Origin of the sequence: Jejubacter calystegiae, assembly GCF_005671395.1 — a bacterium.
GTDB lineage: Bacteria > Pseudomonadota > Gammaproteobacteria > Enterobacterales > Enterobacteriaceae > Jejubacter > Jejubacter calystegiae.
The window spans coordinates 1368414-1483756 of sequence record NZ_CP040428.1; the positions used below are offsets into that span (position 1 = coordinate 1368414).

Genomic DNA, 115343 nt, shown 5'->3' on the forward strand with positions numbered 1-115343 from the left:
ATATCTGAATGGCCACTCCGATGTCGTGGCGGGAGCGGTCATCGCCCGGGAGCCGGAAACGGTCACCGAGCTGGCCTGGTGGGCGAATAATATTGGCGTTACCGGTAGCGCCTTCGACAGTTACCTGTTGCTGCGCGGTCTGCGGACGCTGGCGCCGCGTATGGAAGCCGCGCAACGCAATGCGCTGGCGATAGTTGAGTATCTGAAGACCCAGCCGCTGGTGAAAAAGCTGTATCATCCCTCGCTGCCGGAAAACCAGGGCTATGAGATTGCTGTCCGACAGCAGAAAGGGCCGGGCGCCATGCTCAGTTTTGAACTGGCTGGAGATGAAGCACAATTACGGCGCTTCCTGAGCGGCCTGTCGCTGTTTACGCTGGCGGAGTCGCTGGGCGGGGTGGAAAGCCTGATCTCTCACGCTGCCACTATGACCCATGCGGGCATGGCGCCGGAAGCACGCACTGCCGCCGGTATTTCGGATACGCTGCTGCGTATCTCAACGGGCATTGAAGATAGTGAAGATTTAATCGCCGATCTGGAAAATGGCTTCCGGATCGCCGCCGAGGGGTAACCATGAGTGTTTCAGTACCGGTAGGGACGGCAGAACGTCAATTGCATAAATTTGGCGGCAGTAGCCTGGCTGATTCGAAGTGTTATTTGCGCGTCGCCGGGATCATAACCGACTACTCCCGGCCCGGAGATATGATGGTGGTTTCCGCTGCGGGCAGTACCACCAACCAGTTGATAAATTGGCTAAAATTGAGCCAGAGCGATCGTCTTGCCGCGCATCAGGTACAGCAGTCGCTGCGCCGTTATCAGAGTGAATTAATCAGCGATCTGCTGCCGCCGGAACAGGCTGACGGCCTGACGGCCGAATTTATCCAGGATCTGGAACGGTTGGCGGCGCTACTGGACGATAAAGTCACCGACGCGGTCTATGCCGAAGTGGTGGGGCACGGGGAGATTTGGTCGGCACGACTGATGGCCGCGCTACTTAACCTTCAGGATATCGATGCGGTAGTGCTGGATGCCCGGGAATTTTTGCGCGCCGAGCGTGCCGCACAGCCTCAGGTCGACGAGGCGCTCTCTTATCCGCAGTTGCAGACGTTGCTGGCCCGGTACCCAGGTAAGCGCCTGGTGGTCACTGGCTTTATCTCGCGCAATGGCGCGGGGGAAACGGTGCTGTTGGGACGCAACGGCTCCGACTATTCCGCCACCCAGATCGGGGCGCTGGCCGGTGTTTCCCGGGTCACCATCTGGAGCGATGTGGCCGGGGTGTACAGCGCGGACCCTCGTAAGGTGAAGGATGCCTGTCTGCTGCCGCTGCTGCGGCTGGATGAAGCCAGCGAGCTGGCCCGTCTGGCGGCGCCGGTACTGCACGCTCGTACCCTTCAGCCAGTCTCCGCCAGCGATATCGATCTGCAATTACGCTGTAGCTACAACCCGGAGCAGGGCTCCACCCGCATTGAGCGGGTGCTGGCTTCCGGCACTGGCGCGCGTATTGTGACCAGCCATGATGACGTCTGCCTGATTGAATTGCGCATAGCGCCACAGCAGGATTTCCGTCAGGCCCGGCTTGATATCGATCAGTTACTTAAGCGCGCCCAGTTACGGCCGCTGGCGATGGGTATTCATCCCGATCGCAATCTGATTCAGCTCTGTTACACCCAGGAAGTGGTGAGCAGTGCGCTTGATCTGTTGGAAGAAGCGGGGCTGCCGGGCGAGTTGCGCCTGCGCGAGGGACTGGCGCTGGTGGCGATGGTGGGAGCTGGCGTGTGTCGTAACCCGCTGCACAGCCACCGTTTTTGGCAGCAGTTAAAAGATCAGCCGGTAGAGTTTATCTGGCAGTCTGAAGAGGGTATCAGCCTGGTGGCGGTGCTGCGGGTGGGGCCGACGGAAAGTTTGATCCAGGGCCTGCACCAGACGCTGTTCCGGGCTGAGAAACGCATCGGTTTGATTCTGTTCGGCAAAGGCAATATCGGTTCACGCTGGCTGGAGCTGTTCGCCCGCGAAAAGGAGACGCTTTCTGCCCGCACCGGGTTTGAGTTTGTGCTGGCAGGGGTAGTGGACAGTCGTCGCAGCCTGCTGAGTTACGATGGTCTGGATGCCAGCCGGGCGCTGGCCTTCTTTAATGATGAAGCGCAGGAGCAGGATGAAGAGTCGCTGTTCCTGTGGATGCGTTCTCATCCGTGGGACGATCTTGTAGTGCTGGATGTGACCGCCAGTGAGGGCCTGGCCGCGCAGTATCTGGATTTTGCCAGCTACGGTTTCCACGTTATTAGCGCAAACAAGGTGGCAGGCGCTTCCTGCAGCAACAGCTATCGCCAGGTGCGTGACGCCTTTGCTAAAACCGGTCGTCACTGGCTCTATAACGCCACGGTTGGTGCCGGGCTGCCGGTGAATCACACGGTGCGCGATCTGCGTGAGAGCGGCGACAGCATCCTCTCTATTAGCGGGATTTTCTCTGGTACGCTTTCCTGGCTGTTCCTGCAGTTTGACGGCTCGGTACCCTTTACCGATCTGGTGGACCAGGCCTGGCAGCAGGGGCTGACCGAGCCAGATCCGCGGGTTGACCTGTCGGGTAAGGACGTAATGCGCAAACTGGTGATACTGGCCCGCGAAGCCGGTTACGACATTGAACCCGATCAGGTGCGCGTGGAGTCGCTGGTGCCGGAAGGCTGTGAGTCGGGTTCGGTAGATCACTTCTTTGAAAACGGCGATGAGCTGAATGCCCAGATGGTGCAGCGACTGGAGGCGGCCCGTGAGATGGGGCTGGTGCTGCGCTATGTGGCACGTTTTGACGCCAACGGTAAGGCCAGGGTTGGGGTGGAAGCGGTGCGCCCGGAACATCCGCTGGCTGCGCTACTGCCCTGCGACAACGTCTTTGCTATTGAAAGCCGCTGGTATCGCGATAACCCGTTGGTGATTCGCGGCCCCGGCGCCGGACGCGACGTTACCGCAGGGGCGATTCAGTCCGATATCAACCGTCTGGCGCAGCTGCTGTAACGCATTCAGGACTGCCCTCAGTTACGGGCTAAGAGTTGAATCACGATAAGTCTGCACGTACATAATTTCCCTTATTTTTCAGGAATGAATAAAGGGACTGTATAAGTCCCTTTATAGTTATATGTTGTCCCATTTAGCCCAGAATGAATTGGCTTTCGTGAACCTGATCGAGTGTCAGGCCAACCAGCATGGCGGAGCTGTCGCCGCAGGTAAATAACAGACCATCTTCGCTTTCAGAAAGATAGTCAAGGTAGTTACCGTTAACCATCGTATGGCTGTTGCCCATAATCACCAGCTTATCATCGCTGCCAAAATCGTAAATGGTGTTATGACCGAATTTATCGCTGGCAAAAAGGATGATATCGCTGCCGCTATCCAGATAAAGGGTATCGTTGGCTGTGCCGCTGGCGAAAACGTCGTCGCCGGCTGAGCCGTGCATAATGGTATCCTGTCCATAGCTGAGTAACCAACTGGTATCATTGTTACCAAAACCACCACTTTCCGGGGCAAAAATCTCGCTGGCTTTGAACAGATCGCCATGAACCGCATTGGCGTAGCTAAAGGCGATATCGCCATCTGCCATCAGGCCATTATCGGTGATGGTATAAATATTTTGTTGATCGTTAATTGTCTCAACGCCCTGTAGCAGAGAGAGCGTTCCGTCACTGCTTTTAACAAATATCAAACCGTTAATTGCTTTTGCAACAGAAAATTCAGACAGAGCCTCGTTGATTTCGTAACAATCGTTACCTTCGCCACCAGAAATAATATTAAAGCCACCGCCATCACGCAGCGTATCATCACCGTCCGTACCGGTCAGATAGCAGATACCTTCGTCGCCAATGAGCAAATTGTCACCTTCAGTGCCGATATTGCTGGTCGGTGCTTGAGTTGACAGAGCGGCGTTCTTTTCACTGGTTTCCTGATAAATAGACATATAGCTGTTTCCTTCTTAGGTAATTAAATCAAAAATAAATATTTTGTTGATAAATAAACGACCTATAGCAAAGTACTGTTTCCTGCAATCAGTCACGCTTTTGATTTAACGGCTGGATTGTCGTTTAGCGAATTCCGTTTTCTATTACGCCAGTACAAACTGGTTTTCATGCACCTGATCGAGTGACAGGCCGACCAGTGAAATGCTGCTTTCGCCACAGCTGAACATCAGACCGTCAGAATCTTCAGACAGGTAATCGAGCCAGTTGCTGTTGGCGGTAGTTTCTTTGTTAGCCAGGATAACGATTTGATCGTCGCTGCCGAAACCGTAGATAGCGTTGTGACCAAAATTGTCGGAGGCGAAAAGGAAGGTATCGCTGCCGCCGTTGGCATACATCTGGTCGTTGCCGATGCCGCAGATAAAGACGTCATCTGTGGTGGAGCCGTGCATGATGGTGTCGCCGTTATAGCTGAACAGCCAGCTGGTGGTGTTAGTGTAGAAGCCGCCATCCTGCGGTGCGAAGATTTCGCTGGCCTGGCCGGTCATGCTGCCATGCACCGCATTGGCATAGCCGAGCGCCACGTTGCCATCGACTTCCAGACCGCGGCAGGTAATTTCATAGGTAATGGTCCTGGTCTGGAACCATTCCCAGTAGGTTTCCCTGATAGCTTCCACATCCTGTAACAGGGTAATACCACCGTCGGCACCTTTAATGAAGGTCATCCCGGTAACGCTCTGTGCTACAGAGGTTTTGCTTATTTCACTCTGTAAGTCGAACAGATCATAACCATCACCGCCGAAAATAATGTTCGAACTCCCTGCATCGCGGAAAGTGTCGTCACCAGTAAAGCCTTCCAGGTAATCAATACCTGCTCCGCCGCTAATCAGATCGGCTTTTTCGCTACCCAGAATAAAGGTTGGACCATGATGCGGATCGGCAAAGCGGTTAAGGTCTTCAACCCAGGTTTTTTCCCTCATTTCATCTGACATGCGGGAAACAATAACGGTTGAATCTCTGTCGGTAAAATTATAGGTCTGTGAACTAAGAACGGTTTTCAGTCCTTCGACATAGTCTGCTGCATTATGTCCGGCCCAGGTTCCCCACATCATGCCGGCAATGGAAAAAATGGTAAAATCACTGGCGGCATAAAAATCATTAAACATTACCAGATTGTTTACGCAGGTTTCCTGGGGGGTATCGTGCGCCAGTAGAGAATCAGGGAAGGTGATGTGGGTGCCATCCAATACGCGGTATACCGGGTCATTTTCACAACCAATGTTTAACACCTTGTCATCAAAAGTATTTTGTACTGGTGAAGAGATGGCGATATAGTCGGCGTTTTCATAAAAACTGTTCCAGGCACCGTTAGCTGAAGCCATTGCGGTACTGTTAACCGCCATACCGCCCAGACTCATACCGCTGAACAGCACATCTTCACCGCCAAGGCCGTTTTTAATGGCATAATTGGCAAGTGTGGAAAGTAATTCACCGAAGGCGTTCTCAACATAGGTATTGGCGAAACCATCAATGGTGGTAAGTAGATCGTGTATTGTATCCATTTGCGTATTTTCTGAGTTTGTCGGTGAGTCGATAACATCACCGGTCCCCCAATAGCAAACGCCAAGAGATATTAGGTTGCCTGCATCATCATATTTGCCAAATATATTTACCTGAGCAGACCAGTAAAAATCTTGTTCTCCGGAAAAAATATCATACCGGTCGCAGGAACCGCTATATCCAATGTCTTCAGCGCTCAGTATTTTCCATCCAGCGTCACTTGCCATTTTTTCAAATGAAGTTTCCAGAGTGAAGCCGGAAAGTTCGGTACTGTAGGCATTAATGATCAGCGCATCATTAATCACTGTTTTGTCTTGTTTCTCTTTATAATCAAAAATACTCATTGTTTTTCTCTGTAAATTTAAACCTGCTTGTCCCTAATGACAGTTTTTTACTAACGGTGTTTGTTTTGCCAAATAGAACCAGTAAAAATGATGCGTTAGTAATAAGTAGGTTCTCTAAAAATATTAAATAGGTTATGTTGGTTAATCTCCGTTAAGTTACGCCAGTACAAACTGGTTTTCATGCACCTGATCGAGTGACAGGCCGACCAGCGAAACGCTGCTTTCGCCGCAACTGAACATCAGACCGTCAGAATCTTCAGACAGGTAATCGAGCCAGCTGCTGTTGGCGGTAGTTTCTTTGTTAGCCAGGATAACGATTTGATCGTCGCTGCCGAAACCGTAGATAGCGTTGTGACCAAAATTGTCGGAGGCGAAAAGGAAGGTATCGCTGCCGCCGTTGGCATACATCTGGTCGTTGCCGATGCCGCAGATAAAGACGTCATCTGTGGTGGAGCCGTGCATGATGGTGTCGCCGTTATAGCTGAACAGCCAGCTGGTGGTGTTAGTGTAGAAGCCGCCATCCTGCGGTGCGAAGATTTCGCTGGCCTGGCCGGTCATGCTGCCATGCACCGCATTGGCATAGCCGAGCGCCACGTTGTCATCGACTTCCAGACCGCGGCAGGTAATTTCATAGGTAATGGTCCTGGTCTGGAACCATTCCCAGTAGGTTTCCCTGATAGCTTCCACATCCTGTAACAGGGTAATACCACCGTCGGCACCTTTAATGAAGGTCATCCCGGTAACGCTCTGTGCTACAGAGGTTTTGCTTATTTCACTCTGTAAGTCGAACAGATCATAACCATCACCGCCGAAAATAATGTTCGAACTCCCCGCATCGCGGAAAGTGTCGTCACCAGTAAAGCCTTCCAGGTAATCAATACCTGCTCCGCCGCTAATCAGATCGGCTTTTTCGCTACCCAGAATAAAGGTTGGACCGGTATGTGAGCGTGCGTCGTGATTAATATCTTCTACCCAGGTGGTGGTACGTAATTCATCGGAAAGCTGAGCGGTGATAATGGTCGAGTCCAGATCCATATAATTGTAGCTGGCTGAATTCATGATCGTATTTACGGCATTTATATACCAGTTCATATCGTGGCCGTATTGCCAGTCAGTGACATTCAGCAGGGAGAAAATATGCCCCTGGGTGTAATAGTCATTGAATGCAATCAGGTTATTACTGCACCCTGGTAGGGATTTATCATGCGCCAGGGCGGAATCCCATGTGATATCATCACCTTCCAGCACCCGGAAGACCGGATCGTTTTCCAGCCCTATGTTAAGCACTTTGTCGTCCAGCTGATTCTGCGTCGGTGACGCACTACCAATATATGCAGAGGATTCATAGAAGCCCCCCCATGCCCCCTGGCTGGAGGCCGCAGCCATACTGTTAACGCCCATTCCACCCATGCTATGGCCTGTTATTAATACATCGCGGCCGGTAAGACCATTTTCCGTGGCAAATTCAGCCACATGCGTTAGCAGGTTATTGAAGGCGGTCAAAATATAACCATTGGACAGGCCACTTTCGCCCAGTCCTATGGCAATATCAACTGCGCCATCCACAAGCAAATGTAGCCAGCCTAATGGATCGTCTGCCGCAGCGCCGGTTCCCCAAAAGTTAATACCGAGTCCGACAAGCTTTCCGTTATCATCATATTTGCCGAGTATATTTACCTGTGACGTTAGCAGTGCCAGTACCTCACCATAAAACTCATCATGCGATCCGCTCAGGCCGGAATAACCGATATCTTCTCCAGAAAGGATTTTCCAGGTGAAATTTTCCTGATTTGCGTTAATGTCGATATCACTACCGGTAAAGAGATTGGTTGTGCTTTGCAGAATGCTGATATAGTCATTAGCCAGAGTGCGTTGTTCAAAATCTCGATACTCAAAAAAACTCATAATCACATCACCTTGAGAATACGTTAAAAATAAAATTTAATATTGGGTTGGTCCAGGATGTATTTTTTTAAAATCCTCCTTGTATACTATTTAAATAATTAATCACTTCCATGGTGAAAATAGATTGGAAATGGTTATTAATTTTTCAGGAGTAAGATTTCCTGAGTGGTAATGCAACATTAACCATGAGTGAATATAACGATATTTCTCTTGTGCCATATCAAGTTGTGCCTGATAGAACTGCCTTTGTGCATTAATTAAATCAGCATTAGTACGCTGTCCGGCGTGTATGCCTTTTTGGGTTGCGTCTATTTGTTGACGAGCGGAGTTGACGGCCTGTTGATAGGCAGAAAGGCGTCGTTCAGCGCTACTATGCTGTTGGAAAAACTTATGCAGATTATTCATGGTTTCTCGGGTAGACTTCTCCAGATCGTATTTACTTTTGTTGTAGTTGTATTTTGTCTGGCGTAGTGCTGCGCTATTATAACCGCCAGCATAAAGGGAATAATTAACCTGAACACCAACCGAGCTGGTTTCATAGCGTTGATTAATGGTGGTATCACTGGCTGATTTATTGATTCCATGTGAGGCATAGACCTGAATACGTGGAAGAAAACTGGCGCGCTGTTGCTCCTGTTGGTGATAATTTACCTTCAGTTGATAACGAGCGGCTGCCAGATCTGCGTTCTGGCTGAGTGCGATTTTTTTCCATTCGCTAAAGCGAGCGGGGTTCAGTCTGAGTGGTTTCAGATGCTTTTCCATTAACCTGTTAAGCGGGGGCATTGAGACTTCAGGCTGGCCAGTCAGCTGCGATATTTCACGTCGGGCAGCGAGCAACTCCTCATCAGCAGCGATTTTCTCCGCTTCGGCAAGGGAAAGGTGGGATTCGGTTTCCACCACCTCTGTAATGGTGCCTTCTCCGGCCCGCAGCATCTTCTGGTTTTGCGTCAGTAATTGTTGATAACTGGCGTATTGCTCAGTTGTCAGTCTGACTTTATCCTGCGCAGCCAGGACATCCAGGTACCGGTTGACGACTCGCGTTGCCAGCTCCATAGCGCGGGAACGCCATACTTCTTCAGACATCAGACTTTGCGCTTTTCCGGATTGATAACGCGACCATGCTTCATAATCGAAAAGCGGTTGTGTCAGCGTCATACTTCCATTCTGAGAGCTGTATTGCGCATGAGTGGTGACATCGTGCGTTTTGTTGCTGTAAATACTCTGGCGCTGTTGGGTTTTTGCTCTCTGCCAGTTTTTCATGCCGTTCTGCCATGACAATGAGACAGAAGGCAGTAGTGCGGCTCGTCCCATATGGCGGTACTCCTCTCCCGCCATTCTTTCTTCACTGGCAGCAAGAAATTCGGGATCGTTTTTCTGGGCCAGCGTATAAATCTCAAGAAGGCCTAATGCGTAGGATGATGGAGATAGCAGGCCGCACAACAGCGTGGCGATAATTATTCCTTGCATTTTACTCCTCCGTTAGCGCGGTTTTTGCCCGATCGAGTACGGGTTTGAACAGATAATTCAACAGTGAACGCGACCCAGTTTTAATTAATACACCTGCTGACATGCCCGGTCGGATATCCTCATTTTTCAGCAGCTCCATGCCTTCATCGCTGACTGTGATCTGAACCTGGTAATATGGCTCCCCGTTATTTTTATTGATTAGTCGATCTGGTGACACCAGGCTGACATGTCCGGGAATTACCGGTGTTTTATTCTGATTCAGGGCGGTAAACATCATATTTACCTCAAGACCAGGGTAAACTTTATCTATAAGATCGGAGTTTACCTGCGCATCAACAACCAGAGGCAAATCGTCAGGTACGATTTCCATCAGAGTTTCTCCCGACGATAAGACGCTGTCTGGTGTCATTACCTTCAGTGCCATTATCGTTCCCGATATTGGAGCCACGATCTGTGTGTGTTCTAATTCGTAGTGTGTGATTTGAATATTTTTTTGCTGTTCATTACTTTCCGCTGTTGATTTTTCAAGTAAAGTGTTAACGTCCCGATAATATTCTCCCTGAGACCGTTCGATATTTTGTTTTATCCCTTTTTGTTTTTCTTTGTTGCTGGCAATTTGTCCTGTCAGCTCTTCAATTTGACTTTGCGTTTCGTGCTGCTGTCGTTGCAGTTCGCGATAACGGTTGAGTGGAAAAATTCCCTGCTCTGCCAGCGATTTTGTATCGTGTAGCTGTTGGATCAGGTTATTGTTCATCCTTTTCTTTAGATTCAGCGCCCGGCTGAGACTTTGCGTCTGAAGTTCCAGGCTGGTAAGTGAATGTTGGTTACTGTTCAGTTCACCGAGCATGGCCTGACGACGGGCGTGAAAAAGTTGGTTCTGTAACGCGATGGCGGCTTCACCCTGGGGGCGCCACCTGTCTTCCAGTAATGTATCGGGATAAACGGGTGTTGCCAGATTATCCCGTTCCGCCTGTAATCTTGCCGTCGCAGCCAGGGCTGCAAGATACTTGTCCCGGGCTTGCTCGTATCGCGCTTGTGAGGGAGTACGACTTAATTCAATCAGCGTCACTCCCGCCTGGATGCGATCGCCTTCCTTTATCCGAATTGATTCAACAATGCCATTACTGGGAGCCTGAACGGCTTTACGGTTGCCGGCAACGATAACGGTACCAGATGCTGTAACACCTTTATCGAGCGGTGCGAAAGCGGCCCAGGAAAAAAATCCCATAATGCCGATGATAATAACGGCAATCCCCATGAGTTGGTAAAAACGCTCGTTGTTACCCCCGGCATTCGATGTTTCTTCTGGGGCAATAAAAGGAGTTTTCTTCTGTTCCATCAGTAAACAGGTCCTGATAAAATTATAGGTTTGGTTTAATGAATCTGGATATAGCGTTATGCTGTTGCTTGTTGCTTTATTGCTGAAACCGGTTTAATCATTTTGGTTAATATCGAACGGGTTTCTCCAAACTCACCGATCCTGCCTTCCTGCATGACCAGAACTTTATGGGTGAGTGAAAGCAACTGTTTGCGATGCGTTATTAAAATGACAGTCGTTTTTATTTTTTGTAGCGCCGTTAGCGCCTGGGCTAATGCGATGATACCGGCGTCGTCCAGGCTGGCATCAGGTTCATCCAGTACCACTAGCTTGGGCGAATCGTACAGAGCACGAGCCAGAGCGATGCGTTGTTTCTGACCTCCGGATAATCTAACGCCACCATGCTCTGCCAGGGTGTCATAGCCTCCCGGCAGACGCAGGATCATCTCGTGTACACCTGCCAGTTTGGCTGCTTCAATGACCTTGTTGGCATCTATTGTGTTAAAGCGGGCAATATTTTCTGCGATGCTGCCGGGGAATATTTCAACCTCCTGCGACAGATAACCGATAGACGGACCGAGTTGGGTACGATCCCATTGTCGTATATCGGCGCCGTCAATACGTACAGTGCCGCTGGTCGCGGGTTGCAGGCCCAGAATCAGTTGTGCCAACGTGCTTTTTCCTGATGCACTGGCGCCGATGATGCCCAGTACCTCGCCGGCATTGAGACTGAAAGTAATCTGGTTGAGAATCATTTTATCGCTGTCCTGGGCTGATGCCAGAGCCACGTTTTTAAGATCCAGTCTGCCCTGTGGTGTGGGTAACGCCATTTTAGCCGATGCGGTGGGATGTGACGCTAATAGGTTATCCAGCCTGATTAGTGCGCTGCGCGTATTACCCCACTGTTTCCAGGCGATAATTAGCTGTTCAATAGGAGCAAGGGCGCGACCAAGCAGGATAGAGCCAGCGATCATCATTCCCGGCGTCAGTTGCCCGTTAATTGTCAGCCAACCACCAAGGCCGAGAATGAGCGACTGTAAGGACATACGGGTAAAGCGCGTGATGGAAGTCAGGCGAGTGTTATATTCACTGGCCTGTTGCTGTAGTTGGATGAATTTTTCATGTATTGCCCACCAGCGTCGTTGAAAATTAGGCAGCAAACCCATCGCTTCAATGGTTGAAGCGTGGCGTAGCGTTATGCCAGCCATATTTGTCGACTGGTGTGACAGTTTTCCAGCCTCCGACAGTGGTTGTTGTATGAGTTTATGGTTGATAAGTGCCAGAGTCATTAGTAATGCAGAGCCTGCCAGCGCAAATAACCCCAATAGTGGATTAAAAAGAAAGATAACCAGGATAAAAACCGGAAACCAGGGGGCATCAATAAAGGCAAAAATTGCGTTACCTGTGAAAAACTGACGTACCGTTGTGACATCATTTAAACAGGCGGCTGTATCCTGGTTTTTCCGGTGTAAGTTAGCAATGAAGGCAGCCTGATAAACGGAGCGGCTCAATTTATCGTCAACCTGTTTACTGATCCAGATGGTGATCATGCTACGGCAGTATTCCAGTAACGCTATCATTCCCAATGCGCCTACTACCATGATACTCAGCATGATAAGAGTGATCTCATTACGAGAGGGGAGCACGCGATCGTAAACCTGTAGCATATAAATAGAAGGAAAGAGAATCAGTAGATTGATAAGAGATGAAAATAAAGCAATGTACCACAGGGAACGTTTGTGATTCCTGAAGGAATGAATAATGAATTTCATCGCTGAGTATTTGGGCATATTGCATATTCCATCGCACAAAAATAATTTGTTTGCTAACTTTAAACTGTACTCTGTAATCGTAAGAGCTACATATTCGCTCAGGGATTTTGGCGACAACGCCTTACAACCAGATTGCAGTTTTCGTAGCTCCTTTCAAAACAACAGATTATGACCTTTTTTACTACGAGCGAGCCTTTACGTGACTGTCGTATGCTGTAGCTGGCAGATGCAGCGGTAATTAATCGAAGCTATTTATCAAATATTGCGTTCCAGAACCTGTGATTCATTCTTCAATAATTTAATAATTATATATTCATAAGTGTGGCTAATGTTCTTTGGTAACAAATATACAATACATGCTCATATTAGATAAGGAAATTAGGAACTCGTAAGAAGCCTCCTAAAAAATAAATAAGGCGCGGGGATAGAAGTGTAGCGAATCGGGAGAGCCTGAATTCAAAATTCATTAAGATCACGATGATGTTTTATGCCTCAATATTGTCATCATTAAAGATGATGTAATGGGGCAGGTGGTAATTCCAGGATACTTGTAAAGGATATTCTCAGAATTGTAAATTTTTATCCTTCTTCAGCGGCAGTGTACTTTTCTCTATGAGAGAAATTCACTGCCATGTGTAGGTTTTTCAGTTGACAAAACTGGACGCCGAACGTACCTTTGTAGAAGTATAGACGTCTAAACGTTTAGGTGTTCGTTCCTGGCGTTTTTGGGAATTCAACTCAAGTCATCAATAAAGGTAAACGGATATGAGCTTCTTTCACGCCCATCAGCGGGAAGCCCTGAATCAGAGCCTGGCGGAGCTCCACGGGGAGATTAATGTTTCTTTTGAGTTTTTCCCGCCGCGTACCAGTGAAATGGAGCAGACCCTGTGGAACTCCATCGATCGTCTGAGCAGCCTGAAGCCTAAATTTGTCTCCGTCACCTATGGGGCCAACTCCGGCGAGCGCGATCGTACACACAGTATTATCAAGGGCATTAAAGATCGCACTGGCCTTGAAGCGGCACCACACCTGACCTGCATTGATGCCTGTCGCGACGAATTGCGCACCATTGCCCGGGATTACTGGGAAAACGGTATCCGTCATATTGTGGCACTGCGTGGCGACCTGCCGGAAGGCAACGGCCGGCCGGAGATGTATGCCGCCGATCTGGTGGCGCTGCTGAAAGAGGTGGCGGACTTTGATATTTCGGTGGCGGCCTATCCGGAAGTGCATCCGGAAGCGAAGAGCGCCCAGGCCGATCTGATCAACCTGAAGCGCAAAATCGACGCTGGTGCTAACCGCGCGATTACCCAGTTCTTTTTTGACGTTGAAAGCTACCTGCGTTTTCGTGACCGCTGTGTCGCGACGGGCATCGATGTGGAGATTGTGCCGGGGATTCTGCCGGTCAGTAACTACAAGCAGCTGCAGAAATTTGCTACTCTGACCAACGTACGGGTGCCGAAGTGGATGGACAGTATGTTCGACGGTCTGGATAACGATCCGGAAACCCGCAAACTGGTGGGGGCCAATATCGCGATGGATATGGTGAAGATCCTGAGCCGCGAAGGCGTGAAAGATTTTCACTTCTATACCCTGAATCGTGCCGAGATGAGTTACGCCATTTGTCACACCCTGGGCGTTCGCCCGGCGGCTGCCTGATAATTTATTCTGCATCGTTAATTATTCGCCCCTGCCGTGCCGTTGGCGGGGGTATTGTTTTTAAATGGCTGTAGCCGTCGCTATTCTACTAATGGCATAAATTCACCTCATTCCTTTGTAATGCTCTGTTTTATATGATAAAAATTCTTTACATTATTCATTATTATCTTAATGTTTATATTTTTATATGAATTTTTTATGTCTCAATAAAAATTTTTTAAATCCATTGATTAAATTTATTTAAGATTTATCTTATGTTGGTATTGCGTGAGGAAACTGCTAACTATAAGCGGGAAAAAAACATAATCTGAGGTCATCATGGCAATTGATATTTATCTGAAAGTGGATGGTGCAACAGGGGAATCTAAAGACTCAAACCATAAAAACTGGATTGATGTTCTGTCATTTCACTGGGGAGCGACACAACCGGGTAATATGGCCGTCGGCGGCGGCGGCGGTACCGGCAAAGTGAATTATAAAGACCTGCAGATTCAGGCACTGATCGATAAGGCTACGCCTGCTATTCTGAAGTATTGCTCCAGCGGAAAACATATCACTAAAGTCGAGCTTTCCATCTGTAAAGCAGGCGGCAGTCAGATCGAATACTCCCGAATCGTGCTGGAAGATGTGTTGGTGACTCAGACGGAATTTACCGGTGTGGGCAATACCGACACGATCGCCGTTAACTATGCTTTCCAGGCTTCAAAAGTGAATCTGAGCTATTGGGAGCAGAGCGACAGCGGTACGCGTGGTGCTGAAAGCAAAGCTGGTTGGGATATTAAGCAAAATAAAGAAGTTTAACTCTGAGGTGGAGGTTGCAATATGGACGATCCAACTCTGGCAATTGATAACCTTTTCCGCAGCACGGGAGATTTTAGCGAACAGCAGCTCAGAGTCATTCTGGCGTTTATGAATGAGATGGATGCAGAGGCATTACAGCATTTTCAGGATGATCCGGAAGAAGATGTGATGCGAACGCTGGCGCGAATGCAGCAGAATTCACAGGGCGGTGATGAAGAGAATATTCCCCTAATTAACTTTGGTGATGCCACCGAAAGCGCGGGCGGTATTTTAAGGAGCCGTACCAATCTGTTTCAGGGATACCGAACGTCACTCGGGCGTTTTGGTGGAGACATCTACCGGGAAGCCACGACCAACAAATTCGAGTATGCCGTTAAAATTCTGGGGACTATTAGTGCGCTTGCCGGGCTTGGTGGAGTGACTTCCGCCGTGGCTGCTGCGCAGGGAGCAACGTCGCTGATGACGAATACGGCGGTCAGGTACGCTTTGGGGGGAATATCGGGCGTTTCTTTCGTTAGCGCAGGGGTTGCCAGTCTGCGTAATTATCTTGGCTCCCAGCAAAAGGTCAGTAATAAACAGTTGCTGGACGTAATGAAAAGAATGGCAAAAGCCCGGAGTCAGCTGAATAAGTTTTTCGCTGAAGTGCGCATTAAATTGATTAAAGAGACGGAGGATGGGAAAAGCGCTACGGCGGTAGATCGATACTGGACAGCGCGTTTCCCCGAAGCCGAGCGTAACAGACATCCCGTTGAGCGGGTTGAGACATTATTGTTCACGACGCTCATGCAGTCTGGCGTTATTCATGCCCGAATTCTTCTGGCGGATAACAATAATTATGTTGCGTTGGGAAGAGGGAGAGATTCCAGCCTTTCCAGGGAAGAGATGAAACTGGTTGCCGAGGTGGCACAGGTATTATGAGGCAGCGCTTCAGGTAACAAACGAGGAGGCATGCGCCTCCTCTCAGGTTGATGACAAAGAGGGAAAAAACGTGGTTTTTCCCTCTTTGTGTTTGTGACGTCAATTATTGTGCCGCCGTTTTTCCGTACGGCAGCTTATCGTAGTCATGCAGCCCGCCTTTCTGGTAGGGGTTGCCTATCCAGCGGGTGGTGGGAACAAATTGTGGACTGACCAGGGAACGGCTCGGGTCGTAACCCTCGTAGCTCAGACCGGCCAGATCGGACCAGGTATGGATTAGCTCGGAACTGCTGTACTTGCGATTGACGTCTCCGCTCAGATCCCGGGGATGCGCGGCCAGCCATTTTTCAGAACGCCAAAGAATAAAGGGCACGTTATACATGTGGCGGGTCGGCTGCGATTCGTTACGCCCCTGAATATTATGCGGCGGCGTATCGTAAACCTCTTCGCCGTGATCGGAGAAGTAAAGCAGGAAACCGTTAGGATCCGTCGCTTTATAGTCGTTGATCAGGCTGGCCAGCACATGGTCATTATAGAGGTTGGCATTGTCGTAATCGTTATAAGACTCCAGACGGTCGGAAGAGAGTCCCGGCGGTACGTTTTGGGTATCGCCGTCGAATTTGCCCCAGTTGTCAGGATAGCGGTACTTATACTTGATATGAGTACCCAGCAGGTGCACTACAATAAACTTCTTCGGCGCGGGGTCGGCCAGTACCTGCTTAAACGGCGCCAGTACGTTGGTGTCGTATTCGCGGGCGCTCTGGGTTCGCTGCTGGTTCATGTAGAACTGCTTATCCGTCTGGCGCGAGAAGACCGTGAGCATGGTGTTGCGCTCGGTCATGGTCTGCTGGTTGGTGATCCAGAACGTCTTATAACCCGCCTGCTTCATCATGTTCATCAGCGAAGGCTGGGTCAGATAAAGGTCCGGGTTCTGCTCGTTGGCGAAGGTTAGCGCCTGTTGCAGGATCTCAATGGTGTAAGGACGAGAAGTCACCACGTCGTTAAAAACGGTCAGGTTCGGATCGCTGGCATGCAGGGCATCCAGCTCTGGCGTGGTTTTACGCGCGTAACCGTACAGACTCATGCGATCGCGCTGGGTGGATTCGCCAATCACCAGAACCAGGGTGCGCGGTTGATCGCCGGAGCTGTCCTTCATATTTTTCAGCGGCGGCAGGGCGTGGTTTTTTGAGAGAAGCTTTTCCAGATTGCCCAGCTGATCGCGATACTCCGTATAGCTAATCAGTAGCTGCCAGGGGGCCGCAGGCTCCATACGCGAAGAGAGCCGGTTAAATGCCGATTCCGCATTTTTCCCTTTAAAGACCATATCGCTGACCAATGGATGGAGAATTAATCCGTAGAAAATGGCCAGGGCAACGCCATAACGCCAGGGGGTGGGGATCCATACCGGGCGCAGGCGGGTCCATAAAAAAAGAGCCACGGCGGTGTAAATTAATACGACAGCTAATAATTTCAGACTAAAATACTGACTGAAAAATTCACTGGCTTCATTAGCATTGGATTCAAACATCACAAATAAAACACTTTGCGAGAATTCCTGGCCATATATGACGTAATAAGCCAGAGCGCACACCGATGCAAGCCAGAGAACAAGGCCAATAATACCGGCAACAAGCCGTGTTTTACCCGGAAACAGAAATACCGGAACCAGCCATAACGAGCTGTAGAGCAGTGAGTCGCGCAGCCCGTTAGTGCCGCTATAGCCGGAATATAAAATAACAATCTGTAATACACTGGAGAAAAACCAGAAAAAGACCAGAACCCACAGCAGTGCTCGCCAGCTAAAAGAGCCGGTAGCGGGTTTATGCGAGGAAATCATATATTTTGTCCGTCAAAAAAACAAAAATGCAGGTGTACGCTATCGGTTTAACCTTAATCTAACCTTAATTAGTCGGGTGGCGGATCGCCTGGCGGTAATTTCCGAATTTTCACTTTCAGATAACCCCTGAACAACATATTCGGTAGCTGGTCCAGAATGAAGGTATCACCACAAGCGAAGAGGGAGGGTCCGTGGAGCTAAAAAGAGGCGTTATTGTGCCAGAGATAGCCCGTGAGGCCGGGCGGCTTGTGCAACTTCTGGCTGAAGGGGCGAGCGCGGGTTGGCTGTTCGGATCGGCGGTGAATGGCGGCTTAAGGCCGGATAGCGATGTGGATGTGCTGGTGGTGGTTGATGAGCCCCTTAGCGAAGAGTCGCGGCGGGCCATTGTTGCCAGACTACTGACTCTGTCAGGCGAGCCGGGCAATGACCAGGGGCTGCGCGCCCTGGAACTGACGATAGTACAGCGCGCTAACCTGATACCCTGGCGTTATCCGCCCGTGAGCGAACTGGTTTACGGCGAGTGGCTGAGGCAGGATTTTTTGCGGGGCACAATCGCCGGGCCAGCGGCCGATCCTGACCTGGCGATTGTGCTGCATCAGATCAGGCAGTGTAGCCTGACGCTGTGGGGCGATAATGCCGATTGGGTAATTCCCCCCGTTCCTCTGAGCGATATACGGCGCGCGATTGGCGATGCGCTTCCCACATTACTGGCGGGTGTCGAAGGCGACGAGCGTAACGTACTGCTTACCCTGGCGCGGATGTGGCTGACGCTGGATACCGGGGAGATTGCGCCTAAGGATGTTGCTGCCGCCTGGGCGGTACAGCGGTTGACGCCGGAGCAGGGGGATTTATTGGCACTGGCCCGCCTTGGTTATCTTGGCGAGGTACAGGACAACTGGTGGAACAAGAAATTGCAGGTAGCGACGCTGGTACGTCTGCTGAGCGATAAAGTCGTGGCCTGCCTGACATAAAAAATCGCCCCGCATATAGCGGGGCGATTATTATCAACAGGGGCGTTTAGCCGGTGTTACGCATCCCGGCGGCGATACCGGCGATGGTGACCATCAGCGCCAGTTCGACGCGCGGATCCGGCTCTTTATCCTGGGTTTCCGCTTCGCGGGAACGGTGCAGAAGTTCGGCCTGCAGTACGTTCAGCGGATCGGTGTAGATATTACGCAGCGCGATGGATTCGGCAATCCACGGCTGATCCGCCATCAGATGAGAATCGTTGGCGATAGCCAGCACCAGTTCAATATCCGCCGCCAGTTGCTTACGCAATTCCTTACCCAGCGGCCACAGTGACGAATCCACCAGACGCTGGTCGTAATATTCCGCCAGCCACAGGTCTGCTTTGGAGAACACCATCTCCAGCATACCCAGACGGGTGGAGAAGAACGGCCAGTTGCGGCACATCACTTCCAGTTCGCTCTGCTTACCGTCATCCACCACTTTTTGCAGCGCGGCACCGGCGCCAAGCCAGGCCGGCAGCATCAGGCGGTTCTGGGTCCAGGCGAAAATCCATGGAATAGCGCGTAGCGACTCCACACCGCCGGTGGGGCGACGTTTGGCCGGACGCGAGCCCAGCGGCAGTTTGCCCAGTTCTACTTCCGGGGTGGCGGAGCGGAAATAGGGCACGAAGTCCTGATTTTCACGCACATAGCCGCGGTACATATTGCACGAAAGTACCGACAGCTCATCCATGATATGACGCCAGGCCTGTTTCGGCTCCGGCGGCGGCAGCAGGTTAGCTTCCAGAATCGCCCCGGTATAGAGCGACAGGCTGCTGATGGTGATTTCCGGCAGACCATATTTAAAGCGGATCATTTCGCCCTGTTCGGTCACGCGCAGGCCGCCCTTCAGGCTGCCCGGAGGCTGGGAAAGCAACGCTGCGTGCGCAGGGGCGCCGCCGCGACCGATGGAGCCACCGCGACCGTGGAACAGCGTCAGCTCAATGCCCGCTTTTTCACAGGTTTTGATTAACGCATCCTGCGCCTGGTACTGAGCCCAGGAGGCGGCCATTACCCCGGCATCCTTCGCCGAGTCGGAATAGCCGATCATCACCATCTGCTTGCCCTGAATAAAGCCGCGATACCAGTCGATATTCAGTAACTGAGTCATCACGTCGTTGGCGTTATTCAGATCTTCCAGGGTTTCGAACAGCGGTGCCACCGGTAGCGCAAAGCCAATACCCGCTTCTTTTAGCAGCAGATGGACCGCCAGTACGTCGGACGGCGTTTTGGCCATGGAGATCACGTAAGCGGCGATCGATCCCTGGGGCGCTTCGGCGATCACTTTGCAGGTATCCAGCACTTCACGGGTTTCCGGGCTCGGATCCCACTGGTGCGGCAGCAGCGGACGCTTGGAATTCAGTTCGCGGACCAGGAAGGCCTGTTTGTCGGCTTCTGACCAGCTTTCGTAATCGCCGATGCCCAGATAGCGGGTCATTTCGCCCAGCGCTTCGGTATGACGGGTGCTCTCCTGGCGAATATCGATGCGAACCAGCGGCACGCCGAACGTTTTTACGCGACGCAGGGTATCGAGCAGATCGCCGTTAGCGATAATGCCCATGCCGCAGGCGACCAGCGACTGGTAGCAGGCGTAGAGCGGTTCCCATAACTCGGCGTTATGGGTCAGCAGCCCTTCAGGCTTCGGCAGTTTTTGCCCTTTCAGGCGCGCTTCCAGCCAGGCCTGGGTCGCCATCAGGCGCGAGCGCAGCCCCTTCATGATAAAGCGATACGGCTCCTGTTCGCCTTCAGCGCCGGCAAGGGCGCGCAGCTCATCGGTGCATTCCACCATCGAAAGCTCGGAGACCAGCACCTGGATATCTTTAAGGAACAGGTCGGTGGCCTTCCAGCGGCTCAGTAACAGGACGTGGCGGGTGATATCTGCGGTGACGTTCGGGTTGCCGTCGCGATCGCCGCCCATCCAGGAGGTGAAGCGAACTGGCACACAGTCGACCGGAAGCTGGTAGTCGAAGTGGGTTTCCAGCTGTTCGTTCAGCTCGCGCAGGTAGTTTGGCACCCCTTCCCACAGGCTGTTTTCCACCACCGCGAAGCCCCATTTGGCTTCATCCACCGGGGTGGGACGATGTTTGCGGATCTCATCGGTATGCCAGGACTGGGCAATCAACTGGCGGAGACGGCGCATAATCTGGTTGCGCTCGTAGTCGGCCAGATCTTTATGATCGAGCTGCTTGAGGCAGTTGTTAACCTCAACCATTTTGTGAATCAGGGTACGGCGTGTGATTTCGGTGGGGTGGGCGGTCAGTACCAGCTCCAGGGAAAGGCTTTCAATGGCGCGCTTGATACCGGCGTCGCTCAGCTCGGGCTGGGATTTCAGCTTACGCAGGGTACGGGCCAGTATTTCCGGGTTACTGGCATCCTCACCTCTGGCGGAGATGCTGTGGAACTGTTCCGCGGTGTTGGCCAGATTCAGGAACTGACTGAATGCGCGGGCAACGGGGAGTAACTCATCGTTAGAGAGATTCTGCAACGTGCTGAGCAACTCCTGGCGGTCGGCTTCATTGCCTGCCCGGGATGACTTCGATAATTTGCGGATGGTTTCCACCCGTTCAAGGATGTTCTCTCCCAATGCATCCTTGATAGTATCCCCAAGCAGTTTGCCGAGCATACTGACATTGCTTCGCAAAGCAGAATATTGTTCGTTCATATGATCCCAGACACCCATCTTGATTTTTTAGTCAATTTTCGCCCTTTCGGGCTCAACACCGTCTTTTATAAAGCCACGTAAGATCCCGTTCGTCAAATGTAGCGAAATCGGTTCAGCCAACGTGATATCGGGAAAAATTCGCACGACTTAACTCACCGGATGCGACATAAGTTTCGCTTATAAAGCCGCCACCTCTCTTCGTCGATAATTTCATCGGTGAGAGGGGCGGCGCGCGCACGTAATGGCGTTGCTCAGAGCTGGCAGAAGTGCTGGACTACCTGAGTGATGAGTTCGCGGGTAGGCTTAATAAAACGCGTTTCCAGATACTCGTCCGGCTGGTGGGCCTGATTGATGGAGCCGGGACCGAGTACCAGCGTCGGGCACAGTTCCTGGATGAAAGGAGCTTCGGTGCAGTAGTTCACCACATCCGCTCGGGTACCGAGCAGCTTTTCCACCACTGTTACCAGTCGGTGGTCTGGTGGACATTCGTAACCCGGAATCGGTGGATGCAGTTCAGAAATCGTCAGTCGCCCCGGCCAGCGTTCGCTTACGGGCGCCAGCGCGTCATTCAGCAGGCCGTTGAGATCGCCCAGCGTCATGCCGGGCAGAGGGCGGATATCCATATGCATCTCGCAGCAGGCGCAGATGCGGTTGGAGGCATCGCCGCCGTGAATGTGACCCAGGTTCAGAGTGGGGTAAGGGATGGTGAAGGCATCATGGTGGTAGCGCTCTTTCAGCTCGTCACGCAGCGTCAGAATATGACCAATGGCTTCATGCATCAGCTCAATAGCATTCACACCGCGCGCCGGATCGCTGGAATGACCGGACTGGCCCAGAATACGTATCGCATCGGACATATGGCCCTTATGGGCGCGTACCGGTTGCAGGGAGGTCGGCTCGCCGATAATGGCACAGTCGGGGCGCAGGGTGCTGCTTTGGGAAAAATAGCGCGCCCCCGCCATGGAAGTCTCTTCATCGGCGGTAGCCAGAATATAAAGCGGTTTTTTAAGCGTTTTCACATCCATGTCACGTAGCGCATCGACGATAAAGGCAAAGAAGCCTTTCATATCGGCGGTACCCAGCCCGTAGAGCTTGTTGTCATGCTCCGTCAGCGTGAAGGGATCCCGGGTCCAGCGCCCGTCGTCGAAAGGCACCGTATCGGTATGTCCGGCCAGCATCAGACCGCCTTCCCCCTGTCCGGCTGTTGCTAACAAGTTGAATTTATTGCGCGTTTCAGGAACGGGTTGGATTTCTACCTGGAAACCGATCGTTTCCAGCCAGCCTGCCAGCAAATTGATTAAAGCCTCATTACTTTGGTCCAGCGCCGCTTCGGTTGCACTGATGGAGGGGGTAGCGATCAGCTCACGATAAATCTCAATAAAGGGCGGTAATTTCGTCTTCACGGTTGACAGCCTCAGGTCTCAAGAGTATAGATAATCATGCAGTAATAATGAATAAAAATCCATTATTGCATGTGTGAATGAACCTTGCCGTACTGTGGTGGTTCCTGCACTCGCCTCGCGGGCATTCCGGATGACCGGTGTCCTGGGATTAAATGACGTGATAAGAAGGTTTTAGCCCCGATGTTGAATACGCTGATTGTCGGAGCCAGTGGGTATACCGGCGCAGAGCTTGCGGCCTACATCCATCGCCATCCACACATGACCATAACCGCTTTGACGGTTTCGGCGCAAAGTGCGGATGCCGGAAAGTTGATTTCCGATCTGCACCCACAGCTGAAGGGGCGGGTCGATCTCCCGTTACAGCCGATGGATGGCATCAGCGCATTCGCCAAAGGCGTGGATGTGGTGTTTCTGGCGACTGCCCATGAGGTGAGTCATGACCTGGCGCCTCAGTTTCTGGACGCGGGTTGCGTGGTGTTCGACCTTTCCGGCGCCTGGCGGGTTAACGATCCTGACTTTTATCAACAGTATTACGGTTTTACTCATCAGTACCCGGCTTTGCTGGAACAGGCGGTTTACGGTCTGGCTGAGTGGCAGGGCGACAAACTGAAAGAGGCGAAACTGGTGGCGGTGCCGGGTTGTTACCCTACGGCGGCCCAGTTGTCTCTGAAACCGCTGATCGACGGCGGGCTGCTGGATCTTAACCAGTGGCCGGTGATCAACGCGACCAGCGGCGTGAGCGGCGCCGGGCGTAAGGCGGGTCTCGCTAACAGTTTCTGCGAAGTGAGTCTGCAACCCTATGGCGTCTTTACCCATCGCCATCGTCCGGAAATTGCCACCCATCTGGGGACCGAGGTGATCTTTACCCCGCACTTGGGCAATTTCCCGCGTGGCATTCTGGAAACCATTACCTGTCGTCTGCGCTCTGGCGTGAGTCAGACCCAGGTGGCTGAATGTTATGCGCAGGCGTATGGCGATAAACCGCTGGTGCGGCTCTATGAAAATGGTGTACCGGCGTTGAAAAACGTGGTTGGCCTGCCGTTCTGCGATATTGGCTTTGCCGTTCAGGGGGATCATCTGATTGTGGTGGCCGCCGAAGATAACCTGCTGAAGGGGGCGGCGGCGCAGGCCGTACAGTGCGCCAATATCCGTTTTGGCTTTAATGAAACCGAATCCCTTATTTAACCGACTGTCAGGGGCGATGATGAATCCGTTAATTATTAAGTTAGGCGGCGTATTACTGGATAGCGAAGAGGCGATGGCGCGCCTGTTTAGCGCCCTTGCGGAGTATCGTCAGGCGAGTCACCGCCCGATTGCCATTGTGCACGGTGGCGGCTGCCTGGTGGATGAGCTGATGAAGCAGCTCTCCCTGCCGGTGGTGAAGAAAAATGGTTTGCGGGTCACCCCTGCCGATCAAATTGGCATTATTACCGGCGCCCTGGCGGGAACCGCAAATAAGACGCTGCTGGCCTGGGCGAAGCGCAGCCAGATAGACGCGGTTGGCCTGTGTCTGGGAGACGGTGACAGCGTGAAAGTGACCCAGCTTGATGAAGAACTGGGGCATGTTGGTAAGGCACAGCCCGGCTCTGCCAGACTGATTTCCGGCCTGTTCGACGCCGGGTTCCTGCCGGTGGTGAGCTCCATCGGCGTGACTGAAGACGGACAGTTAATGAATGTGAATGCCGATCAGGCCGCCACAGCGCTGGCGGCTACCCTGGGAGCGGACCTGGTTCTGCTGTCGGACGTGAGCGGCATTCTGGACGGCAAAGGGCAGCGCATTAATGAAATGACCGCCGCCCGCGCCGATGAGCTGATCGCGCAGGGCATTATTACCGACGGCATGGTGGTGAAGGTCAATGCCGCGCTGGACGCGGCCCGTACCCTGCGTCGCCCGGTGGATATCGCCTCATGGCGCCATGCGGAACAGCTTCCCTCTTTATTTAGCGGCGTGGCCATTGGCACCCGGATCATTGCGTAAGTTACAGCGTTCTTGAAGGAAAAAAACAATGCAAAATCACGGCATCAAAAAAGTGGTTCTCGCCTACTCCGGCGGACTGGATACCTCAGCGATTATTCCCTGGCTGAAAGAAACCTATGAAGGGTGCGAAGTGGTCGCCTGCGTGGTGGATATCGGCCAGGATCGTGACGATCTGCAGGGCGTAGAGCAGAAAGCGCTGCGTTCAGGCGCCATTGAGTGTCATGTGGTGGATCTGCGTGAAGAGTTCATCCGTGATTATGTCTATCCGGTGCTGCAGACTGGCGCGCTGTATGAAGAGACCTATTTACTGGGGACTTCCATGGCGCGTCCGCTGATTGCGAAAGCGCTGGTCGATGTGGCGAAAAAAGTGGGCGCGGATGCGCTGTGCCATGGTGCTACCGGTAAAGGTAACGATCAGGTGCGTTTTGAGTCCGCCTGGGCGGCTCTGGCGCCGGAACTGAAAGTTATCGCCCCGTGGCGTGAGTGGAACCTGCGTTCCCGTGAAGCGCTGCTGGCTTACCTGAAAGAGCGTGATATTCCAACCACAGCCACGCTTGAGAAAATCTACAGCCGTGATGAGAACGCCTGGCACATCTCCACCGAAGGTGGCGTGCTGGAAAGCCCGTGGAACGCGCCGAATAAAGACTGTTGGGTCTGGACGGTGGATCCGCTGGAAGCCCCGGATAAACCGGAGCTGGTGACCATCAGCGTGGAAAAAGGCAAAGTTGTTGCCGTTAATGGTGAAGCGCTGAGCCCCTTCCAGTGCCTTGAGAAACTGAATGCCCTGGGTGCGAAACACGGCGTGGGCCGGGTAGACATCGTGGAAAACCGTCTGGTGGGTATCAAGTCCCGCGGCTGCTATGAAACTCCCGGGGGCACCATCATGATGGCGGCGCTGCGTGGCGTTGAGCAATTGGTTCTGGATCGCGACAGCTACAAGTGGCGTCAGCAGGTAGGTCTGGAAATGTCCTACGTGGTGTATGACGGACGCTGGTTCGCACCGCTGCGTCAGTCCCTGCAGGCCGCTGCGGAATCTCTGGCGGAAGAGGTGAACGGCGAAGTGGTACTGCAGCTTTACAAAGGTCAGGTGACTGCGCTGCAGAAACGTTCGCCGAACAGCCTGTACAGCGAAGAGTTCGCCACCTTTGGCGAAGACGAAGTCTACGACCACAGCCACGCTGGCGGCTTTATCCGCTTGTTCTCGCTCTCTTCAAGGATCCGTGCGCTGAACGAAAAGAAACAGCAGGGCTGATAACCCTGAGGCACCGGGCGGATTTTTCCCCGGTGCCTGTATAACAACGACTGATGGCAACAGACAGATAAGATACGGAGTATAACTATGGCACTTTGGGGCGGGCGTTTTTCTCAGGCGGCGGACCAGCGGTTCAAACAGTTTAATGATTCTCTGCGCTTCGATTACCGTCTGGCAGAGCAGGACATTGTCGGCTCCGTCGCCTGGTCCAAAGCGCTGGTGACGGTGGGGGTTCTGACCGGGGAAGAGCAACAACAGCTCGAAGCGGCGCTGAATACCCTGCTCAAAGAGGTTCAGGCCGACCCGCAGCAGATTCTGACCAGCGATGCCGAAGATATTCATAGCTGGGTGGAAGGGAAACTGATCGACAAAGTCGGGCAGTTGGGTAAAAAGCTGCACACCGGGCGTAGCCGTAATGATCAGGTCGCCACCGATCTGAAACTGTGGTGCAAGGCTCAGGTAGCGGCACTGCTGGAAGCGAATCGTGAATTCCAGAAGGCGCTGGTCGCCACTGCCCGGGACAATCAGGATGCGGTGATGCCGGGTTATACCCACCTGCAGCGCGCCCAACCGGTGACTTTCGCTCACTGGTGCCTGGCCTATGTTGAGATGCTGGCCCGTGATGAAAGCCGACTGGAAGATGCCCTGAAGCGGCTGGATGTCAGCCCGCTGGGCAGCGGGGCGCTGGCGGGCACCGCCTATGAGATCGATCGTGAACAACTGGCGGGCTGGCTGGGTTTTGCCTCTGCCACCCGTAACAGTCTGGACAGCGTATCCGATCGCGATCATGTGCTGGAACTGCTCTCTGCGGCGGCTATCGGCATGGTGCATCTGTCGCGCTATGCCGAAGACCTGATCTTCTTTAACTCCGGCGAAGCGGGCTTTATCGAACTTTCCGATCGTGTGACTTCGGGCTCTTCGCTGATGCCGCAGAAGAAGAACCCTGATGCACTGGAACTGCTGCGCGGTAAGTGCGGCCGGGTTCAGGGAGCCCTGACCGGCATGATGATGACCCTGAAAGGGCTACCGCTGGCCTACAACAAAGATATGCAGGAAGACAAAGAAGGGTTGTTCGACGCGCTCGATACCTGGCTGGATAGCCTGCATATGGCGACGCTGGTGCTGGACGGCATTCAGGTGAAGCGCCCACGCTGCCAGGAGGCCGCCCAGCAGGGGTATGCCAATGCCACCGAGCTGGCGGACTATCTGGTCGCTAAAGGCGTTCCGTTCCGTGAAGCGCACCATATCGTGGGTGAAGCGGTGGTCGAAGCTATCCGTCAAAGCAAGTCTCTGGAAGATCTGGCCCTGGCTGACCTTCAGAAATTCAGCGCCACGATTGATGAGGATGTTTATGAGATTCTGAGTCTGCAATCCTGCCTGGATAAGCGTGCCGCGAAAGGGGGGGTATCGCCCCAGCAGGTCGCTCTGGCGCTGGAAGCTGCGGACAAGCGCCTTGGTTAGTCACCTCTGATGCCATCACAGACCCGGCTATCGCGTCGGGTTTTTTATGCAAAAAAAAGCGGACGTGGCGTCCGCTAAAAAACTTCAAAGTTCACGTTGGCTGTGATGCCTGGATTCAGGGGGGATAAGCCCTGAAGACCAGGCGCTGTCATCAGACAGGTCAGAGAGGGTTCTCTACAGAGGGAAATTCCGGAAGTGCGGAAAGTCTCCCTTTGTTGGATATGATTATTCACCAGAATACTTGATAGGGGTAATCGTTGGTTGCTATGCTATCTATCGCCATGGACTATCATGGTGGCGGAGGATGAATAATGAATATTCGTGATCTTGAATACCTGGTGGCGTTGGCTGAGCATCGCCATTTTCGTCGTGCGGCAGATTCCTGCCACGTTAGCCAACCGACCCTCAGCGGGCAGATTCGCAAGCTGGAGGATGAACTGGGCGTTATGCTGCTGGAACGAACCAGCCGTAAGGTGCTCTTCACTCAGGCCGGCCTGCTGCTGGTGGATCAGGCGCGTACGGTGCTGCGTGAAGTTAAGGTGCTGCGCGAAATGGCGAGCCAGCAGGGCGAGACCATGTCCGGCCCGCTGCATATCGGGCTGATCCCCACGGTCGGGCCTTACCTGTTGCCGCATATTGTGCCGCAGTTGCATCAGGAATTTCCTAAGCTGGAGATGTACCTGCACGAAGCTCAGACCCATCAGTTGCTGGCCCAGCTCGACAGCGGTAAGCTCGACTGTGCGATTCTGGCGCTGGTAAAAGAGAGTGAGTCCTTTATTGAGGTGCCGCTGTTCGATGAGCCGATGCTGCTGGCGGTGTACGAGGATCACCCGTGGGTGGGACGCGATCGGGTGCCGATGTCCGACCTGTCCGGCGAGAAACTGCTAATGCTGGAAGACGGCCACTGCCTGCGCGATCAGGCCATGGGTTTTTGCTTTGAAGCGGGCGCCGATGAAGACACTCATTTTCGTGCTACCAGCCTGGAGACGCTGCGCAATATGGTGGCTGCGGGGAGCGGTATTACGCTGTTGCCGGCGCTGGCAGTGCCTCAGGAGCGTAAGCGTGATGGTGTGGTTTATCTGCCGTGCTACAAACCTGAGCCCAAACGCACTATAGGTCTGGTGTATCGTCCGGGCTCACCGCTGCGCAGCCGCTATGAGCAACTGGCTGAGGCCATCCGTACTCAGATGGATGGCCACTTCGACAACGCCTTAAAAAAGGCGGTTTAAGCCGTTCAGCGCCGCTACCCGATAGGCTTCCGCCATGGTCGGGTAGTTGAAGGTGGTGTTAACGAAGTACTCGATGTTGTTACCGCCACCTTTCTGCTCCATGATCGCCTGGCCGATGTGGATAATCTCGGCTGCCCGCTCGCCAAAGCAGTGGATGCCCAGGATCTCTTTGGTTTCACGATGGAACAGGATCTTGAGTGTGCCCACGTTCATACCGACGATCTGCGCCCGCGCCAGGTGTTTAAACTGGGCGCGACCCACCTCGTATGGCACTTTCATTGCCGTAAGCTGCTGTTCGGTTTTGCCGACGGAGCTGATTTCCGGAATGGTGTAGATTCCGGTCGGGATATCATCCACCAGATGGGCAGCCGCTTCACCCTTTGCCATCGCCTGAGCAGCGATACGTCCCTGATCGTAGGCGGCGGAAGCCAGGCTTGGGTAGCCGATCACGTCGCCCACGGCCCAGATGTGCGGCAGCGCTGTCTGATACATACTGTTGACCTTCAGCTGGCCACGGCTGTCCGCCTTCAGCCCAATCGTATCCAGATCCAGGCTGTCCGTATTACCGGTACGGCCGTTGGCATACAGCAGGCAGTCGGCCTTCACTTTCTTACCAGATTTCAGATGGACGATGACCCCATCCTCAACTCCTTCGATCTGCTCATACTCTTCGTGGTGGCGAATGACCACGCCGCTGTTCCAGAAGTGGTATGAGAGCGAATCGGACATCTCCTGATCCAGGAAGGCCAGTAGGCGATCGCGGGTGTTGATAAGGTCAACTTTGACGCTCATTCCCCGGAAGATAGACGCATATTCACAGCCAATAACCCCGGCGCCGTAGATAATAACGTGGCGCGGTTCATGATGCAGGCTGAGAATGGAGTCGCTGTCGTAAATACGCGGGTGGTTAAAATCGACGTCCGTCGGACGGTAGGGGCGTGAACCGCAGGCGATAACAAATTTCTCGGCGGTAATGGTTTCCACGCTGCCGTCCGGGCACTCCAGCGCAATGGTGTGCTCATCGGTAAAGCGGGCATTGCCCTGCAGGATCTCGCAGTGGTTACGCTCGTAAAAGCCCTGACGCAGGTTGGTCTGCTGACTGATAACGCTTTCGGTGTGGCGAAGAATGTCGGCAAAAGAGGAACGGAGGAGTCGGGTGTGGTCGCTGTAAAGAGGGTTCTGGTTAAATTCGATAATCCGGCTAACGGCCTGACGCAGTGCTTTAGAGGGGATGGTGCCCCAGTGGGTACAGCCGCCGCCGACGTTATGATAGCGCTCTATGACGGCGACTCGGGCTCCCTGTTTCACCAGCCCCATCGCGGCGCCTTCGCCGCCCGGGCCGGAACCTATTACTATTGCGTCATAATCCCAGGAATGTGGCATGGTAAGATTCACCTGTTCTTATACATAAAATCAACAGAATGGTAACATCAACGGGTAAATGCCCCAATTCTAATTGTGCGTTTTCCTGTCTTACCTGATGTTGCTCGCGTAAACAATCATTCACAATCCTTTATAGACCGGGTAGTTTTAAACTCTGATATAGTGCCCGTAATAAGTTGGAAGGATTCAGGCATCGTGATGGGTGTAAGAGCGCAACAGAAAGAGAGAACCCGGCGTTCATTGATTGAGGCCGCGTTCAGCCAGTTAAGTGCCGAGCGGAGTTTTGCCAGCCTCAGTCTGCGTGAGGTTGCCCGTGAGGCCGGAATCGCGCCTACCTCTTTTTACCGGCATTTTCGTGACGTGGATGAACTGGGGCTAACCATGGTGGACGAAAGCGGTCTGATGCTGCGTCAACTGATGCGCCAGGCGCGCCAGCGTATCGCCAAAGGGGGGAGCGTTATCCGGACGTCGGTTGCCACCTTTATGGAATTTATTGGTAATAATCCCAATGCCTTTCGGCTGCTGCTACGTGAACGTTCCGGCACCTCGGCGGCATTTCGTGCCGCCGTCGCCCGTGAAATTCAGCATTTTATTGCAGAACTGGCCGACTATCTGGAGCTGGAGAATCGTATGCCGCGCAGCTTCACGGAAGCCCAGGCGGAAGCGATGGTCACTATTGTCTTTAACGCTGGTGCGGAGGCACTGGACGTCGACGCAGAGCAGCGCCTTCAGCTCGAAGAGCGACTGGTGCTGCAACTGCGTATGATCTCAAAAGGAGCTTATTACTGGTATCGCCGTGAGCAAGAAAAAACGGTGATTGCTGCACAACATGCTTTACAAGTGAAGGAAGAGTGATGAAAGAGTCGATTCAGGAAAAAGGCACGCTGCTGCTGGCGCTGGTGGCCGGGCTGTCGATTAACGGCACCTGCTCCGCCCTGTTCAGCTCCGTGGTGCCCTTTTCAATTTTCCCTATCCTGACGCTGGGGCTGACGGTTTACTGCCTGCATCAGCGCTACCAGAATCGTACTATGCCAGTGGGGTTGCCCGGCATTGCCGCCGCCTGTTTTGTGCTGGGGGTGTTGATATACAGTTCGGTAGTGCGTGCGGAATATCCCGATTTGGGCTCCAACTTCCTACCTTCAGTACTGTCGGTGATCCTGCTGTTCTGGATTGGCTATAAGCTTCGTCTGCGCCAGCAATTGCATTAAGTCATGCGCCTGGCGTAAATAAAAAAGCCGCATTATGCGGCTTTTTTATTAGCGACGGGTCAGCAGCACGCCGCACTCCATATGGTGGGTATAAGGGAACTGATCGAACAGGGCCAGCCGTTCAACCTGATGCGTCTGCGACAGCGTTTCCAGATTTTTGCACAGGGTTTCCGGATTACATGAGATATAGAGAATGCGTGGATAGCCCTGCACCATTTTCTCCGTTTCCGGATCCAGACCACTGCGTGGTGGATCGACAAAAATCGTCTCGCACTGGTAACTCTGTAAATCGATGCCTTTCAGACGATTAAAGGCGCGGACGCCGGTCATCGCCTGGGTGAATTCTTCTGCAGACATACGGATAATCTGCACGTTATCGATATGGTTGGCGGCGATATTGTACTGTGCCGCGGCAACCGACGGCTTGGCTATTTCGGTGGCCAGCACACGGCGGAAATTACGAGCCAGCGCCAGGGAAAAGTTACCGTTACCGCAGTATAGCTCCAGCAGATCGCCACGTGACCCTTCGGTGACCTCCAGCGCCCACTCCAGCATCTGAATATTCATCGCCGCGTTCGGCTGAGTAAAGCTGTTTTCCACCTGGCGGGAGATCATCTCCCGGCCACCTACCGGCATCCGCTCATCGACATAATCCTGGTCCAGAGCGATCTTGGTTTTGGTGGCCCGACCGATCAGATGCAGGTTAAAGCCGCGGGCGCGCAGCGCGTCGCGCAGGGCGATGGCCTGCTGCTTCCACTCATCATCCAGCGGGCGGTGATAGAGCAGGGAAACCACCGCCTGATTGCTCAGGGTGGTCAGATAATCCACCTGGAACAGCTTTCTGCGCAGGACCGGATTGTCACGCACGCCGTTCAGGATTTCCGGCATCAACTGGTTGATCAGATCGCTGGCGGCCGGGAAGCTATCAACCCGGATCCGCTGGCGGGTCTGCCTTTCGAAGATGATGTGGTAGAGATCGTCTCCGTCATGCCAGATGCGGAACTCCGCACGCATACGGTAGTGGCTAAGGGGCGAACGGAACACCTCCGGCACCAGTGTACAAAATGGGGCCATCATACTTTGCAGACGTACCACCTTTTCGGCCAGCTGCACGTCGTACTGATCGGTAGGGAGATGTTCGGGCGTCATGGTTCGCTCCAGTTGGGTCAAAATCACGCGGGGGATTGTAGGGGATAGCCACATGATGTCCAGCGTTGTTATGGAAGTCTGGACATCTATATGTCACGACGGTAGCATGCGCAGGCCGGCCTCTCCCGAGTTAAAAGGGAATCCAGTGTGAATCTGGAGCTGACGCGCAGCGGTATAGAATGGCGGGATGAACGCATCAAGCAAACACTGCTTTCACTGAAAGTGGGAAGTCCTCATCCAGATACGCCACCAAGCCCGAAGACCTGCCGGTAACACGTCGCCTCCGGCGCTATCATCGCGTTCTATCGATGGCGCCTGCGGCATCCTGATTTGGACCTGGATGCTTAATTTACAATGATGATAAGAAAAATATCGCTGTTAACGGTGTTACCCGTCACGGCTTTTTCCGTCTGCGCGCAGGGTAATACCGACGATACACTGGTGGTTAGCGCCAGTCGTTTCCCTCAACCTGTTTCTTCAGTGCTGGCCCCTACCTCGGTGGTCACCCGGGAAGATATCAACAGATGGCAGGCGACAAGCGTTGCCGACATTCTGTCGCGTCTTCCCGGCGTGGATATCGCGCAAAACGGCGGCCTGGGGCAGATCAATTCGCTATTTATTCGCGGCACGGAAAGCCGTCATGTTCTTCTGTTGATTGATGGTATTCGCATGAACGGCGCTGGGATCAGCGGGAGTTCCGATCTCAGCCAGATCCCGCTATCGCTGATTCAGCGTATTGAATATATCCGCGGGCCGCGCTCTGCGGTTTATGGTTCCGACGCCATTGGCGGTGTGGTGAATATCATCACTGGTCGGGATAAACCGGGAACCACCCTGAGCGCGGGGATGGGGTCCCACGGCTATCAGAACTACGACGCCTCTACTCAGCAGCAGTTTGGAGCGACCAGGGTGACGTTTGCGGGTAACTACACCTATACCAAAGGGTTTGATGTCGTAGCTAACCTTCCAGACAACTATGGCGATCCCCGACAACCCGACCACGACGGTTTTATGAGTAAGTCGCTGTATGGCGCCGTCGACCACCAGTTTAACGATCGGGTCTCCGGTTTTGTGCGTGGCTATGGCTATGACAACCGTACCGACTACGACGGCATGCTGGCTTATGACGACAATTATAATGTGGCCGGGCTGCCGGATACCCGTCAGCTCTACAGTCAGGGATGGGATGCCGGGTTGCGCTTTCGTGAAGGCGATTATGCGTCGCAGTTAGTGGCAGGTTACAGCCGCAGTAAGGACTATAACTACGATCCGCATAAAGGACGTTACGACGCCAGCGCGACGCTCGATGATACAAAACAGTACAACCTGCAATGGGGCAATACGCTGCAGGTCGGGCAGGGGACGGTTAGTGCCGGAGTGGACTGGCAGAAGCAGACCACTGAGCCGGGTACGGCATATCTCAGCCAGGGCCATGAAATGCGCAATACCGGCGTCTACGCGACGGCTCAGCAGCTTATTGGACCGGTGACGCTGGAAGGCGCTATTCGCGGTGACGATCACTCTGAGTTTGGCTGGCATACTACCTGGCAAACCAGCGCAGCCTGGGAGTTTATCGATGGATATCGATTGATTGGATCTTATGGAACCGCTTTTAAGGCGCCTAACCTGGGCCAGCTTTATAGCGACTTTTATGGCAATACCCGGTTGAATCCTGAAGAGAGCAAGCAGTGGGAAGCTGGCATTGAAGGGTTGACCGGGCCGGTAAGCTGGCGCGTTTCCGGGTATCGTAACGACATCGACAATCTGATCGATTCAGACCCGGTGACGTACCGTTACTACAACATTGGTAAGGCGAGGATCAAAGGGGTGGAAGCTACGGCCTCTTTCGATACCGGTCCGGTGAGTCACCAGATTGCTTACGACTACGTTGATCCGCGCAATGCCCGGACGGATGAAGTGTTGTTACGACGTGCAAAGCAGCAGGTGAAATACGAGCTTAGCGGCCAGGTTGAAACGCTGGGCTGGTCAGTGACCTATCGTTATCTGGGCGAGCGCTATGACCGGAACTATAATGCTACCGGCAATCAGCTGGTAAAAATGGGCGGTGTCAGTCTGTGGGATGTCGCACTGTCGTATCCGCTCACCTCTCAGTTAACCGTTCGTGGTAGAATAGCCAACCTGTTCGATAAAGATTACGAGACAGTATATGGTTACCACACTGCAGGACGAGAATACACCTTGTCTGGCAGCTACTCCTTCTGACATCAGGCCCACCGTACTGGTGTTCGATTCCGGTGTCGGTGGGCTTTCTGTTTACGATGAGCTCCGCAAACTTCTGCCTGACCTTCACTATATCTATGCTTTCGATAACGTCGCTTTTCCTTATGGAGAGAAAGAAGAGGCGTTTATCGTGCAGCGAGTGGTTGAGATTGTGACCGCCGTGCAGGCCCGTTACCCGTTATCGATGGCGGTTATTGCCTGTAACACCGCGAGCACGGTTTCCCTACCTGCGCTACGTGAGAAATTCCAGTTTCCTGTTGTTGGTGTTGTTCCCGCCATTAAGCCAGCGGCACGGCTGACCGCGAATGGGATTGTTGGTCTGCTGGCAACCAGGGCGACGGTACGTCGTCCTTATACCCTGGAGCTTATTTCGCGCTTTGCTAATGAGTGTCGTATCGAAATGATCGGATCCGCGGAGCTGGTCGAGTTGGCGGAAGCCAAATTGCATGGCGATGCGATTCCGCTGGAGGCACTGCGCAAAATTTTGCGCCCCTGGCTGCGTATGCCGGAACCGCCGGATACCGTTGTTCTGGGCTGTACTCACTTTCCGCTGTTGAAAGATGAACTGATGCAGATTCTGCCGTCCGGTACCCGGCTGGTGGATTCCGGGGCTGCGATTGCCAGGCGTACGGCGTGGTTACTTGAGCATGAATCTCCTCAGGTGGGCTCAGCCGGACAGAATAAAGCATTTTGTATGGCGCTGACGCCGGAAGCATTACGACTTACGCCGGTTTTACAACGTTATGGCTTTAACTCACTGGAAAAACTGACGATTTAAACGGCATTTGTGCAAAAAAGAGACGGTTAGGAATTTTTTTTAGGAATGGGTCTTGCCAGCACGAATTCAGGCCCTATAATGCGCCACCACTGACACGGAACAACGCCTTACGGCACACCGGGTCAGCGGGACGAAAGCGAAAATAAACGCTTGACTCTCAAGCGGGAAAGCGTAATATACGCAGCCCGCGCCGCTGACAAAACAGCGCGCACTGCTCTTTAACAATTTATCAGACAATCTGTGTGGGCACTCGAAAGCACTGATATCCTGAACGTCGAAAGACGCTAAATGAATATCAAGTCTCAAGAGTGAACACGTAATTCATTACGAAGTTTAATTCTTTGAGCATCAAACTTTAATTGAAGAGTTTGATCATGGCTCAGATTGAACGCTGGCGGCAGGCCTAACACATGCAAGTCGGGCGGTAACAGGGAGAAGCTTGCTTCTCTGCTGACGAGCGGCGGACGGGTGAGTAATGTCTGGGGATCTGCCTGATGGAGGGGGATAACCACTGGAAACGGTGGCTAATACCGCATAATCTCGAAAGAGCAAAGTGGGGGACCTTCGGGCCTCACGCCATCAGATGAACCCAGATGGGATTAGCTAGCAGGTAGGGTAATGGCCTACCTGGGCGACGATCCCTAGCTGGTCTGAGAGGATGACCAGCCACACTGGAACTGAGACACGGTCCAGACTCCTACGGGAGGCAGCAGTGGGGAATATTGCACAATGGGCGCAAGCCTGATGCAGCCATGCCGCGTGTATGAAGAAGGCCTTCGGGTTGTAAAGTACTTTCAGTCAGGAGGAAGGGTGTGAGCTTAATACGCTCATGCATTGACGTTACTGACAGAAGAAGCACCGGCTAACTCCGTGCCAGCAGCCGCGGTAATACGGAGGGTGCAAGCGTTAATCGGAATTACTGGGCGTAAAGCGCACGCAGGCGGTTGGTTAAGTCAGATGTGAAATCCCCGGGCTCAACCCGGGAACTGCATTTGAAACTGGCCAGCTGGAGTCTCGTAGAGGGAGGTAGAATTCCAGGTGTAGCGGTGAAATGCGTAGAGATCTGGAGGAATACCGGTGGCGAAGGCGGCCTCCTGGACGAAGACTGACGCTCAGGTGCGAAAGCGTGGGGAGCAAACAGGATTAGATACCCTGGTAGTCCACGCCGTAAACGATGTCGACTTGGAGGCTGTGAGCTTGACTCGTGGCTTCCGGAGCTAACGCGTTAAGTCGACCGCCTGGGGAGTACGGCCGCAAGGTTAAAACTCAAATGAATTGACGGGGGCCCGCACAAGCGGTGGAGCATGTGGTTTAATTCGATGCAACGCGAAGAACCTTACCTGGTCTTGACATCCACGGAAGGTCTCAGAGATGAGACTGTGCCTTCGGGAGCCGTGAGACAGGTGCTGCATGGCTGTCGTCAGCTCGTGTTGTGAAATGTTGGGTTAAGTCCCGCAACGAGCGCAACCCTTATCCTTTGTTGCCAGCGATTCGGTCGGGAACTCAAAGGAGACTGCCGGTGATAAACCGGAGGAAGGTGGGGATGACGTCAAGTCATCATGGCCCTTACGACCAGGGCTACACACGTGCTACAATGGCGCATACAAAGAGAAGCGACCTCGCGAGAGCAAGCGGACCTCATAAAGTGCGTCGTAGTCCGGATTGGAGTCTGCAACTCGACTCCATGAAGTCGGAATCGCTAGTAATCGTGAATCAGAATGTCACGGTGAATACGTTCCCGGGCCTTGTACACACCGCCCGTCACACCATGGGAGTGGGTTGCAAAAGAAGTAGGTAGCTTAACCTTCGGGAGGGCGCTTACCACTTTGTGATTCATGACTGGGGTGAAGTCGTAACAAGGTAACCGTAGGGGAACCTGCGGTTGGATCACCTCCTTACCTTTGGATACAGGTTTCGCAGTGTCCACACAGATTGTCTGATGAAAGTAAAGAAGCAAGACGGCTACGAAGTCGTGACACTTTTCGTGTCCCCTTCGTCTAGCGGTTAGGACTCCGCCCTTTCACGGCGGCAACAGGGGTTCGAATCCCCTAGGGGACGCCACTTGCTCGGTGACAGGTGAAAGATGTTACCCCCGATATCTCAAAACTGGCTCAGTGAGTCACGTTTGAGATATTTGCTCTTTAACAATCCGGAACAAGCTGAAAATTGATAATCCATAAACGGGACAACCGTTTAATGGGTCTCTCAAGCTTACAACACGAAGACATCTTCGGGTTGTGAGGTTAAGCGAATAAGCGTACACGGTGGATGCCCTGGCAGTCAGAGGCGATGAAGGACGTGCTAATCTGCGAAAAGCGTCGGTAAGCTGATATGAGGCGTTATAACCGACGATGTCCGAATGGGGAAACCCAGTGTGATTCGTCACACTATCATTAACTGAATCCATAGGTTAATGAGGCGAACCGGGAGAACTGAAACATCTAAGTACCCCGAGGAAAAGAAATCAACCGAGATTCCCTGAGTAGCGGCGAGCGAACGGGGAAGAGCCCAGAGTCTGAATCAGCGTGTGTATTAGTGGAACGGTCTGGAAAGTCCGGCGATACAGGGTGACAGCCCCGTACACGAAAATGCACATGCTGTGAGCTCGATGAGTAGGGCGGGACACGTGTTATCCTGTCTGAATATGGGGGGACCATCCTCCAAGGCTAAATACTCCTGACTGACCGATAGTGAACCAGTACCGTGAGGGAAAGGCGAAAAGAACCCCGGCGAGGGGAGTGAAACAGAACCTGAAACCGTGTACGTACAAGCAGTGGGAGCACTCTTTATGGGTGTGACTGCGTACCTTTTGTATAATGGGTCAGCGACTTATATTCTGTAGCAAGGTTAACCGAATAGGGGAGCCGAAGGGAAACCGAGTCTTAACCGGGCGTTAAGTTGCAGGGTATAGACCCGAAACCCGGTGATCTAGCCATGGGCAGGTTGAAGGTTGGGTAACACTAACTGGAGGACCGAACCGACTAATGTTGAAAAATTAGCGGATGACCTGTGGCTGGGGGTGAAAGGCCAATCAAACCGGGAGATAGCTGGTTCTCCCCGAAAGCTATTTAGGTAGCGCCTCGTGAATTCATCTCCGGGGGTAGAGCACTGTTTCGGCTAGGGGGCCATCCCGGCTTACCAACCCGATGCAAACTACGAATACCGGAGAATGTTATCACGGGAGACACACGGCGGGTGCTAACGTCCGTCGTGAAGAGGGAAACAACCCAGACCGCCAGCTAAGGTCCCAAAGTCATGGTTAAGTGGGAAACGATGTGGGAAGGCCCAGACAGCCAGGATGTTGGCTTAGAAGCAGCCATCATTTAAAGAAAGCGTAATAGCTCACTGGTCGAGTCGGCCTGCGCGGAAGATGTAACGGGGCTAAACCATGCACCGAAGCTGCGGCAGCGACACTCATGTGTTGTTGGGTAGGGGAGCGTTCTGTAAGCCGTTGAAGGTGTACTGTGAGGTATGCTGGAGGTATCAGAAGTGCGAATGCTGACATGAGTAACGATAAAGCGGGTGAAAAGCCCGCTCGCCGGAAGACCAAGGGTTCCTGTCCAACGTTAATCGGGGCAGGGTGAGTCGACCCCTAAGGCGAGGCCGAAAGGCGTAGTCGATGGGAAACGGGTTAATATTCCCGTACTCGGTGTTACTGCGATGGGGGAACGGAGAAGGCTATGTCATCCGGGCGACGGTCGTCCCGGTTTAAGCGTGTAGGCTGACTTTCCAGGCAAATCCGGAAAGTTAAGGCTGAGGCGTGATGACGAGGCACTACGGTGCTGAAGTGACAAATGCCCTGCTTCCAGGAAAAGCCTCTAAGCTTCAGGTAACAACGAATCGTACCCGAAACCGACACAGGTGGTCAGGTAGAGAATACCAAGGCGCTTGAGAGAACCCGGGTGAAGGAACTAGGCAAAATGGTGCCGTAACTTCGGGAGAAGGCACGCTGACATGTAGGTGAAGCCCCTGCGGGTGGAGCTGAAGTCAGTCGAAGATACCAGCTGGCTGCAACTGTTTATTAAAAACACAGCACTCTGCAAACACGAAAGTGGACGTATAGGGTGTGACGCCTGCCCGGTGCCGGAAGGTTAATTGATGGGGTTATGGGTAACCAGAAGCTCCTGATCGAAGCCCCGGTAAACGGCGGCCGTAACTATAACGGTCCTAAGGTAGCGAAATTCCTTGTCGGGTAAGTTCCGACCTGCACGAATGGCGTAATGATGGCCAGGCTGTCTCCACCCGGGACTCAGTGAAATTGAACTCGCTGTGAAGATGCAGTGTACCCGCGGCAAGACGGAAAGACCCCGTGAACCTTTACTATAGCTTGACACTGAACATTGAGCCTTGATGTGTAGGATAGGTGGGAGGCTTTGAAGCGTGGACGCAAGTACACGTGGAGCCAACCTTGAAATACCACCCTTTAATGTTTGATGTTCTAACCTGGCGCCCTAATCGGGCGTGGGGACAGTGTCTGGTGGGTAGTTTGACTGGGGCGGTCTCCTCCCAAAGAGTAACGGAGGAGCACGAAGGTTGGCTAATCCTGGTCGGACATCAGGAGGTTAGTGCAATGGCATAAGCCAGCTTGACTGCGAGCGTGACGGCGCGAGCAGGTGCGAAAGCAGGTCATAGTGATCCGGTGGTTCTGAATGGAAGGGCCATCGCTCAACGGATAAAAGGTACTCCGGGGATAACAGGCTGATACCGCCCAAGAGTTCATATCGACGGCGGTGTTTGGCACCTCGATGTCGGCTCATCACATCCTGGGGCTGAAGTAGGTCCCAAGGGTATGGCTGTTCGCCATTTAAAGTGGTACGCGAGCTGGGTTTAGAACGTCGTGAGACAGTTCGGTCCCTATCTGCCGTGGGCGCTGGAAGACTGAGGGGGGCTGCTCCTAGTACGAGAGGACCGGAGTGGACGCACCACTGGTGTTCGGGTTGTGATGCCAATTGCATTGCCCGGTAGCTAAGTGCGGAAAAGATAAGTGCTGAAAGCATCTAAGCACGAAACTTGCCCCGAGATGAGTCTTCCCTGAGACTTTGAGTCTCCTGAAGGGACGTTGAAGACGACGACGTTGATAGGCCGGGTGTGTAAGCGCAGCGATGCGTTGAGCTAACCGGTACTAATGACCCGAGAGGCTTAACCTTACAACGCCAAAGATGTTTTGGTATGATGTTGAGAGACAGAATCAAATCAGCTTGTGACGGATAAACGCTTATGGCCGTGTGTGGCGGTAAGCGGAACAGAATTTGCCTGGCGGCGAGAGCGCGGTGGTCCCACCTGACCCCATGCCGAACTCAGAAGTGAAACGCCGTAGCGCCGATGGTAGTGTGGGGTCTCCCCATGCGAGAGTAGGGAACTGCCAGGCATCAAATTAAGAAGTACCGGGTGATATCCGGTGGCAGTATGGCCCGCCCCATGCGGGACCAGGGAACTGCCAGGCATCAAATTAGAAAGTACCGGGGTAATGCCCGGTGGCAGTAGAAAGTAGAAAAATTCGGTGGAGCGGTAGTTCAGTTGGTTAGAATACCTGCCTGTCACGCAGGGGGTCGCGGGTTCGAGTCCCGTCCGTTCCGCCACCCTATTTAGGGGCGTAGTTCAATTGGTAGAGCACCGGTCTCCAAAACCGGGTGTTGGGGGTTCGAGTCCCTCCGCCCCTGCCAGAATAATAATCCTTAGCTAACGCTAAGGATTTTTTTTTTGCTTTTTTCCTTCCGCCAGAAAGCGATCCTCAGATCGCTCTATTCATCATCCTGATTATAAGATTACTGGGGTCTTCAGGATTTCTCTAAGCTGATTTAGCTTGTCACAGTTTTGCAGCCAGATAGCGTACAGAGGACGGGTTACTTCAACGCTGTCGCTGACCAGATTTAACCCTTCCCGCTGTGTTGCCCAGGAGACAGGTAGCCAGGCGCAACCATTCAGTTCTGGTAGCATACGTGTCACGATCTCAGCCGAACTGGTGGTTAACAGCGGAATATCATCGCTGATTAACAGCCCCGCTTCGTGCTGCTGAAAATCCGGCCCCCACTCCAGACGCAGATAGGTTAATGCCGATTTGGGGCGTGACGGCGCTGTGCAGAAGAGGGACAGATTAAACTGCCCGACAACCTGGCTGCTCATCTCATCCATTTTGGGTGATTCGGTAGTGAGCAGGAGATCCAACTGGCGTTCGTGTAGCTGCTTCACCAGAGACTGACGCTGAGCGATACGCGCTTCGAACTGCATACCGGGCTGCTCTTTGTAGAGCCGTGGTAGCCACGGTGACAGTACGCACTCCCAGAGTGAAGCGCTGGCGCCTATGGTGAATTCATTGTGCCGTGAGGTGTTTGAAACTTCCTTTTTGGCCGCCATCCAGGTATTCATCAAATTTTCCGCATAAGGGAGCAGGCGTTCGCCAGCAGCCGTAAGGCGGATATTATTGCGATGTCGGGTAAACAGGTTGACACCCAGCTGGTTTTCAAGCTGTCGGATACGAAAACTGACTGCGGATTGAGTCAGATACAACGCTTCGGCAGCTCGCCCAAAGTGGCGAGTTCTGCTCACTTCCAGGAAGGTTTTCAGTAATTCCGTATCCACGCCTTTCCCCCAAAAATCTTTTGTCGTTATGATTTAAATGTTTTGTTTTACACTCTGTCAAGCGTAACTAATACTCCGCGCCATAACTAGCTCGTCCAGGATAATCAGGAGCGTGCAGAATGGCGGAAAGCTTTTCGACGACTAATCGATTTTTCGACAACAAATTTTACCCGCGCGGGTTTTCCCGTCATGGTGACTTCACCATTAAAGAGGCCCAGTTGCTGGAGCGCCTGGGGTTCGCTTTCAATGAGTTGAACCTTGGTAAGCGTGAGCCTGCAACAGAAGCTGAAAAGCAGTTTGTGGAGGTTTGCCGCGGTCAGCGTGAACCGGCGACGGAAGAAGAGCGCGTATGGACTAAGTACATGGGGCGTATCAATCGTCCACGACGTTTCCATACCCTCTCTGGCGGAAAGCCGCAAATGGAAGGCGCTGACGATTACAGCGACTCCGATGATTAATAAATGATAAGGGCCTGTCGGCCCTTTTTTACGCCACCATTTTGCGTAGATGAATAAGTAAGCGATCGATAGCCCGATAACTCAACGCTTCCTGCAGGTGCTGGCGTTGGATTTGTGGCTGATGTTCCAAATCGGCAATCGTTCTGGCAACCCTGAGCAGACGCTGCCACGCCCGAACAGACAGTTCCAGGCGGGTGAGTGCCTCTTCCAGCCATTGGGCATCTTCTGGCAACAGCGAGCAAAAGCGACGTATCGCCTGATTATTCAGATGCGCGTTTAATTGTTTTTGACGTGCGTTCTGGTGCCTGTAAGCCTCTGTGATGCGTTCACGTACGCAAGCGCTGGTCTCCCCTTGATAATGTTGGCCTGACAGAGTGCCAGGCGGCAGAAGCGGAATTTCCAGTGACATATCGAAACGATCCAGGAAGGGGCCGGAGAGCCGGTTAATATAGCGTAACGTTTGCTGCAATCCTCCGTGGCTTTGATTTCCCTGCCAGTCACCCGAAGGGCTGGGGTTCATTGCGGCGATCAGCTGAAAGCGGGCCGGATAGCGAACTTTCGCTCGGGTGCGTGAGATGATGATCTCGCCAGACTCTATAGGTTCGCGTAAAGCTTCCAGTACCCTTCGACTAAATTCCGGCAGTTCGTCAAGAAACAGAATGCCGTTATGCGCCAGGGAGATCTCTCCGGGGCCGGGCATGGAGCCTCCGCCAACCAGCGCCGTCATCGATGCGCTGTGATGTGGGGCGCGAAAGGGACGCTGTCTCCATTGTTGATGAAGGCTATGAGGGCTAACCAGACTCAGTATTGCCGCACTTTCCAGGGCCTCAGTATTACTCAGCGGTGGTAACAGTCCCGGTAACCGGCTTGCCAGCATTGTTTTTCCGGTGCCTGGAGGGCCGAGTAATAGCAGATTATGTCCCCCGGCAGCTGCGATTTCCAGGGCACGCTTACCTTGACTCTGACCAATAATATCGCACAGATCCCGGTGTTCATTGATATGGGGGAGATGAGGGGCCCTGGGCTCTGGCAGTATTGTTTTACCTTCCAGAAAGGCGCAGACATCGGCCAACTGATGGGCGATAAAACAGCCCGGCTTCCCAATCAAACCCACCTCGTCTTCATTCTCTGCCGCGACGATCACCTGTCGGCCGGCGCGCAATCCCTCCATTGCGCCAGATATCGCGCCGGGAACGCCCCTCAGCGCGCCGGTAAGCGCCAGTTCGCCCAGAAACTCGTAGCGTTCAGGATGGCGGATACAAAGTTGCTCCGAGGCCGCCAGGAGCGCCAGAGCAATGGGAAGATCGAACCGCCCCCCTTCCTTAGGCAGGTCTGCCGGAGCCAGATTCAGGGTGATCTTACGGGCTGGAAATTGATATCCGCTATTAATAATGGCGCTGCGTACCCGATCCCGGGCCTCTTTTACGGTAGTTTCGGGTAAGCCAACCATGGTGAGCCCCGGCAGTCCCTGGCTGATATGTGCTTCGACGGTCACCTGGGGAGCAGTAATGCCCAGTGCGGCGCGTGTATGAATAATAGACAGTGTCATAAAGCCTCCCGGAATACGCCATCATGGACGATCTATGCCCGGAGGCCAGTTCGTTCTTTCCGGGTTGCGTAGTTTATTCCCGCATATCTTTACCTGTTCCGGTGTTTTCATGATTAATGTGTGCCAGATCGCGTCGTTATGGCTCCATGTCTGCTGGCGAATCATACCCGCAATGAATGAACTTTTTTCGCATCTGGCTTATTATTTGAAATATAACATTTTTTTAATAAATACTTCGTCTGCTTATGAAATGATTCATAAAAAAATCTTGTCACTTGTGTGATCTCTGTGGTAACTCTTTAGACATTACTTCGAACGAGTTTAGTGAACGAATATCTAATGAAAGCCCTTCTACTAGTGGTCAGCCTGGTCGTGATTAGCGTGGTGGTGATTATTATTCCACCGTGCGGGGCTGCACTTGGGAGAAGAAAGGCTTAAAAATCAAGCCTGAATCGAAGAGAACCCCCGCACCGAAAGGTCCGGGGGTTTTTTGTTGGTTGTAGCAATGTTTGGTGAGGAACAGAGAATGAGCAACAGTATAAAATCCTGTTTCTTCCGTAACGAGACGGGGATTTAACTATGAATGGTGCGCAGTGGGTAGTACATGCTTTGCGAACGCAGGGTGTTAACACAGTTTTCGGTTATCCTGGCGGGGCAATTATGCCGGTCTATGACGCGCTCTATGACGGCGGAGTGGAACACCTACTGTGCAGACATGAGCAGGGTGCGGCAATGGCGGCTATCGGCTATGCCCGAGCCACCGGTCATACCGGAGTCTGCATCGCGACTTCCGGCCCGGGCGCCACGAACCTGCTGACCGGCCTGGCGGATGCCTTGCTGGACTCCATTCCCGTTGTTGCTATTACCGGTCAGGTGGCTTCCCCGTTGATTGGCACCGATGCGTTTCAGGAGGTGGATGTATTGGGCCTGTCTCTGGCCTGTACCAAACACAGCTTCCTGGTACAGTCGCTTGATGAATTGCCCCGCGTTATCGCCCAGGCCTTTGAAGTCGCACAATCAGGACGTCCGGGGCCGGTTCTGGTCGATATTCCGAAAGATATTCAGGTAGCGGAAGGCGAGCCTGCGCCGCTGTTGAGCACCGTTCAGGACAGCGTATCGTTGCCGCAGGCCGAGCTGGCTCAGGCGTGGGAGATGCTGGCGGCGGCTGAGCGTCCGGTACTGTATGTTGGCGGCGGCGTCGGGATGGCCGGCGCCGTTCCGGCGCTGCGGGACTTCATGGCCGCTACCGGTATCCCCGCCACCTGTACTCTGAAAGGGCTGGGGGCGGTGGATGCTGAACATCCGGGATACCTCGGTATGCTGGGAATGCACGGAACTAAGGCGGCTAACCTGGCCGTACAGCAGAGCGACCTGTTGATTGCCGTCGGTGCCCGCTTTGACGATCGGGTTACCGGTAAGCTCAACACCTTTGCGCCGGATGCACGGGTTATTCATATGGATATCGACCCTGCAGAGATGAGCAAGCTGCGCCAGGCCCACGTAGAGCTGTGCGGCGATCTGAATCGCTTGCTGCCCGCACTGAGGCAGCCGCTGTCCATCTCTCCCTGGCAGCAGAATATTGCACAGCTGCGTGCCGAGCATGCCTGGCGCTACGATCATCCCGGCGAGGCCATCTACGCCCCTCTGTTGTTGAAGCAGCTCTCCGAGCGTAAGTCACCGCAGGCCGTGGTTACGACGGATGTGGGCCAGCATCAGATGTGGGCTGCGCAGCATATGACCTATACCAGGCCAGAAAACTTCATCACCTCCAGTGGTCTTGGCACTATGGGTTTTGGCCTGCCAGCGGCGGTAGGCGCACAGGTAGCGCGCCCGGAAGATACCGTTATTTGCATCAGCGGCGACGGTTCTTTCATGATGAATGTCCAGGAACTGGGAACGGTAAAACGCAAACAGCTGCCGTTAAAAATCCTGCTACTGGATAACCAGCGGTTGGGCATGGTTCGCCAGTGGCAGCAGCTCTTTTTCTCTGAACGCTATAGTGAAACCGACCTTTCCGATAACCCCGATTTTCTGACGCTGGCCAGCGCCTTTGGTATTCCGGGCCAGCGTATTACCCGCAAAGACCAGGTGGAAGCGGCGCTGGACGCCATGCTGAATAGCGACGGTCCTTATCTGCTTCACGTCTCGATTGATGAGCTTGAGAACGTCTGGCCGTTGGTGCCTCCCGGCGCCAGTAACTCACAAATGCTGGAGAAAGTATCATGATGCAACATCAACTTGCCGTGCAGGCCCGTTTTCGTCCAGAGACCCTGGAGCGCGTATTGCGCGTGATACGCCACCGCGGCTTTCATATCTGTGCCATGAATATGGCGCCCGGGCTGAATACGGAAAACATTAATATCGAATTGACCGTTGCCAGCCCACGACCGGTCGAATTACTGTTTAGTCAGTTAAGCAAACTGGTGGATGTCGACCGGGTCGAGATCCAGCAACCCACATCGCAACAAATACGCGCCTGAGCAGCGCCAAAGGAAGAAAAATGACAACGAAGAAAGCTGATTACATCTGGTTCAATGGTGAGATGACCCCATGGGGCGAGGCGAAAGTCCACGTCATGTCCCACGCGTTGCACTACGGAACCTCGGTATTTGAAGGTATCCGCTGCTACGAATCTCACAAAGGGCCGGTGGTGTTCCGTCATCGTGAACATATGCAGCGTCTGCGTGATTCAGCCAAAATCTATCGTTTCCCGGTTTCTCAGAGCGTCGATGAGTTGATGGAAGCCTGCCGTGAAGTGATTCGTAAAAATAATCTGACCAGCGCCTATATCCGTCCGCTGGTGTTTGTGGGCGATGTGGGTATGGGGGTTAATCCGCCGGATGGCTACAACACCGACGTGATTATCGCGGCCTTCCCGTGGGGCGCTTATCTGGGCGCCGAAGCGCTGGAGCAGGGTATTGATGCCATGGTTTCTTCCTGGAACCGTGCCGCGCCGAATACCATTCCGACCGCCGCCAAAGCCGGCGGTAACTACCTTTCTTCCCTGCTGGTCGGCAGCGAAGCGCGCCGCCACGGTTATCAGGAAGGCATCGCGCTGGACGTCAACGGCTATATCTCTGAAGGGGCCGGTGAGAACCTGTTTGAAGTGAAAGATGGCATTCTCTTTACCCCGCCGTTCACCTCTTCCGCTCTGCCGGGTATCACTCGCGACGCTATTATCAAGCTGGCGCAGGATTTGGGAATCGAAATTCGCGAGCAGGTGCTGTCCCGTGAATCCCTCTATCTGGCTGATGAAGTCTTTATGTCCGGTACCGCAGCGGAGATTACGCCGGTACGTAGCGTGGATGGCATTCAGGTCGGCGCTGGCCGCTGTGGCCCGGTGACCAAGCGCATCCAGCAGGCCTTCTTCGGTCTGTTCACCGGTGAAACCGAAGACAAATGGGGCTGGCTGGATCAGGTTAACCCCGCTAAGTAATTAAAATGATTCTGTCCGGGCGGCAAAGCATCGCCCGGACATGCAGACAGACTGGGAGTGAATAACGCATGCCAAAGTATCGTTCCGCCACCACAACACACGGCCGCAATATGGCGGGAGCCCGCGCGCTGTGGCGCGCGACCGGGATGACCGACAATGACTTCGGAAAGCCCATCATTGCGGTGGTCAACTCTTTCACCCAATTTGTTCCGGGGCATGTGCATCTGCGCGATCTGGGGAAACTGGTTGCCGAGCAGATCGAAGCCTCAGGCGGGGTGGCAAAAGAGTTTAATACGATAGCCGTAGATGATGGCATTGCCATGGGGCACGGGGGCATGCTTTATTCTCTGCCGTCGCGTGAGCTTATCGCCGACTCTGTTGAATATATGGTGAATGCCCACTGTGCAGATGCCATGGTATGTATCTCCAACTGCGATAAAATCACGCCAGGGATGTTAATGGCCTCGCTGCGCCTTAACATTCCGGTGATTTTCGTCTCTGGCGGCCCGATGGAAGCCGGGAAAACCAAACTCTCCGATCAGATCATCAAGCTCGATCTGGTGGACGCCATGATCCAGGGGGCGGATCCGAAGGTATCCGACGAGCAGAGCAATGAGGTGGAACGTTCTGCCTGTCCGACCTGCGGATCCTGTTCCGGGATGTTTACCGCCAACTCCATGAACTGCCTGACCGAAGCGCTGGGGCTTTCGCAGCCGGGTAACGGCTCGCTGCTGGCGACCCATGCCGATCGTAAGCAGTTATTCCTGAACGCCGGTAAACGGATCGTTGAGCTGACCAAACGCTACTATGAGCAGGATGATGCCAGCGCGTTGCCGCGTAACATTGCCAGCAAGGCCGCGTTTGAAAATGCCATGACGCTGGATATCGCGATGGGTGGCTCCACCAATACCGTTCTGCATCTGCTGGCCGCCGCTCAGGAGGCCGAGATCGACTTCACCATGAGTGATATCGATAAGCTGTCTCGTAAGGTCCCGCAGCTGTGTAAGGTGGCACCGAGTACCCCGAAATACCATATGGAAGACGTGCACCGTGCGGGTGGCGTTATCGGTATTCTGGGGGAGCTGGATCGCGCCGGGCTGCTGAATCGCGAGGTGAAAAACGTGCTGGGTCTCTCCCTGCCGCAGACGCTTGAGCAGTATGATGTGATGCTGACCAAAGACGATGCGGTGAAGAGCATGTTCCGCGCAGGCCCGGCGGGGATTCGTACCACCCAGGCCTTCTCGCAGAACTGTCGCTGGGAAACGCTTGATGACGATCGTGCCGAAGGCTGCATCCGTTCGCTGAAGCACGCTTACAGTCAGGACGGTGGGCTGGCGGTGCTGTACGGCAACTTCGCGGAAAATGGCTGTATCGTAAAAACCGCAGGCGTGGATGAAGGCAGCCTGAAATTTACCGGCCCGGCTAAGGTTTACGAAAGTCAGGATGATGCGGTGGAAGCTATTCTTGGCGGCAAAGTTGTGGCGGGCGATGTGGTCGTTATCCGCTATGAAGGGCCGAAAGGCGGCCCGGGCATGCAGGAAATGCTCTATCCGACCAGCTTCCTGAAGTCGATGGGACTGGGTAAGGCCTGTGCCCTGATCACCGATGGTCGTTTCTCTGGCGGTACCTCCGGACTCTCCATCGGCCACGTTTCTCCGGAAGCGGCGAACGGTGGCAGCATCGGCCTTATCGAGGATGGCGACATGATTGCCATTGACATCCCTAACCGTGGTATTCAACTGGAAGTCAGCGATCAGGAGCTGGCCGCGCGTCGTGAAGCTCAGGAAGCCAGGGGCGATCAGGCCTGGACGCCGCGGAATCGCGAACGTCAGGTCTCCTTTGCGCTGCGTGCCTATGCCAGCCTGGCGACCAGTGCCGATAAAGGCGCCGTGCGCGACAAAAGCAAGCTGGGAGGTTAACCATCATGGCTGAGTCCCAACCTCTGGGTGAGGCCCCGTGCGGGGCCGAATATCTGCGGGCGGTGTTACGCTCGCCGGTTTACGAGGTCGCACAGGTCACGCCGCTCCAGAAAATGGAGAAGCTCTCATCAAGGCTGGATAACGTGGTGCTGGTGAAGCGAGAAGATCGCCAGCCGGTGCACAGCTTTAAGCTGCGCGGCGCCTACGCCATGATCGCCGGACTTTCTGAAGAGCAAAAAGCGCGTGGCGTTATCACGGCATCGGCGGGGAACCACGCCCAGGGCGTTGCGCTCTCTTCCAGTCGCCAGGGCATCGATGCGCTGATCGTGATGCCGGTGACGACGGCCGATATCAAAGTGGATGCGGTGCGCGGTTTCGGTGGCGAAGTGCTGCTCTATGGCAATAACTTCGACGAAGCGAAAGCGAAGGCGATCGAGCTTTCTGAGCAGCAGGGCTTTACCTGGGTACCGCCGTTTGATCACCCGGCTGTGGTGGCGGGTCAGGGCACTCTGGCGCTGGAGCTGTTACAGCAGGACGCGCATCTTGACCGGGTATTCGTTCCGGTCGGTGGTGGTGGTCTGGCGGCTGGAGTGGCGGTGCTTATCAAGCAACTGATGCCGCAGATCAAAGTGATTGCGGTGGAAGCGGAGGATTCCGCCTGCCTGAAAGCGGCGCTGGAGGCCGGAGAGCCGGTAGACCTGCCGCGAGTCGGGCTGTTTGCCGAAGGGGTTGCCGTTAAACGCATTGGCGATGAAACCTTCCGACTGTGCCGCGAATATCTCGACGATATCATCACGGTAGACAGCGATGCCATCTGCGCCGCCATGAAAGATCTGTTCGAAGATGTGCGTGCAGTCGCTGAGCCTTCCGGCGCGCTGGCGCTGGCGGGTATGAAGAAATATGTGCAACAGCATGGCATTCGCGGCGAGCGCCTGGCGCATGTGCTTTCGGGCGCCAACGTTAACTTCCATGGCCTGCGCTATGTCTCTGAGCGCTGCGAACTGGGCGAGCAGCGTGAAGCTCTGCTGGCGGTCACCATTCCGGAAGAGAAGGGGAGCTTCCTGAAGTTCTGCCAACTGCTGGGAGGACGCGCGGTTACCGAGTTCAACTATCGCTTTGCCGATGATAAATCCGCCTGCATCTTTGTGGGGGTGCGGCTAAGTCGCGGGCAGGAGGAGCGCCAGGAGATTCTCGATCTGCTGGGGCAGGGCGGTTACAGCGTGGTGGATCTCTCTGACGATGAGATGGCGAAGCTGCATGTGCGCTACATGGTGGGGGGCCGCCCCTCCCGGGCACTGCAGGAGCGGCTCTACAGCTTTGAATTCCCGGAATCGCCAGGGGCGCTGCTGCGCTTCCTGCAAACCCTGGGGACTCACTGGAACATCTCGCTGTTCCACTATCGCAGCCATGGCACAGACTATGGGCGGGTGCTGGCGGCTTTTGAGCTGGGCAGCCACGAGCCAGATTTCGAAACCCGCCTGAAGGAGCTGGGCTACGAGTGCCATGAAGAGACGCAAAACCCGGCGTTTCGCTTTTTCCTGGCCTGATTAACGTACGGCAGGCTCTTTACGCTGCTGAACAATCTTCCAGAAAGCACCAATAAGCGGCTCATGCAGCCGCTTTTTTTGGGCGCAGACGCCCAGTTCAAACGGCGTCTTCTCATCGCTGCGTTCCAGCACCGTCACCCTGTTCCGTACTGGTTCCGGGCTGTTTTCCAGTACTACTTCCGGTATTAACGCCACGCCACAGCCCAGCGCTACCATAGAAACCATCGCCTCATGACCGGCAACCGTGGCGTAGATAAAGGGGTTGCTCAGCTTATGGCGACGAAACCACAGTTCGATGCGTCGCCGTACCGGGCCCTGGTCCGGCAGGATAAAAGGCACCTGGGACCAGTCCGGTTGCGATTCACTGACCTGGCTGCGTACCGGGCAGGCCAGCGCCGGGCCAATCAGCACCACCGGCAGATTCTCCAGCATGGCGAAGTCGATAGCGGCGGGCAGGGTTTCAGGTTTACCGGCAATCGCAATATCCGCTTCACCCGACAGTGCCTTCTCCACGGCGTCTGCGGCGTCACCGGTAGTCAGCTTGATTTCGACTGATGGATGCTCGGCGCGGAAGCGGTCGAGAATGGGTGGCAGATGGCTGTAGGCGGCGGTCACTGAACAAAAAAGATGCAATTCGCCGGACAGCGACGGTCCTTGTTGGGACAGGGTGTGGCGCAGTTGTTGATACTGCAACAGGGTTTGCTGGGCAAACTGGCGCAGCGATTCACCCGCTTCGGTGAGTGTCACCGTACGGTTATCGCGGATGAACAACGGCTGCCCCAGCTCATCTTCCAGCCGCTGGATCTGACGTGACAGCGTGGAGGGGCTAACGTGCATGGCTCGCGCGCTACGCCCGAAATGACGGCTTTCGGCCAGATGAAGAAAGGTTTTCAGGTCACGGAAGTCCACGGGGTTTCCCCTCCATTTCTGTGTTGCGTTATATGCAATATGACGTTGTTAATATATCAATTTGCGCAACGAATTTCCTGTCATATAGTGAGCCCATACCCCGCAGGAAAATGCGGCACGATATTCTTATGAAAAACGAACACACCACGACATCGACGGAGTTGTACAATGGCTAACTATTTCAATACGTTAAATCTGCGCCAGCAGCTGGCGCAACTGGGTAAATGTCGCTTTATGGCGCGTGATGAGTTCGCCGATGAGGCGAGCTACCTGAAAGGGAAAAAAGTGGTCATCGTCGGTTGTGGTGCTCAGGGCCTGAATCAGGGGCTGAACATGCGTGATTCCGGGCTGGATGTTTCCTATGCCTTGCGCGCTGAAGCCATCGCAGAAAAACGCGCCTCCTGGCGTAAAGCCACCGAAAACGGCTTTAAAGTGGGCACCTATGAAGAGCTGATCCCGCAGGCCGATCTGGTTATCAACCTGACGCCGGACAAACAGCACTCCGCCGTGGTGCAGGCCGTGCAGCCGATGATGAAAGACGGTGCCGCGCTGGGCTATTCCCACGGTTTTAACATCGTCGAGGTGGGTGAGCAGATTCGTAAAGATGTGACCGTCGTGATGGTGGCGCCTAAGTGCCCGGGCACCGAAGTGCGTGAAGAGTACAAGCGCGGCTTCGGCGTGCCGACCCTGATTGCGGTACACCCGGAAAACGATCCTAAAGGCGAAGGTATGGCTATCGCCAAGGCCTGGGCTGCGGCGACCGGCGGTCATCGCGCCGGGGTGCTGGAATCTTCCTTCGTTGCCGAAGTGAAATCTGACCTGATGGGTGAGCAGACCATCCTGTGCGGCATGCTGCAGGCGGGTTCTCTGCTGTGCTACGACCGTCTGGTGAAAGAGGGGGCGGATCCGGCATACGCTGGCAAGCTGATTCAGTTCGGTTGGGAAACTGTGACCGAAGCCCTGAAGCAGGGCGGTATCACGCTGATGATGGACCGCCTGTCCAACCCAGCGAAACTGCGCGCTTTCGCACTCTCTGAGCAGTTGAAAACGATTATGGCGCCGCTGTTCCAGAAGCACATGGATGACATCATCTCTGGCGAATTCTCTTCGGGCATGATGGCCGACTGGGCCAACGATGATAAGAAACTGCTGACCTGGCGTGAAGAAACCGGCGCGACCGCGTTCGAAAACGCGCCGCAGTATGATGGCAAGATCGAAGAGCAGGCATACTTCGATGAAGGCGTACTGATGATCGCTATGGTGAAGGCGGGCGTTGAGCTGGCATTCGAAACCATGGTGGATTCAGGCATCATTGCCGAGTCGGCTTACTACGAGTCGCTGCATGAGCTGCCGCTGATCGCCAACACCATCGCCCGTAAGCGTCTGTATGAGATGAACGTGGTGATTTCCGATACCGCTGAATACGGTAACTACCTGTTCGCCAACGCCGCGGTACCGCTGCTGCAGGAATTTATGACTCGTCTGCAGCCGGGTGATCTGGGTAAAGCGGCGCAGGCCGGTGCGGTGGATAACGCTCAGCTGCGTGATGTGAATGAAGCTGTGCGTGGCCATGCAATCGAGCAGGTCGGCCGTAAGCTGCGTGGCTATATGACCGATATGAAGCGTATTGCGGTAGCGGGTTAAAAGAATCCTCACCCCGGCTCTCACTGGAGGGGGCGTGAGAACACCCTCACCCCGGCCCTCTCCCATAGGGAGAGGGAGCAAACACTCATCAACGTCCCTCCAGGGGCGTTGATGCTTTTACCTCCGGTACAGCACCTTAATAATGTGCCAGCCGAATTTCGTTTTTACCGGTCCGTAAGGCTTAAGCAGCGGAGCGCTGCTGAGCACCGCTTTATCGAAGGAGGCGACCATCGCACCCTGGTGGAATTCCCCGAGATCGCCGCCGTTGCGTCCGGAAGGGCAGCTGGAATAGCGTTTAGCTAGGTGATCGAAGCTTTTCCCTTTCTCCAACTGTTCCATAATTTCCTGGGCTTTGGCTTCGGTTTTCACCAGAATATGTAGAGCCGCCGCGGTTCTGGCCATTATTTCTCTCCGTCAGATAATCACTTAGCTATAACTCTACCATCCGCTATCAATCACGGGCAGGCTTTCTGCTACAATCCTCACCCCGTTTATCTATTGAGCAGGTTGTTATGCGTCTGAATCCCGCCCAACAAGAAGCCGTCGAGTTTGTTACCGGTCCTTGCCTGGTTCTGGCGGGAGCCGGATCCGGTAAGACGCGCGTGATTACCAATAAAATCGCCCACCTGATCCACGGTTGTGGCTATCAGGCGCGCCATATTGCGGCGGTGACCTTTACCAATAAAGCCGCGCGCGAGATGAAAGAGCGTGTGGCCCAGACCCTGGGACGCAAAGAGGCTCGGGGGCTGATGATCTCCACCTTCCATACCCTCGGGCTGGAGATTATTAAGCGCGAGTATGCGGCGCTGGGGATGAAGTCCAACTTTTCGCTGTTTGACGATACCGATCAGATGGCGCTGCTGAAAGAGCTGACGGATGAGTGGCTGGAGCAGGATAAAGATCTGCTCTCACAGCTGATCTCGACCATCTCCAACTGGAAAAACGATCTGCTGATGCCAGCCCAGGCCGCCGCTCAGGCGCGTAGCGAACGCGACAAACTGTTCGCGCACTGTTACGGGCTTTATGATGCGCATCTCAAGGCCTGCAACGTACTGGACTTTGACGATCTGATCCTGCTACCCACGCTGCTGCTGCGCTGTAATGAAGAGGTGCGCGAACGCTGGCAGAATCGCATCCGTTATCTGCTGGTGGATGAGTACCAGGATACCAATACCAGCCAGTATGAGCTGGTTAAGCTGCTGGCAGGAACCCGGGCGCGCTTTACCGTAGTGGGGGATGATGACCAGTCTATCTATTCCTGGCGTGGTGCCCGGCCGCAGAACCTGGTGCTGTTGAATAAAGACTTCCCTGCGCTGCGGGTGATCAAGCTGGAGCAGAACTATCGCTCCTCTGGTCGCATTCTGAAAGCGGCCAATATTCTGATTGCCAATAACCCGCACGTGTTTGAAAAGCGGTTGTTTTCCGAACTGGGCTATGGCGTGGAGCTGAAGGTCGTTACTGCCAGCCACGAAGAACACGAAGCTGAACGGGTTGCCGGTGAGCTGATTGCCCACCACTTTATTAATAAGACCCAGTATAAGGATTACGCCATCCTTTACCGCGGCAATCACCAGTCCCGGGTGTTCGAAAAGCTGCTGATGCAGAACCGCATTCCCTACCGTATTTCCGGCGGCACTTCTTTCTTTTCGCGTCCGGAAATTAAGGATCTGCTGGCCTACCTGCGGGTACTGACGAACCCCGATGATGACAGCGCCTTTCTGCGCATCGTCAACACCCCGCGCCGCGAGATTGGACCGGCAACCCTGCAGAAGCTGGGGGAGTGGGCGAATCAGCGTAATAAAAGCATGTTTAACGCCAGCTTTGATTTAGGGCTGAGCCAGACTTTGACCGGTCGTGGCCTGGAGGCGCTACAGCGCTTCACCCACTGGCTGGGTGAAGTGGCGGGGCTTGCGGAACGCGAACCGGTGGCCGCAGTTCGCGATCTCATTCACGGTATTGATTATGAATCCTGGCTCTACGAGACCTCTCCCAGCCCGAAGGCCGCTGAAATGCGGATGAAAAACGTCAACCAGCTGTTCAGCTGGATGACTGAGATGCTGGAAGGGAGCGATCTGGAAGAGCCGATGACCCTGACTCAGGTCGTCACTCGCTTTACGTTGCGCGAGATGATGGAGCGTGGCGAAAACGATGAAGAGCTGGACCAGGTGCAGTTGATGACCCTGCATGCTTCAAAAGGGCTGGAGTTCCCCTATGTCTACCTGGTCGGTATGGAAGAAGGGCTGTTGCCGCACCAGAGCAGTATCGATGAAGATAATATCGATGAAGAGCGGCGGCTGGCCTACGTGGGCATCACCCGGGCTCAAAAAGAGCTGACCTTTACGCTCTGTAAAGAGCGGCGTCAGTATGGCGAACTGATACGGCCTGAGCCCAGCCGTTTTTTGCTGGAACTGCCTCAGGACGATCTTGTCTGGGAAACGGAACGTAAGCCGGTCAGCGCTCAGGAGCGGATGCAGAAGGGGCAGGCTAATGTCGCAAATCTGAAAGAGATGCTGGCGAAAGCGCGCGGCGGTTAACAGACCGCGCGTTCTCCTTTAGCTGTGATGAATCTCCAGCGGCCAGTGGACATAGCTCTGCCACAGTATTTCCTGTTGTAGCATCTCGGCGCCCAGAGGGTGCCGGGTCAGCCAGCTGGCGGGTAACGTTAGCGCTAATGTCTCTTCCTTCGCCGCCAGAGTTAGCTCGGGAACGCAATCGTCCCGGCGCCGACTGGCGAAGATGATCGCCAGCCGCAGCAGACGGCACAGGCGTTCCGCCAGGCGCGGCGGCACGGCGTTCTGCTGATGCAGGGAAGAGAGATCCACCGGGTTGGTCTGGTTGAGCAGCAGGGTGGCCAGTAGCTTCTTCTGGGCGGGCGTAAAGCCGGGCAGATCGAGATTATGCACCAGATACGCCGCGTGTTTTGGCGCCTGCTTAAAATCGATGCTTAGCCCGATCTCATGCAGTTGGCAGGCGCTACTTAACAACTCCAGGCTGAGCGGATCCAGCTGCCAGTCATCGGCAATCTGCCGCGACAGGCAGGTCGCCAGCCGCTGCACCCGGGTGGCCTGGTCGGCATCCACCATAAAGCGGCGCTGGAGAGTATGCAGCGTACGGTCACGGATATCCTGGTCCACCGGCAGATGAAGCATACCGTAGACCAGCCCTTCGCGCAGCGCGCCGCCAGCCAGGGTCATACAGTCGATCTTCATGGCGTCGAAGATAGCGATCAATATGGCAAGCCCGCTGGGGAATACCAGCGCTCGCTCCAGGGTCAGCCCTTCAATCTCCAGCTCTTCAAGACGCCCGCACTGAATGGCGCGTTGCTTTAACTGCTGCAGTTTGGTCAGGGTGATGCGTTCATCCATTCCCTGCGCCATCATGATTTCCTGTAGCGCCTGAACCGTGCCGGAAGCGCCAACGCAGGCGTGCCAGCCGTGTCGTTTTAACTCATCCACGACCGGCAGCAGAACTTTCCGGGCGGCACGCTCGGCGGCCGCGAAGTTCTCGGTGGTCAGGCTGCGATCGCTGAAATAGCGCTCGAGCCAGGTGACGCAGCCCATGGGCAGACTGAACAGCGATGTACTGTGAGCGCCGCTGCCGGTAACCAGCTCGGTGCTGGCGCCGCCGATATCCACCACCAGTCGACGATCGTCACCGCCGGTGGTATGAGCCACGCCCTGATAGATCAGGCGCGCCTCTTCTTCGCCGCTAATGACCTGTACCGGACAGCCCAGAATCTCCTGCGCTCGCTGAATAAATTCGCTGGCGTTCGTCGCCAGGCGCAGCGTGGCGGTCGCCACCACCCGGATCTGAGCGTGGGGAATATCCTGCAGCCGTTCGGCAAACAGTTGCAGACACTGCCAGCCGCGCGCCATAGCCTCTGCAGAGAGGCTGTTGTCGCTGTTCAGCCCGGCAGCCAGCCGGACCTTACGTTTAATGCGGGTTAGCGTCTGGATGCTACCCGCTACCTCCCTGACCACCAGCATATGAAAGCTGTTGGAGCCGAGGTCGATAGCCGCATAGAGCGTGGAGGTATTTTGCATAGTGAATTAGCTACGGCGGCGGTTACGCGGAGCGTTACGACGCGGACCGTTGCCGGAACGGTTACGCACCAGCTTTTTCGGCGGCGGCAGCTCGCTAAGCAAGGCATCCGGGTTGTACTTGCTGACCGGAATGGCATGGCCGATATAGGTTTCGATGGCTGGCAGGTTGAGGGCATACTCCTCACAGGCCAGGCTAATCGAATGGCCGCTGGCGCCCGCGCGTCCGGTGCGACCGATACGGTGAACGTAATCTTCACAGTCGTCCGGCAGATCGTAGTTAAAGACATGGGTGACGGCAGGAATATGCAGGCCGCGGGCCGCAACGTCGGTCGCGACCAGAATATCCAGATCGCCGCGGGTGAATTCATCCAGAATACGCAGGCGCTTTTTCTGCGGGACGTCGCCGGTCAGCAGACCAACGCGATGACCGTCTGCAGCCAGATGGCCCCAGATCTGCTCGCAGCGATGCTTGGTGTTGGCGAAGATAATGGCGCGGTCCGGCCACTCTTCTTCGATCAGCGTCTGCAGCAGGCGCATTTTCTCTTCATTGGAAGGATAGAACAGCTCTTCCTTAATACGGTGGCCGGTTTTCTGCTCGGGTTCCACTTCAATATATTCGGCGTTGTTCATCTGTTCGAACGCCAGTTCGCGTACGCGGTAGGAAAGCGTGGCGGAGTAGAGCATGTTCAGGCGTTCGGTTGCCTGCGGCATACGGCGGAACAACCAGCGAATATCTTTAATAAAGCCAAGATCGTACATGCGATCGGCTTCGTCCAGAACCACCACCTGGATTGCGCCCAGGTTTACATGATTCTGCTTGGTGTAATCGATAAGACGACCGGTGGTGCCGATCAGGATATCAACGCCTTTTTCCAGCACTTTTAGCTGCTTATCGTAGCCGTCTCCACCGTAGGCCAGGCCCAGCTTCAGACCAGTCGCTTCCGCCAGCGGTTCTGCGTCGGAGTGAATTTGTACCGCCAGCTCGCGGGTGGGCGCCATAATCAGCGCACGCGGTTGATTGACCTGACGGCCTTCCGGCGCGGGGTGTGAGAGTAAATAATGAAACGTTGACGTCAGAAACGCCATCGTTTTCCCGGTACCGGTTTGCGCCTGCCCTGCCACATCGCGTCCCGCAAGGGTCAGCGGAAGCGACAGCGCCTGGATAGGAGTACAGTTGTAAAACCCTTTTGATTCAAGGGCTTCAACCACCTTAGGGTGCAGGGCGAAGTCGGAAAACTTCTGTTCAGTTAAATGTGTTTTGCTCATAGTGTGGTAGAATATCAGCTTACTATTGCTTTACGAAAGCGTATCCGGTGAAATAAAGTCAACCAAAAATGTTGGTTGGGCTGTGCCTCACCATTCTCTTCCGGCGTCGCTGGCAGGTAATGATGAGACACAGCCTAAATTTAGACCAACAAACCAGGCATAATCCTGTGGAGTTAAGTATGAGCGATAAAATTATTCACCTGACTGACGACAGTTTCGACACGGACGTACTTAAGGCAGAAGGGCTGGTGCTGGTTGATTTCTGGGCAGAGTGGTGCGGTCCGTGCAAAATGATCGCCCCCATTCTGGACGAAATCGCCGGAGAGTACGAAGGCAAACTGCAAGTCACTAAGCTGAATATCGATGAGAACCCGGCAACCGCGCCTAAGTACGGTATCCGTGGTATCCCCACACTGCTGCTGTTTAAAGACGGCAACGTGGCGGCCACTAAAGTGGGCGCGCTGTCCAAAGGGCAGCTGAAAGAGTTCCTGGACGCTAATCTGGCGTAACAGAACCCGGCAGATCGTCCGGCGTCCGAAAGTTATTCGGATAGCTGGACGGCCTGCATCAGTCGTGCTAAGTTAACCAGACTGCATTTTGAACTTACCCTGAGTTTTAAATCTTGTAATACCCGAGACTCTTCGCTAGCTGTTGGTGTTGTACCGCAGGCGAGGGATCATGGAGTCGATTTCGGGCCCGTTACCCAATCCGTCTTGTCGTTTCAGTTCTGTGCGTTTCTGTTACCAGACCGCGATCGGACATGGGGTGAAAGGCCATTAACAGGCATGGACTTCCTGCCATACCATTCACACTTTATGTTCGAGATATACCCCGAGTTTAAGAACCCACCATTATGAATCTTACCGAATTAAAAAATACGCCGGTTTCTGAGCTGATTACTCTCGGCGAAAGCATGGGACTGGAAAACCTGGCCCGCATGCGCAAGCAGGACATCATCTTTGCTATCCTCAAACAGCACGCGAAGAGCGGCGAGGATATCTTCGGCGATGGGGTGCTGGAGATCTTGCAGGATGGATTTGGTTTCCTCCGCTCCGCAGACAGCTCCTACCTCGCCGGCCCCGATGATATCTACGTTTCCCCCAGCCAAATTCGCCGCTTTAATCTTCGCACTGGTGATACCATCGCCGGGAAAATCCGTCCCCCGAAAGAGGGTGAGCGTTATTTCGCGCTGCTGAAGGTAAATGAGGTTAACTTCGATAAGCCGGAAAACGCCCGTAGCAAAATTCTGTTTGAAAACCTGACGCCGCTGCACGCTAATTCGCGCCTGCGTATGGAGCGCGGCAACGGTTCTACCGAAGATCTGACCGCTCGCGTACTGGATCTGGCATCGCCAATCGGTCGCGGCCAGCGTGGCCTGATTGTCGCACCGCCGAAAGCCGGTAAAACCATGCTGCTGCAGAATATTGCGCAGAGCATCGCTTATAACCATCCTGACTGTGTTCTGATGGTGCTGCTGATCGATGAACGTCCGGAAGAAGTGACGGAGATGCAGCGTCTGGTAAAAGGCGAAGTCATTGCTTCGACCTTTGACGAGCCGGCTTCCCGTCACGTGCAGGTTGCCGAGATGGTCATTGAAAAAGCCAAGCGCCTGGTCGAGCACAAGAAAGATGTCATTATTCTGCTCGACTCCATTACCCGTCTGGCGCGTGCTTATAACACCGTGGTTCCGGCGTCCGGCAAGGTGCTGACCGGTGGTGTGGATGCCAATGCCCTGCACCGTCCTAAGCGCTTCTTCGGTGCTGCGCGTAATGTGGAAGAGGGCGGTAGCCTGACCATTATCGCGACGGCGCTGATCGATACCGGATCGAAGATGGATGAAGTGATCTACGAAGAGTTCAAAGGCACCGGTAATATGGAGCTGCACCTCTCCCGTAAGATTGCAGAGAAACGCGTCTTCCCGGCCATCGATTACAACCGTTCCGGTACCCGTAAAGAAGAGCTGCTCACCACTCAGGAAGAGCTACAGAAGATGTGGATTCTGCGTAAGATTATTCACCCGATGGGCGAAATCGATGCGATGGAATTCCTGATCAACAAGCTCGCGATGACCAAAACCAACGATGATTTCTTCGACATGATGAAGCGTTCATAGTTGCGGAAAACTCGGGGAACGCCACGTTTTGACGTGGCGTTTTTCTTTTCTGCTTTATAGGATTACGCTCTGGCTGTTATATTTGCAGGCTTCATGGACGATACCTTTGGCAGGGTAGAAGGTCATAGGCCTCGTTGAAAATAAAACGCCGTCTGTTCAGCCGTATCCGAGACTCCTCTTCATGGGGAAGCCTTCGATGGGTATACTGGCGCTGAACGTACATTTTGCAGAGAGCGCTCATTGTGAATTTAGTCTCCGCTGGTGCTGAATTGTTCAGTATTTTTCTGTTCACCACCATCTTTCTTTTTTTCGCCCGTAAAGTGGCTAAAAAAATTGGCCTGGTCGATAAGCCTAACTTCCGAAAACGCCACCAGGGGTTGATACCGCTGGTGGGGGGAATATCGGTTTATGTGGGGGTCTGCTTTACATTCTGGCTGGCGGATTACTACATTCCTCATGCCGCCCTTTATCTGGGCTGTGCCGGCGTTCTGGTGCTGGTGGGAGCTCTGGATGACCGATTTGATATCAGTGTAAAAATCCGGGCCACAATCCAGGCGCTGATCGGCATTATTATGATGGTGGTCGGCAAGCTTTATCTGAGTAGCCTGGGATATATTTTCGGCTCATGGGAACTGGTATTAGGGCCTTTTGGATATTTTCTTACCCTGTTTGCCGTCTGGGCCGCCATTAACGCCTTCAATATGGTGGATGGTATCGATGGGCTGTTAGGCGGCTTGTCCTGCGTCTCTTTCGCTGCCATGGGCATCATCCTGTGGTTCGACGGTCAGATTAGTCTTGCGATGTGGTGTTTCGCCATGATTGCAGCGATTGTGCCTTATATCCTGTTAAACTTAGGTATTCTGGGACGTCGCTATAAAGTCTTTATGGGCGATGCCGGTAGCACCCTCATTGGTTTTACCGTTATCTGGATTCTGCTGGAGACCACCCAGGGGAAAACCCATCCTATCAGCCCGGTTACCGCTTTGTGGATTATCGCCATCCCACTCATGGATATGGTGGCCATCATGTACCGCCGCCTGCGCAAGGGGATGAGCCCCTTCTCGGCAGATCGCCAGCATATCCATCATCTCATCATGCGTGCGGGTTTCACTTCACGACAGGCCTTCGTGCTGATAACGCTTGCCGCAGCGCTGTTGGCAGCCATCGGTGTGGTCGGGGAGTATCTACACTTTGTTCCTGAATGGGTAATGCTGGCACTGTTCTTGCTTGCATTTATGCTCTACGGCTACTGCATTAAACGCGCCTGGAAAGTGGCCCGCTTTATCAAGCGCACCAAGCGCCGCATCCGCCGTAATAATGATAAGAGTCCTGGCCTGAGCAAATAAGCAGGGGAAGTGATGAGACAACATATGTCCGGAGATCCGGTAACCGATAACGAGCTGGACGTTCGTGGCCTGTTTTGTACGCTGTGGCGGGGAAAATTCTGGATTGTTTGCGGCACTTTACTGTTCGCCCTGGCTGCTCTGGTGTACACCTTTTTTGCGCGCCAGGAGTGGAGTTCTACCGCAATAACCGATCGCCCTACCGTCAATATGCTGGGCGGCTACTATTCGCAGCAGCAGTTCCTGAGCAATCTCGACGCCCGCGCGGGTTCGACGCCGGTTGATCAGCCTTCGGCAATGGATGAAGCCTACAAAGAGTTCACCATGCAACTGGCCTCCTGGGATACCCGTCGTGAGTTCTGGCAGCAGACCGATTACTACCGGCAGCGCCAGTCGGGGAACAGTAAGGCGGATGCCGCCCTGCTCAATGAAATGATTGGCAATATTCAGTTCACTGCCGGAGACGTTACCCGCAATTTAAACGACAGCGTTAAGCTGATTGCCGAAACCGCGGCGGATGCCAATAATCTGCTGCGTCAGTATGTCGCCTTTGCCAGCCAGCGGGCTGCTAAGCATCTGAATGATGAGCTGAAAGGCGCCTGGGATGCGCGCATTGTACAGATTCAGGCGCAGGTTAAACGTCAGGAAGCTGTCGCGCAGTCTATCTACGATCGTCGGGTTCACAGCCTGGAGCAGGCGCTGAAAGTCGCAGAGCAGCACAATATCAGCCGCAGCGAAGCGGATGTGCCTGCTAACGAACTGCCTGAGTCCGAACTTTTTATCCTGGGACGCCCGATGCTGCAGGCCCGTCTGGAAAATCTGCAGGCGACAGGGCCTACTTATGAGGTTGATTACGATAGAGACAGGGCGATGCTGACCACGCTTAAAGCGGGCCCCGAGCTGGAACCGCGTTTCCAGACCTATCGCTATCTGCGCACGCCGGAAGAGCCCGTACGTCGCGACAGCCCGCGTCGCACCTTCCTGCTGGTGATGTGGGGTATTGTCGGCGCCCTGGCGGGAGCCGGTGTTACATTAGCCCGCCGTCCACGCGTCTGATGAGCCAGAATATGATGAAGGGATCCTGACGATCTCTTCATCTGTAATTAACCCAGAGAGAGCACTATCGTGAAAGTCTTGACCGTTTTCGGCACGCGTCCTGAGGCCATTAAAATGGCGCCGCTGGTCCACGCCCTGGCAGAGGATCCTTTCTTCGATGCTCGGGTCTGCGTTACCGCGCAGCACCGTGAAATGCTGGATCAGGTACTCACGCTTTTTTCCATTCAACCCGACTTTGACCTTAATATTATGAAGCCGGGGCAGGGGCTGACGGAGATCACCTGCCGTATCCTGGAAGGGCTGAAACCCGTTCTGGAGGATTTTAGTCCGGATGTAGTGCTGGTTCATGGCGACACCACGACAACAGTGGCCGCCAGTCTGGCGGCCTTTTATCAGCAGATTCCCGTTGGGCACGTCGAGGCGGGACTACGTACCGGCGATCTCTATTCGCCCTGGCCGGAAGAGGCCAACCGCACGTTGACCGGACATCTGGCGATGTACCATTTTGCGCCTACCGAGCCCTCGCGCCAGAACCTGCTGCGCGAAAATATTGCCGATAATCGGATCTTCGTCACCGGCAATACGGTGGTTGATGCGCTGCTGTCGGTACGCGATCGAGTGCTGAACGACGAAGCGCAGCACAGAGCGCTGAGTAGCGCTTATCCCTTCCTGGAGCCGCAGCGCAAAATGATTCTGGTTACCGGCCACCGCCGCGAAAGCTTTGGCAGCGGTTTTGAGCAGATCTGCCACGCTTTGGCTCAGGTGGCGGCGGATAATCCGGATGTGCAAATTGTCTATCCGGTACATCTGAACCCTAACGTTAGCGAGCCGGTTAATCGCATTCTGGGGCATGTCGGGAATATTCATCTGATTGCCCCTCAGGACTATCTGCCGTTTGTCTGGCTGATGCAGCATGCGTATCTGATTCTGACGGACTCCGGCGGTATTCAGGAAGAGGCCCCGTCGCTGGGTAAACCGGTGCTGGTCATGCGTGAAACCACCGAACGACCAGAGGCAGTAAGCGCTGGCACTGTACGGCTGGTTGGCACCCATACCCGCACTATTGTGGATGAGGTTAATCAACTGCTGAAAGACGAAGAGGCTTATCTGACGATGAGTCGGGCGCATAACCCCTATGGTGATGGCGAGGCCTGCCAGCGTATTATCAGCGCGTTGAAAACCAGTCAGGTGAAATAATGAGTTTTGAAATTATCTCAGTGATTGGACTGGGATATATCGGGCTGCCCACAGCGGCAGCTTTTGCATCACGTCGTCAGCGCGTGATCGGCGTGGATATCAATACCCGGGCGGTGGAAACCATTAACCGTGGCGAGATCCACATTGTCGAACCAGAGCTGGGACGAGTGGTGAAAACCGCCGTAGAGAAGGGCTATCTGAGTGCCCGTAACACACCAGTCGAGGCCGATGCTTTTCTGATCGCGGTACCGACGCCGTTTATGGAGGGCCATAAGCCAGACATGGCATATGTCCGCTCGGCGGTGGAATCCATCGCGCCGGTACTGAAGAAGGGATCGCTGGTGATTCTGGAGTCCACCTCGCCGGTGGGCACCACGGAAACTATGGCGGAATGGCTGGCGGCACTGCGCCAGGATCTTACCTTCCCCCAGCAGGTGGGAGAGGCGGCGGATGTTAATATCGCCTACTGTCCGGAGCGGGTATTGCCTGGCCGGATTATGGAAGAGCTGATTAGCAACGACCGGGTAATTGGCGGTATGACGCCAGCCTGTTCGGCACGCGCCAGCGAACTCTATCGCATCTTTCTGGAAGGGGAGTGCGTGGTAACGAATGCCCGTACGGCGGAGATGTGCAAACTGACCGAGAACAGCTTTCGGGATGTGAATATCGCCTTCGCGAACGAGCTTTCGCTGATTTGCGCAGACCAGGGTATTGATGTCTGGGAACTTATCCGGCTGGCTAACCGCCATCCGCGGGTCAATATTTTGCAGCCCGGGCCGGGCGTTGGCGGGCACTGCATCGCGGTCGATCCCTGGTTTATCGTGGCCCAGAACCCGCAACAGGCGCGGCTGATTCGTACCGCCCGTGATGTCAACGACAGCAAACCCGAATGGGTGATTGGCCAGGTGAAGGCGGCCGTGGCGGACTGTCTGAATGCGAGCGGGCACTGTGCCGATGATGTCACCATCGCCTGCTTTGGGCTGGCGTTTAAGCCGGATATCGATGATCTGCGTGAAAGCCCGGCCATGGATATTGTCAGGAAGCTGGCCGGGTGGCACCGTGGCGACATGCTGGTAGTGGAACCTAATATCCATGAACTGCCGGAAAGCCTGGCGCGCTGTCAACTGACCCACCTTGATGAAGCACTCGCCCGTGCCGATGTGCTGGTTATGCTGGTGGATCACCAGTCGTTTAAGGCGCTGGATGCCGGACAGATCCACCAGCAGTGGGTGGTGGATACTAAAGGGGTCTGGCGGTGAGTCAGGGGCCGGCTTCGCTTCACGGCCGCGTTGAACGACTGTCGTGGGAGAGCGATTTTTTCGGTCTGTCCAGTGCGATTGTCCGCTTTTCCGATGGCGATCCCCGGCTGGACGTGGCGGAATTGCAGCGTTTTGAGCGCGTGCAGGCCAAAGTGCCTGCCGAACGCTGCGAATGGCTGGATGCCCTGCAACAGTTGGGGTTTCGGCTGGTGGAAGGGGAAATTGACCTGAGCCTGGCGCTTGTGGGTTGTTCTGCGAGTGCCGATCTCTGCGTGGCGGACGATGCCGATATTCCGATGCTTCGCGATATGGCCAGTCAGTGCTTTTCCCATAGCCGTTTTCGTACTCCCTGGTATGGACAGGCGGACAGCGGCCGCCTGTATGCGCAGTGGGTGGAAAACGCGGTAAAGGGCACCTTCGACCATCAGTGTCTGGTGGTACGCGAAGGAGAGCGGCTTCATGGTTTTGTGACGCTGCGTCAGCTTAATGACGAGGAAGCGCGCATGGGGTTACTGGCGGGGCCCGGATGCGGGGCGCAACTGATGCAGGGAGCGCAGGCGTGGTGTGTGGCGCGCGGTATTAGCCGGTTGCGAATAGCAACCCAAATGGCGAACCGGGCGGCGCTGCGTCGTTATATCAAGAGCGGGGCCACGATAGAGAGCACCGCTTACTGGTTATACAGGTGAGAAAATGATTCCGTTTAACGCACCTCCGGTCGTGGGGACAGAGGTCGACTATATCCAGTCGGCGATGGGCAGCGGTAAGCTGTGCGGCGACGGCGGCTTTACCCGCCGCTGCCAGCAGTGGATGGAGCAGCGCTTCGGCAGCGCTAAGGTATTACTGACCCCGTCCTGCACTGCCTCGCTGGAGATGGCAGCGCTGTTACTCGATATTCAGCCCGGCGATGAAGTGATTATGCCGAGCTACACCTTTGTTTCCACCGCTAATGCCTTTGTACTGCGCGGCGCGCGCATCGTCTTTGTGGATATCCGCCCGGATACCATGAATATCGATGAAACCAAAATTGAAGCGGCGATCACCGAACGAACCCGGGTCATCGTGCCGGTTCACTATGCCGGCGTGGCCTGTGAAATGGACACCATTATGCGTATCGCCCGCGAGCATAAGCTGTGGGTGGTAGAAGATGCCGCTCAGGGCGTCATGGCCAGCTATAAAGGCCGGGCACTGGGAACCATCGGCCATATCGGCTGTTACAGCTTTCATGAAACCAAGAATTACACCGCAGGCGGCGAGGGTGGAGCGACGCTCGTCAACGACCCGGCGCTGGTAGAACGCGCGGAGATCGTTCGTGAAAAGGGCACTAACCGCAGCCAGTTCTTCCGTGGCCAGGTGGATAAATATACCTGGCGCGATATCGGCTCCAGTTACCTGATGGCGGATCTTCAGGCTGCCTATCTGTGGGGGCAGCTTGAAGCGGCGGAGAGCATCAATCAGCAGCGCCTGGCGCTGTGGCAGAACTACTATGACGCATTGCTACCGCTGGCAGATAAAGGCCGCATTGAGCTGCTGACCCTGCCTGCTGACTGCATGCATAACGCCCATATGTTTTACATAAAGCTGCGCGATGCCGACGATCGCAGTCGGTTAATTAGCTGGCTGAAAGAGGCGGAAATCCTGGCAGTATTCCACTATATCCCGCTACACAGCAGCCCGGCGGGCGAAGCGTTCGGAAGATTTCACGGCGAAGACCGTTATACCACCTCCCAGAGTGAGCGCCTGCTGCGCCTGCCGCTCTTCTATAATCTGAGCGCGACCAATCAGCGTACGGTGATCAATTCGCTGCAGAGCTACTTCGCCTGATGTCGCTGGCACGGGCTTCGGTGTGGACCGCGGCGTCCACGCTGGTCAAGATCGGCGCGGGTTTGCTGGTGGTGAAACTGCTGGCGGTAGCCTACGGCCCCGGCGGTGTCGGGATGGCGGGGAATTTCCGCCAGTTGGTCACGGTGCTGGGCGTACTGGCCGGTGCCGGTATTTTTAACGGCGTCACTAAGTATGTCGCCCAGTATCTGGATGATTCACAGCGTCTTCGGCTGGTGGTGGGGACCTCCTCGGCGATGGTGCTGGGCTTTTCAACTCTGCTGGCGCTGATATTTGTGCTGGCGTCTGGCCCCATCAGTCAGGGGTTGTTCGGCCAGCGGGACTATCAGGGGCTGGTACGACTGGTGGCGCTGGTTCAGTTAGGAATCGCCTGGGCAAACCTGTCGCTGGCGATTATCAAGGGGTTTCGTGATGCAGCCGGTAATGCGCTGGCGTTGATTCTGGGAAGCCTGATCGGGGTTCTGGCGTGGCTGGCAAGCTGGCGTCTGGGGGGATATCCCGGTGCGCTGCTGGGTCTGGCGCTGGTGCCTGCGTTGGTGGTGATTCCCGGCGCGATTATCCTGCATCGCCGCCGCCATCTGCCGCTGAGCTATCTGAAACCCTGCTGGGACAGAGAAACGGCGGCTAACCTCAGCAAGTTCACCTTTATGGCGCTGATGACCTCGGTAACCATGCCGGTGGCTTATGTGATGATGCGTAACCTGCTGGCGGTACGCTATGGCTGGGATACGGTCGGGATATGGCAGGGGGTGAGTAGCATCTCCGACGCCTGGCTGCAGTTTATTACCGCCTCGTTTAGCGTTTACCTGCTGCCGACGCTCTCAAGGCTGACGGCGAAGGCGGATATCAGCCGCGAAATTGGTCGGGCATTGCGTTTTGTCCTGCCCGCGGTGGCTCTGGTGGGATTCGGGGTCTGGGTTCTGCGCGATTTCGCCATCTGGCTGCTCTTTTCGGCAAAGTTTACCGCTATGCGTGACCTGTTCGCCTGGCAACTGGTGGGGGACGTACTGAAGGTCGGCGCTTATGTCTTTGGCTATCTGATTATTGCGAAGGCCTCGCTGCGGCTCTACATCCTGGCGGAAATCAGCCAGTTCGCGCTGTTGACCGGTTTCTCCCGCTGGCTGATACCGGAGCATGGCGCATTGGGCGCCGCTCAGGCCTATATGGCGACCTATATTGTCTGGTTCTCCCTGTGCTGTCTGGGATTTCTTTGGTGGCGTAACCGCGTATGACGACACTGATTCACGTGCTGGGATCGAACATCCCGCACCACAACCATACCGTACTCAGTTTCTTTCAACAGACGCAGGCGGCGTCGGAGCAGGGGCGGCGCTTTATGGTAGTTTCCGACGATGCCGGGCTGATGGCAGCGTATCCGTCGCTTGCGATTGAGGTATTCCCCACGAAAAAGGCGCTGGCCCAGGCGGTAACTGCCCGTGCACGGCGCGATCGCCGCCAGCGCTTTCTGTTCCATGGCCAGTTTAATCAGTCGCTGTGGCTGGCACTGCTGTGGGGCGGCATTAAACCGGCGCAGTTTAACTGGCATATCTGGGGCGCCGATCTTTATGAAGTTTCCGCCAGTCTGAAGTTCCGGCTGTTCTACCGCCTGCGGCGTCTGGCACAGCGCCGGGTTGGGCGGGTATTCGCTACCCGCGGCGATCTTAACTATTTTCACCAGCGCTATCCGCAGGTGGCGGGTGAACTGCTCTATTTTCCCACCCGGATGGACCCGTCCCTCAACAATCTGGATAATGAGAAGAATCAGCGGGATTTTGTGCAGATCCTGGTGGGAAATTCCGGCGATCGCAGCAATCAACACGTTGAGGCGTTGCGTGAGATCCATCAACGCTTCGGCGATCGGGCCCGTGTGGTGGTGCCTATGGGCTACCCCGAGGGCAATCAGGCGTATATCGATGAGGTACAGCGAGCGGGAAGTCAGCTGTTCAGTCCCGACCGCCTGGAGATATTGCGCGATCGGCTGGCATTCGACGCCTATCTGACGCTGCTTCGAAAGTGTGATCTGGGTTATTTCATCTTTGAGCGCCAGCAGGGGATAGGCACACTCTGTCTGCTTATTCAGGCGGGGATCCCCTGCGTTCTGAGCCGGAAGAATCCCTTCTGGCAGGATATGGTGGAGCAGCAGATTCCGGTTCTGTTTACCGGTGATACGCTTAATGAGTCGGTGGTGCGCGAGGCGCAGCGCCAGTTGAAAAGTGTGGATAAGAACGGCATCACTTTTTTTAGCCCCAACTACCTTGATGGTTGGATGCGGGCGTTGCGAGTGGCATCAGGAGAAGAGAAGGCATGAGTTTGCTGCAGTCTGGCGGTCTGATGATTATCTGGCTTGCCTCCGTGCTGTTTATTGGTACCGTGACCTGGCGCGAGTTTCGCCGGGTGCGTTTTAATTTTAATGTTTTCTTTTCACTGCTGTTCCTGTTGACGTTCTATTTCGGCTTCCCGTTAACGATGACGCTGGTGTTCCGCTTTAACGTGGAGGTGCTTCCTGCCCAGGCGCTTCAGCAGGCTCTGCTGACCGCTGGGTGTTTCTATGCCGTCTATTACACCGCCTATAAAACCCGGCTGCGATCGGCTGTCGCGGAGCGCAACCGGCCGGAACGGCTCAATATCAATCGGGTCGAAGCGCAGCTCACCTTCCTGCTGCTGTTGACGGTGGCGCTGGCCAGCGTCGTGCTCTTTTTTATGCTCAACGGTTTTCTGCTGTTCCGACTGCACTCCTACAGCGAGATTTTCTCAAGCCAGGTGGCGGGCGTGGCGCTTAAACGCTTCTTCTACTTCTTTATTCCGGCCATGCTGGTGCTCTATTTTTTGCGTCAGAGTAAAAGCGCCTGGCTGGGGTTTCTGGTGTGTACCGTGGCGTTTGGTCTGCTGACCTACGCGCTGGTGGGCGGCACGCGTGCCAATATTATTATCGCTTTCGCCATCTTCCTGTTTATTGGCATTCTGCGCGGCTGGATCTCGCTGTGGATGCTGGCATGCGCTGGCGTGCTGGGCATAGTCGGGATGTTCTGGCTGGCGCTAAAGCGCTATGGTCTGGACGTGAGCGGCGACGAAGCGTTTTATACCTTCCTGTATCTGACGCGCGATACCTTCTCGCCCTGGGAGAACCTGGCGCTGCTGATCCAGAACTACGATAAGATCGATTTCCAGGGGCTGGCGCCCATCGTGCGCGACTTTTATGTCTTTATTCCTTCCTGGCTGTGGCCGGGGCGTCCTGCTGCCGTGCTGAACAGCGCCAACTACTTTACCTGGGAAGTGCTGAACAACCACTCGGGGCTGGCGATTTCTCCCACGCTTATCGGTTCGCTGCTGGTAATGGGCGGTTACTGGCTTATCGTACCGGGTGCCGTGGTGGTGGGGCTGATTATCAAATGGTTCGACTGGCTCTATGAGCTGGGGAACCGGACGGATAATCGCTATAAGGCGGCGATACTGCACAGCTTTTGCTTCGGCGCCATCTTTAATATGATCGTGCTGGCGCGTGAGGGGCTGGATGCCTTTGTTTCGCGGGTGGTCTTTTTTATGTTGGTCTTTGGATTATGCCTGTGGCTTGCCCGGCTGTTATTCAAAGCCTTCGAGCGAGTTGGGCTGGTCCGTGAGCGCACGGCGGCATCCCGGAACGCGCTTTATACACAAACGGATAAGTAACGCAAGATGAGTGAACGGACACAGGCGCCGGTTTATACCATACGCGGCATGAGGCTGCTGGGCTGGCGTAATATGGCACATGCACTGGATTATCTGCATACCGATACCGGGCTACGGCAGGGAACCCTGGTGGCGATTAACGCCGAGAAAATCCTGACAGCAGAACGCGATCCGCTGGTGCATGAGTTAATTAACGAGGCGGAGTTTAAGTACGCCGACGGCATCAGCGTGGTGCGCTCCATCCGCAAGAAATATCCCAATGCTGAGGTAAACCGGGTAGCCGGAGCCGATCTCTGGGAAGCATTGATGGCCCAGGCCGGTAGAGAAGGCACCCCGGTGTTTCTGATTGGCGGGCAGCCCCAGGTGCTGGCGCAAACCTGTGAACAGCTACGCAGCCGCTGGGGCGTGAATATTGTGGGTAGTCAGGACGGTTATTTTAAGTCCGAGTCGCGCCAGGCGCTGTTTGAACGGGTGCGGGACAGCGGTGCCCAGTTGGTTACCGTCGCCATGGGATCGCCGCGTCAGGAGATTGTGATGCGCGAGTGTCGCCAGGTGTATCCTCAGGCGCTCTATATGGGGGTAGGGGGAACCTATGATGTCTTTACCGGCCATGTAAAACGTGCCCCAAAAGGCTGGCAGAACCTGGGGCTGGAGTGGCTGTACCGGCTGGTCAGTCAGCCTTCCCGCATTAAGCGTCAGCTGCGTCTGTTGCGTTATCTTGCCTGGCATTACAGCGGCCGCCTTTGATTCTTATTCCAGCAGAGCCGGCATTCGCAGGCGGTTGCCGCTTCCCTTCCCGGCAATATCCGGTTTGCTATTTGGCAAAAAACAGGAAATCATGACGCCCGCCCGTCGGCCGCTACCTTGCGTGGTGACGGGAAAAGCGCACTCATCATAATAATAACCGGTGTGATACCGGGCTGATTGCAAACACCATTCGAGGGAACTATGGCTGAAAAGAAACCCGAGCTCCAGCGCGGCCTGGAAGCTCGACATATTGAATTGATCGCCCTTGGGGGCACCATTGGCGTAGGCCTGTTTATGGGGTCCGCAAGCACCCTTAAGTGGGCGGGTCCTTCCGTTTTGCTGGCCTATATTCTCGCCGGGATTTTTGTTTTCTTCATTATGCGCTCGATGGGCGAAATGCTGTTTCTGGAGCCGGTGACCGGCTCTTTCGCCGTCTATGCGCATCGCTATATGAATCCTTTCTTTGGCTATCTGACGGCGTGGTCCTACTGGTTTATGTGGATGGCGGTGGGGATTTCCGAAATCACCGCCATCGGCGTTTATGTTCAGTACTGGTTCCCTGAATTGCCCCAGTGGTTACCGGCATTGCTGGCCGTAGGACTGGTGGCGCTGGCCAATCTGGCGGCGGTACGGTTGTACGGGGAAATCGAGTTCTGGTTTGCCATGATTAAAGTGACCACCATTATTGTGATGATCGTGGTAGGGCTGGGCGTTATCTTCTTTGGTTTCGGCAATGGCGGTCATGCCACCGGTTTTGGCAATCTGACGGAGCACGGCGGTTTCTTTGCCGGCGGCTGGAAAGGTTTTCTGACCGCGCTCTGTATCGTGGTGGCCTCCTATCAGGGGGTGGAGCTGATCGGTATTACTGCCGGTGAAGCGAAGAACCCTCAGGTAACGCTGCGCAGCGCGGTAGGGAAGGTGCTGTGGCGTATTCTGATCTTCTATGTGGGCGCTATCTTTGTGGTGATCACCATCTTCCCGTGGAATGAGCTGGGTGATAGCGGCAGCCCCTTTGTGTTGACCTTTGCGAAAATCGGTATCACGGCGGCAGCCGGGATTATCAACTTTGTGGTACTGACAGCGGCGCTGTCGGGTTGTAACAGCGGAATGTATAGCTGCGGCCGGATGCTGTTTGCCCTGGCGAAGAATCGTCAGCTACCGTCCGGTATGGCGAAGGTGTCGAAGAATGGCGTGCCGGTTATGGGGGTGGCCGTCTCAATTGTAATTCTGCTGGTAGGATCGGGTCTGAACTACGTTATTCCTAATCCGCAGCGGGTATTCGTGTATGTCTATAGCGCCAGCGTCTTGCCGGGAATGGTACCCTGGTTTGTGATTCTGATAAGCCAGCTGCGGTTTCGCCGGGTACACCGTGAAGCGATGGCCAGCCATCCGTTCCGCTCGCTTTTTTTCCCGTGGTCGAACTGGTTAACCATGGCGTTTCTACTGTGTGTGCTGGTGGGGATGGGAATCAACGAAGATACCCGTATGTCGCTGATTGTCGGGGGACTGTTTCTGGCGGGGGTGACCCTGGCGTACCGGGTTTTTGGGCTTGGTCGCCATGTTGAATCGGTGAAACGGAACAGTTAATCAGCGTAGTGTGCAAAGCATAACCAAACGCGCATTTTATTAAAAAAACATATGGACAGCAGGACGCGAAGTCCGTAGTATTCCCCTCCGCAACGGCGCTACGCGCCCGTAGCTCAGCTGGATAGAGCGCTGCCCTCCGGAGGCAGAGGTCTCAGGTTCGAATCCTGTCGGGCGCGCCATTTAACCCAGGCGCTTGAGCTGCGGTGGTAGGATTATACCGCGTGAGAAAGAAATACAGTGGTGGCTATAGCTCAGTTGGTAGAGCCCTGGATTGTGATTCCAGTTGTCGTGGGTTCGAGTCCCATTAGCCACCCCATCTATTTAGTGGTTATGCGAAGGTGGCGGAATTGGTAGACGCGCTAGCTTCAGGTGTTAGTGTCCTTACGGACGTGAGGGTTCAAGTCCCTCCCCTCGCACCACACCCTGACTTCTTTCTGAACAAGAAGCAAAACGGCAGTATTTCGGCGAGTAGCGCAGCCTGGTAGCGCAACTGGTTTGGGACCAGTGGGTCGGAGGTTCGAATCCTCTCTCGCCGACCACTCCGCTTCGTGCGGAAGGCAGGCTTAAAGCCTGCTTTTTTGTTTTCTGCCCCCCTCTTAAATTTCTCCAGTGATTGTTTTATGCGCCGCATATCAGCGCGTGCTTCCGTCGTGGCGGCATTTGTCGTTGCATAACGACAAGATTGATTGTGGGTGTCGTCGAAGTAAGACATTTATTTTAATGATTTATAAAGACTATTCCCTGAATGCTGATAACTGTCTCCCTGGGGCGACAGTTTTATGTTGACCTTGAAGACAACATCAATGCTAATGGCGTGGCCCCTTGTATTTTAAGGGGTATTTGCACCTGGCATGATACGTGCAATAATTACAGGGTAGATGCTCATTCCCTTTCTTATGTTCGCCATCTGGCCTCATAAACCCTGGAATGATGCAGAGCCATTTGTGGTGCTTATCGTCCACCTGCAGATGTCGCAGCCTGGCTGCCTCATCAAACATCATGGACACAACGTTGAGTGAAGCACCTTTTATGTTGTCAAACAGACCTGTTTTAGTACCCGCCACTCCGGCGGGTATTTTTTTCTACTTCATACTTTGGGCTGCAGATGCATTGGCTGCGCTTACGCACCCCGGTCACATAGTGGGCTATGCTCCCGGGGACTTGCGCGCTTGCCGCCTTCCTGCAACCCAAATTATTTTGCAGAATCTGCTTCATACTTCAGGATGGGTCACAGGCAATAAAAAAGGCGACAACATGTCGCCTTTTTGATGTCTGACAAGGGTCAGATATCGGCCTCTTTTTTCAGCGACAGCAACAGGCCATCGCGGCGCATGGTTGCTGCCTCTTCAGGCATTTTCAGGCGATCCAGGGTATCGGCAAGCCAGGCGTAGTCGAAGGCATCGGGGCGCTGCTTCAGCGCGGCGCGGAAGGCCAGGCTGGCCTCTTTCCATTCGCCGTGCTTCATCAGCATCTGCCCCAGGGTGCTCCACAGCAGCGGACGATCTCCATGGGTCTTAATCTGCTGACGCAGGACTTTCTCCACCTCTTCCGGCGTTGCGGTCTTCAGGCGCGGCATCAGCATCACCAGGCGCTCGTCATACTGGCGCTTCACACCGTCCAGAATTATTTTCTGGGCCGTCTCGTGGTCGTCGCACTGAATCAGGTGTTCGGCCATTGCCACCTGCAGCATCGGCTGATGCCGGGTCTTACGGCTCTGATTTTGCCACCAGCGTTTCAGACCGTCGCTGCCCTGTTCCGCCATGGCCTGATCCATCAGCCCAATCCAGGCGCGTTCTTCCAGTGCGGCGCGGTGTGCTTCATCGCCCACGCCTGCTTTTTCCATCGGGTAGATGATGTCCAGCAGCGAACTCCAGGCGCTGGTACGGATATAAGCCTGTTCGGCCAGACGCAGCACCTCGGGATGGCGCGGGGCGATCTCCAGCAGCTTATCAATACCGTGTCGCGCGGCGTGATCCTCATTGCGTGCCAGTTGCAGGCGAACCCGGGTGATCTCTACTGGAATCGGGGAGTCTTCCGCCAGACTGGCCGCATTGTCGAGATACTGGCTGGCGCGGGCGTCATCGCCGCGCTGTTGGGCCGCTTCGGCGGCCAGCAGATAGTTAACCACCGGTTGCTCAGCGTGTTCAGCATGCTTAGACAGCAATCTTTCCACCTGCTGGTAGTCGCCTTCCGCCAGTTTGAGCAGCGCCTGGCTGGTCTGCTTACGGGCGCGCTTGCTCTTGCGACCCAGGAACCAGCCGCGGGTACGCGCACCGGTGCGGAAGATTCTCCGCAGTATCCACTCCACAATAAACAGCGCCGCGACCAGAACGAGCAGCATAATGGTCAGGGCGGTGATACTGGTCTCAATGTTCCAGCTTTCGGTCTGAATCAGTACGTATCCCTGATGGCCGGCAAAGATGGGACCGATAACGATCCCGGCGATCAGCAGCAGAAACAGCAGCAGAACTTTTATCATTGATTACTCTCCCTGCTGTTCTGTCTGGGATGCACTGTTCCCGGCTGCGGCTGGCTGACCGTTATCCGACGGCGCCATCTGATTACGGACCCGCTGGCGCATCAATTTTTCCAGCACCGGCTGGCTGGCGAGCGATTCGGGCAGTTCCATAGCGATACTCTGCTGGCTTAACGCATCCAGCTCGGCCAGAAAGCCTTTGGTCGCGGCATCGTTGGTATCGTAGTAAGCGCGTACCCAGGTGGCAACGGTCTCCAGCGACTGCTTGTAGACCTCGTCCTGGTGGCGCGGTACGGCCTGAGCCGCAACCAGCAGGCGGGAACGGATGTTCTCGCGCAGGTAGACATCCTGGTTCGGCGCCAGCAGCGGAACTTCGGTGGCGTCGCGACGGCGGATGGTAATAAAGCTGTCCATAAAGTTATGCCAGCTGCGGGTCAGATTCTGGCGCCATTCGCTCAGGGAGCCGGAAATCTCGCGGCTGTCGGCATCCATGGGAGCGTCATCGCTGTCGTTGTCGGCCAGACGCAGGTTATCCACCTGGTTAGACAGCTGGTTAACGCGCAGAATAATGCCGTCGAAATCGATTTGCGATACGCCGGACAGGCTGGCGATATCACTGTTCAACGCGCGACGTGCGGCGATCAGGCTGGGATCGTTCATTTGTCCAAGGCTGACGTCGGCGTTTTTCAGTAGCGCAGCGGCGGTCGCGACATCCTGATCGCTCCACAGCTTACGTCCGGCCAGTTTGACCAGGTAATCGGCTTCGGCCAGCAACCAGTTATTCGCATCGCCGCCAGTGATAGAGGCCATCTTTTCACGGGTCTCTTCCAGCGTTTTCGCCATGATCTGCTCACGCTGCTGTGCGGCGTCCAGACTGCTCTGCTGCTGCTGAAGTCGGGAATCCAGCTCGGTTTTTTGTTGCGCCAGCTGCTGCTGGAGGGCGGTGACCTGAGCGGCCAGGGTTTGGGTGCTGGCTGTCTGGCTGGCGGCCTGTCGTTTGTTCCAGGTATAGAGCCCGGCACCGGCAGCCAGAGCAATGGCGATAGCAATAACGCTGAGCGTAATGCCAACGCCCGTGCCACGTTTTTGCTTCTCCTGTGGCTGAGTTTGCACCGGCGTCTCCACGTCTGGCGTGGCTTCTTCAACCCTGGCGGAGGATTCTTTTGGTTCCGTCATTATTAGTCCCATTCTTCTCAGTGTTGTTGTCTACCCGTATCCTGCGGGCACCTTTATTTCGGGAAGAGCCCGATACGGCCCTTCAGGTTGGGCATAACGCGCGCAGCAGCGCATCGTTGTCGGCGTTATCTGCGATGCTGACATCCCGCCAGCCTGATTCTCTGGCATGGGTGGCCAGACGTTCACTGACAACAATTAGCCTGCAGTTCAGTAACCAGTTATTACGATACCATTCCGGCACCAGCGCGTAGAGCTGGCGCAGCATTTCGCCGCTGGTGACCACCAGGGTATCGATCTCCAGGTTTTGCCAGCGCCAGGCAACTTCCGCGCCATCATACTGTTTGGGGCAGCGCTGGTAGCATTCGCACAGCGTTACCTGAGCACCGCGCTGGCGTAGTGTATCCCCCAGTAGCTCACGCCCGCCGTTACCGCGTAGTATCAGCGCCTGCTTACCTTTTATATCTTGTAATTCAGGTAATTGTAGCAAGACTTCGCTGATTTCCCGATCGCGCGGATAATTTACCGGCAGACTACTGACTTTATGCAAGGCCAGCGCGCTGGAGCGACCAATGGAAAACCATGCCGCCTGCGCAGGCCAGCGCATGCTTTGCCGGGAAAGCGTGGCATGGGCATATTCCACCGCATGGCGGGAGAGAACAAAGGCAAGATCGCCCGGGCGCAGCGCGTTCAGATAGTCGGGTAGACGGGAAAGCTCACGACCCGGCGAAAATTCGATCAGCGGAAAACTCCAGGCCACCAGCCCCATCGCGCGCAGACGGCTGACTAAAGCCTCTCCGTCGGGGGAGGGGCGGGTGACCAGAATCCTCATGCAGGGGCATCTCCGTCATAGACATCGGCCAGGATCTCCCTGGCGCCGTTATCCAGTAGCTCTTCGGCAAGCGAGATCCCCATCGCTTCGGCATCTTCCGGGCGACCGCGACGTTCGCCGCGCACCATCTGCTTACCATCCGGCGAGCCGACCAGCGCCCGTAACCAAAGTTTACCGTCATGCAATTCAGCATAGCTGCCGATCGGTACCTGACAACCTCCTTCCAGGCGGGTGTTCATCGCGCGTTCGGCGGTAACCCGGATGGCGGTTTCTTCGTGGTTGAGCGGCGCCAGTAATTTGCGGGTCCAGGCATCGTCCAGCCGACATTCGATGCCAACGGCGCCCTGGCCTACTGCCGGTAGTGATTCTTCCGGCGTCAGGGGGCTGCGGATGCGTTCTTCCATCTCCAGGCGCTGCAGGCCCGCCACGGCCAGAATAATGGCGTCATAGTCGCCGGCATCGAGCTTACCGAGGCGGGTGCCGAGGTTGCCGCGTAGCGAACGCACGTTAAGATCCGGACGCTGTGCCATCAACTGACACTGACGGCGCAGGCTGGAGGTGCCCACATAGCTACCGGGCGGTAGCGCATCCAGGCTGGCATAGCGCCCGGAGACGAAGGCGTCGCGCGGATCGCCGCGCTCGCAGATCGTGACCAGGCCAAGCCCCGCCGGGAATTCTATTGGTACATCCTTCATGGAGTGCACGGCGATATCTGCGCGCTTCTCCAGCAGAGCCAGCTCCAGCTCCTTGACAAACAGTCCCTTGCCGCCCACTTTGGCCAGCGGCGTGTCGAGAATAATATCGCCGCGCGTCACCATTGGCACCAGCTCAACGCTGAGTCCTGGATGGCTCGCCTCAAGGCGCTCCTTGACATATTGTGCCTGCCATAGCGCCAGCGGACTCTGCCGGGTGGCAATTCTTAATACTTTGTCTACCATTGCTTGTTACCGTAATGATCGTCTGTTGACCATCCTATCATTGTTAGTGGAATGCTGTCAGTTTACGGTCAGGCTGGGGGAAAGGAGCGCAAAACTGATAACGGAAAATAAGCCGGGCTTTTGATGCTACACTTGGTGTAGTGCATCTTTCTTTACGGTCAACCGGCAAGGTGTTAAATTGATCACGTTTCCAGCAATTGTCCACCTGACTAACCATAAACATAACGGTGGCGAGCGGGACCGATCTTTTCAAAATACTGAACAATCAGGCGATACGTCTTGTACCTCTATATTGAGACTCTGAAACAGAGGCTGGATGCCATCAATCAGCTGCGCGTGGACCGCGCACTGGCAGCTCAGGGATCTGCTTTCCAGCAGGTCTATAGTCTGCTGCCTGGTCTGTTGCACTATCACCATCCGCTGATGCCGGGTTATCTCGACGGTAACGTTCCCTGTGGCATCTGCCTCTACACGCCTGATGAAACCCAACAGCATTACCTGAAACAGCTTGAAGAGCGTCGTGGGCTGCCGGAATTGCGGACACCGAACGGTGAACTGCCGATCACCGGTATCTACTCCATGGGCAGCACCTCGTCGGTCGGCCAGAGCTGTTCGTCGGATCTTGATATCTGGGTCTGCCACCAGGCCTGGCTGGATAACGAAGAGCGCCAGCTGCTGCAGCGTAAATGTAGCCTGCTTGAAAGCTGGGCCGCCTCAATGGGGGTGGAAGTCAGCTTCTTTCTGATTGATGAGAACCGCTTCCGCCATAACGAGAGCGGCAGTCTGGGTGGCGAAGACTGTGGTTCAACGCAGCATATCCTGTTGCTTGATGAATTTTACCGTACCGCGGTCCGAATGGCGGGCAAGCGTATTCTGTGGAATATGGTGCCGGTCGATCAGGAAGAGCACTACGACGATTACGTGATGACGCTCTACGCCCAGGGAGTACTGACGCCTAACGAATGGCTCGATCTGGGCGGACTGAGTTCGCTGTCTGCCGAAGAGTACTTCGGCGCCAGCCTGTGGCAGCTCTATAAGAGCATCGACTCGCCTTATAAAGCGGTGCTGAAAACGCTGCTGCTGGAGGCATACTCCTGGGAATACCCCAATACCGGCCTGCTGGCGGAAGATATGAAGCAGCGCCTGCATGACGGTGAGATTGTTTGTTTTGGTCTGGATCCCTACTGCATGATGCTGGAGCGGGTCACGCACTATCTGACCCAGATAAACGATGAGGCGCGGCTGGATTTGGTGCGCCGCTGCTTTTATCTGAAGGTGTGTGAAAAATTGACCCGCGAGCGGGCCTGTGTGGGCTGGCGTCGTGAAGTGCTGACTCAGTTGGTGAAAGCCTGGGGTTGGGATGAAACGCGGCTGGCGATTCTGGATAACCGCGCTAACTGGAAGATCGATCGGGTGCGTGAAGCGCACAACGAACTGCTCGATGCCATGATGCAGAGCTACCGTAATCTGATCCGTTTCGCGCGCCGTAATAATCTGAGCGTCAGCGCCAGTCCACAGGATATTGGCGTACTGACCCGTAAGCTTTATGCGGCCTTTGAGGCGCTGCCGGGCAAGGTCACCCTGGTGAACCCGCAGATCTCGCCGGATCTTTCAGAGCCTAATCTGACTTTTATCTATGTGCCCCCAGGCCGCGCCAATCGCACCGGTTGGTATCTGTACAACCGCGCGCCGAACATGGACTCGATTATCAGCCATCAGCCGCTGGAGTATAACCGTTACCTGAATAAGCTGGTGGCCTGGGCCTGGTTCAACGGGTTGCTGACTTCCCGAACCCGGCTGTTTATTAAAGGCAATGAGGTGTGTGACCTGCCGAAGCTGCAGGAGATGGTGGCGGATGTTTCCAGCCACTTCCCGTTGCGTCTGCCTGCGCCTACGGCCAAAGCGCTGTACAGTCCCTGTGAAATTCGTCACCTGGCGATAATCGTCAACCTGGAATATGACCCGACGGCGGCATTCCGCGATCGGGTCGTGCATTTTGACTTCCGTAAGCTGGATATTTTCAGTTTTGGTCAGCAACAGCAGTGCCTGGTGGGCAGCGTCGATCTGCTGTACCGCAACTCCTGGAATGAGGTGCGAACCCTGCACTTCAACGGCGAGCAGGCGATGATTGAGGCGCTGAAAACCATCCTTGGCAAAATGCATCAGGATGCTGCGCCGCCGGATAGCGTAGAGGTTTTCTGTTACAGCCAGCATCTGCGCGGTCTGATCCGCACCCGGGTTCAGCAGCTGGTTTCGGAATGTATTGAGCTGCGTCTGACCAGTACCCGTCAGGAAGCCGGGCGTTTCAAAGCGCTGCGGGTGGCGGGCCAGACTTGGGGACTGTTCTTTGAACGCCTGAATGTATCGGTCCAGAAACTGGAAAATGCCGTAGAGTTTTACGGTGCGATTTCCAATAACAAACTGCACGGACTGTCGATGCAGGTCGAAACGCATCACGTACAGCTACCGTCGGTGGTGGATGGTTTTGCCAGCGAAGGGATTATTCAGTTCTTCTTTGAAGAGAGTCACGACCGGGAAGGCTTTAACATCTATATTCTGGATGAGAGTAACCGGGCTGAAGCCTATCATCACTGCGAAGGCAACAAAGAGGAGCTGGTGCGCGACGTTAGCCGCTTCTACTCTTCTTCCCACGATCGCTTCACTTACGGCTCAAGCTTTATCAACTTCAATCTGCCGCAGTTCTACCAGATTGTGAAGGTGGACGGGCACCAGCAGGTGATCCCTTTCCGCTCCCAGTCCGTCCGGACGGCGACGGCATCGGTTCCGCCTGAGGATGATTCCCGTACGCCGCCAGCACCGCCGCTGGTGCAGCAGTATCAGTCCTGATTAAAACGCACTGCTTCGCCTGCCTGGGCAGTGCAGGCTTCTTCCAGTAACTTCCAGAACGGCTCGCCGCTGCGATCGCAAATCCAGGTATCGCCCTGTCGCGAGAAGTGGTAGCCGCCCGCTTTGGTCGCCAGCCACACTTGATGCAGCGGCTCTTGCCGGTTAATAATGATTTTGCTGCCGTTTTCAAAACTCAGTGTCAGCACGCTGCCGTTAATCTCGCAGTCGATATCGCTGTCGCCGTCCCAGTCGTCCAGATGCTCTTCAATCGTTCTCCAGAGACCGTCGGCCAGGCGGTGAAATTCGCTGTCATTCATATTCGCTTTCCGTTTTGTGTACTGTCGGCAGTATAAGAGGAATGACCGATGATAGAAACCGCCTGACGTTATACCTTGCCAGTAAAAGGGTGTTGCTTTTCAGTGGTCACCTGCGATGATAGACAGCAGAACGTATAAACGACAGGCACCCAGGAATGAAAAAGATTTTCTGTCCGCTGGCCGTAGGGCTGGCACTGTTTACCCTGACGGGCTGTGGCCTGAAGGGGCCGCTCTATTTTCCTCCGGAAGAGAAAAAAGCGACTGAAAACCCCCAACAAACCGCGCAGCCGCAGCAGGAAGAACAGACGATCCAGTCCACCGTTCCCGATCGCAACGATCGCGCAACGGGCGATGGTCCGACCCAGGTTATCTACTGATTAATGTCGTCACCGCGCTAAATGGAGCAGAGAATGCAGTTTTCCAAAATGCATGGCCTTGGCAACGACTTTATGGTCGTCGACGCGGTAACGCAGAATGTCTTTTTCTCCCCTGAGCTGATCCGCCGTCTGGCGGATCGTTATCTGGGTGTGGGGTTCGATCAACTGCTGGTGGTGGAACCCCCCTACGATCCCGATCTCGACTTTCACTATCGGATCTTTAACGCAGACGGCAGCGAAGTGGCTCAATGCGGCAACGGCGCTCGCTGTTTCGCCCGTTTCGTGCGCCTGAAAGGGTTGACCAATAAGCGGGATATCCGGGTCAGTACCGCCAAAGGACGCATGGTACTAAGCGTTACCGAGAACGAGCTGGTGCGGGTCAATATGGGCGAGCCGGATTTCGAGCCTGCCCAGGTGCCGTTTCGCGCCAATAAAGCGGAGAAAACCTACATAATGCGCGCCGCCGAACAGACGGTGCTGTGTGGAGTGGTCTCCATGGGCAATCCCCATGCGGTCATTCCGGTGGATGATGTGGATAGCGCGCCGGTTGAAATCCTGGGACCGGCGATGGAGAGCCATGAACGCTTTCCCGAACGCGCCAACATCGGCTTTATGCAGGTGGTCAGCCGTCAGCACATTCGCCTGCGGGTGTATGAGCGTGGCGCTGGCGAAACCCAGGCCTGCGGCAGCGGCGCCTGTGGGGCGGTCGCAGTCGGAATTCAACAAGGTTTATTAAACGAACAGGTACGTGTCGATCTGCCCGGCGGGCGGCTCGATATCGCCTGGAAAGGGCCCGGTAATGCACTGTACATGACCGGGCCGGCGACCCATGTTTACGATGGATTCATACACCTATGAAGAACGCCGGTGAACAGCAGGAGAGCCTGACGGAACTGGACGACAGCGCGGTAAGCGAATACCTGTTGCGCCATCCTGATTTCTTTATTCGCAATGCCCACCAGGTCGAACAGATGCGGGTGCCGCATCCGGTGCGCGGTACCGTGTCGCTGGTGGAGTGGCATATGGCCCGGGCGCGCAACTATATCGGCCAGTTGGAACAGAACATCGGCCTGCTGATGGAGCAGGCCAGCGTCAATGAAGGGCTGTTTTCCAGCTTGCTGACCCTGCAGGCAAGGTTGGCTTCCGCCGACAGCCTGGAGGAGCTTCTGAATCGCCTGCATCGCTGGGCGCGGGAGCTGGGGCTGGCGGGCGCCCATATCCGACTCTTCCCCGAACGCTGGCGCATTGGCGCGCCGTCCAGCTTTACGCATCTGGCACTTAATCGGCAGGCGTTTGAGCCGCTGCGTATTCAGCGCTTTGGCGATGAGCGCCACTATCTGGGGCCGCTAAATGGCCCTGAACTGCTGGTGATGCTGCCTCAGTCGATGGCCGTAGGCTCGGTGGCGATGTCCCTGATGGGGCGCGATGGCGATCTCGGCGTGGTGATCTTTACCAGTCGCGATCCCCAGCATTACCAGGCCGGGCAGGGAACGCAGCTGTTACAGGCGCTGGCGCAAATGCTGCCCGCAGTGCTTGAGCGTTGGATAGAACGGCTGTGAGCTTGCAAAACGGCGTCGATAGCTTCCTGCGCTACCTGAAAGTGGAGCGCCAGCTTAGCCCTATGACGTTACTCAATTATGGCCGCCAGTTGGAGACTGTTGTCCGGATGCTGGAACAGCGCGGTATCCACGAATGGCCGCGCTGCGATGTTGCCGCCGTACGCTCACTGGCGGTCAGCAGTCGTCGTGATGGTTTACAGGCCGCCAGCCTTGCGCTGCGTCTGTCGGCCCTGCGTAGCCTGCTGGACTGGCTGGTGGGTCAGGGGGTATTGTCCGCGAACCCGGCCCGGGGCGTTCAGGCGCCGAAAGCGCCACGCCATTTGCCGAAGAATATCGAAGTGGATGACGTTAACCGTCTGCTGGAGATCGACATCAACGATCCGCTGGCGGTGCGCGACCGGGCGATGCTGGAAGTGATGTACGGCGCCGGACTGCGTCTTTCCGAACTGGTGAATCTGAACCTGAAAGATCTGGACCTGGCCAGCGGCGAGGTCTGGGTGGTGGGGAAAGGAAGCAAGGAGCGGCGCCTGCCCATTGGCCGCAGCGCCGTCACCTGGATCGAGCACTGGCTCGATCTGCGGGAACTGTTCGGGCCGGAAGATGACGCGCTGTTCCTGGCGCGCCAGGGTAAACGTATCTCTACCCGCAATGTGCAGAAGCGCTTTGCCGAATGGGGCGTGAAACAGGGATTGAATGCGCACGTGCACCCTCATAAACTGCGCCACTCTTTCGCGACCCATATGCTGGAGTCGAGCGGGGATCTGCGTGCAGTACAGGAGCTGCTGGGGCATGCCAACCTCTCCACCACCCAAATCTATACCCATCTCAATTTCCAGCATCTGGCCGCGGTTTATGATGCCGCCCATCCACGGGCCAAACGGGGGAAACACTGATGCATTTTTATCGTCCACTGGGACCCATCGCGGCGTTAACCTTCGATCTGGACGACACGCTTTACGATAACGGCCCGGTGATTCAGCGCACCGAGCAGGAGTCACTGGACTTTATCCGCCGTTACCACCCGGAACTGAACAAACTTTCCGGGCCTGCGTTCCTGCAACTGCGGCAGCAACTGCGCCAGGAAGAGCCGGATATTTTTCACGACGTGACTCGCTGGCGCTGGCGCGCCGTTGAACGCCTGATGCGTCAGGCGGGGCTGGCGCCGGAAGCGGCCGCCCGGGGGGCCGACGCTGTGATGGAAAACTTTGCTCAGTGGCGCAGTCGCATTGATGTCCCCCAGGAGACCTTTGATACTCTGGCGCGACTGGCGGAAAAGTGGCCGCTGGTGGCTGTCACCAATGGCAATGCCGATCCTGAACTATTCGGGCTGGGGGGATATTTCCAGTTTGTACTGAGGGCTGGACCAGACGGTCGCGCTAAGCCCTTTGCCGATATGTACCAACTGGCGGCAGACAAACTGGCGCTGGCACCGGAACAGATTCTGCACGTGGGCGATGACCTGACCACCGATGTGGCGGGGGCGATTCGCAGCGGCGTTCAGGCCTGCTGGATCAACCTTAATCAGCGCTCGCTGATGCGGGCCAGCGATGCCCGATTGCTGCCGCACCTGGAAATTTCGCGGTTGGCATCCCTCACCGCGCTGATATAATTCAGCCAGCTCTGTATAAAAATCCAGGGGTCTGCGGACCTTCTTCCACTATTTCGGCGGTGCCAATGGACGTTTCTTACCTGCTCGACAGCCTCAACGATAAACAGCGCGAAGCCGTGGCCGCATCGCGCAGCAATATGCTGGTGCTGGCCGGGGCAGGTAGTGGTAAGACCCGCGTTCTGGTGCATCGCATCGCCTGGCTAATGACGGTGGAAAACTGCTCGCCGTACTCCATTATGGCGGTGACCTTCACCAACAAGGCGGCGGCGGAAATGCGCCACCGTATCGGTGAGCTGGTAGGTACCAGTCAGGGGGGCATGTGGGTCGGTACCTTCCACGGCCTGGCGCACCGTCTGCTGCGCGCCCACCATATGGATGCCGGTCTGCCCCAGGATTTTCAGATTCTGGACAGTGAGGATCAACTGCGGCTGCTTAAGCGCCTGATTCGCGCCATGAATCTGGATGAAAAGCAGTGGCCGCCGCGTCAGGCGATGTGGTACATCAACGGCAAAAAGGATGAGGGGCTGCGCCCGCAGCATATCGAAAGCTATGGCAACCCGGTGGAGCAGACCTGGCAGAAGGTCTATCAGGCCTATCAGGAAGCCTGCGATCGCGCCGGGCTGGTGGATTTCGCTGAGCTGCTGCTGCGAGCCCACGAGCTGTGGTTGAACAAACCGCATATCCTTAACCACTACCGCGAACGTTTCACCAATATTCTGGTAGACGAATTCCAGGATACTAACAGCATTCAGTACGCCTGGATCCGCCTGCTGGCGGGCGATACCGGCAAGGTGATGATCGTCGGCGATGACGATCAGTCCATTTACGGCTGGCGTGGTGCCCAGGTGGAAAATATCCAGCGCTTTCTGAATGATTTCCCGGGCGCTGAGACCATTCGTCTGGAGCAGAACTATCGCTCCACCAATACCATACTGAGTGCGGCTAACGCCCTGATCGCCCATAACGCCGGACGTCTGGGGAAAAACCTCTGGACCGATGGCAGCGATGGTGAACCGATCTCTCTCTACTGTGCCTTTAACGAGCTGGATGAAGCCCGCTTTGTGGTCAACCGGATCAAGGCCTGGCAGGAGGGGGGCAGCCCGCTCAGCCAGTGCGCCATCCTGTATCGCAGCAATGCCCAGTCGCGCGTGCTGGAAGAGGCGTTACTGCAGGGCAGTATGCCTTACCGTATCTACGGTGGAATGCGCTTCTTCGAACGCCAGGAGATTAAGGATGCGCTCTCCTATCTACGTTTGATCGCCAACCGTAACGATGATGCGGCCTTCGAGCGAGTGGTTAACACCCCGACCCGCGGCATTGGCGATCGTACCCTGGACGTGGTGCGTCAGACCGCCCGCGACAGTCAGCTGACGCTGTGGCAGGCCTGCCGCCAGCTGTTGCAGGCACGCTCTCTGGCTGGCCGCGCCGCCTCGGCGCTGACGCGTTTTATGGAGCTGATTGACGCCCTGGCCCAGGAAACGGCGGATATGCCGCTGCACGTTCAGACTGACCGGGTTATTAAAGACTCCGGGTTGTGGATCATGTACGAGCAGGAGAAGGGTGAGAAAGGCCAGACCCGAATTGAAAACCTGGAGGAACTGGTCACGGCGACGCGCCAGTTCAGCTATCAGGATGAGGACGAAGATCTGCTGCCGCTGCAGGCCTTCCTTTCCCATGCCGCGCTGGAAGCGGGTGAAGGTCAGGCGGACACCTGGCAGGATGCCGTACAGCTTATGACCCTGCACTCAGCCAAAGGGCTGGAGTTCCCGCAGGTCTTTATTGTCGGGATGGAAGAGGGGATGTTCCCGAGCCAGATGTCGCTGGATGAAGGCGGCCGTCTGGAAGAGGAGCGTCGACTGGCCTATGTGGGGGTGACCCGCGCCATGCAGAAACTGACCATTACTTACGCTGAAACTCGCCGTCTGTACGGTAAAGAGGCTTATCACCGCCCGTCGCGCTTTATCGGCGAACTGCCGCCGGAGTGCGTGGAAGAAGTCCGGCTGCGAGCCACCGTCAGCCGCCCGGTCGCGGCCCAGCGTACCACCACGCCGCTGACCAGCAACGACACTGGCTACACCCTGGGCCAGCGCGTTCGCCACCCGAAATTCGGTGAAGGGACTATCGTTAATCTGGAAGGCAGCGGGGAACACAGCCGCATTCAGGTGGCCTTTCAGGGGCAGGGGATTAAATGGTTGGTTGCAGCCTATGCGCGCCTGGAGACGGTATAAATCCGTCTGTTGACGCTTTGTTGAGGCTGGCGTAACATGCGCGCACGATTATAACTTATGAGGACATTCGCCTTGGACACACCCAGTCGATACTGGCTCAATCACCTGGTATCCAGGTACAACTCCTAAGGCTTTCCTCATATGCTGATGGCCTTAGCGGTTGTCGGCGACCCATTATTCCTCCTGTCGCTCTGAGTCAGTCACGTTGAATGGTCATGTCGTGACCGTTTCTGTGTGCCCTGCGAACCTGTCCTGATTTTCTGCATTGGGAGTTCTGGTCATGCTGAGCGCATTTCAACTGGAAAAAAACCGTCTGTCCCGTCTGGAACTGGATGAGGATGCCCCCCTGAACAACTCCGTCTGGGTCGATCTGATCGAACCGGAAGACGAAGAGCGTCAGCGTGTACAGACCGAGTTGGGCCAGAGTCTGGCCACCCGCCCGGAACTGGAAGACATTGAAGCATCGGCACGTTTCTTTGAAGACGAAGACGGCCTGCACATCCACTCCTTCTTCTTTTATGAAGATGCCGAAGACCACGCCGGTAACTCGACGGTGGCCTTCACCATTCGCAACGATCGCCTGTTCACTCTGCGCGAGCGCGAACTGCCCGCTTTCCGACTCTACCGCATGCGCGCCCGTAACCAGCAGATGATGGATGGCAACGCTTACGAACTGCTGCTGGATCTGTTCGAAACTAAAGTGGAGCAGTTGGCGGATGAGATAGAAAACATCTACAGCGATCTGGAAAAGCTAAGCCGCGTCATTATGGAAAAGCGGCAGGGCGATGAGTTTGACGAGGCGCTCTCCACCCTGGCGGAGCTGGAGGATATCGGCTGGAAGGTGCGGCTGTGTCTGATGGATTCCCAGCGCGCCCTGAACTTTCTGGTGCGTAAGACGCGGCTGCCGGGGAACCAGCTGGAACAGGCGCGCGAGATCCTACGCGATATCGAATCCCTGCTGCCGCACAATGAGTCGCTGTTCCAGAAGGTGAACTTCCTGATGCAGGCGGCCATGGGCTTTATCAATATCGATCAGAACCGCATCATCAAGATCTTCTCGGTGGTTTCGGTGGTGTTCCTGCCGCCGACCCTGGTGGCATCCAGCTACGGGATGAACTTCGAATTTATGCCGGAGCTGCACTGGAGCTTCGGTTATCCAGGAGCGATTGTGCTGATGATTCTGGCGGGGCTGGCGCCATATCTTTACTTCAAACGTAAAAACTGGCTGTAAGCGTTTCAGGCATAAAAAAACCGACTGGTGAGGTCGGTTTTTTTATTTTCCCGGTGTGAAGCTGGTAACTCTGGCCGGGGTGAGACCGCATTCATCTAACAACTGAGCGCAGCACTGTGACAGGCAATGTAAGGGTAAGCGGTGATTGCTCACTCCATCATGGAGAAAAGCGGGTGATTGATAAAGCAATCATCGTTCTGGGGGCGCTTATTGCGCTACTGGAGCTGATTCGTTATTTGTTGCTGTTGTTCTGACGATAGCGGAAACGTAACTAAGGGCAGGAAGCCACCACTTCCTGCCCTTTAACATTTCAGATTGCTGCACTCTTACGCAACCTTCCCTGGGTGTAGATGGCGTCCATAATAAACAGCGCCAGCGCGGCCCAGATAAAGGCGAAGGTGACCATCTTATCGGCCCCTGGTGTTTCGCCGTAGAACGTCACCGCCAGCAGGAACATCAGGGTAGGGCCGATATACTGGAAGAAACCGAGCGTCGACAGCCGCAGGCGCGTGGCGGCGCCGGTAAAGCACAGTAGCGGCACGGTGGTCACAATGCCTGCCGCTATCAGTAACAGGTTCAGCGACAGAGAGTTATTGCCCATATGGCTGGTGGGGCTGTCGGCAAAGCCAAACAGATAGACTGCAGCGACCGGCAGCAGCCACAGCGTTTCGATCAGCATACCGGCACTGGCATCCACGGCTATCTTTTTACGCAGCAGCCCATAGAAGGCGAAGCTGAACGCCAGCCCCAGGCCAATGATGGGCAGTGAGCCGAAACTCCAGAGTTGCACCAGCACGCCGCAGACCGCCAGCAGCACTGCCAGCCACTGCATACGGCGAAAACGCTCTCCCAGAAACAGCATGCCCAGCAGCACGTTCACCAGCGGATTAATAAAATAACCGAGGCTCGCTTCCAGCATGTGGTGATTATTCACGGCCCAGATAAACAGCAGCCAGTTACCGCCGATCAGCACTGCCGTTAACGCCAGGCACAGTGCTTTTACCGGGGTTTGCGCAATAGCACGTACTTTCTTCCACTGGCGGCCCAGCGAAACCAGCGCCACCATAAAGAAAAATGACCAGATAACGCGGTGCGTCAGAATCTCGTCGGCCGGAACATAATCGATAAACTTAAAATAGGCCGGGGCTATTCCCCAGATAAAATAAGCGGCAAGGGCCAGTATAACCCCAAGCCGCGTCTGTTTCGCATCCATAACCAACCCTGAAGAAAAAATCGGCGCCGAAAAAGGCACCAGAAGGATCAACACCATATAAGCCGATAATGGGACTGGCAAGTAGGTCGTACCTTTTGTTTTTATGCTGCGCCAGGATAAAGCCTGAACGCCCTGACGTGCCGGAGAGCGAATCTTTGCAATTTATTAAGAATCTACTGGTAAATCATATGAGGTAATTCTGTAGAATGCAGGCAGGAAAAAACCTTTGACCCTTTTGTTGTTCAGGAGAACAGTGCTAATGCGCAAATTGTTGGGTGGTGTAGTAGTGGCGGGCTTACTGCCTTATGCGGCAATCGCAGAGGAAGCGACGATCACAAAGGTCCACGATAAGCCGGCAGTACGCGGCAGTATTATCGCTAACCTGCTTCAGGAGCATGAAAATCCCTTCACGCTCTATCCTTACGACAGTAACTATTTACTTTATACCTATACCGATCGCATTAATAAAAAAGCGATTGATTCCTACGACTGGGGCCATGATGCGAAAAAGGATGAGGTGAAATTTCAGCTCAGCCTGGCTTTCCCTATCTGGCGTGGTATTGCCGGGGATAATTCCGTGCTGGCCGCTTCTTATACCCAGCGCTCCTGGTGGCAGCTTTCCAACAGCGACCATTCATCACCGTTTCGTGAAAACAACTACGAGCCGCAACTGTTCCTGGGCTTCGCCACCGACTATGAGTTTGCAGGCTGGACGCTGCGTGATGTGGAATACGGCTTTAATCACCAATCCAATGGTCACTCTGAACCCACTTCCCGCAGCTGGAACCGCCTGTATACCCGCCTGATGGCTGAAAATGGCAACTGGCTGGTGGAAGTGAAACCCTGGCTCACCGTGGGTGATAAAGATGATAACCCCGATATCACTAAATATATGGGCTACTATCAGCTGCGCGTGGGTTACTCGCTGGGCGATCTGGTGATGAGCGCCAAAGGACAATACAACTGGAACACCGGTTACGGCGGCGCCGAGCTGGGTCTGAGCTACCCTATTACCAAACACGTCCGCCTCTACGGCCAGGTCTACAGCGGTTATGGCGAATCGCTTATCGACTACAACTATAACCAGACCCGAGTCGGAATTGGGGTGATGCTTAACGACATCCTGTGATGCGAGACGTATCGAAGTAAAGTCATCATGACGGGATAAATCATTGCAGTTTGACTCTCAGGCGCTGACAATAGCGCCTGAGTTTTTTTAGTTGATGGGGGGCGCGTGGCGCAGGCGGAAGTTATTAATCAGGAGCGGCTTGCGGCACAGGTGCTTCAGGAAACCTTCGGCTATCAGCAGTTCCGCCCAGGTCAGGAGACCATCATCAACACGGTGTTGGAAGGGCGCGACTGCCTGGTGGTGATGCCCACCGGCGGCGGTAAGTCGCTCTGTTACCAGATACCTGCGCTGGTGCTTGATGGCCTGACGGTGGTGGTTTCGCCGCTCATCTCTCTGATGAAAGATCAGGTCGATCAGCTTCTGGCAAACGGCGTGGCCGCTGCCTGTCTGAACTCCACGCAGAGTCGTGAAGAGCAGCAGTCGGTACTGGTGGGCTGCCACAGCGGCGAGGTGCGCCTGCTGTACATCGCCCCTGAACGGCTGATGATGGATAACTTCATCGAACGGCTCAGCCACTGGAATCTGTCGCTGCTGGCGGTGGATGAAGCGCACTGTATCTCCCAATGGGGGCACGACTTCCGCCCTGAGTATGCGGCTCTGGGCCAGCTACGCGCTCGCCTGCCGCAGGTGCCTTTTGTAGCGCTGACCGCAACGGCGGACGACACCACCCGGCGTGATATCGTCCGCCTGCTGGGGCTGAACGACCCCCTGATTCAGGTCAGCAGCTTCGACCGTCCTAACATTCGCTATATGCTGATGGAGAAGTTCAAACCCCTCGAACAGCTGATGCGCTACGTGCAGGATCAGCGCGGTAAGTCCGGCATTATCTACTGCAACAGCCGTTCGAAGGTGGAAGACACCGCCGCCCGTCTGCAAAGTCGGGGAATCAGCGCCGGGGCTTACCACGCGGGCTTGGATAACGCCGTGCGCGCCGAGGTGCAGGAGAAATTCCAGCGCGACGATTTGCAGATCGTGGTGGCGACGGTGGCCTTTGGAATGGGCATCAATAAACCCAACGTCCGTTTCGTGGTGCATTTCGACATCCCCCGTAATATCGAATCCTACTACCAGGAGACAGGCCGCGCCGGGCGCGATGGCCTGCCTGCTGAAGCCATGCTGTTTTACGATCCGGCGGATATGGCCTGGCTGCGTCGCTGTCTGGAAGAGAAACCTGCCGGACAGTTGCAGGATATTGAACGTCACAAGCTTAACGCCATGGGCGCTTTTGCCGAGGCCCAGACCTGCCGCCGTCTGGTGCTGCTCAACTACTTTGGTGAAGGGCGTCAGGAGCCCTGCGGCAACTGCGATATCTGCCTCGATCCGCCACGGCGCTACGATGCGCTAGTGGATGCCCAGAAGGCGCTTTCTACCATTTATCGCGTTAATCAGCGCTTTGGGATGGGTTACGTGGTGGAGGTTCTGCGCGGCGCTAATAATCAGCGCATCCGTGAACTACAGCACGACAAGTTACCGGTCTACGGTATTGGCCGGGAACACAGCCATGAACACTGGGTGAGCGTGATTCGTCAGTTGATTCATCTGGGCGTCGTCACCCAGAATATCGCCAGCCATTCTGCGCTTCAGCTCACCGAAGCGGCACGTCCGCTGCTGCGTGGCGAGTCGCCGCTGATGCTGGCGGTGCCGAGGGTACAGGCATTAAAGCCCCGGGTCAGCCAGCGGGCGACGGCGAGCAACTACGATCGTAAGTTGTTCGCTAAATTGCGTAAGCTGCGTAAAGCGATCGCCGATGAAGAGAACATTCCGCCGTATGTGGTATTTAACGACGCAACGCTTATCGAGATGGCGGAGCAGATGCCGTTAAGCCCTGGCGAGATGCTTGGCGTTAACGGTGTGGGCACCCGCAAGCTGGAACGCTTTGGTCGTCCGTTTATGATGCTGATTCGCGAGCACGTCGACGGTGAGGATGAGCAGGACGGTTATTCCCCCTTTGCCTGAGCCAGTCTGGTAGGGGCCATAAGCTCATGCTATGGTAAATATCTCTGATTTTTCCCGAGCGATCCTATGCTGATGTTATTTCTGACGGTGGCGCTGGTGCACATTGTGGCACTGATGAGCCCCGGCCCCGATTTCTTTTTCGTTTCCCAGACTGCGTTAAGCCGTTCCCGCAAGGAGGCGATGCTTGGCGTACTGGGCATTACCGGCGGCGTAATGGTCTGGTCGGCGCTGGCACTACTGGGGCTGAATCTGATTCTGGCGAAAATGGCCTGGTTGCATACCGTCATTATGGTGGGCGGTGGTCTTTATCTGTGCTGGATGGGTTGGCAGATGCTGCGCGGCGCCCTGAAGCGGCGCGGTCAGGTCACGGCAGCGGAACCCCAGGCGGCGCTGGCCCGCGGCGGAAAAAGCTTTATTAAAGGTCTGCTCACCAACCTGGCGAATCCGAAGGCGATAATCTACTTCGGCAGTATCTTTTCGCTGTTTGTTGGCGATAGCGTCGGTACTTCCGCACGATGGGGCATCTTCGCGCTGATAACCCTGGAAACTTTCGCCTGGTTTACCCTGGTAGCGAGCGTTTTTGCGCTGCCCAAAATGCGCCGCGGCTATCAGAAGCTGGCGCGTTGGATCGATGGTGTGGCCGGCGCGCTGTTCGCCGGATTTGGCGTTCACCTTATTCTTTCCCGCTAAGGCCAGAGCGCAGGGGCGCTCATAAGGTTCCTCTGCTTCCTACTGTTTATGTCAGAATAGACTCATTATATTTCTGGCGGCATGCGGAGGCGCAATCGGGTCTATGTCACAGCACAGAGAGAGCTGGTTAAGAAGGGAAAAAACGTTCGCGGCATTTGCCATGGGACCCCTGGCCGCGTTCTGGCAGCAGCGGGAAGAGTGCGAACTGGCTGGCGTGGACGGTATTCCGCTGCGTTTTGTGCGCTTTCGTTCTGCCCGCCATGATCGGGTGATTCTGGTTTCGCCAGGACGGATCGAAAGCTATGTGAAGTACGCCGAGCTGGCCTACGATCTGTTCCACTGCGGCTTCGATGTGCTGATTATCGATCACCGGGGGCAGGGGCGCTCCGGGCGTATGCTCTCTGACACCCATCGGGGTCACGTGGTGCACTTCAGTGACTACGTGGATGACCTGGAACGCCTGTGGCAGCGCGAAATTGCTGAAGGGCCATGGCGTAAGCGCTATGCGCTGGCTCACTCCATGGGCGGCGCTATTACCACGCTGTTCCTGCAACGTAATCCCCAGGCGTTCGATGCCGTGGCGCTCTGCGCGCCGATGTTTGGTATTATCATCCGGTTGCCGGACTGGATGGTGCGCCATCTGCTGGACTGGGCCGAAGGTCACCAGCGGGTTCGCGAGGATTACGCTATCGGCACTGGCCGCTGGCGCCCACTCCCGTTCCCCCTGAACGTATTGACCCATAGCCGGGTTCGCTATCGCCGCAATCTACGTTTTTATGCCGATGAGCCCGGGCTACGGGTAGGGGGACCTACCTGGCACTGGGTACGTGAAGGGATCCTCGCGGGTGAACAGGTACTGGCAGGGGCCGCTGAAGTCACCACGCCGATGTTACTGATTCAGGCAGAAGACGATAGGGTGGTGGATAACCGTATGCACGATCGTTTTTGCGAACTGCGAGCCGAAGCGGGTCATCCCTGTGAAGGGGAGAAACCGCTGATGATTAACGGCGCATGGCATGAGATCCTGTTTGAAAAGGACGCTATGCGGGCCGGGGCGTTAAACGCCATCGTCGATTTCTTCGACAACCACAACCAATGATTTGATTGATAAGGTAGAACTTTTTTTATGTACCCGATTATTGCGTCCGATCTGGATGGCACTCTGCTGTCCCCTGACCACCGCCTTTCACCTTACGCACGGGAGACCCTGAAGCTGCTGACCGAACGCGGTCTGCACTTTGTGTTCGCCACCGGACGCCACTATATCGATGTCGGCCAGATCCGCGACAGTCTGGGGATCCGCGCCTGCATGATCACCTCTAACGGCGCGCGGGTACATGATGCCGACGGTAAACTACTCTTCTCTCACGATCTGGATCAGGATATCGCCAGCGATCTGTTTGTCATGATGTATCAGGATCCTGAGATCGTCACCAACGTTTATCGCGATGACGAATGGTTTATCAGCCGCCATCGCCCGGAAGATATGAAATATTTTCAGGAGGCGGTGTTCCGCTATAACGTCTACCAACCGGGTCTGCTGGCGCCGGTAGGGGTGAGCAAGGTCTTCTTCACCTGTGAAGATCACGACAAGCTGCTGCCGCTGGAACAGGCGATTAATGCGCGCTGGGGCGACCGGGTTAACGTCAGCTTCTCGACGGTGACCTGCCTGGAAGTGATGGCCGGCGGCGTTTCGAAAGGCCATGCCCTGGAAGCGGTGGCAAACGGCATGGGCTATGGGCTTGCAGACTGTATCTCCTTTGGCGATGGTATGAATGATAAAGAGATGCTGACCATGGCCGGTAAGGGTTGCATTATGGGCAATGCCCACCAGCGCCTGAAGGATCTGTTACCAGAACTGGAAGTGATCGGCACTAATGGCGATAACGCCGTACCGCATTATCTGCGGCAGCTCTATCTGAATGATGATTGATTAAATAACAATCATTCGTCAACTAAATAGTCGCGCCCGCGCTTGCGGGCTTCGCTACAATGGCCCCTTTTCCCGGGCGAAGAGACCGTTACAGTGGCATTACTCATCATTACCACGATTTTGTGGGCATTTTCCTTTAGCCTGATCGGCGAATATCTTGCTGGTCACGTCGACAGCTACTTTTCCGTGTTGATGCGAGTGGGGCTGGCTGCGCTGGTATTCCTGCCGTTTCTGCGTATCCGCGGCTATCGCCTGAAAACGCTGGGACGGTATATGCTGGTGGGCGCAATGCAACTGGGGATCATGTATCTGCTGAGCTTCCAGGCCTACCTGTATCTGACGGTGTCGGAATTCCTGCTGTTCACCGTTTTGACACCGCTGTATATCACCTTGATTTATGACCTGATTAGCGGCCGCAGGCTACGCTGGGGCTATGTGTTGAGCGCTCTGCTGGCGGTGGCGGGGGCGGCGATTATTCGCTATGACCGCGTCAGCGACCATTTCTGGACCGGGCTGTTACTGGTACAGCTCGCCAACATCAGCTTCGCTATCGGCATGGTGGGCTACAAGCGGTTGATGGAGGTTGACCCCATGCCGCAGCACTGCGCCTTTTCCTGGTTCTATCTGGGGGCGTTTATCGTCGCGCTGTTGGCTTGGCTGGCGCTGGGGGATCCTCAGAACCTGCCGGAAACCTCGCTACAGTGGGGGATTCTGGTCTGGCTTGGGGTGGTGGCTTCGGGCCTGGGCTACTTTATGTGGAACTACGGTGCCACTCAGGTGGATGCAGGAACCCTGGGGATCATGAACAATATGCATGTTCCGGCGGGGCTACTGGTCAATCTGGCTATCTGGCAGCAGCAGCCCCACTGGCCGAGCTTTCTTATTGGGGGAATGGTAATAGTGCTTTCTCTGTGGGTACATCGCCGTTGGGTCGCTCCGCACTCCGCACAAACGGCAGGTGATCGCAGGCGTGGTTGCGCGCCGAATGAATAAAGGCCTGAGTCACCGGCTGGCGCTGCTCGCCGTCGCGCACGGCGGCGTAAAGTCGACTCCATAATCCCTGACCCAGGGTTTTGGTCACCACCAGACCCTGGCGTTCAAAGCTTTCCACCACCCAGTGTGGCAGGGCAGCAATGCCCATTCGCGCCGACACCATCTGAATCAGCAGCAGCGTATTATCAACGTGCTTAAGCCCAGGGCTGACGCCTGCCGGTTGCAGGAAGTGGCGCCAGATATCCAGGCGGCTGCGCTGTACCGGATAAATCAGCAGGGTTTCGTCGCTCAGATCTTCCGGCAAGATCTGCGGCCTGCCCGCCAGAGGGTGATCGGTGGCCAGTACCAGACGTACCTCAAAATCGAACATCGGCGAATAGTGAAGGCCGCTGCGCGGCAGAATGTCCGAAGTCAGCACCAGATCCAGCTCCCCCTGCTGTAGAGCAGGCTGGGGATCGAAAGTCACGCCAGAACGAAAATCCATTTCTACCTGAGGCCACTGCTGACGGAATGCCTCCAGCGCTGGCGTCAGCCACTGGATACAGCTATGACACTCAATGGCGATCCGCAGCCGGGTCTGCTGGGGTTCGTTGCAGGCCTGTAGCGCCTGGCTGATTTGCGGCATCACCTGCTCTGCCAGACGCAACAGAATCTCGCCCTGCGGCGTAAAGCGCAACGGCTGGCTTTTGCGAACGAACAGACGAAAGCCGAGCCGCTGTTCCAGATCGCTAAACTGATGCGACAGTGCCGACTGCGTCTGATGCAGCGTGGCGGCCGCGCCTGCCAGGGAGCCGTTATTGCGCAGGGCCAGCAGCGTGCGCAGGTGTTTTATCTCAATCATGAAAGTCCTTCACTTCGCCATGAACATTTTGCGCTTGAGGAATATACAGTATCGGGGAAATATGGATGTGTAAACATCTGGACGGCTAAATCATAAAGATTCATAAGAGGCGATAAGACAATGACCATCCGCAACCATACCCTTGGCTTCCCCCGTGTAGGCCTGCATCGTGAACTGAAGAAAGCGCAAGAGAGCTACTGGGCTGGCAACAGCAGCCGTGAAGCGCTGCTGGAAAACGGCCGTGAACTGCGCGCCCGCCACTGGCAGCAGCAGAAAGACGCCGGCATCGATCTGCTGCCAGTCGGCGATTTCGCCTGGTACGATCAGGTCCTGACCACCAGCCTGATGCTGGGGAATGTACCGGCGCGTCACCAGAATGCCGATGGTCAGATCGATATCGATACCCTGTTTCGTATTGCCCGCGGTCGTGCGCCGAGCGGCGAGCCTGCGGCGGCGTCGGAAATGACGAAGTGGTTTAACACCAACTATCACTACATCGTGCCGGAATTTACTCGCGGTCAAAATTTCCGTCTGGCCTGGAATCAGTTGCTGGAAGAAGTCGATGAAGCGCTGGCGCTGGGTCACAACGTTAAGCCGGTATTGCTGGGGCCGGTCACTTATCTGTGGCTGGGCAAGGTCAAAGGCGAGGCCTTCGATCGTCTGTCACTGCTGAGCGAGATTCTGCCGGTCTACCAGCAGGTGCTGGCAGAGCTGGCGAAGCGTGGCATCGAGTGGGTACAGATCGATGAGCCTGCGCTGGTGCTGGAGCTGCCCCGCGAATGGCTGGATGCTTATCAACCGGCCTATGAGGCGCTGGCGGGGCAGGTCAAACTGCTACTGACTACCTACTTTGAAGGTATTACGCCGAACCTGGATACCATTGCCGCGCTGCCGGTGCAGGGGCTGCATGTCGATCTGGTCCACGGCAGCGATGACGTAAATACTTTGCACCAGCGTTTGCCTGCCGACTGGCTGCTTTCTGCGGGGCTGGTGAATGGTCGTAACGTATGGCGTGCCGACCTGACGGAAAAATATAGCCAGATTAAAGAGGTTGTCGGCGCGCGTGAGCTTTGGGTGGGATCGTCCTGTTCGCTGCTGCACAGCCCTATCGATCTCAGCGTGGAAACCCGCCTGGATGATGAAGTGAAGAGCTGGTTTGCGTTTGCCCTGCAGAAGTGTCAGGAACTTACCCTGCTGCGCGATGCGCTGAACAGCGGCGATACTGCGGCGATCGATGAATGGAGCGCGCCAATTCAGGCTCGTCGTCACTCCACCCGAGTGCATAACGCAGCGGTGGCAAAGCGTCTGGCCGCTATCAGCGGGCGCGACAGCCTGCGTGCTAATCCGTACCCGGTACGGGCCGAAGCCCAGCGCGCGCGCTTTCAACTGCCCGCCTGGCCGACCACGACTATTGGCTCGTTCCCGCAGACCACCGAGATCCGCGGTCTGCGTCTGGACTTCAAAAAAGGGCGTCTGGATGCCGGGAACTACCGCACTGGCATCGCAGAGCACATCAAGCAGGCCATTCAGGAGCAGGAGCGTCTGGGGCTGGATGTGCTGGTGCATGGTGAAGCCGAGCGTAACGACATGGTCGAATATTTCGGCGAACATCTGGACGGTTTCGTCTTTACCCAGAACGGCTGGGTGCAGAGCTATGGCTCCCGCTGCGTGAAGCCGCCGATCGTGATTGGCGATGTCAGTCGCCCGGCGCCGATTACCGTTGAGTGGGCGACTTACGCTCAGTCTCTGACCGACAAGCCGGTTAAAGGCATGCTGACCGGCCCGGTCACCATTCTCTGCTGGTCATTCCCGCGTGAGGACGTCAGCCGCGAAACCATCGCGAAGCAGATTGCGTTGGCGCTGCGCGACGAAGTGGCGGACCTGGAGGCGGCGGGCATCGGTATCATCCAGATCGATGAACCGGCGCTGCGCGAAGGACTGCCGCTGAAGCGCGGCGACTGGCAGGCTTATCTGGAATGGGCAGTGGACGCGTTCCGTCTTAATGCCGCGGTGGCCCGTGACGAAACCCAGATTCACACCCATATGTGTTACTGCGAGTTTAACGACATCATGGATTCCATCGCCGCACTGGATGCCGATGTGATTACCATCGAAACCTCCCGTTCGGATATGGAACTGCTGGAGTCATTTGAAGAGTTCGAATATCCGAATGAGATCGGGCCGGGCGTTTACGATATCCACTCGCCTAACGTACCGGATGTGGACTGGATCGAAGCGCTGCTGAACAAGGCGGCACAGCGTATCCCTGCTGCGCGCCTGTGGGTGAACCCGGACTGTGGTCTGAAGACCCGCGGCTGGCCGGAAACCCGTGCGGCTCTGGCGAATATGGTTCAGGCGGCACAGAACCTGCGTAACGCCTGAGGCCATTAGGGTCAGAAAAGTTTGCCCCATCATCATGGACGATGAGGGGCTTTTCTGTTTTGGGTTACTTACCGGCGCCGTAACGTTCGAACCACGCCAGCATGCGCTGCCAGCCATCTTCGGCGGACTCTTTGTGGTAGCTGGGGCGGTAGTCGGCGTTGAAGGCGTGTCCCGCATCGGGGTAAACCACAATTTCTGCATTGGCGTTTGCCGCGCGCAGCGCCTGACGCATGCTCTCCACGCTATCCAACGGAATACCGGTATCCTGCGCGCCATACAGCCCCAGGACCGGCGCATTCAGATCGGTCGCAATATCGATGGGCTGTTTCGGCCAGTTCAGCGTTTTATCTCCCGTCAGTCGTCCATACCAGGCCACAGCCGCCTTTAGCTGCGGATTATGGGCGGCGTACAGCCATGAGATGCGTCCTCCCCAGCAGAAGCCAGTGATGAGCAGGCGGTTGGCATTACCGCCATGGCGTGCCGCCCAGCTGGCGACGTGGTCGAGATCGGCCATTACCTGGCTGTCCGGCACTTTACTGACCAGTTCGCTGAACAGGGTGGGAATATCGTCCCAGTCATTGGGATCGCCCTGACGGAAGTAGAGCTCCGGCGCTATAGCCAGATAGCCCTCAAGGGCCAGGCGGCGGCACAGATCGCGGATGTGTTCGTGTACGCCAAAAATCTCCTGAACCACGATAACCACGGGCAGATTTTCTGCGGGCTCTTTAGGACGAGCAAAGTAAGCGGGCATCTCTTTGCCCTGGCTGGGGATAGAGGTTTCGCCCGCATGGAGTTCATCCGCTGAGGTATGGATCGCAGAGGTCGCGACGGGGGACGCCGCCGGTGCGAATCCGGCGCCAGGCTTGTTCTGTGTCGTGCTGTCGGTCATGGCATTCTCCGTACCTGTTTTTTTGAGCTATTTTTTAGCGTAATCAAATCACTATAGTCTGAGACAATAAGGCACGCGTGTGGCAAAAGTCGGCATTCCGCTACAGGACAGGGGGCGAGTGGTCTTTGTTTGTGATTGATGTCACCTTTTTATGTCGTTTAAATGAAATTTGTTTCATCCGTGGTGAAACAGGTCACGAAAATAACCGGCTAGGTTGGTTAGAGTAGCCATGGTCTAACCGCAATCCAACCATGATCCAGGAGTCTGCCATGTCAAAGTCTGATGTTTTCCATCTTGGTCTTACCAAAAGCGACCTGCAGGGAGCGACGCTTGCTATTGTGCCCGGCGATCCGGAGCGGGTAGAGAAAATTGCCGTGCTGATGGAAAAACCGGTGAAGCTGGCCGCGCACCGTGAGTTTACTACCTGGCGGGCGGAATTGGGCGGTAAAGCGGTGATTGTCTGCTCTACCGGTATCGGTGGACCATCCACCTCGATTGCGGTTGAAGAGCTGGCGCAGTTGGGCATTCGTACATTCCTGCGGGTTGGCACCACTGGCGCCATCCAGCCCCATATCAACGTCGGCGATGTGCTGGTCACTACCGCTTCGGTGCGCCTGGACGGCGCCAGCCTGCACTTTGCGCCGCTGGAATACCCGGCGGTTGCCGATTTCACCTGCACCACGGCGCTGGTTGAAGCGGCGAAGGCGCTGGGTGTGGAAACCCATATTGGCGTGACGGCTTCATCCGACACCTTCTATCCCGGCCAGGAGCGCTACGACACTTTCTCGGGCCGTGTGACCCGTCGCTTCCAGGGCTCGATGGAAGAGTGGCAGCAGATGAGAGTGATGAACTACGAGATGGAATCCGCCACGCTGCTGACCATGTGTGCCAGCCAGGGGCTGCATGCCGGGATGGTGGCCGGGGTGATCGTTAACCGCACTCAGCAGGAGATCCCTGATGCTGAAACTATGAAGCAGACCGAAAGCCATGCCATTAACATCGTGGTGGAGGCCGCCCGACGTCTGGTTTGATTGTAAAAGATACAAATTTCGGGGCGGGACTATTTCGTCTGTTGTCTGACTGGTGAACAATGGACTTTTGGACGATAACTCAAAGGGACAGAATATGCGTTCAGGATTCAGACGCCCTCCCCAGATTTCAAAACAGGAGCGGTTTTACGCCATCGCGGCACAATTTCGTAGTGCGATGGCACAGCAGGATTATGCCCAGGCTGCGCGTTGCTGTGAGCAGATTCTTTCCGTCATGCCGGATAACCTCCAGGTCCTTAGCGATTATGCGCTTTGCCTGATGCGGATGGAGAAGTACGAAAAAGCGTACCAAAGTTATCTGCGGATCTACCGGTCTGCGCGGCGTAGCCAGGCATCGGCAACCTGGCTGGATGGCCTGACAGAGGTTTGTGGCTGGTTGAATAAAGCGGATGAGGTTCGACGTTTTGGTCATGAATCGCTGACCTTGTCCGACCAGCATTTCGGCCAGGGTGCCAGCTGGCCTATTCCGGAAGGGGCACCGCCTCCTTTCGACCCCAGGGATCCAGAAAAAAATATCATTGCGTTCAGCCTGTATGGGAGACTCCCGCGTTACTGCGAAACCCTGATCAAAAATGTGGCTGTGGCCCGGGAGCTATTTCCGTATTGGACCTGTCGGATCTATCTGGATGATTCGGTTCCATCACATGTCTGGCAGCGGCTGCGTCAGCAGCAGGTACAACTGGTGGATATGAGTGGAGAAAAAACGCTTTTTCCCACGCTGTGGCGTTTTCTGGTGGCCAGCGATCCGCAGGTAACGCGATTTATTATCCGTGATGCCGATTCGCTACTTTCCGAACGAGAGCAGGCAAGCGTAGAGGCCTGGATTGCCTCTCCCTGCTACTTCCACCATATGCGGGATTACTTTACTCATACCGAACTGCTACTGGCGGGGATGTGGGGGGGCTACACGGGGATCATTCCTGATATCGACGCGCTGATACGTCAGTTTTGTGTGCAGTATGAGGGAAACGCCCGTTTTACCGATCAGTATTTTTTAAGATCGGTACTGTGGGCAACCGTGCGTAACAGTATCCTGAATCACGATGAACTCTTTAATTTCCATCATGCGCAACCCTGGCCGGAGCATCCGCCAATACGCTGGCAGGCCCGCGCCTTCCACGTTGGCAGCAATGCGGGGTATTCGGTGTTTTCCGGCCCCTCTTCTGCCCCGGAAGGAGGCCAGCAAGCGCTGGAGCTGGAAATAGAGGGGGAGCGCTGCCGTTATGATGCGCCAGTGGAGGCGGGGGTGTGGCGGCTGTCCGTACCCTTCTTCCTGGCGGAAGGCTATAACCAGGGGAAGGTCAGGGTTCATCTTCTGAGGTGAGGGCAGAAAACGCCTTTTCATCTGGACATCTGTACAGCACAATTGAGCCTCGACCCGATAAGTTCGGCAGGAGGCGACTTTGGATCTCTCTCTTTTACTGATGGCGGCTCTGGTATTGGCCGGTGCGGCCGTCGGCTGGCTGGCGGCAAGTCTGCGCAACGCCCAGCGTCTGGCGCGGAGCCAGGAAGAACAGCGCGATATCTACGGTGAGCTGATGGCGGCGCGCCAGCAGCTAAGCCAGGGCGAGTACTGGCGCGAAGAGTGCGAGCGGCTGAATGGCGAACTGCGCCACCAATTAGAGATCAATCGCGAGCAGGAAGCTGACCTGCGTGAACTAAGTACCCGGCTGGAAGAGACGCGCCTGAACGCCGAGGAAAAAGTGCGCCAGATGGCCAACAGCGAACATCGCCTTAGCGAGCAGTTCGAAAACCTGGCCAACCGTATTTTCGAGCAGAGCAACCGTCGGGTGGATGAGCAGAATCGCCAGAGTCTGCATGGCCTGCTGACGCCGCTACGCGAACAGCTGGACGGTTTCCGCCGCCAGGTGCAGGACAGCTTTGGTCAGGAGGCCCGCGAGCGCCATACGCTGACGCATGAGATCCGCAACCTGCAGCAGTTGAATGCGCAGATGGCTCAGGAGGCGATAAACCTGACCCGGGCGCTGAAAGGGGATAATAAAACTCAGGGTAACTGGGGCGAGGTGGTGCTGACCCGGGTGCTGGAAGCTTCCGGGTTGCGTGAAGGTTATGAATATCAGACCCAGGTGAATATCCAGCTCGATAACCGCAGCAGGATGCAGCCGGACGTCATTGTACGTTTGCCCCAGGGGAAGGATGTGGTCATTGACGCCAAAATGACCCTGGTGGCCTGGGAGCGTTACTTCAACGCTGACGATGACTATACCCGTGAGACGGCCCTGAGCGAACATATCGCGTCTGTTCGCAGCCATATCCGCCAGTTGGGGCGTAAGGATTACCAGCAGCTCCCCGGACTGCGCTCTCTGGACTATGTGCTGATGTTTATTCCGGTGGAGCCCGCTTTCCTGGCCGCCATCGATCGCCAGCCGGAGCTGATTGGCGAGGCGCTACAGCACAATATTATGCTGGTCAGCCCTACCACGCTGCTGGTGGCACTGCGCACAATTGCCAATCTGTGGCGTTATGAGCATCAGAGCCGAAATGCGCAACAAATTGCCGAACGGGCCGCGCGTCTTTATGACAAGATGCGTCTGTTCGTCGATGACATGTCTGCCATTGGCCAGAGCCTGGATAAAGCCCAGGATAACTACCGTCAGGCGATGAAAAAGCTGGCCAGCGGGCGCGGCAACCTGCTGGTGCAGGCCGAAGCGTTTCGCGGGCTGGGCGTAGAGGTGAAACGCGAGATTAATCCGGATCTGGTGGCGAATGCGCTTCAGGATGATGAAGAGGCCGCCGCCCGACTGGCAGAGTATGACGACGGGAATGACCTCCAGACGGGGGCAGATTCACCGCGGCGCGGTGCCGGGGAAGGTTAACGAACCTTTACACCCCGTGACGCCCAATCTGATACACTCCTCAAATAATTTATGACTAAGCGGACTCTTGAGATGGCTGAAGATTCACAAGAAACGACACACTTTGGCTACCGCACGGTAGCAAGAGCGCAGAAGGCCGATATGGTGGCGCAGGTGTTCCACTCCGTCGCGGCGAAATATGACGTCATGAACGATCTGATGTCCTTCGGAATTCATCGTTTGTGGAAGCGCTTCACCATCGACTGTAGCGGCGTGCGCCGCGGCCAGCGCGTGCTGGATCTGGCTGGCGGTACCGGCGATCTGACGGCGAAGTTCTCGCGCCTGGTGGGCGAAACCGGTGAGGTGGTGCTGGCGGATATTAACGAATCGATGCTCAAGATGGGGCGCGAAAAGCTGCGCAATCTTGGCGTGGTGGGCAACGTGGAATATGTGCAGGCCAACGCCGAAGCGCTACCGTTCCCGGACAACAGCTTCGATTGCATCACCATCTCTTTTGGCCTGCGTAACGTTACCGATAAAGACAAAGCGTTACGTTCGATGTACCGGGTGCTGAAACCGGGTGGCCGCCTGCTGGTGCTGGAGTTCTCCAAACCGATTATCGATCCGCTGAGCAAAGCGTATGACGCATACTCGTTCCACATTCTGCCGCGCATCGGCGAAGTGGTGGCTCAGGACGCCGAAAGCTACCGCTATCTGGCGGAATCTATCCGCATGCATCCGGACCAGGAAACTCTGAAATCGATGATGGAAGAGGCGGGCTTCGAGCAAACCTCATACTACAACCTGACCGCGGGAATTGTTGCCCTGCATCGTGGCTACAAGTTCTGAACCGGAGGGGAGCGTGCCGTTGACACCCATCATCACCGCGACGGTGGAAAATGTACTGAATAGCTTCCTGTGGCGGAGCGATGCGCTGAAGTCGCCGCGTCAGCGCCTGAAAGGGCGGACGCTGCGGATTACGCTTTCTGGCTTCTCTACGCCGCTGGTGCTCTCTTTTAGCGAACAGCAGATCGACGTGCTGGGCGCCTGGGAAGGGGAGGCCGACTGCACCGTAATAACCCGCCCCGGCACATTACCTAAATTGCGCGACCGCCAGCAGCTTACTGCGCTGATTAAGAGCGGAGAGCTGGAGGTTCAGGGCGATATTCAGGTCGTCCAGAACTTTGTGGCGCTGATTGACCTGGCGGAATTCGATCCCGCCGAGCTGCTGGCCCCCTGGATTGGCGATATTGCCGCCGAAGGCGTGGGGCGCGTGGTACGCGGCGGCGCGCACTTCCTGAAAAAACGGTTTGATCGCGATCGTCACTACCTGGCGGACGCGCTGACCGAAGAGTGGCGTCTGGCGCCGGGCCCGCTGGAAGTGGCCTGGTTTGCCGAAGAAACGGATGCCCTGGCGCGTTCGGTAGAGGCGCTGAGTAAACGGATGGATCAGTTGGAGGGCAAATGACGCCAGGAGAACTACGGCGCCTCTACTTTATTATCCGGACCTTTTTGAGTTATGGGCTCGATGAGCTTATCCCCAAAATGCGTATCACGCTGCCGCTGCGCCTGTGGCGTCGGCTGGTGTTCTGGATCCCGAATCGCCATAAAGATAAGCAGCTCGGCGAGCGTCTGAGGCTGGCGCTCCAGGAATTGGGGCCGGTCTGGATTAAGTTTGGCCAGATGCTGTCCACCCGCCGTGACCTGTTTCCGCCGCAAATTGCCGATCAGCTGGCGCTACTGCAGGACAGAGTCGCCCCCTTTGACGGCCATCAGGCAAAGCGGCTGATTGAAAAAGCCATGGGCGATCAAGTCGTTGAAACCTGGTTTGATGAGTTCGACGTCACGCCGTTGGCTTCGGCTTCTATCGCTCAGGTACATACCGCGCGTCTGAAGAAGACCGGCAAAGAGGTCATTATCAAAGTGATCCGCCCGGATATTCGTCCGGTTATCAAAGCGGATATGAAGTTGATCTACCGCCTGGCTCGCTGGGTGCCGCATCTGCTGCCGGATGGCCGCCGTCTGCGACCAGTGGAAGTGGTGCGCGAGTATGAAAAGACTCTGCTGGATGAACTGAATCTGCTGCGTGAAGCCGCCAACGGTATTCAGTTGCGACGTAACTTCGAAAACAGCCCGATGCTCTATGTGCCGGAGATTTACTCTGACTACTGCAGCCAGGAGATGCTGGTGATGGAACGCATCTACGGGATGTCGGTATCCGATGTTCCGTCGCTGGAAAAAAACGGCACTAACATGCAGTTGCTGGCGGAGCGCGGGGTACAGGTCTTTTTCACCCAGGTGTTTCGCGATAGCTTTTTTCATGCCGATATGCACCCGGGGAACATCTTTGTCAGCTACGAGAGTCCGGAGGATCCGCAATATATCGGTATCGACTTTGGGATTGTCGGGTCGCTGAATAAAGAGGATAAGCGCTATCTGGCGGAAAACTTTATCGCCTTCTTTAATCGCGATTACCGCAAGGTGGCGGAACTGCACGTGGATTCCGGCTGGGTACCGGCCGATACCAACGTCGAGGAGTTTGAGTTCGCCATTCGTACCGTCTGCGAACCCATTTTTGAGAAACCGCTCTCCGAGATCTCATTTGGTCACGTGCTGCTTAATCTTTTCAACACCGCGCGCCGATTTAACATGGAAGTGCAGCCTCAACTGGTATTGTTGCAGAAGACGCTGCTCTATGTGGAAGGCGTCGGGCGTCAGCTTTATCCACAGCTCGATCTCTGGAAAACGGCTAAGCCATTCCTGGAGTCCTGGCTGAAAGATCAGGTCGGTCTGCCAGCGCTGATACGGGCATTTAAAGAAAACGCGCCGTTCTGGGTGGAAAAAATGCCGCAATTACCGGAACTGGTTTACGACAGTTTGCGCCAGGGCAAGCAATTGCAGCAGAGTGTTGATAAAATCGCCCGGGATAATCAAAGCCACCGGGCTCGTCAGGGGCAGTCACGCTATCTGCTGGGCATTGGGGCTACGTTGATATTAAGCGGTACATTATTGCTGATAAACAAACCGGAGTGGGAATGGCTTCCCGCAGGGTTAATGGCAGGAGGTATCGTCGCGTGGCTGACAGGCTGGCGGCGTACCACCTGATTTACATCGTCACAGAGCGTACGGGTGTCGTATAATTCGGCGCGTTACGCGTAATAGTCACTGGGGAACATTATGGGTGGTATCAGTATCTGGCAATTAGTCATTATTGCCGTCATCGTCGTGCTGCTGTTTGGTACCAAAAAGCTGAGCTCTCTGGGCTCCGATCTCGGTGCGTCCATCAAAGGCTTTAAAAAGGCCATGAGCGACGACGACGATAAAGCGAAAAACGCGCAGCAGGATCAGCAGGATGCTGACTTCACCGCGAAATCGATCTCTGACAAAGCTGAAGAGACCAGCAAGGACACCGAGAAAAGCCAGCACAAAGATCAGGTATAAGCCGTGTTCGATATTGGTTTTAGCGAGCTTCTGCTGGTTTTTATCATCGGTCTGGTGGTGCTGGGGCCGCAGCGTTTGCCGGTAGCGGTGAAAACCGTTGTCGGCTGGATTCGTGCGCTGCGCTCCCTGGCGACCACCGTTCAGAATGAGCTGACTCAGGAGTTTAAGTTACAGGAGCTTCAGGACAGCCTGAAAAAGGTTGAGAAGGCGAGCATGGACAACCTGACGCCGGAGCTTAAGGAGTCGATGGACGAGCTACGCCAGGCCGCCGAGGCCATGAAGCGCTCTTATACCGCCAACGATCCGGAAAAGGCGAGCGACGAGGCCCACACCATTCACAATCCGGTGACTGAAGGGGCTCAGCCAGGCACTACGCCCGGTGAAGCCGCGAGCCAGGCCGATGCGCCGAGCCAGAAACCGCACACTGCGGAGCCTGCGCCGGAGGCGGGGAACGCTGAAACGGCGACTGCTTCCGGGCCCGAAACGGCTCCGGAGCGTCGCGACTCCTCTCAATCCACCAATGACAAATCCTGAACATGGCCGTTGAAGATACCCAACCGTTAATCACTCATCTGATTGAGCTGCGTAAGCGGATAATGAACTGCCTGCTCGCCATTCTGGCGATCTTTCTGGCGCTGGTCTATTTCGCGAATGACATCTACCAGCTGGTTTCCGATCCGCTGATTAAGCAGCTGCCGCAGGGCGCCAGCATGATCGCGACTGACGTGGCATCACCGTTTTTCACCCCGATCAAGCTGACGATTATGGTGTCGGTGATTCTGTCGGCACCGGTTATTCTCTATCAGGTCTGGGCCTTTGTGGCTCCGGCACTTTATAAGCACGAACGTCGCCTGGTGGTACCGCTGCTGGTTTCCAGCTCACTGCTGTTTTATCTCGGCATGGCGTTCGCTTACTTCGTTGTCTTCCCGCTGGCATTTGGTTTTCTGACCAAAACCGCACCGGCCGGAGTGGTGATTTCGACCGATATCACCAGCTATCTGGACTTCGTCATGGCGCTGTTTATGGCCTTTGGCGTCTCCTTTGAGGTTCCGGTGGCCATTGTGCTGCTGTGCTGGATGGGGGTGACCACACCGGAAGATCTGAAGAAGAAACGTCCCTATGTACTGGTAGGGGCTTTTGTGGTGGGTATGATACTCACACCGCCGGATGTTTTTTCTCAGACGCTGCTGGCGATACCGATGTACATCCTGTTTGAGATCGGGGTCTTTTTCTCTCGTTTCTATGTCGGTAAACGACGCCCCTCTGCGGATGACAAAGAGGATGACGACGAAGCCGAATCGACGTCCGACGACGGAACAGACACGCCGAAGCAGTAATCGGTCACAGCAAACGAACCGCCCATCACGGGCGGTTTTTTTACGGAGAAAACCCATGTTTGATATCGGTGTTAACCTGACCAGCAGCCGGTTTGCCAGCGATCTCGATGCCGTGATCGCACGGGCCAGCGAAGCTGGCGTGCGCGGCATGTTGCTCACCGGCACCAGCGTGGACGAAAGCGAAGCGGCCTGGCAACTGACGCAGGAACATCATCGTTGCTGGTCAACGGCGGGCGTGCACCCCCATGATGCCAGCGGTTGGAATGAAGAGAGCGCGACGCGGCTGCGTGCCCTGGCTGCCCGGAATGAAGTGGTTGCCATTGGCGAATGCGGGCTGGATTTTAATCGCAATTTTTCCACGCCCCGACAGCAGGAACAGGCTTTTACCGCCCAGCTACAGCTGGCAGCGGAGCTGGAAATGCCGGTCTTTATGCACTGTCGGGATGCCCATGAGCGTTTCCTGGCATTGCTCGACCCCTGGTTGGATAAGCTGCCGGGGGCCGTGTTGCACTGCTTTACCGGTACACGTGAAGAAGCGATGGAATGCCTGGAGCGCGGTCTCTATCTGGGGATTACCGGTTGGGTTTGCGACGAACGGCGCGGTCTGGCATTGCGGGAGCTGCTGCCGGTGATTCCGGCGCAGCGTCTGTTACTGGAAACAGACGCCCCCTGGCTACTGCCCCGGGATCTGAAGCCAGTACCGGCTTCACGCCGTAATGAACCTGCTTTTCTGGCGCACATCCTCGAACGGGTCGCTCACTGGCGCGGCGAAGATCGCGCCTGGCTTGAGCAGGCTACTGATGAGAATGTGCGTAATCTGTTTGGCGTGGCGTTCTGAGGGGGCTAAACCTTTCGGAAATCGGTGTTTTTAACGCTTTGCAGGACCTGCTTGTTAAGCAGATTGAGCAGCAGAATGGAGCGGGTTTCGCCTTCCGGCTCGGTAAAGATGGCTTCCAGGCCTTCGAAGGCGCCTTCGGTAATCACGACGGCATCGCCGGGCCATGGGGTATCCGGATCGGTAATGTTTTCGGCCTGATAGTTCAGCAACTGGTGGATGACCTTTTCCGGCACGCTGGCGGGTTGCGCACCAAAACGCACGAAATGGCTCACGCCGCGGGTAGAGTTGACCGTTGTGGTATGGATATCCTCAGGGTCAAACTCCACGAACAAATAGTTCGGGAACAGAGGTTCATTGACCGCGGTTCGTTTACCACGCACCATTTTTTCCAGCGTGATCATCGGAGTCAGGCAGTTAACGGCTTGTCGCTCCAGGTGCTCCTTAGCACGCGGTAGCTGCCCCCGTTTGCAGTACAGTAAATACCAGGATCGCATAATGACTCTTTTTAGATGAACAGGCGCAAAAGCATAACAAAACAGCCCTTGCAGTGATAGTTAAGCCCATTCTTAGGTCGGGGACAATACCGGGACCAGAATTTCACCAGGGATTAACAAAATTACAGCATCACAGCGACGAACGCCGTATAATGCAGCACTTAACCGGACACAATAAATCACGATGAAATACCACGATCTCCGCGAATTTCTTGCGCTGCTGGAACAGCAGGGCGAACTTAAACGTATAACGTTACCTGTCGATCCGCACCTGGAAATGACGGAAATTGCCGATCGTACTCTCAGGGCTGGTGGCCCGGCGCTTCTGTTTGAGAACCCGAAGGGCTATACCATGCCGGTTCTCTGCAATCTGTTCGGCACGCCGAAGCGCGTCGCGATGGGCATGGGGCAGGACGATGTCTCCAGCTTGCGCGAGGTGGGTAAACTGCTGGCCTTTCTGAAAGAGCCAGAGCCGCCGAAGGGCTTTCGCGATCTGTTCGATAAACTGCCGCAGTTTAAGCAAGTGCTGAACATGCCGACCAAACGGCTGCGTGGCGCCCCTTGCCAGCAGCAGATTCTGGAAGGCGATAAGGTCGACCTGACCGAAATTCCCATTATGCAGTGCTGGCCGGAAGATGCCGCGCCGCTAATCACCTGGGGTCTGGTCGTCACCCGTGGTCCCCATAAAACGCGCCAGAACCTGGGTATTTATCGTCAGCAGCGACTGGGTAAGAACAAGCTGATTATGCGCTGGCTTTCCCACCGCGGCGGCGCGCTCGACTTCCAGGAGTGGTGCGCGGCGCATCCGGGAGAGCGTTTCCCGGTTTCTGTGGCGCTGGGCGCCGATCCCGCCACCATTCTGGGGGCTGTAACCCCGGTGCCGGACACCCTTTCCGAATATGCTTTTGCGGGGCTGCTGCGCGGCACCAAGAGCGAAGTGGTGAAGTGCGTCTCTAACGACCTTGAAGTGCCCGCCAGCGCCGAGATTGTGCTGGAAGGCTATATCGAGCCGGGCGAGATGGCGCCGGAAGGCCCGTACGGCGACCACACCGGTTACTACAATGAAGTGGATAGCTTCCCGGTTTTCACCGTGACGCATATCACCCGCCGCGACGATGCCATCTATCACTCCACTTATACCGGACGTCCGCCGGATGAACCGGCAGTGCTGGGCGTGGCGCTGAATGAAGTTTTTGTCCCCATTCTGCAAAAACAGTTCCCGGAGATTGTGGACTTTTACCTGCCGCCGGAAGGATGCTCGTACCGTCTGGCGGTGGTCACCATGAAGAAGCAGTATGCCGGTCACGCGAAACGGGTGATGATGGGCGTCTGGTCGTTCCTGCGTCAGTTCATGTACACCAAATTTGTTATTGTGTGCGACGACGACGTGAACGCCCGTGACTGGAACGACGTTATCTGGGCGATAACCACGCGAATGGATCCGGCGCGTGATACGGTGTTGGTGGAAAATACGCCCATCGACTATCTGGATTTTGCCTCGCCGGTATCCGGTCTGGGCTCCAAAATGGGCATGGACGCTACCAATAAATGGCCGGGCGAGACGGAACGTGAATGGGGCCGTCCGATAGAAAAAGATCCTGACGTCACCGCCAGAATCGACGCCATCTGGGACGAACTGGCCATTTTCAAGTAAAGGTGGGGGCAGTAAGCGCCCACCGTACAGGTTTTGCATTAATGACCCGACAGAGGGAGCGCATGACAATTTTAAGCTGTAAAGTGACCTCCGTAGACGCCATTACGGATACCGTGTACCGGGTACGACTGTTGCCTGAAGGCGATTTCTCCTTTCGGGCCGGTCAGTATCTGATGGTGGTCATGGACGAGCGGGACAAGCGCCCTTTTTCCATGGCGTCTACCCCGGATGAACAGGATTTCATCGAACTGCATATTGGCGCCTCGGAGCTCAATCTCTACGCCATGGCGGTGATGGAGCGCATTCTGGAGAAAAAAGAGGTGGTGGTGGATATCCCCCACGGCGAAGCCTGGCTGCGTGACGATGAAAGCCGTCCGCTGATTCTGATTGCCGGTGGTACCGGATTTTCTTATGTGCGCTCTATTCTGCTGACTGCGCTGGCCCGCAACCCGAAGCGCGATATCACTATCTACTGGGGCGGTCGTGAGTCAAAGCATCTCTACGATCTGCCTGAGCTGCGTGACCTGGAAGCCAGACATCCCAATCTGCGGGTGGAAGCGATAGTGGAACAGCCAGAGGATGGATGGAACGGCCGTAACGGCACGGTGCTAACGGCGGTGCTGCAGGATTACGGCTCATTAACGGATTACGATATCTATATCGCGGGCCGCTTCGAAATGGCGAAAATTGCCCGGGATCTGTTCTGTAACGAGCGAGCGGCCCGGGAAGACAGGCTGTTTGGCGACGCCTTCGCGTTTATTTGATCCTATACGGCCTGTTGCAGCTCGGCCCATGCCGAAGCCAGCAGGCTGTCTCTCTCCTGTTGTGTTTGCTTACCGGTGTCGATAAGCCAGAGCCAGTCATACCAACTGGGATAGCAGGCCAGTCCGTTAACCCGCTGGCAAAAGCGGTGGGCGGCAATTTCCGAGGTGGCGGCGACGGTAGAGTAGCTGCGCCAGGGGCCGAGAGCAAAATGACAGACCTTTTCCAGCGTAGCGCCCACCGGCTGGTTCTGGTGGTGTTCCAGAAAATGAAAGAACTCGTGAGCCAGATGAATATCGATAATCTGCTCCAGGGTGACCGGCTGCCCCGCACGCTCGCAACTGGTGCGCAGGCTTTCCAGTGAAGGCTGATATAGCGTGACTCTTCGTATCGATTTGGCTTCGCTGTATTCAAACTGGGCGCGGAAGCGGACGCTAAAGAATAGTCCTTCCCCCTGTTCGAGTTTGATCTCGATACCGTTTTCCGCATACAGGCTGCGAATATCCCGGGTCTGGAGCGTGCTTGCCGCGCGCTCCCCGGCCGCCAGCGCGCTGTCCAGATAGTAGCGGCGTCTGGCGGGGGGAATTTTGTTAAATACCGCATCGCCGCGTAGATCCAGCCAGGCCAGCGACTGATTGATCTGTTCCTGCTCCATGATGGCCCCTTACTGCCAGGTGACGGCGATAATAGGCTGTTGTTGTTCTTCCACATCCAGCTCCATTTCAATAATCGACAGCATCTGCTCTTTGGTCTGGGTGCCGCTTAAGTCGAGCATTTTTTCCTTCCAGAACAGAAAGGTTTTGGGAATGGCGGCATTGGCTTCCGAGTAGCGTGTATTGTCGTCGATGAAATCGGCGAAGCGTGATGACAGCTCGTCCCGCTGGCACATTAACCAGTTGGCGTTCTCCTGTTTCAACCGTACCACGCCTTCCCGGTCCAGCATGCTCAGGCTGGTGATTCTCTTTTTCAGCAGACCGAAGAGATAGCGCTGTTCGCGCATGCCGGAAAACAGATGCCAGCGGCCGGTCTGGCAGGCGGATGAGATAGCCTGAGGGGAAAGATTGACCGATTCGGCGGCGATTTGCTGGAGCCGGGGAAGGGGCAGCGCTTCGCTCAGGCTCTCTTTTTGCCGTAGCTCGGTGGCGCCGGTCGCGATAGCGCGCAGAATATTCTTTTGCTTATCGATTTCGATGTTGATATCCACGGTGGCTTCATTTGCGCCTGAACGGGTGATGCGCTCCAGCACTTCGGCGCGAATTTTTTTGATTTCGGCTTCGCCCGGGTTAACCACGCTTTTTTCAATCATCTCCCGTACCATAGCCATACCGACGCCGATGGTGGAGATATAGGGCGCGTTACGGGCATTTTTATGTTTCATGGCGGCCTTTTCCGCCATGGCCGGGACCAGTACGCATCCGCTCCCGCCGCCGCCTACCAGGGTAATAAAGTGGCGGTCGAGCCGATACTCGGTAATCATTTCGTTCACCACCCCCATGACCTTATCGATAGCGATATCCAGCGCCTGACGTGCCGCCTGTTCTGCGCTTATGCCCAGGTGTTCGCCCAGTAGCTCCCAGGCGAAACGCGCGCTGGCGTTATTACCTGCGGCGTAGTCGTCGGCGGGGATATAGCCCAGCAGATTAGCGGCGCCCGCCAGCGTCAGGGCGTAGAGCTTGCCCTGGGCCGTGCGGATCGCGGCATAGTTTTGCGGGTCGCCGGGGCGCGGGCTGATAAAGGTCAGCGTCGGGTTGTCATTGAGCGCAGAGGCTTCAGCAAAACACTCATATTCGCAGCCAGCGATATGGGCGCTGCGGGGGCCGGTCATAACGATGTTGCCTTTATCGACCACAATCATACTGCCGCCCGCGACGGCCAGGGTACGGACATCCAGCGAACGCAGATAAGTGCGGTGACC

General features: G+C 55.3%; 94 protein-coding genes, 7 tRNA genes, 3 rRNA genes and 1 riboswitch (2 of these 105 cut by a window edge). Of the genes, 76 read left to right on the plus strand and 28 right to left on the minus strand.

Annotation, left to right across the window (positions count from 1 at the left end; all coding sequences use genetic code 11):
- Positions 1 to 568, plus strand: partial view of a cystathionine gamma-synthase gene (gene metB, locus FEM41_RS06325; RefSeq protein ID WP_138095185.1) — the 3' portion only. It extends 593 nt beyond the left edge of the window; only the last 568 of its 1161 coding nucleotides appear in the window; its start codon lies beyond the left edge, outside the window; its stop codon occupies positions 566 to 568.
- 2 nt (positions 569 to 570) lie between these two features.
- Positions 571 to 3003, plus strand: coding sequence for a bifunctional aspartate kinase/homoserine dehydrogenase II (locus FEM41_RS06330; RefSeq protein ID WP_138095186.1), 2433 nt, complete (start codon positions 571 to 573; stop codon positions 3001 to 3003).
- 133 nt (positions 3004 to 3136) lie between these two features.
- Here the strand turns inward: FEM41_RS06330 and FEM41_RS06335 are convergent, their stop codons facing one another.
- The 6 genes from FEM41_RS06335 to FEM41_RS06360 all read right to left on the minus strand — a co-directional run bounded on the left by FEM41_RS06335 (position 3137) and on the right by FEM41_RS06360 (position 12322).
- Positions 3137 to 3940, minus strand: coding sequence for a hypothetical protein (locus FEM41_RS06335; protein ID WP_138095187.1), 804 nt, complete (start codon positions 3938 to 3940; stop codon positions 3137 to 3139).
- A gap of 144 nt (positions 3941 to 4084) precedes the next feature.
- Positions 4085 to 5842: a polyurethane esterase gene (locus FEM41_RS06340; RefSeq protein ID WP_138095188.1), complete on the minus strand. Its 1758-nt coding sequence runs from the start codon at positions 5840 to 5842 to the stop codon at positions 4085 to 4087.
- Between the two features lie 156 nt (positions 5843 to 5998).
- Complete coding sequence (locus FEM41_RS06345; RefSeq protein ID WP_138095189.1) at positions 5999 to 7747, minus strand: polyurethane esterase; 1749 nt, start codon at positions 7745 to 7747, stop codon at positions 5999 to 6001.
- Positions 7748 to 7849: 102 nt separating this feature from the next.
- Positions 7850 to 9214: a TolC family outer membrane protein gene (locus FEM41_RS06350; RefSeq protein ID WP_138095190.1), complete on the minus strand. Its 1365-nt coding sequence runs from the start codon at positions 9212 to 9214 to the stop codon at positions 7850 to 7852.
- 1 nt (position 9215) lies between these two features.
- Positions 9216 to 10553, minus strand: coding sequence for an HlyD family type I secretion periplasmic adaptor subunit (locus tag FEM41_RS06355; protein ID WP_138095191.1), 1338 nt, complete (start codon positions 10551 to 10553; stop codon positions 9216 to 9218).
- 56 nt (positions 10554 to 10609) lie between these two features.
- Complete coding sequence (locus FEM41_RS06360) at positions 10610 to 12322, minus strand: type I secretion system permease/ATPase (RefSeq protein ID WP_138095192.1); 1713 nt, start codon at positions 12320 to 12322, stop codon at positions 10610 to 10612.
- Between the two features lie 747 nt (positions 12323 to 13069).
- On the opposite strand from FEM41_RS06360, the gene metF reads away from it, so the two are divergent.
- The 3 genes from metF (at position 13070) to FEM41_RS06375 (ending at position 15682) form a co-directional block, all read left to right on the plus strand.
- The gene (gene metF, locus FEM41_RS06365) at positions 13070 to 13963 is read left to right on the plus strand and encodes a methylenetetrahydrofolate reductase (RefSeq protein WP_138095193.1); all 894 of its coding nucleotides are present in this window, start codon (positions 13070 to 13072) and stop codon (positions 13961 to 13963) included.
- Positions 13964 to 14281: 318 nt separating this feature from the next.
- Entirely contained in the window at positions 14282 to 14764 is a 483-nt protein-coding gene (locus tag FEM41_RS06370) for an Hcp family type VI secretion system effector (protein WP_138095194.1), read from the plus strand.
- Between the two features lie 21 nt (positions 14765 to 14785).
- Entirely contained in the window at positions 14786 to 15682 is an 897-nt protein-coding gene (locus FEM41_RS06375) for a hypothetical protein (RefSeq protein WP_138095195.1), read from the plus strand.
- A gap of 103 nt (positions 15683 to 15785) precedes the next feature.
- On the opposite strand, the gene FEM41_RS06380 is transcribed toward FEM41_RS06375, so the two are convergent.
- Positions 15786 to 17516: a phosphoethanolamine transferase CptA gene (locus tag FEM41_RS06380; protein ID WP_138095196.1), complete on the minus strand. Its 1731-nt coding sequence runs from the start codon at positions 17514 to 17516 to the stop codon at positions 15786 to 15788.
- Between the two features lie 191 nt (positions 17517 to 17707).
- On the opposite strand from FEM41_RS06380, the gene FEM41_RS06385 reads away from it, so the two are divergent.
- Positions 17708 to 18487 carry an aminoglycoside adenylyltransferase family protein gene (locus tag FEM41_RS06385; RefSeq protein ID WP_206665547.1) on the plus strand — a complete coding sequence of 260 codons (780 nt, stop codon included), beginning with the start codon at positions 17708 to 17710 and terminating at the stop codon, positions 18485 to 18487.
- A gap of 46 nt (positions 18488 to 18533) precedes the next feature.
- On the opposite strand, the gene ppc is transcribed toward FEM41_RS06385, so the two are convergent.
- Together ppc and argE are read right to left on the minus strand one after the other, a co-directional pair.
- Positions 18534 to 21185, minus strand: coding sequence for a phosphoenolpyruvate carboxylase (ppc, locus tag FEM41_RS06390; protein ID WP_138095197.1), 2652 nt, complete (start codon positions 21183 to 21185; stop codon positions 18534 to 18536).
- A 251-nt stretch (positions 21186 to 21436) separates the two neighbouring features.
- Positions 21437 to 22588 carry an acetylornithine deacetylase gene (gene argE / locus FEM41_RS06395; RefSeq protein WP_138095198.1) on the minus strand — a complete coding sequence of 384 codons (1152 nt, stop codon included), beginning with the start codon at positions 22586 to 22588 and terminating at the stop codon, positions 21437 to 21439.
- Between the two features lie 180 nt (positions 22589 to 22768).
- Here argE and argC point away from each other — a divergent pair, with 180 nt between their 5' ends.
- From argC to oxyR, 5 genes are all read left to right on the plus strand, one after another.
- Positions 22769 to 23773, plus strand: coding sequence for an N-acetyl-gamma-glutamyl-phosphate reductase (gene argC, locus FEM41_RS06400; protein WP_138095199.1), 1005 nt, complete (start codon positions 22769 to 22771; stop codon positions 23771 to 23773).
- Between the two features lie 16 nt (positions 23774 to 23789).
- On the plus strand, positions 23790 to 24566 hold the full coding sequence (gene argB / locus FEM41_RS06405; protein ID WP_138095200.1) for an acetylglutamate kinase: 777 nt from the start codon (positions 23790 to 23792) through the stop codon (positions 24564 to 24566).
- A 28-nt stretch (positions 24567 to 24594) separates the two neighbouring features.
- Entirely contained in the window at positions 24595 to 25818 is a 1224-nt protein-coding gene (locus tag FEM41_RS06410; protein WP_138095201.1) for an argininosuccinate synthase, read from the plus strand.
- An 87-nt stretch (positions 25819 to 25905) separates the two neighbouring features.
- Complete coding sequence (argH, locus tag FEM41_RS06415; RefSeq protein WP_138095202.1) at positions 25906 to 27279, plus strand: argininosuccinate lyase; 1374 nt, start codon at positions 25906 to 25908, stop codon at positions 27277 to 27279.
- A 311-nt stretch (positions 27280 to 27590) separates the two neighbouring features.
- Positions 27591 to 28508 (plus strand): DNA-binding transcriptional regulator OxyR, encoded by a 918-nt coding sequence (oxyR, locus tag FEM41_RS06420; RefSeq protein ID WP_138095203.1) that lies wholly within the window; start codon positions 27591 to 27593, stop codon positions 28506 to 28508.
- Here oxyR and sthA read toward each other — a convergent pair.
- Complete coding sequence (gene sthA / locus FEM41_RS06425; RefSeq protein WP_138095204.1) at positions 28491 to 29891, minus strand: Si-specific NAD(P)(+) transhydrogenase; 1401 nt, start codon at positions 29889 to 29891, stop codon at positions 28491 to 28493. The genes oxyR and sthA overlap by 18 nt on opposite strands.
- A 198-nt stretch (positions 29892 to 30089) precedes the next feature.
- Here sthA and fabR point away from each other — a divergent pair, with 198 nt between their 5' ends.
- Both fabR and FEM41_RS06435 read left to right on the plus strand, forming a co-directional pair.
- A complete protein-coding gene (gene fabR, locus FEM41_RS06430; RefSeq protein WP_138099128.1) occupies positions 30090 to 30746 on the plus strand; it encodes an HTH-type transcriptional repressor FabR in 657 nt (218 codons plus the stop codon).
- Positions 30746 to 31099, plus strand: coding sequence for a YijD family membrane protein (locus FEM41_RS06435; protein WP_138095205.1), 354 nt, complete (start codon positions 30746 to 30748; stop codon positions 31097 to 31099). Before fabR ends, FEM41_RS06435 begins: the two co-directional genes overlap by 1 nt.
- Positions 31100 to 31147: 48 nt before the next feature.
- On the opposite strand, the gene trmA is transcribed toward FEM41_RS06435, so the two are convergent.
- Entirely contained in the window at positions 31148 to 32248 is a 1101-nt protein-coding gene (gene trmA, locus FEM41_RS06440) for a tRNA (uridine(54)-C5)-methyltransferase TrmA (RefSeq protein WP_138095206.1), read from the minus strand.
- An 82-nt stretch (positions 32249 to 32330) separates the two neighbouring features.
- A riboswitch (cobalamin riboswitch) is annotated at positions 32331 to 32533 on the plus strand.
- Positions 32534 to 32602: 69 nt separating this feature from the next.
- On the opposite strand from trmA, the gene btuB reads away from it, so the two are divergent.
- From btuB to FEM41_RS06480, 8 genes are all read left to right on the plus strand, one after another.
- Positions 32603 to 34471 carry a TonB-dependent vitamin B12 receptor BtuB gene (btuB, locus tag FEM41_RS06445; RefSeq protein ID WP_138095207.1) on the plus strand — a complete coding sequence of 623 codons (1869 nt, stop codon included), beginning with the start codon at positions 32603 to 32605 and terminating at the stop codon, positions 34469 to 34471.
- A complete protein-coding gene (murI, locus tag FEM41_RS06450; RefSeq protein WP_138095208.1) occupies positions 34416 to 35267 on the plus strand; it encodes a glutamate racemase in 852 nt (283 codons plus the stop codon). The genes btuB and murI overlap by 56 nt, the downstream gene beginning before the upstream one ends.
- Before the next feature lie 356 nt (positions 35268 to 35623).
- A 16S ribosomal RNA gene (locus tag FEM41_RS06455) occupies positions 35624 to 37165 on the plus strand.
- A gap of 88 nt (positions 37166 to 37253) precedes the next feature.
- Positions 37254 to 37328, plus strand: a tRNA-Glu gene (locus FEM41_RS06460).
- Between the two features lie 180 nt (positions 37329 to 37508).
- Positions 37509 to 40414 (plus strand): 23S ribosomal RNA (locus tag FEM41_RS06465).
- A 105-nt stretch (positions 40415 to 40519) separates the two neighbouring features.
- Positions 40520 to 40635, plus strand: a 5S ribosomal RNA gene (gene rrf / locus FEM41_RS06470).
- Together the 16S, 23S and 5S rRNA genes with 3 tRNA genes alongside form the textbook arrangement of a ribosomal RNA operon.
- Before the next feature lie 134 nt (positions 40636 to 40769).
- Positions 40770 to 40846: transfer RNA gene (locus FEM41_RS06475), tRNA-Asp, on the plus strand.
- Positions 40847 to 40854: 8 nt separating this feature from the next.
- Positions 40855 to 40930: transfer RNA gene (locus tag FEM41_RS06480), tRNA-Trp, on the plus strand.
- A gap of 94 nt (positions 40931 to 41024) precedes the next feature.
- Here FEM41_RS06480 and hdfR read toward each other — a convergent pair.
- The gene (gene hdfR / locus FEM41_RS06485) at positions 41025 to 41846 is read right to left on the minus strand and encodes an HTH-type transcriptional regulator HdfR (protein ID WP_138095209.1); all 822 of its coding nucleotides are present in this window, start codon (positions 41844 to 41846) and stop codon (positions 41025 to 41027) included.
- A 119-nt stretch (positions 41847 to 41965) separates the two neighbouring features.
- Here hdfR and FEM41_RS06490 point away from each other — a divergent pair, with 119 nt between their 5' ends.
- Entirely contained in the window at positions 41966 to 42304 is a 339-nt protein-coding gene (locus FEM41_RS06490) for a MaoP family protein (RefSeq protein WP_138095210.1), read from the plus strand.
- A 28-nt stretch (positions 42305 to 42332) separates the two neighbouring features.
- On the opposite strand, the gene FEM41_RS06495 is transcribed toward FEM41_RS06490, so the two are convergent.
- Entirely contained in the window at positions 42333 to 43853 is a 1521-nt protein-coding gene (locus tag FEM41_RS06495) for a YifB family Mg chelatase-like AAA ATPase (protein ID WP_138095211.1), read from the minus strand.
- 339 nt (positions 43854 to 44192) lie between these two features.
- On the opposite strand from FEM41_RS06495, the gene ilvL reads away from it, so the two are divergent.
- The 6 genes from ilvL (at position 44193) to ilvA (ending at position 50755) form a co-directional block, all read left to right on the plus strand.
- Positions 44193 to 44291, plus strand: a complete 99-nt coding sequence (gene ilvL / locus FEM41_RS06500) for an ilv operon leader peptide (protein WP_138095212.1) — start codon at positions 44193 to 44195, stop codon at positions 44289 to 44291.
- A gap of 141 nt (positions 44292 to 44432) precedes the next feature.
- Positions 44433 to 46079 carry an acetolactate synthase 2 catalytic subunit gene (gene ilvG / locus FEM41_RS06505; RefSeq protein WP_138095213.1) on the plus strand — a complete coding sequence of 549 codons (1647 nt, stop codon included), beginning with the start codon at positions 44433 to 44435 and terminating at the stop codon, positions 46077 to 46079.
- Complete coding sequence (ilvM, locus tag FEM41_RS06510; protein WP_138095214.1) at positions 46076 to 46333, plus strand: acetolactate synthase 2 small subunit; 258 nt, start codon at positions 46076 to 46078, stop codon at positions 46331 to 46333. The genes ilvG and ilvM overlap by 4 nt, the downstream gene beginning before the upstream one ends.
- A gap of 20 nt (positions 46334 to 46353) precedes the next feature.
- Positions 46354 to 47289 (plus strand): branched-chain amino acid transaminase, encoded by a 936-nt coding sequence (locus FEM41_RS06515; protein ID WP_138095215.1) that lies wholly within the window; start codon positions 46354 to 46356, stop codon positions 47287 to 47289.
- 68 nt (positions 47290 to 47357) lie between these two features.
- Positions 47358 to 49208 (plus strand): dihydroxy-acid dehydratase, encoded by a 1851-nt coding sequence (ilvD, locus tag FEM41_RS06520; protein WP_138095216.1) that lies wholly within the window; start codon positions 47358 to 47360, stop codon positions 49206 to 49208.
- A gap of 5 nt (positions 49209 to 49213) precedes the next feature.
- Positions 49214 to 50755 (plus strand): threonine ammonia-lyase, biosynthetic, encoded by a 1542-nt coding sequence (gene ilvA / locus FEM41_RS06525; protein ID WP_138095217.1) that lies wholly within the window; start codon positions 49214 to 49216, stop codon positions 50753 to 50755.
- Here ilvA and ilvY read toward each other — a convergent pair whose 3' ends face one another.
- A complete protein-coding gene (ilvY, locus tag FEM41_RS06530; protein ID WP_241666620.1) occupies positions 50756 to 51703 on the minus strand; it encodes an HTH-type transcriptional activator IlvY in 948 nt (315 codons plus the stop codon).
- Positions 51704 to 51832: 129 nt separating this feature from the next.
- Between ilvY and ilvC the strand changes: the two genes are divergently transcribed.
- Entirely contained in the window at positions 51833 to 53308 is a 1476-nt protein-coding gene (ilvC, locus tag FEM41_RS06535; protein WP_138095219.1) for a ketol-acid reductoisomerase, read from the plus strand.
- Between the two features lie 117 nt (positions 53309 to 53425).
- Here ilvC and ppiC read toward each other — a convergent pair whose 3' ends face one another.
- A complete protein-coding gene (gene ppiC, locus FEM41_RS06540; RefSeq protein ID WP_138095220.1) occupies positions 53426 to 53710 on the minus strand; it encodes a peptidylprolyl isomerase PpiC in 285 nt (94 codons plus the stop codon).
- Positions 53711 to 53820: 110 nt separating this feature from the next.
- Here ppiC and rep point away from each other — a divergent pair, with 110 nt between their 5' ends.
- Positions 53821 to 55842: a DNA helicase Rep gene (gene rep, locus FEM41_RS06545; RefSeq protein WP_138095221.1), complete on the plus strand. Its 2022-nt coding sequence runs from the start codon at positions 53821 to 53823 to the stop codon at positions 55840 to 55842.
- An 18-nt stretch (positions 55843 to 55860) separates the two neighbouring features.
- Here the strand turns inward: rep and gppA are convergent, their stop codons facing one another.
- Both gppA and rhlB read right to left on the minus strand, forming a co-directional pair.
- A complete protein-coding gene (gppA, locus tag FEM41_RS06550; RefSeq protein ID WP_138095222.1) occupies positions 55861 to 57351 on the minus strand; it encodes a guanosine-5'-triphosphate,3'-diphosphate diphosphatase in 1491 nt (496 codons plus the stop codon).
- A gap of 6 nt (positions 57352 to 57357) precedes the next feature.
- Positions 57358 to 58617 (minus strand): ATP-dependent RNA helicase RhlB, encoded by a 1260-nt coding sequence (gene rhlB / locus FEM41_RS06555; protein ID WP_138095223.1) that lies wholly within the window; start codon positions 58615 to 58617, stop codon positions 57358 to 57360.
- A 179-nt stretch (positions 58618 to 58796) separates the two neighbouring features.
- Between rhlB and trxA the strand changes: the two genes are divergently transcribed.
- From trxA to FEM41_RS06640, 17 genes are all read left to right on the plus strand, one after another.
- Positions 58797 to 59126 (plus strand): thioredoxin TrxA, encoded by a 330-nt coding sequence (gene trxA, locus FEM41_RS06560; RefSeq protein ID WP_138095224.1) that lies wholly within the window; start codon positions 58797 to 58799, stop codon positions 59124 to 59126.
- A 344-nt stretch (positions 59127 to 59470) separates the two neighbouring features.
- Positions 59471 to 60730 carry a transcription termination factor Rho gene (gene rho, locus FEM41_RS06565; protein ID WP_138095225.1) on the plus strand — a complete coding sequence of 420 codons (1260 nt, stop codon included), beginning with the start codon at positions 59471 to 59473 and terminating at the stop codon, positions 60728 to 60730.
- Positions 60731 to 60972: 242 nt separating this feature from the next.
- Positions 60973 to 62076: a UDP-N-acetylglucosamine--undecaprenyl-phosphate N-acetylglucosaminephosphotransferase gene (gene wecA / locus FEM41_RS06570; protein ID WP_138095226.1), complete on the plus strand. Its 1104-nt coding sequence runs from the start codon at positions 60973 to 60975 to the stop codon at positions 62074 to 62076.
- Between the two features lie 12 nt (positions 62077 to 62088).
- Positions 62089 to 63129: an ECA polysaccharide chain length modulation protein gene (wzzE, locus tag FEM41_RS06575; RefSeq protein WP_138095227.1), complete on the plus strand. Its 1041-nt coding sequence runs from the start codon at positions 62089 to 62091 to the stop codon at positions 63127 to 63129.
- Between the two features lie 69 nt (positions 63130 to 63198).
- A complete protein-coding gene (gene wecB / locus FEM41_RS06580; protein WP_138095228.1) occupies positions 63199 to 64326 on the plus strand; it encodes a non-hydrolyzing UDP-N-acetylglucosamine 2-epimerase in 1128 nt (375 codons plus the stop codon).
- Positions 64326 to 65585 (plus strand): UDP-N-acetyl-D-mannosamine dehydrogenase, encoded by a 1260-nt coding sequence (gene wecC / locus FEM41_RS06585; RefSeq protein ID WP_138095229.1) that lies wholly within the window; start codon positions 64326 to 64328, stop codon positions 65583 to 65585. The genes wecB and wecC overlap by 1 nt, the downstream gene beginning before the upstream one ends.
- Positions 65576 to 66271 (plus strand): dTDP-4-amino-4,6-dideoxy-D-galactose acyltransferase, encoded by a 696-nt coding sequence (gene rffC / locus FEM41_RS06590; RefSeq protein ID WP_138095230.1) that lies wholly within the window; start codon positions 65576 to 65578, stop codon positions 66269 to 66271. The genes wecC and rffC overlap by 10 nt, the downstream gene beginning before the upstream one ends.
- 4 nt (positions 66272 to 66275) lie before the next feature.
- Entirely contained in the window at positions 66276 to 67406 is a 1131-nt protein-coding gene (rffA, locus tag FEM41_RS06595) for a dTDP-4-amino-4,6-dideoxygalactose transaminase (RefSeq protein WP_138095231.1), read from the plus strand.
- A complete protein-coding gene (wzxE, locus tag FEM41_RS06600; RefSeq protein WP_138095232.1) occupies positions 67406 to 68656 on the plus strand; it encodes a lipid III flippase WzxE in 1251 nt (416 codons plus the stop codon). Before rffA ends, wzxE begins: the two co-directional genes overlap by 1 nt.
- On the plus strand, positions 68653 to 69732 hold the full coding sequence (locus FEM41_RS06605; RefSeq protein WP_138095233.1) for a TDP-N-acetylfucosamine:lipid II N-acetylfucosaminyltransferase: 1080 nt from the start codon (positions 68653 to 68655) through the stop codon (positions 69730 to 69732). Before wzxE ends, FEM41_RS06605 begins: the two co-directional genes overlap by 4 nt.
- On the plus strand, positions 69729 to 71090 hold the full coding sequence (gene wzyE / locus FEM41_RS06610) for an ECA oligosaccharide polymerase (protein WP_138095234.1): 1362 nt from the start codon (positions 69729 to 69731) through the stop codon (positions 71088 to 71090). The genes FEM41_RS06605 and wzyE overlap by 4 nt, the downstream gene beginning before the upstream one ends.
- Before the next feature lie 6 nt (positions 71091 to 71096).
- Complete coding sequence (gene wecG / locus FEM41_RS06615) at positions 71097 to 71837, plus strand: lipopolysaccharide N-acetylmannosaminouronosyltransferase (RefSeq protein ID WP_138095235.1); 741 nt, start codon at positions 71097 to 71099, stop codon at positions 71835 to 71837.
- Between the two features lie 201 nt (positions 71838 to 72038).
- On the plus strand, positions 72039 to 73424 hold the full coding sequence (thrP, locus tag FEM41_RS06620) for a bifunctional threonine/serine APC transporter ThrP (protein ID WP_138095236.1): 1386 nt from the start codon (positions 72039 to 72041) through the stop codon (positions 73422 to 73424).
- 102 nt (positions 73425 to 73526) lie between these two features.
- Positions 73527 to 73603, plus strand: a tRNA-Arg gene (locus tag FEM41_RS06625).
- A 61-nt stretch (positions 73604 to 73664) separates the two neighbouring features.
- A tRNA-His gene (locus tag FEM41_RS06630) sits at positions 73665 to 73740 on the plus strand.
- 16 nt (positions 73741 to 73756) lie between these two features.
- A tRNA-Leu gene (locus FEM41_RS06635) sits at positions 73757 to 73843 on the plus strand.
- Positions 73844 to 73886: 43 nt separating this feature from the next.
- Positions 73887 to 73963 (plus strand) — tRNA-Pro (locus FEM41_RS06640).
- 743 nt (positions 73964 to 74706) lie between these two features.
- Here the strand turns inward: FEM41_RS06640 and hemY are convergent.
- The 4 genes from hemY to hemC form a co-directional block, all read right to left on the minus strand.
- Positions 74707 to 75903 (minus strand): protoheme IX biogenesis protein HemY, encoded by a 1197-nt coding sequence (gene hemY, locus FEM41_RS06645; RefSeq protein ID WP_138095237.1) that lies wholly within the window; start codon positions 75901 to 75903, stop codon positions 74707 to 74709.
- A gap of 3 nt (positions 75904 to 75906) precedes the next feature.
- Complete coding sequence (hemX, locus tag FEM41_RS06650) at positions 75907 to 77076, minus strand: uroporphyrinogen-III C-methyltransferase (protein WP_138095238.1); 1170 nt, start codon at positions 77074 to 77076, stop codon at positions 75907 to 75909.
- An 82-nt stretch (positions 77077 to 77158) separates the two neighbouring features.
- The gene (gene hemD / locus FEM41_RS06655) at positions 77159 to 77905 is read right to left on the minus strand and encodes a uroporphyrinogen-III synthase (protein WP_138095239.1); all 747 of its coding nucleotides are present in this window, start codon (positions 77903 to 77905) and stop codon (positions 77159 to 77161) included.
- Positions 77902 to 78843 carry a hydroxymethylbilane synthase gene (gene hemC / locus FEM41_RS06660; RefSeq protein WP_138095240.1) on the minus strand — a complete coding sequence of 314 codons (942 nt, stop codon included), beginning with the start codon at positions 78841 to 78843 and terminating at the stop codon, positions 77902 to 77904. The genes hemD and hemC overlap by 4 nt, the downstream gene beginning before the upstream one ends.
- 279 nt (positions 78844 to 79122) lie before the next feature.
- Between hemC and cyaA the strand changes: the two genes are divergently transcribed.
- Positions 79123 to 81690, plus strand: a complete 2568-nt coding sequence (gene cyaA / locus FEM41_RS06665) for a class I adenylate cyclase (RefSeq protein WP_138095241.1) — start codon at positions 79123 to 79125, stop codon at positions 81688 to 81690.
- Here the strand turns inward: cyaA and cyaY are convergent.
- Positions 81681 to 82007 (minus strand): iron donor protein CyaY, encoded by a 327-nt coding sequence (gene cyaY, locus FEM41_RS06670; protein WP_138095242.1) that lies wholly within the window; start codon positions 82005 to 82007, stop codon positions 81681 to 81683. The two genes, cyaA and cyaY, sit on opposite strands and share 10 nt — an antisense overlap.
- Before the next feature lie 155 nt (positions 82008 to 82162).
- On the opposite strand from cyaY, the gene lptM reads away from it, so the two are divergent.
- The 9 genes from lptM to dinQ all read left to right on the plus strand — a co-directional run bounded on the left by lptM (position 82163) and on the right by dinQ (position 89265).
- Positions 82163 to 82384 (plus strand): LPS translocon maturation chaperone LptM, encoded by a 222-nt coding sequence (gene lptM / locus FEM41_RS06675; protein WP_138095243.1) that lies wholly within the window; start codon positions 82163 to 82165, stop codon positions 82382 to 82384.
- A gap of 33 nt (positions 82385 to 82417) precedes the next feature.
- Complete coding sequence (gene dapF / locus FEM41_RS06680; RefSeq protein WP_138095244.1) at positions 82418 to 83242, plus strand: diaminopimelate epimerase; 825 nt, start codon at positions 82418 to 82420, stop codon at positions 83240 to 83242.
- Positions 83239 to 83943 (plus strand): DUF484 domain-containing protein, encoded by a 705-nt coding sequence (locus tag FEM41_RS06685; protein WP_138095245.1) that lies wholly within the window; start codon positions 83239 to 83241, stop codon positions 83941 to 83943. The genes dapF and FEM41_RS06685 overlap by 4 nt, the downstream gene beginning before the upstream one ends.
- Positions 83940 to 84836 carry a tyrosine recombinase XerC gene (xerC, locus tag FEM41_RS06690; protein WP_138095246.1) on the plus strand — a complete coding sequence of 299 codons (897 nt, stop codon included), beginning with the start codon at positions 83940 to 83942 and terminating at the stop codon, positions 84834 to 84836. Before FEM41_RS06685 ends, xerC begins: the two co-directional genes overlap by 4 nt.
- Positions 84836 to 85552 carry a 5-amino-6-(5-phospho-D-ribitylamino)uracil phosphatase YigB gene (gene yigB / locus FEM41_RS06695; protein ID WP_138095247.1) on the plus strand — a complete coding sequence of 239 codons (717 nt, stop codon included), beginning with the start codon at positions 84836 to 84838 and terminating at the stop codon, positions 85550 to 85552. The genes xerC and yigB overlap by 1 nt, the downstream gene beginning before the upstream one ends.
- Before the next feature lie 65 nt (positions 85553 to 85617).
- On the plus strand, positions 85618 to 87780 hold the full coding sequence (gene uvrD, locus FEM41_RS06700; protein WP_138095248.1) for a DNA helicase II: 2163 nt from the start codon (positions 85618 to 85620) through the stop codon (positions 87778 to 87780).
- Between the two features lie 57 nt (positions 87781 to 87837).
- Positions 87838 to 87909 (plus strand): YsgD/CorL family protein, encoded by a 72-nt coding sequence (gene ysgD, locus FEM41_RS25145; protein ID WP_421805413.1) that lies wholly within the window; start codon positions 87838 to 87840, stop codon positions 87907 to 87909.
- Positions 87910 to 88060: 151 nt separating this feature from the next.
- Positions 88061 to 89011 (plus strand): magnesium/cobalt transporter CorA, encoded by a 951-nt coding sequence (gene corA / locus FEM41_RS06705; RefSeq protein ID WP_138095249.1) that lies wholly within the window; start codon positions 88061 to 88063, stop codon positions 89009 to 89011.
- Between the two features lie 173 nt (positions 89012 to 89184).
- Positions 89185 to 89265: a damage-inducible type I toxin DinQ gene (gene dinQ / locus FEM41_RS06710; RefSeq protein ID WP_138099129.1), complete on the plus strand. Its 81-nt coding sequence runs from the start codon at positions 89185 to 89187 to the stop codon at positions 89263 to 89265.
- A gap of 56 nt (positions 89266 to 89321) precedes the next feature.
- Here the strand turns inward: dinQ and rarD are convergent, their stop codons facing one another.
- Positions 89322 to 90224, minus strand: coding sequence for an EamA family transporter RarD (rarD, locus tag FEM41_RS06715; RefSeq protein WP_138095250.1), 903 nt, complete (start codon positions 90222 to 90224; stop codon positions 89322 to 89324).
- A 259-nt stretch (positions 90225 to 90483) separates the two neighbouring features.
- Here rarD and pldA point away from each other — a divergent pair, with 259 nt between their 5' ends.
- From pldA to FEM41_RS06745, 6 genes are all read left to right on the plus strand, one after another.
- Positions 90484 to 91353, plus strand: a complete 870-nt coding sequence (gene pldA, locus FEM41_RS06720) for a phospholipase A (protein WP_138095251.1) — start codon at positions 90484 to 90486, stop codon at positions 91351 to 91353.
- A 105-nt stretch (positions 91354 to 91458) separates the two neighbouring features.
- The gene (gene recQ / locus FEM41_RS06725; protein ID WP_138095252.1) at positions 91459 to 93309 is read left to right on the plus strand and encodes an ATP-dependent DNA helicase RecQ; all 1851 of its coding nucleotides are present in this window, start codon (positions 91459 to 91461) and stop codon (positions 93307 to 93309) included.
- Between the two features lie 66 nt (positions 93310 to 93375).
- On the plus strand, positions 93376 to 93999 hold the full coding sequence (gene rhtC, locus FEM41_RS06730; protein ID WP_138095253.1) for a threonine export protein RhtC: 624 nt from the start codon (positions 93376 to 93378) through the stop codon (positions 93997 to 93999).
- A 103-nt stretch (positions 94000 to 94102) separates the two neighbouring features.
- Complete coding sequence (pldB, locus tag FEM41_RS06735; RefSeq protein WP_138095254.1) at positions 94103 to 95098, plus strand: lysophospholipase L2; 996 nt, start codon at positions 94103 to 94105, stop codon at positions 95096 to 95098.
- A gap of 27 nt (positions 95099 to 95125) precedes the next feature.
- Positions 95126 to 95932, plus strand: a complete 807-nt coding sequence (gene yigL / locus FEM41_RS06740; protein ID WP_138095255.1) for a sugar/pyridoxal phosphate phosphatase YigL — start codon at positions 95126 to 95128, stop codon at positions 95930 to 95932.
- Between the two features lie 93 nt (positions 95933 to 96025).
- A complete protein-coding gene (locus FEM41_RS06745) occupies positions 96026 to 96925 on the plus strand; it encodes a carboxylate/amino acid/amine transporter (RefSeq protein ID WP_138095256.1) in 900 nt (299 codons plus the stop codon).
- Here FEM41_RS06745 and metR read toward each other — a convergent pair.
- The gene (gene metR / locus FEM41_RS06750) at positions 96813 to 97766 is read right to left on the minus strand and encodes an HTH-type transcriptional regulator MetR (protein ID WP_138095257.1); all 954 of its coding nucleotides are present in this window, start codon (positions 97764 to 97766) and stop codon (positions 96813 to 96815) included. The two genes, FEM41_RS06745 and metR, sit on opposite strands and share 113 nt — an antisense overlap.
- A gap of 120 nt (positions 97767 to 97886) precedes the next feature.
- Between metR and metE the strand changes: the two genes are divergently transcribed.
- The gene (gene metE / locus FEM41_RS06755) at positions 97887 to 100148 is read left to right on the plus strand and encodes a 5-methyltetrahydropteroyltriglutamate--homocysteine S-methyltransferase (RefSeq protein ID WP_138095258.1); all 2262 of its coding nucleotides are present in this window, start codon (positions 97887 to 97889) and stop codon (positions 100146 to 100148) included.
- A 64-nt stretch (positions 100149 to 100212) separates the two neighbouring features.
- Here the strand turns inward: metE and FEM41_RS06760 are convergent, their stop codons facing one another.
- Positions 100213 to 101037 carry a dienelactone hydrolase family protein gene (locus FEM41_RS06760; RefSeq protein WP_138095259.1) on the minus strand — a complete coding sequence of 275 codons (825 nt, stop codon included), beginning with the start codon at positions 101035 to 101037 and terminating at the stop codon, positions 100213 to 100215.
- Positions 101038 to 101306: 269 nt separating this feature from the next.
- Here FEM41_RS06760 and udp point away from each other — a divergent pair, with 269 nt between their 5' ends.
- The 10 genes from udp to tatD all read left to right on the plus strand — a co-directional run bounded on the left by udp (position 101307) and on the right by tatD (position 110518).
- Positions 101307 to 102068 carry a uridine phosphorylase gene (gene udp / locus FEM41_RS06765; protein ID WP_138095260.1) on the plus strand — a complete coding sequence of 254 codons (762 nt, stop codon included), beginning with the start codon at positions 101307 to 101309 and terminating at the stop codon, positions 102066 to 102068.
- Positions 102069 to 102162: 94 nt separating this feature from the next.
- Positions 102163 to 103410, plus strand: a complete 1248-nt coding sequence (locus FEM41_RS06770; RefSeq protein WP_138095261.1) for a tetratricopeptide repeat protein — start codon at positions 102163 to 102165, stop codon at positions 103408 to 103410.
- 79 nt (positions 103411 to 103489) lie between these two features.
- Positions 103490 to 104923, plus strand: coding sequence for a DNA recombination protein RmuC (gene rmuC, locus FEM41_RS06775; protein ID WP_138095262.1), 1434 nt, complete (start codon positions 103490 to 103492; stop codon positions 104921 to 104923).
- Between the two features lie 72 nt (positions 104924 to 104995).
- A complete protein-coding gene (gene ubiE, locus FEM41_RS06780) occupies positions 104996 to 105751 on the plus strand; it encodes a bifunctional demethylmenaquinone methyltransferase/2-methoxy-6-polyprenyl-1,4-benzoquinol methylase UbiE (protein ID WP_138095263.1) in 756 nt (251 codons plus the stop codon).
- A 13-nt stretch (positions 105752 to 105764) separates the two neighbouring features.
- The gene (ubiJ, locus tag FEM41_RS06785) at positions 105765 to 106370 is read left to right on the plus strand and encodes a ubiquinone biosynthesis protein UbiJ (RefSeq protein WP_138095264.1); all 606 of its coding nucleotides are present in this window, start codon (positions 105765 to 105767) and stop codon (positions 106368 to 106370) included.
- A complete protein-coding gene (gene ubiB / locus FEM41_RS06790) occupies positions 106367 to 108007 on the plus strand; it encodes a ubiquinone biosynthesis regulatory protein kinase UbiB (RefSeq protein WP_138095265.1) in 1641 nt (546 codons plus the stop codon). The genes ubiJ and ubiB overlap by 4 nt, the downstream gene beginning before the upstream one ends.
- A 72-nt stretch (positions 108008 to 108079) precedes the next feature.
- On the plus strand, positions 108080 to 108343 hold the full coding sequence (gene tatA / locus FEM41_RS06795; protein ID WP_138095266.1) for a Sec-independent protein translocase subunit TatA: 264 nt from the start codon (positions 108080 to 108082) through the stop codon (positions 108341 to 108343).
- Between the two features lie 3 nt (positions 108344 to 108346).
- Positions 108347 to 108877 carry a Sec-independent protein translocase protein TatB gene (gene tatB / locus FEM41_RS06800; RefSeq protein WP_138095267.1) on the plus strand — a complete coding sequence of 177 codons (531 nt, stop codon included), beginning with the start codon at positions 108347 to 108349 and terminating at the stop codon, positions 108875 to 108877.
- 2 nt (positions 108878 to 108879) lie between these two features.
- A complete protein-coding gene (gene tatC / locus FEM41_RS06805; protein WP_138095268.1) occupies positions 108880 to 109680 on the plus strand; it encodes a Sec-independent protein translocase subunit TatC in 801 nt (266 codons plus the stop codon).
- A 55-nt stretch (positions 109681 to 109735) separates the two neighbouring features.
- A complete protein-coding gene (gene tatD, locus FEM41_RS06810) occupies positions 109736 to 110518 on the plus strand; it encodes a 3'-5' ssDNA/RNA exonuclease TatD (RefSeq protein WP_138095269.1) in 783 nt (260 codons plus the stop codon).
- 5 nt (positions 110519 to 110523) lie between these two features.
- Here tatD and rfaH read toward each other — a convergent pair whose 3' ends face one another.
- Complete coding sequence (gene rfaH, locus FEM41_RS06815) at positions 110524 to 111012, minus strand: transcription/translation regulatory transformer protein RfaH (protein ID WP_138095270.1); 489 nt, start codon at positions 111010 to 111012, stop codon at positions 110524 to 110526.
- Between the two features lie 184 nt (positions 111013 to 111196).
- On the opposite strand from rfaH, the gene ubiD reads away from it, so the two are divergent.
- Together ubiD and fre are read left to right on the plus strand one after the other, a co-directional pair.
- Positions 111197 to 112666 carry a 4-hydroxy-3-polyprenylbenzoate decarboxylase gene (ubiD, locus tag FEM41_RS06820; protein ID WP_138095271.1) on the plus strand — a complete coding sequence of 490 codons (1470 nt, stop codon included), beginning with the start codon at positions 111197 to 111199 and terminating at the stop codon, positions 112664 to 112666.
- 62 nt (positions 112667 to 112728) lie between these two features.
- The gene (gene fre, locus FEM41_RS06825; RefSeq protein WP_138095272.1) at positions 112729 to 113430 is read left to right on the plus strand and encodes an NAD(P)H-flavin reductase; all 702 of its coding nucleotides are present in this window, start codon (positions 112729 to 112731) and stop codon (positions 113428 to 113430) included.
- A 2-nt stretch (positions 113431 to 113432) separates the two neighbouring features.
- Here the strand turns inward: fre and FEM41_RS06830 are convergent, their stop codons facing one another.
- Positions 113433 to 114083, minus strand: a complete 651-nt coding sequence (locus tag FEM41_RS06830; RefSeq protein WP_138095273.1) for a hypothetical protein — start codon at positions 114081 to 114083, stop codon at positions 113433 to 113435.
- A 9-nt stretch (positions 114084 to 114092) separates the two neighbouring features.
- A protein-coding gene (locus FEM41_RS06835; RefSeq protein WP_138095274.1) for a hydantoinase/oxoprolinase family protein crosses the window boundary here: on the minus strand, positions 114093 to 115343 show its 3' portion. Its footprint extends 900 nt past the window's final position; 1251 of the gene's 2151 nt are visible here — the last part of the coding sequence; its start codon lies off the right edge, out of view; it ends in the stop codon at positions 114093 to 114095.

Coding starts and splice junctions, on each gene's coding strand:
- FEM41_RS06330 (WP_138095186.1), top strand. CDS start 571: ATGAGTGTTTCAGTACCGGTAGGGACGGCAGAACGTCAATTGCATAAA.
- FEM41_RS06335 (WP_138095187.1), bottom strand. CDS start 3,940: ATGTCTATTTATCAGGAAACCAGTGAAAAGAACGCCGCTCTGTCAACT.
- FEM41_RS06340 (WP_138095188.1), bottom strand. CDS start 5,842: ATGAGTATTTTTGATTATAAAGAGAAACAAGACAAAACAGTGATTAAT.
- FEM41_RS06345 (WP_138095189.1), bottom strand. CDS start 7,747: ATGAGTTTTTTTGAGTATCGAGATTTTGAACAACGCACTCTGGCTAAT.
- FEM41_RS06350 (WP_138095190.1), bottom strand. CDS start 9,214: ATGCAAGGAATAATTATCGCCACGCTGTTGTGCGGCCTGCTATCTCCA.
- FEM41_RS06355 (WP_138095191.1), bottom strand. CDS start 10,553: ATGGAACAGAAGAAAACTCCTTTTATTGCCCCAGAAGAAACATCGAAT.
- FEM41_RS06360 (WP_138095192.1), bottom strand. CDS start 12,322: ATGCCCAAATACTCAGCGATGAAATTCATTATTCATTCCTTCAGGAAT.
- metF (WP_138095193.1), top strand. CDS start 13,070: ATGAGCTTCTTTCACGCCCATCAGCGGGAAGCCCTGAATCAGAGCCTG.
- FEM41_RS06370 (WP_138095194.1), top strand. CDS start 14,282: ATGGCAATTGATATTTATCTGAAAGTGGATGGTGCAACAGGGGAATCT.
- FEM41_RS06375 (WP_138095195.1), top strand. CDS start 14,786: ATGGACGATCCAACTCTGGCAATTGATAACCTTTTCCGCAGCACGGGA.
- FEM41_RS06380 (WP_138095196.1), bottom strand. CDS start 17,516: ATGATTTCCTCGCATAAACCCGCTACCGGCTCTTTTAGCTGGCGAGCA.
- ppc (WP_138095197.1), bottom strand. CDS start 21,185: ATGAACGAACAATATTCTGCTTTGCGAAGCAATGTCAGTATGCTCGGC.
- argC (WP_138095199.1), top strand. CDS start 22,769: ATGTTGAATACGCTGATTGTCGGAGCCAGTGGGTATACCGGCGCAGAG.
- argB (WP_138095200.1), top strand. CDS start 23,790: ATGATGAATCCGTTAATTATTAAGTTAGGCGGCGTATTACTGGATAGC.
- FEM41_RS06410 (WP_138095201.1), top strand. CDS start 24,595: ATGCAAAATCACGGCATCAAAAAAGTGGTTCTCGCCTACTCCGGCGGA.
- argH (WP_138095202.1), top strand. CDS start 25,906: ATGGCACTTTGGGGCGGGCGTTTTTCTCAGGCGGCGGACCAGCGGTTC.
- oxyR (WP_138095203.1), top strand. CDS start 27,591: ATGAATATTCGTGATCTTGAATACCTGGTGGCGTTGGCTGAGCATCGC.
- sthA (WP_138095204.1), bottom strand. CDS start 29,891: ATGCCACATTCCTGGGATTATGACGCAATAGTAATAGGTTCCGGCCCG.
- fabR (WP_138099128.1), top strand. CDS start 30,090: ATGGGTGTAAGAGCGCAACAGAAAGAGAGAACCCGGCGTTCATTGATT.
- FEM41_RS06435 (WP_138095205.1), top strand. CDS start 30,746: ATGAAAGAGTCGATTCAGGAAAAAGGCACGCTGCTGCTGGCGCTGGTG.
- trmA (WP_138095206.1), bottom strand. CDS start 32,248: ATGACGCCCGAACATCTCCCTACCGATCAGTACGACGTGCAGCTGGCC.
- btuB (WP_138095207.1), top strand. CDS start 32,603: ATGATGATAAGAAAAATATCGCTGTTAACGGTGTTACCCGTCACGGCT.
- murI (WP_138095208.1), top strand. CDS start 34,416: ATGGTTACCACACTGCAGGACGAGAATACACCTTGTCTGGCAGCTACT.
- FEM41_RS06490 (WP_138095210.1), top strand. CDS start 41,966: ATGGCGGAAAGCTTTTCGACGACTAATCGATTTTTCGACAACAAATTT.
- FEM41_RS06495 (WP_138095211.1), bottom strand. CDS start 43,853: ATGACACTGTCTATTATTCATACACGCGCCGCACTGGGCATTACTGCT.
- ilvL (WP_138095212.1), top strand. CDS start 44,193: ATGAAAGCCCTTCTACTAGTGGTCAGCCTGGTCGTGATTAGCGTGGTG.
- ilvG (WP_138095213.1), top strand. CDS start 44,433: ATGAATGGTGCGCAGTGGGTAGTACATGCTTTGCGAACGCAGGGTGTT.
- ilvM (WP_138095214.1), top strand. CDS start 46,076: ATGATGCAACATCAACTTGCCGTGCAGGCCCGTTTTCGTCCAGAGACC.
- FEM41_RS06515 (WP_138095215.1), top strand. CDS start 46,354: ATGACAACGAAGAAAGCTGATTACATCTGGTTCAATGGTGAGATGACC.
- ilvD (WP_138095216.1), top strand. CDS start 47,358: ATGCCAAAGTATCGTTCCGCCACCACAACACACGGCCGCAATATGGCG.
- ilvA (WP_138095217.1), top strand. CDS start 49,214: ATGGCTGAGTCCCAACCTCTGGGTGAGGCCCCGTGCGGGGCCGAATAT.
- ilvC (WP_138095219.1), top strand. CDS start 51,833: ATGGCTAACTATTTCAATACGTTAAATCTGCGCCAGCAGCTGGCGCAA.
- ppiC (WP_138095220.1), bottom strand. CDS start 53,710: ATGGCCAGAACCGCGGCGGCTCTACATATTCTGGTGAAAACCGAAGCC.
- rep (WP_138095221.1), top strand. CDS start 53,821: ATGCGTCTGAATCCCGCCCAACAAGAAGCCGTCGAGTTTGTTACCGGT.
- gppA (WP_138095222.1), bottom strand. CDS start 57,351: ATGCAAAATACCTCCACGCTCTATGCGGCTATCGACCTCGGCTCCAAC.
- rhlB (WP_138095223.1), bottom strand. CDS start 58,617: ATGAGCAAAACACATTTAACTGAACAGAAGTTTTCCGACTTCGCCCTG.
- trxA (WP_138095224.1), top strand. CDS start 58,797: ATGAGCGATAAAATTATTCACCTGACTGACGACAGTTTCGACACGGAC.
- rho (WP_138095225.1), top strand. CDS start 59,471: ATGAATCTTACCGAATTAAAAAATACGCCGGTTTCTGAGCTGATTACT.
- wzzE (WP_138095227.1), top strand. CDS start 62,089: ATGAGACAACATATGTCCGGAGATCCGGTAACCGATAACGAGCTGGAC.
- wecC (WP_138095229.1), top strand. CDS start 64,326: ATGAGTTTTGAAATTATCTCAGTGATTGGACTGGGATATATCGGGCTG.
- rffA (WP_138095231.1), top strand. CDS start 66,276: ATGATTCCGTTTAACGCACCTCCGGTCGTGGGGACAGAGGTCGACTAT.
- wzxE (WP_138095232.1), top strand. CDS start 67,406: ATGTCGCTGGCACGGGCTTCGGTGTGGACCGCGGCGTCCACGCTGGTC.
- FEM41_RS06605 (WP_138095233.1), top strand. CDS start 68,653: ATGACGACACTGATTCACGTGCTGGGATCGAACATCCCGCACCACAAC.
- wzyE (WP_138095234.1), top strand. CDS start 69,729: ATGAGTTTGCTGCAGTCTGGCGGTCTGATGATTATCTGGCTTGCCTCC.
- wecG (WP_138095235.1), top strand. CDS start 71,097: ATGAGTGAACGGACACAGGCGCCGGTTTATACCATACGCGGCATGAGG.
- thrP (WP_138095236.1), top strand. CDS start 72,039: ATGGCTGAAAAGAAACCCGAGCTCCAGCGCGGCCTGGAAGCTCGACAT.
- hemY (WP_138095237.1), bottom strand. CDS start 75,903: ATGATAAAAGTTCTGCTGCTGTTTCTGCTGCTGATCGCCGGGATCGTT.
- hemX (WP_138095238.1), bottom strand. CDS start 77,076: ATGACGGAACCAAAAGAATCCTCCGCCAGGGTTGAAGAAGCCACGCCA.
- hemD (WP_138095239.1), bottom strand. CDS start 77,905: ATGAGGATTCTGGTCACCCGCCCCTCCCCCGACGGAGAGGCTTTAGTC.
- hemC (WP_138095240.1), bottom strand. CDS start 78,843: ATGGTAGACAAAGTATTAAGAATTGCCACCCGGCAGAGTCCGCTGGCG.
- cyaY (WP_138095242.1), bottom strand. CDS start 82,007: ATGAATGACAGCGAATTTCACCGCCTGGCCGACGGTCTCTGGAGAACG.
- lptM (WP_138095243.1), top strand. CDS start 82,163: ATGAAAAAGATTTTCTGTCCGCTGGCCGTAGGGCTGGCACTGTTTACC.
- dapF (WP_138095244.1), top strand. CDS start 82,418: ATGCAGTTTTCCAAAATGCATGGCCTTGGCAACGACTTTATGGTCGTC.
- FEM41_RS06685 (WP_138095245.1), top strand. CDS start 83,239: ATGAAGAACGCCGGTGAACAGCAGGAGAGCCTGACGGAACTGGACGAC.
- yigB (WP_138095247.1), top strand. CDS start 84,836: ATGCATTTTTATCGTCCACTGGGACCCATCGCGGCGTTAACCTTCGAT.
- uvrD (WP_138095248.1), top strand. CDS start 85,618: ATGGACGTTTCTTACCTGCTCGACAGCCTCAACGATAAACAGCGCGAA.
- corA (WP_138095249.1), top strand. CDS start 88,061: ATGCTGAGCGCATTTCAACTGGAAAAAAACCGTCTGTCCCGTCTGGAA.
- rarD (WP_138095250.1), bottom strand. CDS start 90,224: ATGGATGCGAAACAGACGCGGCTTGGGGTTATACTGGCCCTTGCCGCT.
- pldA (WP_138095251.1), top strand. CDS start 90,484: ATGCGCAAATTGTTGGGTGGTGTAGTAGTGGCGGGCTTACTGCCTTAT.
- rhtC (WP_138095253.1), top strand. CDS start 93,376: ATGCTGATGTTATTTCTGACGGTGGCGCTGGTGCACATTGTGGCACTG.
- pldB (WP_138095254.1), top strand. CDS start 94,103: ATGTCACAGCACAGAGAGAGCTGGTTAAGAAGGGAAAAAACGTTCGCG.
- yigL (WP_138095255.1), top strand. CDS start 95,126: ATGTACCCGATTATTGCGTCCGATCTGGATGGCACTCTGCTGTCCCCT.
- metR (WP_138095257.1), bottom strand. CDS start 97,766: ATGATTGAGATAAAACACCTGCGCACGCTGCTGGCCCTGCGCAATAAC.
- metE (WP_138095258.1), top strand. CDS start 97,887: ATGACCATCCGCAACCATACCCTTGGCTTCCCCCGTGTAGGCCTGCAT.
- FEM41_RS06760 (WP_138095259.1), bottom strand. CDS start 101,037: ATGACCGACAGCACGACACAGAACAAGCCTGGCGCCGGATTCGCACCG.
- udp (WP_138095260.1), top strand. CDS start 101,307: ATGTCAAAGTCTGATGTTTTCCATCTTGGTCTTACCAAAAGCGACCTG.
- FEM41_RS06770 (WP_138095261.1), top strand. CDS start 102,163: ATGCGTTCAGGATTCAGACGCCCTCCCCAGATTTCAAAACAGGAGCGG.
- ubiE (WP_138095263.1), top strand. CDS start 104,996: ATGGCTGAAGATTCACAAGAAACGACACACTTTGGCTACCGCACGGTA.
- ubiB (WP_138095265.1), top strand. CDS start 106,367: ATGACGCCAGGAGAACTACGGCGCCTCTACTTTATTATCCGGACCTTT.
- tatA (WP_138095266.1), top strand. CDS start 108,080: ATGGGTGGTATCAGTATCTGGCAATTAGTCATTATTGCCGTCATCGTC.
- tatC (WP_138095268.1), top strand. CDS start 108,880: ATGGCCGTTGAAGATACCCAACCGTTAATCACTCATCTGATTGAGCTG.
- tatD (WP_138095269.1), top strand. CDS start 109,736: ATGTTTGATATCGGTGTTAACCTGACCAGCAGCCGGTTTGCCAGCGAT.
- rfaH (WP_138095270.1), bottom strand. CDS start 111,012: ATGCGATCCTGGTATTTACTGTACTGCAAACGGGGGCAGCTACCGCGT.
- ubiD (WP_138095271.1), top strand. CDS start 111,197: ATGAAATACCACGATCTCCGCGAATTTCTTGCGCTGCTGGAACAGCAG.
- fre (WP_138095272.1), top strand. CDS start 112,729: ATGACAATTTTAAGCTGTAAAGTGACCTCCGTAGACGCCATTACGGAT.
- FEM41_RS06830 (WP_138095273.1), bottom strand. CDS start 114,083: ATGGAGCAGGAACAGATCAATCAGTCGCTGGCCTGGCTGGATCTACGC.